Annotated in this window: 97 protein-coding genes, 1 tRNA gene and 1 other RNA gene (1 of these 99 only partly in view); 57 read left to right on the top strand and 42 right to left on the bottom strand. The window is 65.8% G+C overall.

The annotated features are described in order from the left end of the window. The first annotated feature begins 127 nt into the window (after nt 1-127). The 4 genes from MGN01_RS13925 to MGN01_RS13910 all read left to right on the top strand — a co-directional run bounded on the left by MGN01_RS13925 (nt 128) and on the right by MGN01_RS13910 (nt 2,796). Nucleotides 128-841 carry an SDR family NAD(P)-dependent oxidoreductase gene (locus MGN01_RS13925; RefSeq protein WP_147047283.1) on the top strand — a complete coding sequence of 238 codons (714 nt, stop codon included), beginning with the start codon at nt 128-130 and terminating at the stop codon, nt 839-841. A 27-nt stretch (nt 842-868) separates the two neighbouring features. Next, nucleotides 869-1,972 (top strand): DNA polymerase IV, encoded by a 1,104-nt coding sequence (gene dinB, locus MGN01_RS13920; RefSeq protein ID WP_147047282.1) that lies wholly within the window; start codon nt 869-871, stop codon nt 1,970-1,972. 75 nt (nt 1,973-2,047) lie between these two features. After that, on the top strand, nt 2,048-2,329 hold the full coding sequence (locus MGN01_RS13915; protein WP_147047280.1) for a DUF2312 domain-containing protein: 282 nt from the start codon (nt 2,048-2,050) through the stop codon (nt 2,327-2,329). A 224-nt stretch (nt 2,330-2,553) separates the two neighbouring features. After that, a complete protein-coding gene (locus MGN01_RS13910) occupies nt 2,554-2,796 on the top strand; it encodes a hypothetical protein (protein WP_307725952.1) in 243 nt (80 codons plus the stop codon). Nucleotides 2,797-2,928: 132 nt separating this feature from the next. Here MGN01_RS13910 and MGN01_RS13905 read toward each other — a convergent pair whose 3' ends face one another. After that, on the bottom strand, nt 2,929-4,068 hold the full coding sequence (locus MGN01_RS13905; RefSeq protein WP_147047277.1) for a glycosyltransferase family 61 protein: 1,140 nt from the start codon (nt 4,066-4,068) through the stop codon (nt 2,929-2,931). A 136-nt stretch (nt 4,069-4,204) separates the two neighbouring features. On the opposite strand from MGN01_RS13905, the gene MGN01_RS13900 reads away from it, so the two are divergent. From MGN01_RS13900 to MGN01_RS13890, 3 genes are all read left to right on the top strand, one after another. Next, complete coding sequence (locus tag MGN01_RS13900; RefSeq protein ID WP_147047275.1) at nt 4,205-5,230, top strand: glycosyltransferase family 4 protein; 1,026 nt, start codon at nt 4,205-4,207, stop codon at nt 5,228-5,230. 145 nt (nt 5,231-5,375) lie between these two features. Next, a complete protein-coding gene (locus MGN01_RS13895) occupies nt 5,376-6,149 on the top strand; it encodes a glycosyltransferase family 2 protein (RefSeq protein ID WP_147047272.1) in 774 nt (257 codons plus the stop codon). Nucleotides 6,150-6,248: 99 nt separating this feature from the next. Beyond that, the gene (locus tag MGN01_RS13890) at nt 6,249-6,977 is read left to right on the top strand and encodes a fused DSP-PTPase phosphatase/NAD kinase-like protein (RefSeq protein ID WP_147047271.1); all 729 of its coding nucleotides are present in this window, start codon (nt 6,249-6,251) and stop codon (nt 6,975-6,977) included. A 110-nt stretch (nt 6,978-7,087) separates the two neighbouring features. Here the strand turns inward: MGN01_RS13890 and MGN01_RS13885 are convergent, their stop codons facing one another. From MGN01_RS13885 to dctP, 3 genes are read right to left on the bottom strand one after another with little or no spacing between them, the layout of a single operon-like run. Then, on the bottom strand, nt 7,088-8,440 hold the full coding sequence (locus MGN01_RS13885) for a TRAP transporter large permease (RefSeq protein WP_147047269.1): 1,353 nt from the start codon (nt 8,438-8,440) through the stop codon (nt 7,088-7,090). Beyond that, on the bottom strand, nt 8,437-9,117 hold the full coding sequence (locus MGN01_RS13880) for a TRAP transporter small permease (protein ID WP_147047267.1): 681 nt from the start codon (nt 9,115-9,117) through the stop codon (nt 8,437-8,439). The genes MGN01_RS13885 and MGN01_RS13880 overlap by 4 nt, the downstream gene beginning before the upstream one ends. Continuing rightward, nucleotides 9,114-10,136, bottom strand: coding sequence for a TRAP transporter substrate-binding protein DctP (dctP, locus tag MGN01_RS13875; protein ID WP_147047265.1), 1,023 nt, complete (start codon nt 10,134-10,136; stop codon nt 9,114-9,116). Before dctP ends, MGN01_RS13880 begins: the two co-directional genes overlap by 4 nt. 327 nt (nt 10,137-10,463) lie before the next feature. Here dctP and MGN01_RS13870 point away from each other — a divergent pair, with 327 nt between their 5' ends. Next, complete coding sequence (locus MGN01_RS13870; RefSeq protein ID WP_147047263.1) at nt 10,464-11,135, top strand: GntR family transcriptional regulator; 672 nt, start codon at nt 10,464-10,466, stop codon at nt 11,133-11,135. Between the two features lie 54 nt (nt 11,136-11,189). Here MGN01_RS13870 and MGN01_RS13865 read toward each other — a convergent pair whose 3' ends face one another. Continuing rightward, a complete protein-coding gene (locus tag MGN01_RS13865) occupies nt 11,190-12,725 on the bottom strand; it encodes a YifB family Mg chelatase-like AAA ATPase (RefSeq protein ID WP_147047261.1) in 1,536 nt (511 codons plus the stop codon). 147 nt (nt 12,726-12,872) lie between these two features. On the opposite strand from MGN01_RS13865, the gene MGN01_RS13860 reads away from it, so the two are divergent. Beyond that, nucleotides 12,873-13,136 carry a PepSY domain-containing protein gene (locus MGN01_RS13860; protein ID WP_147047259.1) on the top strand — a complete coding sequence of 88 codons (264 nt, stop codon included), beginning with the start codon at nt 12,873-12,875 and terminating at the stop codon, nt 13,134-13,136. A gap of 19 nt (nt 13,137-13,155) precedes the next feature. Here the strand turns inward: MGN01_RS13860 and MGN01_RS13855 are convergent, their stop codons facing one another. Beyond that, nucleotides 13,156-13,620 (bottom strand): DUF5991 domain-containing protein, encoded by a 465-nt coding sequence (locus MGN01_RS13855; RefSeq protein WP_147047257.1) that lies wholly within the window; start codon nt 13,618-13,620, stop codon nt 13,156-13,158. A gap of 192 nt (nt 13,621-13,812) precedes the next feature. Between MGN01_RS13855 and ffs the strand changes: the two genes are divergently transcribed. The 3 genes from ffs to MGN01_RS13840 all read left to right on the top strand — a co-directional run bounded on the left by ffs (nt 13,813) and on the right by MGN01_RS13840 (nt 16,300). After that, nucleotides 13,813-13,909: signal recognition particle sRNA small type (gene ffs, locus MGN01_RS13850), an RNA gene on the top strand. A 55-nt stretch (nt 13,910-13,964) separates the two neighbouring features. After that, complete coding sequence (locus tag MGN01_RS13845) at nt 13,965-15,809, top strand: DNA polymerase III subunit gamma/tau (protein ID WP_147047256.1); 1,845 nt, start codon at nt 13,965-13,967, stop codon at nt 15,807-15,809. Between the two features lie 167 nt (nt 15,810-15,976). Next, a complete protein-coding gene (locus MGN01_RS13840; RefSeq protein ID WP_147047255.1) occupies nt 15,977-16,300 on the top strand; it encodes a YbaB/EbfC family nucleoid-associated protein in 324 nt (107 codons plus the stop codon). Nucleotides 16,301-16,345: 45 nt separating this feature from the next. On the opposite strand, the gene MGN01_RS13835 is transcribed toward MGN01_RS13840, so the two are convergent. Further along, on the bottom strand, nt 16,346-18,517 hold the full coding sequence (locus MGN01_RS13835; protein ID WP_238258136.1) for a peptidase domain-containing ABC transporter: 2,172 nt from the start codon (nt 18,515-18,517) through the stop codon (nt 16,346-16,348). Next, on the bottom strand, nt 18,514-19,815 hold the full coding sequence (locus MGN01_RS13830) for an HlyD family secretion protein (RefSeq protein ID WP_147047296.1): 1,302 nt from the start codon (nt 19,813-19,815) through the stop codon (nt 18,514-18,516). The genes MGN01_RS13835 and MGN01_RS13830 overlap by 4 nt, the downstream gene beginning before the upstream one ends. Before the next feature lie 887 nt (nt 19,816-20,702). Here MGN01_RS13830 and MGN01_RS13825 point away from each other — a divergent pair. Continuing rightward, nucleotides 20,703-20,939 (top strand): hypothetical protein, encoded by a 237-nt coding sequence (locus tag MGN01_RS13825; RefSeq protein WP_147047254.1) that lies wholly within the window; start codon nt 20,703-20,705, stop codon nt 20,937-20,939. 229 nt (nt 20,940-21,168) lie between these two features. Here the strand turns inward: MGN01_RS13825 and MGN01_RS13820 are convergent, their stop codons facing one another. Next, nucleotides 21,169-22,785, bottom strand: a complete 1,617-nt coding sequence (locus tag MGN01_RS13820) for a phosphoenolpyruvate carboxykinase (RefSeq protein WP_147047253.1) — start codon at nt 22,783-22,785, stop codon at nt 21,169-21,171. 336 nt (nt 22,786-23,121) lie between these two features. Here MGN01_RS13820 and recR point away from each other — a divergent pair, with 336 nt between their 5' ends. From recR to truA, 4 genes are all read left to right on the top strand, one after another. Next, complete coding sequence (gene recR / locus MGN01_RS13815) at nt 23,122-23,727, top strand: recombination mediator RecR (protein WP_147047252.1); 606 nt, start codon at nt 23,122-23,124, stop codon at nt 23,725-23,727. A gap of 98 nt (nt 23,728-23,825) precedes the next feature. Next, entirely contained in the window at nt 23,826-24,341 is a 516-nt protein-coding gene (locus MGN01_RS13810) for a peptide deformylase (RefSeq protein WP_147047250.1), read from the top strand. A 17-nt stretch (nt 24,342-24,358) separates the two neighbouring features. Continuing rightward, nucleotides 24,359-25,288, top strand: coding sequence for a methionyl-tRNA formyltransferase (gene fmt, locus MGN01_RS13805; protein WP_147047248.1), 930 nt, complete (start codon nt 24,359-24,361; stop codon nt 25,286-25,288). After that, nucleotides 25,288-26,055, top strand: coding sequence for a tRNA pseudouridine(38-40) synthase TruA (truA, locus tag MGN01_RS13800; protein ID WP_147047246.1), 768 nt, complete (start codon nt 25,288-25,290; stop codon nt 26,053-26,055). The genes fmt and truA overlap by 1 nt, the downstream gene beginning before the upstream one ends. On the opposite strand, the gene dapE is transcribed toward truA, so the two are convergent. Further along, on the bottom strand, nt 26,031-27,206 hold the full coding sequence (gene dapE, locus MGN01_RS13795) for a succinyl-diaminopimelate desuccinylase (protein WP_147047244.1): 1,176 nt from the start codon (nt 27,204-27,206) through the stop codon (nt 26,031-26,033). The two genes, truA and dapE, sit on opposite strands and share 25 nt — an antisense overlap. A 188-nt stretch (nt 27,207-27,394) precedes the next feature. Between dapE and MGN01_RS13790 the strand changes: the two genes are divergently transcribed. Then, nucleotides 27,395-28,177, top strand: coding sequence for a HesA/MoeB/ThiF family protein (locus MGN01_RS13790; protein ID WP_147047242.1), 783 nt, complete (start codon nt 27,395-27,397; stop codon nt 28,175-28,177). Between the two features lie 42 nt (nt 28,178-28,219). Here MGN01_RS13790 and metB read toward each other — a convergent pair whose 3' ends face one another. The 6 genes from metB to rpmI form a co-directional block, all read right to left on the bottom strand. Continuing rightward, the gene (gene metB, locus MGN01_RS13785) at nt 28,220-29,383 is read right to left on the bottom strand and encodes a cystathionine gamma-synthase (protein ID WP_147047240.1); all 1,164 of its coding nucleotides are present in this window, start codon (nt 29,381-29,383) and stop codon (nt 28,220-28,222) included. 152 nt (nt 29,384-29,535) lie between these two features. Continuing rightward, the gene (locus MGN01_RS13780) at nt 29,536-30,399 is read right to left on the bottom strand and encodes a DUF1186 domain-containing protein (RefSeq protein WP_147047238.1); all 864 of its coding nucleotides are present in this window, start codon (nt 30,397-30,399) and stop codon (nt 29,536-29,538) included. 10 nt (nt 30,400-30,409) lie between these two features. Continuing rightward, nucleotides 30,410-32,830: a phenylalanine--tRNA ligase subunit beta gene (pheT, locus tag MGN01_RS13775; protein WP_147047236.1), complete on the bottom strand. Its 2,421-nt coding sequence runs from the start codon at nt 32,828-32,830 to the stop codon at nt 30,410-30,412. A gap of 71 nt (nt 32,831-32,901) precedes the next feature. Further along, nucleotides 32,902-33,984, bottom strand: a complete 1,083-nt coding sequence (pheS, locus tag MGN01_RS13770) for a phenylalanine--tRNA ligase subunit alpha (RefSeq protein WP_147047234.1) — start codon at nt 33,982-33,984, stop codon at nt 32,902-32,904. Nucleotides 33,985-34,116: 132 nt separating this feature from the next. Further along, entirely contained in the window at nt 34,117-34,494 is a 378-nt protein-coding gene (gene rplT, locus MGN01_RS13765) for a 50S ribosomal protein L20 (protein WP_147047232.1), read from the bottom strand. A gap of 70 nt (nt 34,495-34,564) precedes the next feature. Then, nucleotides 34,565-34,768, bottom strand: a complete 204-nt coding sequence (rpmI, locus tag MGN01_RS13760) for a 50S ribosomal protein L35 (RefSeq protein WP_147047230.1) — start codon at nt 34,766-34,768, stop codon at nt 34,565-34,567. A gap of 465 nt (nt 34,769-35,233) precedes the next feature. Between rpmI and MGN01_RS13755 the strand changes: the two genes are divergently transcribed. Continuing rightward, nucleotides 35,234-36,367 (top strand): glycosyltransferase family 4 protein, encoded by a 1,134-nt coding sequence (locus tag MGN01_RS13755; RefSeq protein WP_147047228.1) that lies wholly within the window; start codon nt 35,234-35,236, stop codon nt 36,365-36,367. Between the two features lie 147 nt (nt 36,368-36,514). Further along, nucleotides 36,515-38,857, top strand: coding sequence for an amylo-alpha-1,6-glucosidase (locus tag MGN01_RS13750; protein ID WP_147047227.1), 2,343 nt, complete (start codon nt 36,515-36,517; stop codon nt 38,855-38,857). 198 nt (nt 38,858-39,055) lie between these two features. Here MGN01_RS13750 and infC read toward each other — a convergent pair whose 3' ends face one another. Continuing rightward, complete coding sequence (gene infC, locus MGN01_RS13745; protein ID WP_238258133.1) at nt 39,056-39,577, bottom strand: translation initiation factor IF-3; 522 nt, start codon at nt 39,575-39,577, stop codon at nt 39,056-39,058. A 196-nt stretch (nt 39,578-39,773) separates the two neighbouring features. Then, nucleotides 39,774-40,988 (bottom strand): glycosyltransferase family 4 protein, encoded by a 1,215-nt coding sequence (locus MGN01_RS13740; RefSeq protein ID WP_147047223.1) that lies wholly within the window; start codon nt 40,986-40,988, stop codon nt 39,774-39,776. Between the two features lie 187 nt (nt 40,989-41,175). Between MGN01_RS13740 and MGN01_RS13735 the strand changes: the two genes are divergently transcribed. Beyond that, a complete protein-coding gene (locus MGN01_RS13735; RefSeq protein WP_147047221.1) occupies nt 41,176-41,976 on the top strand; it encodes an alpha/beta hydrolase in 801 nt (266 codons plus the stop codon). Nucleotides 41,977-41,995: 19 nt separating this feature from the next. Here the strand turns inward: MGN01_RS13735 and MGN01_RS13730 are convergent, their stop codons facing one another. Then, on the bottom strand, nt 41,996-42,265 hold the full coding sequence (locus tag MGN01_RS13730) for a BQ00720 family protein (protein ID WP_147047219.1): 270 nt from the start codon (nt 42,263-42,265) through the stop codon (nt 41,996-41,998). A gap of 101 nt (nt 42,266-42,366) precedes the next feature. Further along, nucleotides 42,367-42,798, bottom strand: a complete 432-nt coding sequence (locus tag MGN01_RS13725) for an Hsp20 family protein (RefSeq protein WP_147047294.1) — start codon at nt 42,796-42,798, stop codon at nt 42,367-42,369. A gap of 414 nt (nt 42,799-43,212) precedes the next feature. Between MGN01_RS13725 and MGN01_RS13720 the strand changes: the two genes are divergently transcribed. The 9 genes from MGN01_RS13720 to MGN01_RS13680 all read left to right on the top strand — a co-directional run bounded on the left by MGN01_RS13720 (nt 43,213) and on the right by MGN01_RS13680 (nt 52,231). Beyond that, complete coding sequence (locus MGN01_RS13720; protein WP_147047217.1) at nt 43,213-43,383, top strand: Flp family type IVb pilin; 171 nt, start codon at nt 43,213-43,215, stop codon at nt 43,381-43,383. Nucleotides 43,384-43,543: 160 nt separating this feature from the next. Continuing rightward, the gene (locus MGN01_RS13715; RefSeq protein ID WP_147047215.1) at nt 43,544-44,050 is read left to right on the top strand and encodes an A24 family peptidase; all 507 of its coding nucleotides are present in this window, start codon (nt 43,544-43,546) and stop codon (nt 44,048-44,050) included. Nucleotides 44,051-44,324: 274 nt separating this feature from the next. Continuing rightward, complete coding sequence (cpaB, locus tag MGN01_RS13710; RefSeq protein WP_147047213.1) at nt 44,325-45,113, top strand: Flp pilus assembly protein CpaB; 789 nt, start codon at nt 44,325-44,327, stop codon at nt 45,111-45,113. 13 nt (nt 45,114-45,126) lie between these two features. Beyond that, entirely contained in the window at nt 45,127-46,620 is a 1,494-nt protein-coding gene (locus MGN01_RS13705) for a type II and III secretion system protein family protein (protein ID WP_147047212.1), read from the top strand. Nucleotides 46,621-46,681: 61 nt separating this feature from the next. Further along, entirely contained in the window at nt 46,682-47,422 is a 741-nt protein-coding gene (locus MGN01_RS13700) for a CpaD family pilus assembly protein (RefSeq protein ID WP_147047211.1), read from the top strand. 81 nt (nt 47,423-47,503) lie between these two features. Then, complete coding sequence (locus tag MGN01_RS13695; RefSeq protein ID WP_147047209.1) at nt 47,504-48,748, top strand: CpaE/TadZ family protein; 1,245 nt, start codon at nt 47,504-47,506, stop codon at nt 48,746-48,748. Nucleotides 48,749-48,770: 22 nt separating this feature from the next. After that, nucleotides 48,771-50,222 carry a TadA family conjugal transfer-associated ATPase gene (locus MGN01_RS13690; protein ID WP_147047207.1) on the top strand — a complete coding sequence of 484 codons (1,452 nt, stop codon included), beginning with the start codon at nt 48,771-48,773 and terminating at the stop codon, nt 50,220-50,222. Beyond that, nucleotides 50,219-51,187 (top strand): type II secretion system F family protein, encoded by a 969-nt coding sequence (locus MGN01_RS13685; RefSeq protein WP_147047205.1) that lies wholly within the window; start codon nt 50,219-50,221, stop codon nt 51,185-51,187. Before MGN01_RS13690 ends, MGN01_RS13685 begins: the two co-directional genes overlap by 4 nt. Before the next feature lie 75 nt (nt 51,188-51,262). Continuing rightward, nucleotides 51,263-52,231: a type II secretion system F family protein gene (locus tag MGN01_RS13680; protein ID WP_147047204.1), complete on the top strand. Its 969-nt coding sequence runs from the start codon at nt 51,263-51,265 to the stop codon at nt 52,229-52,231. Between the two features lie 28 nt (nt 52,232-52,259). Here the strand turns inward: MGN01_RS13680 and MGN01_RS13675 are convergent, their stop codons facing one another. Further along, on the bottom strand, nt 52,260-53,096 hold the full coding sequence (locus MGN01_RS13675) for a tetratricopeptide repeat protein (RefSeq protein WP_147047202.1): 837 nt from the start codon (nt 53,094-53,096) through the stop codon (nt 52,260-52,262). Nucleotides 53,097-53,231: 135 nt separating this feature from the next. Between MGN01_RS13675 and MGN01_RS13670 the strand changes: the two genes are divergently transcribed. Further along, nucleotides 53,232-54,623 carry a leucyl aminopeptidase family protein gene (locus tag MGN01_RS13670; RefSeq protein ID WP_147047201.1) on the top strand — a complete coding sequence of 464 codons (1,392 nt, stop codon included), beginning with the start codon at nt 53,232-53,234 and terminating at the stop codon, nt 54,621-54,623. Between the two features lie 15 nt (nt 54,624-54,638). Here MGN01_RS13670 and MGN01_RS13665 read toward each other — a convergent pair whose 3' ends face one another. From MGN01_RS13665 to mutS, 3 genes are all read right to left on the bottom strand, one after another. Beyond that, nucleotides 54,639-55,559, bottom strand: a complete 921-nt coding sequence (locus tag MGN01_RS13665) for an EcsC family protein (protein WP_147047199.1) — start codon at nt 55,557-55,559, stop codon at nt 54,639-54,641. Further along, nucleotides 55,556-56,968 (bottom strand): AmpG family muropeptide MFS transporter, encoded by a 1,413-nt coding sequence (locus MGN01_RS13660; RefSeq protein ID WP_147047197.1) that lies wholly within the window; start codon nt 56,966-56,968, stop codon nt 55,556-55,558. The genes MGN01_RS13665 and MGN01_RS13660 overlap by 4 nt, the downstream gene beginning before the upstream one ends. 75 nt (nt 56,969-57,043) lie before the next feature. Further along, entirely contained in the window at nt 57,044-59,761 is a 2,718-nt protein-coding gene (gene mutS / locus MGN01_RS13655; protein ID WP_147047196.1) for a DNA mismatch repair protein MutS, read from the bottom strand. A gap of 164 nt (nt 59,762-59,925) precedes the next feature. On the opposite strand from mutS, the gene hrpB reads away from it, so the two are divergent. From hrpB to MGN01_RS13640, 3 genes are all read left to right on the top strand, one after another. Further along, a complete protein-coding gene (gene hrpB / locus MGN01_RS13650; protein WP_147047194.1) occupies nt 59,926-62,418 on the top strand; it encodes an ATP-dependent helicase HrpB in 2,493 nt (830 codons plus the stop codon). Nucleotides 62,419-62,422: 4 nt separating this feature from the next. Beyond that, entirely contained in the window at nt 62,423-62,890 is a 468-nt protein-coding gene (locus MGN01_RS13645) for a DUF805 domain-containing protein (RefSeq protein ID WP_147047192.1), read from the top strand. A gap of 552 nt (nt 62,891-63,442) precedes the next feature. Further along, complete coding sequence (locus tag MGN01_RS13640; RefSeq protein WP_147047190.1) at nt 63,443-63,631, top strand: hypothetical protein; 189 nt, start codon at nt 63,443-63,445, stop codon at nt 63,629-63,631. Here MGN01_RS13640 and MGN01_RS13635 read toward each other — a convergent pair. From MGN01_RS13635 to aroA, 3 genes are all read right to left on the bottom strand, one after another. After that, the gene (locus tag MGN01_RS13635; RefSeq protein WP_147047189.1) at nt 63,594-63,824 is read right to left on the bottom strand and encodes a DUF6894 family protein; all 231 of its coding nucleotides are present in this window, start codon (nt 63,822-63,824) and stop codon (nt 63,594-63,596) included. The genes MGN01_RS13640 and MGN01_RS13635 overlap by 38 nt on opposite strands. A gap of 336 nt (nt 63,825-64,160) precedes the next feature. After that, nucleotides 64,161-64,793: a (d)CMP kinase gene (gene cmk / locus MGN01_RS13630; protein ID WP_147047187.1), complete on the bottom strand. Its 633-nt coding sequence runs from the start codon at nt 64,791-64,793 to the stop codon at nt 64,161-64,163. A 4-nt stretch (nt 64,794-64,797) separates the two neighbouring features. Continuing rightward, nucleotides 64,798-66,147: a 3-phosphoshikimate 1-carboxyvinyltransferase gene (aroA, locus tag MGN01_RS13625; protein ID WP_147047185.1), complete on the bottom strand. Its 1,350-nt coding sequence runs from the start codon at nt 66,145-66,147 to the stop codon at nt 64,798-64,800. Nucleotides 66,148-66,353: 206 nt separating this feature from the next. Between aroA and MGN01_RS13620 the strand changes: the two genes are divergently transcribed. The 5 genes from MGN01_RS13620 (at nt 66,354) to MGN01_RS13600 (ending at nt 68,485) form a co-directional block, all read left to right on the top strand. Continuing rightward, nucleotides 66,354-66,731 (top strand): TIGR02300 family protein, encoded by a 378-nt coding sequence (locus MGN01_RS13620; RefSeq protein WP_147047183.1) that lies wholly within the window; start codon nt 66,354-66,356, stop codon nt 66,729-66,731. A gap of 169 nt (nt 66,732-66,900) precedes the next feature. After that, nucleotides 66,901-66,976: transfer RNA gene (locus tag MGN01_RS13615), tRNA-Ala, on the top strand. A 75-nt stretch (nt 66,977-67,051) separates the two neighbouring features. Beyond that, a complete protein-coding gene (gene queD / locus MGN01_RS13610) occupies nt 67,052-67,408 on the top strand; it encodes a 6-carboxytetrahydropterin synthase QueD (RefSeq protein ID WP_147047181.1) in 357 nt (118 codons plus the stop codon). Beyond that, nucleotides 67,395-68,117, top strand: a complete 723-nt coding sequence (gene queC, locus MGN01_RS13605) for a 7-cyano-7-deazaguanine synthase QueC (RefSeq protein WP_147047180.1) — start codon at nt 67,395-67,397, stop codon at nt 68,115-68,117. Before queD ends, queC begins: the two co-directional genes overlap by 14 nt. A 134-nt stretch (nt 68,118-68,251) precedes the next feature. Further along, nucleotides 68,252-68,485 (top strand): hypothetical protein, encoded by a 234-nt coding sequence (locus MGN01_RS13600; RefSeq protein WP_147047178.1) that lies wholly within the window; start codon nt 68,252-68,254, stop codon nt 68,483-68,485. 69 nt (nt 68,486-68,554) lie between these two features. Here the strand turns inward: MGN01_RS13600 and MGN01_RS13595 are convergent, their stop codons facing one another. The 3 genes from MGN01_RS13595 to MGN01_RS13585 are packed head-to-tail and all read right to left on the bottom strand — an operon-like array spanning nt 68,555 to nt 71,912. Continuing rightward, nucleotides 68,555-69,025 (bottom strand): secondary thiamine-phosphate synthase enzyme YjbQ, encoded by a 471-nt coding sequence (locus MGN01_RS13595; RefSeq protein WP_147047176.1) that lies wholly within the window; start codon nt 69,023-69,025, stop codon nt 68,555-68,557. Next, the gene (locus tag MGN01_RS13590; protein ID WP_147047174.1) at nt 69,022-70,857 is read right to left on the bottom strand and encodes a cisplatin damage response ATP-dependent DNA ligase; all 1,836 of its coding nucleotides are present in this window, start codon (nt 70,855-70,857) and stop codon (nt 69,022-69,024) included. The genes MGN01_RS13595 and MGN01_RS13590 overlap by 4 nt, the downstream gene beginning before the upstream one ends. Next, nucleotides 70,854-71,912: a ligase-associated DNA damage response exonuclease gene (locus tag MGN01_RS13585; RefSeq protein WP_147047172.1), complete on the bottom strand. Its 1,059-nt coding sequence runs from the start codon at nt 71,910-71,912 to the stop codon at nt 70,854-70,856. The genes MGN01_RS13590 and MGN01_RS13585 overlap by 4 nt, the downstream gene beginning before the upstream one ends. Nucleotides 71,913-71,962: 50 nt before the next feature. Between MGN01_RS13585 and MGN01_RS13580 the strand changes: the two genes are divergently transcribed. Continuing rightward, complete coding sequence (locus MGN01_RS13580; protein WP_147047170.1) at nt 71,963-72,901, top strand: class I SAM-dependent DNA methyltransferase; 939 nt, start codon at nt 71,963-71,965, stop codon at nt 72,899-72,901. A gap of 202 nt (nt 72,902-73,103) precedes the next feature. On the opposite strand, the gene arfB is transcribed toward MGN01_RS13580, so the two are convergent. Together arfB and MGN01_RS13570 are read right to left on the bottom strand one after the other, a co-directional pair. Next, complete coding sequence (gene arfB, locus MGN01_RS13575) at nt 73,104-73,526, bottom strand: alternative ribosome rescue aminoacyl-tRNA hydrolase ArfB (protein ID WP_147047169.1); 423 nt, start codon at nt 73,524-73,526, stop codon at nt 73,104-73,106. Between the two features lie 10 nt (nt 73,527-73,536). Next, the gene (locus MGN01_RS13570) at nt 73,537-73,821 is read right to left on the bottom strand and encodes a BolA family protein (protein WP_147047166.1); all 285 of its coding nucleotides are present in this window, start codon (nt 73,819-73,821) and stop codon (nt 73,537-73,539) included. A 121-nt stretch (nt 73,822-73,942) separates the two neighbouring features. Between MGN01_RS13570 and MGN01_RS13565 the strand changes: the two genes are divergently transcribed. The 3 genes from MGN01_RS13565 (at nt 73,943) to cobT (ending at nt 77,715) form a co-directional block, all read left to right on the top strand. Further along, nucleotides 73,943-74,605, top strand: coding sequence for a J domain-containing protein (locus MGN01_RS13565; RefSeq protein WP_147047164.1), 663 nt, complete (start codon nt 73,943-73,945; stop codon nt 74,603-74,605). Between the two features lie 205 nt (nt 74,606-74,810). Continuing rightward, a complete protein-coding gene (gene cobS / locus MGN01_RS13560; RefSeq protein ID WP_147047162.1) occupies nt 74,811-75,794 on the top strand; it encodes a cobaltochelatase subunit CobS in 984 nt (327 codons plus the stop codon). Between the two features lie 13 nt (nt 75,795-75,807). Beyond that, entirely contained in the window at nt 75,808-77,715 is a 1,908-nt protein-coding gene (gene cobT, locus MGN01_RS13555; protein WP_147047160.1) for a cobaltochelatase subunit CobT, read from the top strand. A gap of 35 nt (nt 77,716-77,750) precedes the next feature. Here the strand turns inward: cobT and MGN01_RS13550 are convergent, their stop codons facing one another. The 3 genes from MGN01_RS13550 to MGN01_RS13540 form a co-directional block, all read right to left on the bottom strand. Beyond that, nucleotides 77,751-78,680 (bottom strand): AEC family transporter, encoded by a 930-nt coding sequence (locus tag MGN01_RS13550; RefSeq protein ID WP_147047158.1) that lies wholly within the window; start codon nt 78,678-78,680, stop codon nt 77,751-77,753. Between the two features lie 106 nt (nt 78,681-78,786). After that, on the bottom strand, nt 78,787-79,092 hold the full coding sequence (gene rpmB / locus MGN01_RS13545; protein WP_147047157.1) for a 50S ribosomal protein L28: 306 nt from the start codon (nt 79,090-79,092) through the stop codon (nt 78,787-78,789). A gap of 191 nt (nt 79,093-79,283) precedes the next feature. Next, a complete protein-coding gene (locus MGN01_RS13540) occupies nt 79,284-79,943 on the bottom strand; it encodes a glutathione S-transferase family protein (RefSeq protein ID WP_147047156.1) in 660 nt (219 codons plus the stop codon). Nucleotides 79,944-80,116: 173 nt separating this feature from the next. Here MGN01_RS13540 and hemB point away from each other — a divergent pair, with 173 nt between their 5' ends. From hemB to MGN01_RS13520, 4 genes are all read left to right on the top strand, one after another. Further along, nucleotides 80,117-81,169: a porphobilinogen synthase gene (gene hemB, locus MGN01_RS13535; protein WP_147047155.1), complete on the top strand. Its 1,053-nt coding sequence runs from the start codon at nt 80,117-80,119 to the stop codon at nt 81,167-81,169. Nucleotides 81,170-81,179: 10 nt separating this feature from the next. Further along, nucleotides 81,180-81,551, top strand: a complete 372-nt coding sequence (locus MGN01_RS13530; protein ID WP_147047154.1) for a hypothetical protein — start codon at nt 81,180-81,182, stop codon at nt 81,549-81,551. Nucleotides 81,552-81,724: 173 nt separating this feature from the next. Next, a complete protein-coding gene (locus MGN01_RS13525; protein ID WP_147047153.1) occupies nt 81,725-82,210 on the top strand; it encodes an RDD family protein in 486 nt (161 codons plus the stop codon). Between the two features lie 121 nt (nt 82,211-82,331). Then, entirely contained in the window at nt 82,332-83,078 is a 747-nt protein-coding gene (locus MGN01_RS13520; protein ID WP_147047152.1) for an arginyltransferase, read from the top strand. 40 nt (nt 83,079-83,118) lie between these two features. Here MGN01_RS13520 and ypfJ read toward each other — a convergent pair whose 3' ends face one another. Both ypfJ and MGN01_RS13510 read right to left on the bottom strand, forming a co-directional pair. Next, nucleotides 83,119-84,027: a KPN_02809 family neutral zinc metallopeptidase gene (gene ypfJ, locus MGN01_RS13515; protein ID WP_147047151.1), complete on the bottom strand. Its 909-nt coding sequence runs from the start codon at nt 84,025-84,027 to the stop codon at nt 83,119-83,121. A 99-nt stretch (nt 84,028-84,126) separates the two neighbouring features. Beyond that, nucleotides 84,127-85,005, bottom strand: coding sequence for a uracil-DNA glycosylase (locus MGN01_RS13510; protein ID WP_147047150.1), 879 nt, complete (start codon nt 85,003-85,005; stop codon nt 84,127-84,129). 218 nt (nt 85,006-85,223) lie between these two features. Here MGN01_RS13510 and MGN01_RS13505 point away from each other — a divergent pair, with 218 nt between their 5' ends. The 3 genes from MGN01_RS13505 (at nt 85,224) to MGN01_RS13495 (ending at nt 90,091) form a co-directional block, all read left to right on the top strand. Continuing rightward, entirely contained in the window at nt 85,224-86,897 is a 1,674-nt protein-coding gene (locus MGN01_RS13505; RefSeq protein ID WP_147047149.1) for an electron transfer flavoprotein-ubiquinone oxidoreductase, read from the top strand. Nucleotides 86,898-87,235: 338 nt separating this feature from the next. Then, nucleotides 87,236-89,134: a tetratricopeptide repeat protein gene (locus tag MGN01_RS13500; RefSeq protein WP_147047148.1), complete on the top strand. Its 1,899-nt coding sequence runs from the start codon at nt 87,236-87,238 to the stop codon at nt 89,132-89,134. Between the two features lie 81 nt (nt 89,135-89,215). Continuing rightward, nucleotides 89,216-90,091, top strand: a complete 876-nt coding sequence (locus tag MGN01_RS13495) for a 4-(cytidine 5'-diphospho)-2-C-methyl-D-erythritol kinase (protein ID WP_147047147.1) — start codon at nt 89,216-89,218, stop codon at nt 90,089-90,091. Nucleotides 90,092-90,100: 9 nt separating this feature from the next. On the opposite strand, the gene MGN01_RS13490 is transcribed toward MGN01_RS13495, so the two are convergent. Further along, nucleotides 90,101-91,123, bottom strand: coding sequence for a polyprenyl synthetase family protein (locus MGN01_RS13490; protein ID WP_170245973.1), 1,023 nt, complete (start codon nt 91,121-91,123; stop codon nt 90,101-90,103). Nucleotides 91,124-91,303: 180 nt separating this feature from the next. On the opposite strand from MGN01_RS13490, the gene MGN01_RS13485 reads away from it, so the two are divergent. Together MGN01_RS13485 and MGN01_RS13480 are read left to right on the top strand one after the other, a co-directional pair. Further along, nucleotides 91,304-91,537: a putative signal transducing protein gene (locus MGN01_RS13485; protein ID WP_147047145.1), complete on the top strand. Its 234-nt coding sequence runs from the start codon at nt 91,304-91,306 to the stop codon at nt 91,535-91,537. Continuing rightward, entirely contained in the window at nt 91,521-92,276 is a 756-nt protein-coding gene (locus MGN01_RS13480) for a tRNA1(Val) (adenine(37)-N6)-methyltransferase (protein ID WP_147047144.1), read from the top strand. The genes MGN01_RS13485 and MGN01_RS13480 overlap by 17 nt, the downstream gene beginning before the upstream one ends. Before the next feature lie 38 nt (nt 92,277-92,314). Here MGN01_RS13480 and MGN01_RS13475 read toward each other — a convergent pair whose 3' ends face one another. Beyond that, complete coding sequence (locus MGN01_RS13475) at nt 92,315-92,590, bottom strand: hypothetical protein (protein WP_176599829.1); 276 nt, start codon at nt 92,588-92,590, stop codon at nt 92,315-92,317. A gap of 355 nt (nt 92,591-92,945) precedes the next feature. Here MGN01_RS13475 and MGN01_RS13470 point away from each other — a divergent pair, with 355 nt between their 5' ends. Next, nucleotides 92,946-93,809, top strand: coding sequence for a S49 family peptidase (locus MGN01_RS13470; protein ID WP_147047143.1), 864 nt, complete (start codon nt 92,946-92,948; stop codon nt 93,807-93,809). Here MGN01_RS13470 and MGN01_RS13465 read toward each other — a convergent pair whose 3' ends face one another. After that, on the bottom strand, nt 93,810-94,064 hold the full coding sequence (locus MGN01_RS13465) for a hypothetical protein (protein WP_147047142.1): 255 nt from the start codon (nt 94,062-94,064) through the stop codon (nt 93,810-93,812). Nucleotides 94,065-94,363: 299 nt separating this feature from the next. Between MGN01_RS13465 and glpD the strand changes: the two genes are divergently transcribed. From glpD to MGN01_RS13445, 4 genes are all read left to right on the top strand, one after another. Continuing rightward, nucleotides 94,364-95,872: a glycerol-3-phosphate dehydrogenase gene (glpD, locus tag MGN01_RS13460; RefSeq protein ID WP_147047141.1), complete on the top strand. Its 1,509-nt coding sequence runs from the start codon at nt 94,364-94,366 to the stop codon at nt 95,870-95,872. 71 nt (nt 95,873-95,943) lie between these two features. Further along, on the top strand, nt 95,944-97,449 hold the full coding sequence (gene glpK / locus MGN01_RS13455; protein WP_147047140.1) for a glycerol kinase GlpK: 1,506 nt from the start codon (nt 95,944-95,946) through the stop codon (nt 97,447-97,449). A gap of 161 nt (nt 97,450-97,610) precedes the next feature. Further along, nucleotides 97,611-98,192 (top strand): YqaA family protein, encoded by a 582-nt coding sequence (locus MGN01_RS13450; RefSeq protein ID WP_147047139.1) that lies wholly within the window; start codon nt 97,611-97,613, stop codon nt 98,190-98,192. Beyond that, nucleotides 98,192-98,710 carry a disulfide bond formation protein B gene (locus tag MGN01_RS13445; RefSeq protein ID WP_147047138.1) on the top strand — a complete coding sequence of 173 codons (519 nt, stop codon included), beginning with the start codon at nt 98,192-98,194 and terminating at the stop codon, nt 98,708-98,710. Before MGN01_RS13450 ends, MGN01_RS13445 begins: the two co-directional genes overlap by 1 nt. Nucleotides 98,711-98,809: 99 nt before the next feature. Here MGN01_RS13445 and MGN01_RS13440 read toward each other — a convergent pair whose 3' ends face one another. Next, entirely contained in the window at nt 98,810-99,232 is a 423-nt protein-coding gene (locus MGN01_RS13440; RefSeq protein ID WP_147047137.1) for an EVE domain-containing protein, read from the bottom strand. A 68-nt stretch (nt 99,233-99,300) separates the two neighbouring features. Continuing rightward, nucleotides 99,301-100,697, bottom strand: the 3' portion of a protein-coding gene (locus MGN01_RS13435; protein ID WP_147047136.1) for an FAD-binding and (Fe-S)-binding domain-containing protein. 1,534 nt of this gene lie beyond the right edge of the window; the window shows 1,397 of its 2,931 coding nt (coding positions 1,535-2,931); its start codon lies beyond the right edge, outside the window; its stop codon occupies nt 99,301-99,303.

The following is a 100,697-nucleotide window of genomic DNA, read 5'->3' as shown; positions in this document are numbered from 1 at the left end:
CACCGATCTCGGGCGGATCGTCAGGAGCCTTCCAGATGTCCAATGACCACGGGGCGTACAGCGTGCATCGCTTGACCGCCATGCCGGATTTCGTCCGCACCTTTCGATCAGCCATTCCGATCATTGTATGACGGTCGCCGTCATCATCGGCGCAGCTGGAGGGATCGGCCGCGCGCTCACGATGGCCATTGCTGCCGAGGGCAGCTTCGACACTGTCGTCGCGCTGTCTCGCTCGGCCATACCATTTCCTCGACCGATACGATCGGCAGCAATCGACATCACCAATGAAGCTTCGATTGCTGCAGCCGCTAAAGCGGCTTCTCTTGAAGGTGTCATCAGCCTCATCGTCGTCGCGACGGGGATCTTGCACGGGCCTAACATTCAGCCTGAGAAGGCGCTCCGTGCGTTGGACCCAAGCACAATGGCGACCGTGTTCGCGGTCAACACGATCGGCCCTGCGCTGGTGGCGAAGCACTTCGTGCCGCTCTTGGCTCGGTCCGAACGAAGCGTCTTCGCCGTCCTGTCGGCCAGGGTCGGATCGATCGAGGACAATCGCCTAGGCGGCTGGTACTCTTATCGCGCGTCGAAGGCAGCGTTGAACCAGATCCTGCGTACCCTCGCGATCGAGACGAGGCGGACGCATCCGGGAGCGATCGTCGTCGGCCTGCATCCCGGCACGGTACGGACAGGGCTGTCGCATCCCTTCCGTCCGGACGAGACGACGCCGGGCGTCTTCGCGCCTGAGGAGAGCGCGGCCTATCTGGTAGAGGTCTTGAAGACTTTGAAGCTCTCCGACAGCGGCAAGGTCTTCGCCTGGGACGGCACGTGCGTGCCAGCGTGAGTCACTCTACGCTACATTTGCGCCAACATGACTAAAGCGCCGGACGATGAAGACCGCAGCAATACGATCCGCAAAATCATTCATATCGATATGGATGCGTTCTACGCCTCCGTGGAACAGCGGGACGATCCGAGCCTGAAGGGCCGGCCGATAGCGGTCGGTGGCTCGCGGGAGCGCGGGGTGGTTGCCGCAGCGAGTTACGAGGCTCGCGTCTTCGGCGTGCGCTCCGCCATGCCATCTGTTACGGCGCGGCGCCTGTGCCCCGACCTCGTCTTCGTCAAGCCACGCTTCGACGTCTACCGAGGGATCTCAGAACAGATCCGGACGATTTTCGCCAAACACACTGAGCTGATCGAACCGGTCTCCCTCGACGAGGCCTACCTCGATGTGACCGAGAACCTTCAGGGCCTGCCAACTGCGACCGAGGTCGCGAAGGCGATTCGAGCGGAGATCCTCGAGGCGACCGGACTCGTGGCCTCGGCAGGTGTCTCCTACAACAAGTTCCTGGCCAAGGTCGCATCCGACTTCAAGAAGCCGAACGCGCTGTTCGTCATCACCCCAGCTATGGGACCGGCTTTCGTCGATGACCTTCCGATCGGCCGATTCCACGGCGTTGGTCCCGTGACCGAAGCCAAGATGAAGCGGCTTGGCATCCAGACGGGGCGCGATCTCAAAAAATGGTCCCTCAAGGAATTGCAGGCGACCTTCGGAAGTTCGGCGTCCTACTACCACGCGGTCGCGCGCGGCATCGATGAACGACCGGTCCGGGCTCATCGCATCCGGAAGTCCATTGGTGCCGAGAATACCTTCTCTGAGGATACGGAGGCGTTCGCAGTTCTCGCTGAGCGTCTTGAACCGCTCGTTACCAAGGTCTGGTCAGCGAGCGAGTCCAAAGCCGTGCGCGGACGGACGGTCACACTGAAGGTGAAGTTTTCGGACTTCGTGCAGATTACGCGCGCGCGCTCCGTTGAGGAGGCTGTGCCCGACCGAGCGACGTTCGAACAGATTGGCCTTGGGCTCCTGCGCGACATCTTTCCGCTTCGGCGGAGCGTTCGCTTGCTAGGCATCTCACTCTCGGCGCTCGAATACGGGCCGCCGGTGACTCCGCGGCAACTCGGTCTGCCGGTCTAATCGGACGCTGCGCGCTTAACTGACTGCTTACCGAGACCCTCGAAGCTGAGCATGCATCTCAACGAAGAGGACAGCATGACCGACACGACCGACACAGTGGGCGTCGCGGGCGATCGCATCCGCTCCATCATCGAACGCATCGAGCGGGTTGAGGAGGAGATCAAGGATCTCATGGAGACGAAGAAGGAGATCTTCGCCGAGGCCAAGGGTGACGGGCTCGACGTCAAGGTGCTCAAGGAAATCCTGAAGCTGCGCAAGCAGGATAAGGACGAGCGCGACGAACAGGAGACGCTGCTCGAGGTCTATCTAAGGGCCATGGATGCGCCGGCACCGAAGCCAATGGCGGAGGCCGCATAGCGGCAACCGGATACAAGAATCGTCACCGAACTGGTCTCTTCGCGGATCGACCGCCGCGAAGAGATTTTCGGGGGCGCCCCATTGCCATCATCGGGTTTCCTTTCGATCGAGGCACAGCTTAAGACTTGCCGATGGACTCTCAGCTCTCCGAAGCCATTCGAGATGCTGCCGCACATGCTCGACGGCGTGCGGAGACTTACACTCCAGCCATCAACAAAGATGCGTTGCCGTGGCGCGTGATCGAGGTCTTCGACGAGCGCGTGCGCGGAAGCATCGAGCGTGACCGGCGCGTCGAAGACGAGCGCGACCGCGTGCTGATTGCCGCCGTGAAGCTCGCGGAGACGCCGACCAACGACGAAGCTGAGATCGGTGCCGCTCGGAAGCATCTGGTCGATGCCATCGACTATCTGGAGCAGGCAGTGCTGCGGTTCGGCATCCCCAACGGTCGGAAACGCCAACCTCAATAAGCGCCGCGAAGGAGTGAGCGGAACGGGCCCGGATTGTGGGCGAAGAAAGACGACGCCATCGTTGGCTGCAACGCTTACCCTACTCAGTCAGGCATCGGCCTAGATCCTGTAGGCGAGTCTGCGCCTCAGCGTTCAGAGACCGAGGACACGCAATACTGCGGCAGGGTCAACCGCAAAATCTTGCCGCTCATTCTCCGAGCCGCCCGAGACGTGGGCATAGGCATGATCGTGCAGCGAGGCCATGTGCAGGTAGGTGGTTTTACGGGCGTTGGATGGGAAGATCTCAACGACCCGTGCGCCGGGCGCAGCCCAGACGATGTTCGTCAGTGCTGCCCCGTGCACCGATACGATCTCCCGTGCAGCCATGAAGCGGGCGATCTGCTCCTCGGGATTGTCCCTGTGCGCGGTGAAGGACGAGAAGCCGTGCTCGGCTAGCTGTGCGATCAGCTCGGGCTCGCCGATCAGTCGGCGGATGCGGGTGCCGGTGCGCGGCACGTAGAGCCGGGACGGCAGTGACGCGGACGCTTGGCCGCCGAAGGCTTCGCGCAGAACGCCGACGGCGTCCGGGTAGGCATAGAAATGCTCCACCGAGGCAGCGACCGGCTTGCAGAACAGGTACTGCTCCGGCGCGTATGTCACGAATGGCCGCGCCTTTTCGAAGGCGATGGCAATGCCAAGCCGCTTCAGGATTGTTGCGATAGCGTCCAGCAGCGGCAGGTTACCCTGGGTAATCACGGTGACTTGGCTTCCGGCCAAGCCTGCGCGCTCGGTGAGCAGCATGTCCACGACCGGCAGGATGTGCTCGACGAGGAGGTGGAAGTAGTTCTTCACCGGCGGGATTGCCCAAGCGGCTCCCTTCAGCCGCTCGCGCTTGAGCCGCGAGAGTCCAGGGTAGGCGATTCCCCAATTGACCTCGGTGCTGCCGTAGAAAGCGAGCAGCCGCCCGGTCGCCGCGTCCACCGGCAGCAAGTTGTGGCCCGGCACGATGACGTCCGGCACCAGCGAGGCGAGGCGGCGCACCTCCAGCGGCTGCAATGGGCCGAAGTGCGACGCGCCGCCCTCGAGGGAATGGCCCGGATGGCCGAGATGCCAGGTCGGCGCGTCGACATTGGCGACGCTAAGTGCGTGGAATTCCTCTGCGTAGGGTGCCTGCGTCATCCGCGTAAGGACGCGGCTCTCGCTGAGCCAGTCGAAGCGAGACGGAGGGCCGAGAATTGCGTGGTAGCCGATGGCCGACGTGAGCGAAGGCGCGGATCGTTCGAGCCGCAGCATAGCGCGCGTCAGATAGAGCTTGGAATCTAACGCCCGTTTCCAGGCTGCCCGGCCACGTGCCACCCGACGCTGGCTCCCCGATCACTCGACTTGGCCGTATCCGGGCGGTTTATGGCATGGCGTGGGAGACCGGTCGATGCACATCCTCTTCATCTGCCCAACGCGGGCGCGCTTCGATCTGGCGACGCCGGCGAGCGAGGGCCTGGGCGGCATTGAGAGCACGAACATCGAACTGTGCCGTGCGCTCGTGCGGCGCGGCCACGCGGTTACGCTGCTTACGCACACGGAGCGAGCCGTCGAGGCGGATGGCGTTGTCAATCGACCGCTGAAGGAGCTGCGCAACATCCGCGCGGACGTCGCTGTATCGAGCAACGATCCCCGGCTCCTCGAAGGGCTGGCCGGAGATCCCCGGACGGTGCTCTGGATGCACAATCCGCTGCCGGTCGAGAAGGCTCTGCGCCGGGGCTACGTGCTTCCGATCCTGCGGCTTGCCCCTGACGCAGTCTTCGTCGGTGAGGTTGCAGAGCGCGCGGCGAGCCGGCTCTACCGCTTCCGCAGTCGCATGGTGATCCCGCACGGGCTTGGCGAGGCTTTTCGCACCGCACCGGTCTCAGATGGCGGATCGCCCGTTTTCGTTTTTGCCTCTCAGCAACAACGTGGACTCGACCGGACGCTCCGCGCCTGGCACGAATCGGGGGTATATCGAGCCCTGGGAGGCAGCCTTCGCGTATACGGCACGGCCCAAGAGGATTTGCGTCCGGCGGCGGCGAGGGCGCTTCGACTGGGCGTGTCGTTCCACTCGCGCCTGACGGCCGAGCAGCTAGCGCAAGCCTATCGAGGCTGTCGCGCCATGTTGTACCCGGGCGCGGTTGACGAGACCTTCTGCCTCGCGGCGGCCGAAGCGCAGGCGATGGGGCTACCCGTCGTTACCCTTGGAATCGGAGCGCTGGCCGAGCGGGTCCGGCATGGCATCGATGGTCTCGTCGCGCGGGACGATCGGGAATTCGCCCATTTCGCCGCGCTTCTCGCTCGCGATGATGACCTTTGGCGCCACCTCCACGAGGGCGCCCTTCTCCAGCGGGCGGCTTTGACCTGGGACCGCGCCGCTGTCCTGTGGGCCAGCCTGCTTCTCAATCAGCGCGACGCGCAGGCTCCGCTTTGACGGCGTCTCGTCCCAGGCGACGTATCCCGTAGACTGCGCTATGGGCAGACGCTGCACAGGCGGTGCTCGTCATGGGCGATCCGCCGCGTCCCCGATTTTCCCGTCCGCAGCGTCGAGGCGAGGCACCCGAGATCGTTTGGCGATCATGAGCCGCAAACTGTCGTGCACCGTCATCACAATGAACGAGGAGGACCGGATCGAGCGTTGTCTGGCGAGCGTCCGCGGCATCGCCGACGAGATCGTCGTCGTTGACTCCGGGAGTACCGACCAGACGGTCGAGATGGCGCGGGGCTTCGGAGCGGTCTGTCACTTCAACGCCTGGCGGGGATACGGACAGCAGAAGCGCTTCGCGGAAGACGTGGCGACAAACGACTGGATCCTGAACCTCGACGCCGACGAGTGGCTGACCGACGCAGCGCGCCGGGAGATCGCGGCGATCATGGCCGATCCGCAGCCCGATCCCGAGATCCATGGCTACCGCTTCGACATCCGGCACGTCTATCCAGGCCGGTCCAAGCCGCGCCTGCTGGCTGACAGTCACAAATATATCCGGCTCTACGACAGGACACGCTGCCGTTTTCCCGAAAGTTCCGTGTTCGACGAGATCAAGCTCAATCCCCGAAACATGGGCCGGATTCGTGGGGCCGTCCTGCATCAGTCGCTGAGATCGCTCTCGCACCTGATGAGGAAGAACGTTGCGTATTATCGACTGCAGACCACCGAGATCGACAAGGCTCCGAACCTTCTGCTGCTGAGGATGATCACGGAGCCCTTCACGGTCTTCTTCAAGTACTACGTTTTGAAGCGGCATTTCACCGGCGGAGCCTACGGCTTCGCCGTTGCGTCGACGATCGCCGGGTTGCGGACCTATCGGTTGGCACTACTGCGCCGGAGCGGGAAAAGCCGTGCCTCCGGCTGACGCGGGACAACTCGCGGCCGCAGCAGCTCGAGGGGTCCATTCCGGTCGTGCCGCGCTGTCCGCCTGCTGGATCGAGGTTCAGCCGCCAATGGGCTCCTGATGGACGAATCCGCATACCAGAAGCTTCTGCGCCGGAACCTCAAGAGGCATGCTCGCATCGCCCGTTGGGACAGGCCGCTGCAGGGCCATGTCGAGCGCGCCAAGGCCTGGCTGAACATGCTGGTCGCCGATCACGGTCTGTTGCGGCTCGCCTACCTCAACGCGCATCCAGTCGGATCCGGCCGGCTGTGGCGTTCGGCGCAGCCGACACCCCGCCAGCTCGCACGCTTCCATCGCGCCGGCATCCGCAGCGTAATCTGCCTGCGCGGACAGCGGGAATACGGTTCCTGGCCACTCGAGCGGGATGCCTGCCGCGACTTGGGCATCGACTTGCACGACGTGACCGTGCGCTCACGCGAGGCACCGCAGGTCGAGACCGTGCTGGAGCTCAAGCGGCTCTTTGAGACGATCCGCTATCCTGCCCTGATCCACTGCAAGTCCGGCGCCGATCGCGCCGGGCTGGCCGCGGCCCTCTACCTCATCTTCCAGGAGAAGCGCGCCGTATCCGAGGCCGCAGAGCAGCTCTCGTTTCGCTACGGGCATATGCGGAGCGCGAAGACTGGTATCCTGTACCGCTTCCTTTGCGCTTATGCGGACTACGACGCTCATACCCCGATCGCTTTCGAGGATTGGGTCGCCGAGGTCTACGATCCCCAAGCCCTAGTCGGCACGCAGAAGCCGCGCCGGCTGCAGGATTTCGTCGCCGACCACGTGCTGCGCCGCGAGTGACGAAGTCTCGTGTCTTCGATGGCGGGCTGCGTCGAGGCCGGGTGCCGTTTCCCGTGCGCCTTTGACCGCCAGGAGTAATGCTCCGGGCGCGGATGGTGACACGGTGCCCCTTACCGTGTGCTCGGTAGCAGCACGTCGGGAAGCCACAGTGCGATGCCCGGGACGAGGCAGAGCAGCGTGATTGCCACCGCCATCAGGATCACGAAGGGCAACGTGCCCCAAATGATGTCCGACAGCGGGATGTCCGGAGCGATGTTCTTGATGACGAAGATGTTCAGCCCGACTGGCGGGTGAATCAGGCCCATCTCCATGGTGATGGTCATCACCACACCGAACCAGACGAGGTCGAACCCGGCGGCCTTGAGCGGCGGCAGGATGATCGGCGCGGTCATCAGGATGATCGAGACTGGCGGCAGGAAGAAGCCGAGCGCAATCACCAGAGCCAAAATCATCACCAGCAGCACCCAAGGCGAGAGCTGCATCGCGACGATGGCCGAGGCCGCCGATTGCGAGATGTGCAGGTAGCTCATCACGTAGGCGTAGAGTAGCGACATGCCGATGATCAGCATCAGCATGGTAGATTCGCGCAGAGTCGCCGTGAGGATCGGGCCGACATCCTTCGCGCGCCAGACGCCGTAGATCAGCGCGATCAGCCCCAAGGCCAGAAGCCCACCGAGGCCGGCGGTCTCAGATGGAGTGGCGTAGCCGCCGTAGAGCGCCACCATCACGCCGGTGAGCAGCACCACGAAGGGCAGAACACGCGGCAGCGTCGAGAAGCGCTGGCTCATCGAGTAGCGGTCTTCGGCAAGGATCGGCGATCTCGCTCCGCCGGCCTCGTAGACCCGCTTCGCTGCTGCGTATTCCGAGCGGAAGCGGATCATCGCCCAGCCCGAGAACAGGGCAACGAGCAGCAGGCCCGGCCCAATACCGGCGAGGAACAGCCTACCGAGCGACTGTTCGGCGGCGACCGCGTAGAGGATCATCGTGATCGAGGGCGGCAGCAGGATGCCAAGCGTGCCGCCCGCGGCGATAATGCCGGCAGCGAAGCCCGGCGAATAGCCGCGCTTCCTCATCTCCGGGATGCCGGCCGAGCCGATTGCCGAGCAGGTGGCTGGGCTCGATCCGGCCATCGCCGCGAACAGCGCACAGGCGAACACGTTGGCGATGCCGAGCCCGCCGGGGATGCGCTGCATCCAAGCATGCATCGCCGAATAGAGGTCTTGGCCCGCCTTTGAGCGCCCGATCGCCGCGCCTTTCAGGATGAAGAGCGGGATCGAGAGCAGCGTGATCGAGGCCATCTCCTCGTAGACGTTTTGCGTCACCGTATCGAGCGAAGCGGCCGGCATGAACACGAACATGAAGGCGAGCGCGACGAAGCCGAGCGCAAAAGCGATGGGGATGCCCGAGAGCATCGCCCCGAGCGTCGCGCCAGCATACAGAAAGCCGATCGCGGCGGTGCTCATCGGTGGTCTCCGGAAACGGTACCGACTGTCTTGCCCATCGGATCAGCTGTCTCGGGGGTCGTGTTACGGTTGAGGTCGGCGCCGAGCCCGATCTTGGGCTGCGCCCAACCGGCGCTCTTCGGGCCGTAAAGCATGGCCTCGGCGATCTGCAGCAGGAACTGGATGGTCAAGAGCGTCATGCCCGCGGCCATCAGGCCGTAGGGGATCGAGAGCGGTGGCCCCCAGGTTGATTGCGAGGTCTGGCCGTCGACATAGGCCTCGTGAAAGAGCGACCAACTTTTCCACGTGAAGAAGGCGACGAAGGCGAGGCTGATAATGTCCGCCAGGATCAGGCGGATACGATTCACCTTCGGCGACAGCAACCCCGTGAGCGCTTCGATGGCGACGTGGCCACGCTTGGCTTGCACTGCAGCGGCGGAGAAGAAGGTGGCGCCCACAATGAGGAACACCGCCATCTCGTCCTGCCACTCCGTTGGCTGCTTGAAGAAGTAGCGGACCACCACGCTGTCGCTGAGCACGAGGCAGGCTGCGACGAGGGCCACGCCTCCGAGCACCAGGATGACTTGGTTCACCGCCCGCATTGCGCGGTCGAGTACGCCAAGGAGACCGGGGATGCGCGGCCCTCCAGCAGCCGGCGTCTCCGGCCCCGCGGTGGCCGCGTCGAAGCCGTGGCTCACGCGATTTGCTCCGCCAGCTTCAGGAGTTCGGCACAGGACGCGTTCTTAGCCGCGAAGTCCTTCCAGGCGGTATCGCGGGCGATGTCCCGCCATTGACCCAAGGTCGCCTCGTCGAGCTGCTGGACCTTCGCCCCTGCCTTGGAGAAAACCTCTTCCACCTTCTTGTCGTCGGCCTTGGCTCCGTCCTGGCCGAACGTCTCGAGTTCGGCGCCGACAGCCATGATCAGATCCTGCTGATCTTTCGGCAAGCCCGTGAAGATGGCCTTCGACATCATGATCGGCTCGAGCATGAACCAGTAGGAGCGCTCGCGTCCCGAGGTGAGATGCTTGGCGATCTCCTCCAGCCGGAACGAGATCAGGCTGGTCGAGGAGGTCAGCACCGCGTCGCAGGCGCCGGTCTGCATCGCTGCGTAGGATTCGTTCGAGGGGACCGACAGGGTCGCCGCACCCGCCTGCTTCATCACCAAGTCCATCTCGCGCGAGCCACCACGGACCTTGAGGCCCTTCGCGTCGGCCGGCGTCAGCAGGGGCCGGTCGCGGCTCGCCACGCCTCCGGCCTGCCAAACCCATGAGACGAGGATGATGCCCTTGGAGTCGAGGATCTCTGTGAGCTTCTTGCCGACCGCGGCGTTCTTCCAGGCGATCGCCTGAGCGTAGGACGGTACCAGGGCCGGCATGAGACCGATATTCAGCTCCTGAACTTCGCCGCCAGCATAGGGCGAGGGATAGAGCGACATGTCGAGGGCGCCCTTGCGCATCGCGCCGAACTGGGCGTTCGTCTTCATCAGCGACGAGCCGGGATAGACCTGTATTTCGAGTGCGCCCTTAGACCGCTCGGCGATCGCGGCCGCGAATTTCCGGCACATCCGATCGCGAAAATCGCCTTCCTCAATCGTGCCGCCAGGAAATTGGTGCGACAGCTTAAGGGTGGTCGCGGCGTGCGCCGCGCCGTTGCCGAACTTGAGCAGAGCCGGCGCAGCAAGGCCGGCCGCGACGAGATGGCGGCGAGTCAGGGTCATGGCGTTCCTCTCCCGTACGAGGCGTGATCTTGTCCGCATCTCTGATGGATGCGAGTTCGCGCAATCTTACACACATTCGTATATTTTCAAGCGATCTTGTGCCGCTCTGGATACGGAGCCGTGCCAAACATTTCTTTGCGTATTCACGGATGGACCCGTGGGCCAAATCGTGCATGTCGCGATAGCAAATGTTTTCAGAACCCTCTCACGTTGGCCCGCCGGCTTCACTAAAAATCGCATGTACGAAGGGTGGCGGCTCGCTGCATGGCTTGACGCTCAGGTCGGGCATCGGCTCAGGTCGGCGCAGCTCGGATTGAAGGTGTGGGTATGGACGGAGAGGTGATCGAAGAGCGCGGGCTGCTCTCGGACCGTATCCATAATGCGCTGACCGACGCCATCACTTCCGGCAGTCTTGCCGCGGGTACAGCGCTGGACGAGCAGGAACTCGCCTCGCGCTTCGGTGCATCCCGCACGCCGGTCCGCGAGGCACTCAGGCAACTCGCGTTCAACGGTCTGGTCGAACTGCGACCCCGCCGTGGTGCCGTCGTCACGCGGATGACGCCGGAGCAGATCGCCGACATGTTCGAGACCACGGCCGAGATCGAGGCGATGTGCACGCGTCTGGCGACCTACCGCATGACGCTGATTGAACGCAGCCGCTTGATCGACCTGCATGAATCCTCGGCCGCGATCGTCGAGGCCGGTGACGTTGACGCCTACGACGCGTTCAACCGAGACTTTCACGACACGTTGTATCAGGCGACTCATAACGGGTTCATGGCCGAACAAGCGCTTGGCCTCCGCTGGCGACTCTCGGCGTTCCGCCGCACCCAACTGCGCCACGGCGAGCGCATACGTCTCTCGCGCGACGAGCACGGGGCGATCCTGGCCGCTATGGCGCAGGGCGACGGCGAGTCCGCTGCACGGCAGATGCGCGCCCACATGCTGAACGCTGCAAGCGCGCTCGGTCGCTACATCGCCGAGCAGACGGAGGCATAGGATCGGCTGCGACTTGGCTGTATGGGCCAGTATCCCGTTTTCCTAAGGCACGCCTCAAGCCGTGACTGGTTTCTCCACCCGCGCCCGGTACGACAGCGCCTCGGCCAGATGGACACGTCTCACTCTCTCCTCGCCGTCCAGATCAGCCAGCGTCCGCGCCACCCGTAGCGTCCGGTGAAAGCCGCGGGCCGAGAGGCGCATCGTCTCGGCCGCGTCGCGGATCAGGGCGGTGCCGTCAGCGTCCGGCGCAGCCGCTTCTTCGATGACCGTCACTGGGCAGGTCGCGTTCGTGATCGCCGCGCCGAGGCCGCGCTCAGCGTATCGCGTGGTCTGACGTTCGCGCGCCGCGGCGACACTGGCGGCCGTCTCTCGCGAGCCCTCGGTGGGTGGCGGCAGGATCAGGTCGGCGGCGGTGACGGCGCCGGCCTCGATGCGCAGGTCGATGCGGTCGAGCAGCGGACCCGAGATGCGCGCGCCATACTGCGCCATGCAGCGCTCGTTCGGCCCGCGCCGGCAGGCATAGCCGGGCTCAAGGGCCTGCCCGCAGCGGCAGGGGTTCATCGCTGCAACCAGCTGGAAGCGAGCCGGGTAAGTCACGCGGTGATTGGCGCGTGCGATCATCACTTCGCCGGTTTCCATGGGCTGGCGCAGCGAGTCGAGCACCTGCGGCTGAAACTCTGGCAGTTCATCGAGGAAGAGCACACCACCATGGGCGAGCGAGGCCTCCCCCGGCCGCCCGTTGATACCACCGCCGACGAGAGCTGCCATCGAGGCCGAATGGTGCGGTTGCCGGAACGGCCGCCGGTTCGAAAGAGCGCCACCTTTGATCTGACCGGCCACCGACTGGATCATCGAGACTTCGAGCAGTTCCCGCGGCGACAGAGCCGGCAGGATAGACGGCAGCCGGGCGGCCAGCATCGACTTGCCGGCTCCCGGCGGGCCATTCATTAGGAGGTTGTGGCCACCGGCCGCTGCAATCTCCAGCGCGCGCTTGGCGCCTTCCTGCCCCTTGATGTCGCGCAGATCCGGCAACACCCCGCTTGAGGCCGCGACGGCGGCCAGCGGCCGCGCCATCACCTGACTGCCCTTGAAATGGTTGGCGAGCTGGATCAGCGAGCGAGGCGCCAGGACGTCCATGTCACCCGCCGCCCAAGCTGCCTCCGGCCCGCAGGCTGCGGGGCAGATCAAGCCAAGTCCACGCTCGTTCGCTGCCATCGCCGCTGGCAGCACGCCCGCAACTGCCGTGAGAGATCCGTCCAGTGCCAATTCGCCGAGTACGCAGTAGCCGGCCAATGCATCAGCCGGGAGGGCGCCGATTGCTCCCATCACGCCGAGCGCGATCGGCAGGTCGTAATGCGAGCCCTCTTTGGGCAGGTCGGCCGGGGCGAGGTTGACGGTGATGCGCTTGGCCGGCAGGGCCAGCCCGGAGGCGATCAGCGCTGAGCGGACCCGCTCGCGCGATTCGGCGACGGCCTTGTCGGGCAGTCCGACGACATTGAACGCGACCATTCCGGGCGCGATCTGCACCTGTACGTCAACGGCCCGCGCCTCGATCCCCTCGAACGCCACGGTGGCGACGCGCGTGACCATGGCGAAAAACAAACCCCTCTATTGACGTCAAGCTTAAGCTTGGAGTTGTGTCGTGACAATTGCAGGCTGTCGGCTTGCTGGGGACGGACGGAACGCTCGCTGGGCTGAGCCGTTCGGAAATGGTTCCCTCAATCCTGGAGACCGCTCATGTCCGCTCGTACACTCGGCCTGCCGGCCCTCGCTCTCTCGCTCGCCCTCGCCGCGCCGGCTCTCGCTGACCAGCGGCTGCCCGCCGACCAACAGGCCAAGGTGGAGGACGTCCTCAAGAAGGAGGGGTTCACGGCGTGGAAAGAAATTGAATTGGATGACGGCGTAATCGAAGTGGACGACGCCATCGACGCCAACGGCAAGAAGTCCGACCTGAAGCTCGACGCCACGACCCTCGCGATCGTCAAGCGCAAGGCGGAGTGATTGGTGCGCCAGCAGCGCGTCAGCGCTTCGCCGGCTTGAAGTACTCGCCCGGATTGGCGGCATCTGCCGGCAGATCCGGGCGAAGTCCATCCCAGTAAGTCACCAGCGTGTCGTCCTCCCCGCGCTTCAGCACGAATAACGCCTGGCCCGGCTTGTAGACCGCGACGCCGTTTCGATTGACGGTCCTTCCGTCGTCGTAGCCGTGGAAAGTGACAGTCAGCTTTTTGTCATCTCCGGTCGTGTGACAGACGATGCGCTCGTCGGTTTGGAAGCCGGTCGCCACGATCCGGCACCCGCCGCGCGCGGCACCTGGGACCAGGACGAGATCGTAGGTGATCGAGATCGGCGTGCCACCGGCCGTGCTGCCGCCGTCGAACGCATAACGGTAGGCACCTTTCCAACCCGCTGCCGTCCCCGTCTGGGCATTGGCGTATCCGCCCTCGAGAGCGGCGATGGCGATGATGGCAGCCGCACAATGTCTCATCCTCGGTCCCTAAGGCGCGCGATCCAGGGCGACGATGACAATCCTTATGGTCAAAATTCGGCTGGTCGAATCGCTGCCGCGAGCAGTGCCCACAGAATACCGTTGGACGCCGCTGGCCGGTCTCTCCGTACGATGGGGCGTCACGGCCTGAACCGGCTTGCATCGCCCGACCATGCCAGCCATATACGGCGCGGGAGGTTGGCGAGGGACGTTTCACTCGCCAACCGGGTCAGGTCCGGAAGGAAGCAGCCCTAACGAGACCGAGCGGGTCTTCGTCCAGCCTCCCACCCTCGCCCCTGGCGAGCGCGACGCCCCAGGGGGCACACTCCGACATCTGAAGCGGCATGGACGACACCCTCGGCACGCTGATCGACGAGCCGGGGTTGCCCGGTATGCCAGCGCCGCCTCCTGCCGCGACGCCCTACCGCGTGCTTGCCCGCAGGTATCGCCCGCAGACCTTCGATGATCTGATCGGCCAGGGCGCCATGGTGCGCACGCTGGCCAACGCCTTCCAGGCGAACCGCATTCCGCAGGCCTGGATGCTCACGGGCGTCCGTGGTGTAGGCAAGACCACCACAGCCCGCATCCTCGCTCGTGGGTTGAACTATCTCCGCAAAGGCCAAGCTGATGGCGGCCCGACTGTCGAGATGCCGGAGCTCGGGTTGCACTGTCAGGCCATCATGGAGTCGCGCCATCTCGACGTGCTGGAGATGGACGCCGCCTCACATACCGGCATCGACGACGTCCGCGGGATCATCGATGGCATCCGCTACGGACCGGTCTCAGCGCGGTATAAGGTCTACATCGTCGACGAGGTCCATATGCTCTCCGAGAAGGCGTTCAACGCCTTCCTGAAGACGCTGGAAGAGCCGCCGCCGCACGCAAAATTCGTCTTCGCTACCACCGAGATCCGCAAGGTCCCGGTGACAATTCTCTCCCGCTGCCAGCGCTTCGACCTGCGCCGTGTCGAGGCTGACGTGCTGTCAGCGCATCTCGGCAAGATCTGTGCGGCGGAAAGTGTCCAGGCCGAGCCCGAGGCCATCGCTGCCATCGTACGCGCGGCCGAAGGATCTGTGCGCGACGCGCTCTCGCTGCTCGACCAAGCCATTGCGCACGGCGCCGGTGCGGTGAATGCAGCCTCGGTACGCGACATGCTCGGCCTCGCTGATCGCGGCCGTGTGGTCGATCTCTTCGAGGCGGCCATGCGCGGTGACATCCCGGCTGCCTTCGGCGAATTGCGGTCGCAATACGAGGCCGGCGCCGATCCCGGCATCGTGCTCTCGGATCTCGCCGGCTTCACGCATCTCGTCACGCGTCTGAGACTGGTGCCCGAGGCCGCTGCTGCCGATCCGTCGCTGAGCGACGTCGAGCGCAGGCGGGGGGCCGAGTTCGCCCAGAAGCTCTCTGTGCGCGCGCTGTCGCGCGCTTGGCAGATCCTGCTCAAGGCAATTCCCGAGGTTCAAGCTGCTCCGCGCCCGCTTGCTGCTGCCGAGATGGCGCTGGTGCGGCTGGCCTACGCTGCCGACCTGCCGACGCCGGACGAGGCCCTGCGCAATCTGCGCAGCGATGCGGCCTCCGGCAGCCCTACGGGCGCGGATGGCGGGGGGCGTCCTCTCCCCGCTCCCCGTGCCTCGCTGCCGGACGCGCCGCGGCCCCAGCTCTCTGCCGTTCCCGGCGGTGCGGCCATGCCGCGCCCGGCGCCTGTGCCTGAGACCGTCGTCGCAGCCTCCCCGCAGCCGCAGGGACTGCGCCTCAGCCGTTTCGAGGACGTGGTGGCGCTCGCCGATACGCGCCGCGACATCAGTCTGAAGATCGCGCTCGAGCGGGACGTGCATCTCGTGCGCTTCGAGGAGGGCCGGATCGAGCTGCGGCTCAGCGAGAGCGCGAAGTCGAGCCTGCCGGGCGACTTGTCCAAGGCGCTGCAGCAATGGACCGGGCGAAGCTGGCTGGTCACCGTGTCGCGGGAAGCCGGCGCGCCGACGTTGGCGCAGATTGCGCGCGAGCTTGAGGAGAACCGCCATCGCGACGCGGCGAGCCACCCGCTGGTGCGCGAGGTGCTCACCCGCTTCCCAGGTGCCCAAATCGTCGACGTGCGCGAAAAGGCGCCCGAGGTTGCTGCCGAGACAGGGGCGGTGCCACCACCGCCGCCCGATGCGGTGGGCGCAGACGAAGCCGACGACGAGGCTTGAGAGCCGAGCGGCTCCCAGGGTGCGGCGCATGCCATCCTGTCGGCCGCTGCCCATGTCTGCACGGCGACGCTTGGACTCTCGATCCTTGTCAATACATAGACGGCGTGCGCCGATCCGGTCTCATGTATGATGCCGCCGGCAGTGCGAACCGAAGGAATCTTCATTTCATGCGCGATCTCATGGGCATCATGAAGCAGGCTCAGGCCATGCAGGAGAAGATGAGTTCGCTGCAGGGCGAGCTCGATCACGTCGAGGTTAGCGGTGCCTCCGGCGGTGGTGCGGTCAGCGTGACGATGTCCGCGAAGGGCCAGCTCAAGGGCATTGCCATCGACCCTTCGCTGATGGTGCCGGACGAGCGCGAGATCCTGGAGGATCTCATCGTGGCGGCCGTCAACGATGCCAGGGCCAAGGCCGAGGCGACGGCGCAGGAGAAGATGGCTGAGTTGACCAAGGGCCTGCCGCTTCCGCCTGGAATGAAGCTGCCATTCTAGGGAGCGGGAAACCCTCTCTCCTCTTCAAAGTAGTTTCGTCGAGGATCAGGCCACCGGCTCAGCGGATCTCGCAGGAAGTTTCGCTGCCGGCGCCGGCAGCAGCCGCTCGAATTCCAGCACGTGGTCGGCATGGGCGATCGTTGCCGGGCGGTGGGCGACGATGACGCGGGTCATCTTGAACTCGCGAAGCGCCTGGGCGATCGCCGCCTCGGTGGGCTCGTCGAGCGCACTTGTGGCTTCGTCCAGGAATAGGATCTCGGGGCGCTGATAGAGGGCGCGGGCGAGGATGACACGCTGCTTCTGGCCGCCCGAGAGCGTCGAGCCCATGTCGCCGACGAGTGTCTCGAAGCCCATCGGCGTCTTGCGAATGTCGTTAAGGATGGCAGCTCGCGCAGCACATTCTTCGATCCAGGCCGGGTCCGGATGCTCGTCGAAACAGGCGATGTTTTCGGCGATAGAGCCGGCGAAGAGCCCATCGCTCTGCATCACGCCGGCGATGCGCTTGCGGTAGGCCGCAGCGCCCACGGTCTTGATGTCGCGCCCGTCGATCAGGACGGTACCCTCGGTAGCCGAGAGCAGGCCCATCAGGATCTTCATCACCGAGCTCTTGCCGCAGCCCGAGGGGCCGATGATCGCGAAGCAGGTGCCGGGCGCGACCTGGAAGCTGAGGTCGCGAAAAACCCACGGCTCGTCTGCGCCATAGCGCAACGACAGTCCATTCGCGACGATGGAACCTCGCGGTGTGCCACCCTCGACGATAGCCGGGGTGGCCACGGGCTTGGCGTCGGCCGGTTCTTCCGGATCGGTCATGACGATGTCCGAGAGCCGGTCAGTCTGCACGTTGAGCATGCGTAGCTGGAAGCCGGAGTTGATCAGATTGCCGACGCGGGTCGAGAACTGGTCGCGGTAGGTCAGGAAGGCGACCAGCATGCCGAGCGACATCGACTGGTCGATCACTGCGCGGGCGCCGAGCACCAGCAGGATCAGGCGGTCGGAGCCGGCAAGCAGCTCGCTGGCGCGGCCGAAGACGAGGTCGAGGCGCTGCAGCCGTAGCCGCGCGTTCAGCGCCGTGACGAACTGATTCATCCAGGTGCCGCGGCGTCGCTCGCGTAGGCCCAGCAGCTTGACGCTTGCCATGCCCCGCACCGTCTCGATGAAATGTGTCTGCTGGCGCGCCTCGGCGACGATCGCCTCCTCCGTGCCCTCTTTGTAGGCGGTGTAGGCGGCCACCCGTAGGCCCGCGGCAATCGCGGTGGAAAGCAGCGCCACCAGCGCCAGCCAACCGCCATAGAGGAACAGCATGATCAGCATGCCGATCGACATCACGCCGTCGAGTACGGCCTGGACGAGATCCGTCGTCAGGCCCTTCTGGATGGTAGCGAGCGATCCGAAGCGCGAGATCACATCGCCCACATGCCTCTTTTCGAAATAGTCGAGGGGCAGGCGCGAGAGGTGGTCGAACAGGCTACCTGACCATTGGTAATTCAGCTTCGTGCCGGTCAGCATGATCGCCCAGGTCCGCGCAATGCCGAGGACGAGCTGAATCAGGAGCAGCAGCGCAAGGCCGAGGGCCACGACGAGCAGAAGGTCGAGATCCGCGTTGACGATGACCTCGTCGATGACGATCTGCGAGGCGATCGGCATCAGGATATTGACGAGCTCGATGCCGACCGAGAGCGCCAAGATCGACAGCATCGCCGGACGGATGCCGCGTAGATTCTGGAAGAGGTCGCCAAGGCTGAGCCCCTTCGTCACTTTCTCGCGCACAAACCCCTGCTTCGGCGTTACCTCGAGAGCGACGCCGGTGAAGTCGCGCGAGGCTTCCTCCAGCGTCAGCGTACGCCGGCCGCGGGCCGGGTCGTGAATGACGATGCCCTTGCGGGTGATCGCGGCCAGTACGACGAAATGGTTGAGGCCCCAGTGCAGGATGGCCGGTGTTTTTAACCGTGCCAGATCCTTCAGCTCGATCCGTAGCGCGCGGGTCGACAGTCCCATGGAGCCGGACAGGTCCATAAGGTTGCGCAGCGTCATGCCCTTGAGTGAGAGGGCATGCCGGCGGCGCATCGAGCCGAGGTCAACCTCGCGGCCGTGATAGCCGAGCACCATGGCGAGGCAGGCCATGCCGCACTCGGCCGCCTCCGCTTGCAGGATGACCGGCAGCCGCCGGCCGAAGCCGAACTGAAGTCCGGCCTGGGAGATGCTGTCCAGGAGCCTCACTTCGGCTGGCCCTTCGGGCTAGCCAATGGGCCACCATCGGTCACGAGGTCTACGCTGCGCTTCACGTGGTAGAGGGGGTCGAGCAGCCAGCGGTAAAGAGCGCGCTGTTCCAGGGCGATGTCGGCCTCGACTCGCATGCCGGCTTCGAGACGGCGCCGCTCGCCGTAGGCGATGACGCCATCGTCGTCGGGCTTCACCACGATGCGGTAGACGCCGCTGGCGCTCTTGCGCTTGATTTCCTCAGGCGCGTCCTCACCCTCCAGTGGTGCGCGTGTCACCTCGGTGACTACACCACGATAGAGGCCAAAACGCTGGAACGGGAAGGCTGCGTAGCGCAGCATCACGTTCGCGCCGGTCTCGATGAAGCCGATCGCCGAGGAATCCACGAAGAGGTTCGCCTGCAGTCGGCCTTCACTCGGCAGCAGGGTGAGCAGCGTCGCGCCGGCCGTGACGCTCTGACCAGGCTGTGCGCGGATCGAGGTGAGGATGCCCTTCTCAGGCGCGCGGATCTCGATCGCCCGTTTGGCCTCGCTCTCGGCCTTCTGCTGCTCAAGCTGTGCCGCGGCGCGGTCCATCTCGGCGAGGTCCTTGGAGAGCTTTTCGTCGAACGAGGCGAATTGCGCCTTCAGGTCGGCGAGCTTGCCTTCAATCTGCAGTGCGCCCTGCCGAAACTGCGCGAGTTGCGAAGTCGACTGCATGTAGAGGTAATTCTGGTTCTGGAAGTCCGCCGCGCGGGCGAAGCCCCGCGAGACCGCCGAGGCCAACTCGTCGGCCCGCGCCTTCAACGGCGGCACCAGCTTCTCCTGAAGCTCGACCTGCTGCTTGATCTGCTCGGACTGGGATTCGAGGTTGGAGATCTGCTCCTGCAACGAGCGCTTCTCGGTACCGGCCATGGAGGCGCGCAGGCGGCGCTGCTTTTCCATGCTCTCCTTCTGCCGGCCGAGTTGCGCGATAACGCGCTCCTGCGTCGGTCCGCTGGCCGAGACCGCATCGACGTCGACTGTATAGAGCAGGCGGCCCTGCTCGACCCTGTCGCCCTCCTTAACGCCGGAGGCGCTGACCCGGCCGGCCACGGGGCTGGCGACAGTGATCAAGCCGATATCCGGTGCGAGCAGGCCCTGAGCATGGACACGGCGGGTGTAGGTGCCGAGCACCGCGTAGAGCAGCGTCGCGGCCACCAGCCCCACGCAGACAAAGGCCACGATCCGGATTGGAAGCGGCTGAATGATCTGCGCCTCACCGAGCCAAGCGTTGCGGCGCGCCTCGGTGACCTCGCGGCGAAACAGCGGGCTGGACATAGACACCTATGATGACGCGCCGGGCCTGCGCGGGTTGTCCCGGCGCCGGCTTGTCACACCAGGCATTTCGGCGCAATCCGAGGTGTCAGGACGACGATGCGGTGCCGCCGACGCTCTGAACTCTTCGTGCACATCGGCGGCCAAATGGGTTGATCGACACCGTGCACGCTACCCGGCGTGTACAGCAGCAATGTTCGCCGGAGTTTCGTGGATCTTGCTTGTAGCCGGCTCGGCGCGGTCGGTGGCCTACCAGCAAACACCTAAAGAAACGGCGAGCTGTCGCAATGGCGGCAGCTAGCTCGACGCGTGCCGCGCCGCCACATTTGGCCATCTTTCCGCCAAAGTTCGGCCTCGCATCGGTTTGGTTGTGCCCAATTCTTTTGACTGGGCTGCGACCATCGGCTTGGTTGAGCAAGCTCGAATTTCGTCAGAAATTTTACGAACTTGGAGATGTCGTTCACGCGAGCGTGAGCGCTTCAGAGGCTGATGCTAGCGCTTCTGCACCCAAAAAGCCGCACTGCGGTGCGGCGTCCTGCCGCACCTATACTGAAAAAATCTTTCGCATCAATTGTTTGGCGCAGCCTTCGCGAGAACGGTTATGCCTTGGCGGCGTTTTTGCAAGGCACGTAGATGTTGCGCCGCATCGATCCGTAAAAGCTTAATGTTGCTGGGCGCATAAAGGATCTTCGCCGGCATTACGATCGACATCTCGAAGATGAGGTATCGGAAGCCTGCCATAAACGTGGCAGCTTGCTGGGTTGATCCTCAGTTCAATCGATGATGACGTTATGGGGCGATGCGTATCCAGCGCTTCGTGATGAGGCATGAAGCCAGATCGTCTTTTCAGTCGGTCGTGGATATAGCCTGTCATATCGGGAGAATACTTAATGTCGCAGAACATCGAGACCATCCGCGAGCTCAATGCGTCGGAACTCGATGAGGTCGGGGGCGGCCTCAGCATCGGTGTTGGGGCTACGGTCGATCTCAGCCAGGAACTCGGCGCCGTGTCCGGCACGGTGGATCAGGTCGGCGGCCTGGTGAGCGGCCTGCTGGGCACTGTGCTTGGTGCGGTCGGCGGCGTCGTCGGCGGCGTGACCGGCAGCGTCGGCCTCGGCGGCAAGTAAGCCTCTTCGACGGATTGACGGCGGCAGCGAGGGTTCCCCTACCTCGCTGCCGCTGTTTCCTTGTCTAGCGGCGCGCCTGCTCAAGGCTTATCGTCGCGGATCTGAACAAGGGCAGACGGCCGCTCTCGTCCTCGATCGCTTTTTCGGACGTCCCAAAGCGGCTTAGAAGCCAGCACGACCCGATGATAGGATCGAGGGTCCACCAGTGGCGAACCCTCGACCGGTTCGCTTACGCGGCGATTGAAGCTACCGGCTCTGCGGCGCGGACATCGGCATCGACGTGATTCTCGAAGCGCTTGAAGTTCTCGTGGAACATCTCGACGAGCCGGGTCGCGGTCTCGGCGAAGGCCGCTTTATTAGACCAGGTCTTCACTGGCGAGAGCACGTGCGGCTCGACGCCTGGTACCGCTTCCGGAACCGCGAAGCCGAAATACGGGTCGCGCCGAAATTCGGCTTTAGAGAGTGTGCCGTCAAGCGCCGCGGTGAGCAGGCGCCGGGTCACCCTGATTGGCATCCGCCGCCCGGTGCCGACGCCACCGCCGGTCCAGCCGGTATTCACCAGCCAGCAATCGACGTGGTGCTTGGCGATCAACTCGCGCAGCAGGTTGCCGTAGACGCTCGGGTGGCGCGGCATGAACGGTGCACCGAAGCAGGTCGAGAAAGTCGCCTCGGGCCCCGACAGGCCCCGTTCGGTACCGGCCACCTTGGCGGTATAGCCGGATAGGAAGTGGTACATCGCCTCAGCACCGGTCAACTTGGCGATCGGCGGCATGACGCCGAAGGCGTCACAGGTCAGCATCACGATGTTTTTCGGGTGCGCGGCGCGGCCCGTGGCGCTGGCATTGGCGATGAAATCGAGCGGATAGGCGCAGCGAGTGTTCTCGGTGCGGGAAGCGTCGTCGAAGTCCGGAACCCGCGTCAGCGGATCGATGACCACGTTCTCCATTACCGTGCCGAAGCGCTCGGTCGTGGCGTAGATTTCCGGCTCGGCATTGCGTGAGAGGCGGATAGTCTTGGCGTAGCAGCCGCCCTCGAAGTTGAAGATGCCGGCGCTCGACCAGCCATGCTCGTCGTCGCCGATGAGTTGGCGCGAGGAATCGTTCGAGAGCGTCGTCTTTCCGGTGCCGGAGAGGCCGAAGAAAAGGGCCGAGTCGCCAGCCTCGTCGAGGGCGGCATTGGCTGAGCAGTGCATCGGCATCACGCCCTTACCAGGCAGGATGTAATTGAGATAGGTGAAGACCGACTTCTTCATCTCGCCTGCATAGGCCGAGCCGCCGATCAGCACGATCTTCTTGGTGAAGTCGATGGCGATGACGGTCTTGGAGCGGCAGCCGTGGCGGGCCGGATCGGCCTGGAAACTCGGCAGGTCGATGATCGTCATGTCAGGTACGTAGGAGCCGACGGCGTCGCGCTCCGGACGGATCAGCAGGTTGCGGATAAAGAGCGAGTGCCAGGCGAGCTCGCAGAAGACGCGTGCCTTGACGCGATGGGCGGGATCGGCGCCGCCGTAGAGATCCTGCGCGAACAGCTCCTTGCCTTCGGCATGGGTGAGGAAGTCCTGGTAGAGCGTCTCGAATTGGTCTGGCGTGATCGAGCCGTTATTCTCCCACCAGACCTGATCCTCGGTGGAGGCGTCGCGCACGACGTATTTGTCCTTGGGTGAGCGGCCGGTATGGGCGCCGGTATTGGCGACGATGGCCCCGCCGCGGGCCAGTTCCGCCTCACCGCGCCGGAGCGACTCTTCGTAGAGACGAGGAGCCTCGAGATTCCAGTAGACGGCCTTGAGATTGCGCAGGCCGATCGCCTCCGCGCCATGGGCCGCGTTGAAGTCGCCGATGTTGTTCACGTCTGTCTCTCCTCGCAGCCCTGATCGCGACTGCTCCCGCAGCCAGTCTGTCGTCGTTTCTTCGGGGATGTCCGCACGATCGTTCAGGTCCGTCGCGCGCCGGTTCACCATCCCGTGATCCGTATGGCTTGGGTTGCGGACGATTTGTCGTCAACTGGACTTTTGGCCGGCGACAAATTTTTTTTGTCTACTCACAACCAGAATTGGTGAGGCGGACGCCGTCTGTTCGACGATCTGCGAAATGGCTCACTCGACCGGGCCGCTTTGCGCAATGGCCGCCGCATCGTATGCCCCGAGCAGCGCCACTCTTCCGTCCCGTCACAAGACTAGCCTTTCATGCCCCAATCCGTCGCCGGCCCGGAGATCGAGCGCCTGATCCAGCTCCTTGCACGGATGCCCGGATTCGGGCCGCGCTCGGCCCGGCGCGCTGCACTGCAATTGATCAAGAAGCGCGACACACTGCTTGGGCCGCTTGCCGAGGCCATGCGGGTCGCAGCCGAGCGCATCGTCGTCTGCTCGTCCTGCGGCAACGTCGATACGTCCGAGCCCTGCACGATCTGCCGCGATCAGAGCCGCGATGCCTCGACGCTCGTGGTGGTCGAGGACGTCTCCGATCTATGGGCGCTGGAGCGCTCGGGCGCGGTGAGCGCACGCTACCACGTACTAGGCGGCGTGCTCTCGGCTCTCGACGGCGTCCGGCCGGAGCATCTCAACATCGACCGCCTAGTGGAGCGTGCCGGCGATCCGGCGGTGAAGGAGATCATCCTCGCTCTCAACGCCACCGTCGACGGACAGACTACCGCTCACTACGTCACCGACGCACTGCGCCATCTCGGCCTGACCATCACCCGCCTCGCCCACGGCGTGCCTGTTGGCGGCGAACTCGATTATCTCGATGAGGGCACGCTCTCGGCAGCGATCCGGAGCCGGTCCGCGTTCTGAGGCGCCGTGCTTCGATTTGACCGTCCGCAGGGCGGCCCGTATGCGAAAGTCCTGTGTCAGCGCGCCCGTTCGGCGCCGCCATCGAGCCCGTTTCGCCCATGACGATCCGCCCTCTCGTGATCCTGCCCGATCCCGTTCTGCGCCTGAAATCCGAACCGGTGACGGAGATCACCGAGGAAATCCGTGTGCTCGCGCGAGACATGATCGAGACGATGTACGATGCACCCGGCGTCGGCCTTGCCGCGATCCAGATCGGCGTGCCGAAGCGTGTCGTCACGATCGACACGAACAAGGAGGAAGAGGCGCGCGACCCGACCGTATTCATCAACCCCGAGATCGTCTGGTCTTCGGAAGAGATGCGGGTCTACGACGAGGGTTGCCTGTCGATTCCTGAATTCTACGGCGAGGTCGAGCGGCCGGATCGGGTGAAGGTGCGCTACATGAATCTCAATGGTGAGACGGTGGAGAAGGAGGCCGATGGCCTACTCGCGACCTGCCTGCAGCACGAGATCGACCACCTCAACGGCGTGCTGTTCATCGATCACTTGTCGAAGCTGAAGCGCGACCGCGTCATCAAGAAATTCGCCAAGGCTGCCAAGCGCGACGCTGCCTGAAGCGGGGCCAAACCGTCATGCGCGTCGTTTTCATGGGCACGCCGGACTTCGCCGTGCCGACACTGGCGCAGATCGTCGCCGATGGCCACGAAGTCGCGGCGGTGTACACCCGGGCGCCGGCCCGTGCGGGCCGCGGCATGAGCCTGAGGCCCTCGCCGGTCCACGCGCTGGCCGAGCTTGAGGGGCTCACCGTCTATACGCCGGCGACCCTTCGGAGCGAGGAAGCGGCCAAGGTGTTTGCTGGCCACGCGGCCGACGTAGCCGTCGTGGTGGCCTACGGCCTGCTGCTTCCGCAGCCGATCCTCGACGCCCCGCGTCACGGCTGCCTCAACCTGCACGGCTCGCTGCTGCCGCGCTGGCGCGGCGCGGCCCCGATCCAAAGGGCGGTGATGGCGGGCGATGCCGAGAGCGGCGTCGGCGTGATGCGGATGGAGAAAGGCCTCGATACCGGACCGGTCGCTCTGGAAAGCCGGCTTTCGATCACGGAGGGCATGACGTCCGGCGAGTTGCACGATGCGCTGATGCCACTTGGCGCCAGCCTGATGAGCCGGGCCCTGGTGGCGCTTGCGGCGGGAGACCTCGCCTTCACGCCGCAATCCGAAGAGGGCGTCGTCTACGCCCACAAGATCACCAATGAGGAAGCGCGGATCGACTGGACGCGCCCGGCGAAAGACGTCGCCAGCCACATCAACGGCTTGTCGCCATTTCCGGGAGCTTTCTTCGAATCCGATCTCGGAAAAGGGCCAGAGCGCGTGAAAGTTCTTCGCGCGCGCACCGCAGAGGGTTCGGGCGAGCCGGGAACCCTCCTCGACGAGGCCTGCACGATCGCCTGCGGCGAGGGCGCGGTCCGCCTTCTCGAACTGCGCCGCGCCGGCAAGGGTGGCTCGGCGACCGGTGACGACTTCCTGCGCGGGGCGCGTCTCGGCCCCGGATCGCGCCTCGTCTGATGCCCCGCTACAAGCTGGTCGTCGAGTATGACGGGGCTCCGTTCTGCGGCTGGCAGCGGCAGGCTGAAGATCTGACGGTTCAGGAGGCGATCGAGACTGCCGTCCATCGCTTCTCGGGCGAGACGGTGCGCCTCACCTGCGCCGGGCGCACCGATGCGGGCGTTCACGCAACCCATCAGGTTGCGCATCTCGACCTCGCAAAAGAGTGGCGCACGGATACCGTGCGCGATGCCATCAACGCGCTTGTGCGCCCGCATCCGGTCTCCGTCGTCAGCGCGGAGATCGTCAGCCCCGATTTCGATGCCCGCCACCGGGCGATCCGCCGGCACTACCGCTACCGCATTTTCAACCGACGCTCGCCGCCCGTCATCACCCGCGCTCAAGTCTGGCACGTGCCCTGGCCACTCGATGCGGGCCTGATGCAGGAGGCCGGTCGCCGGCTGCTCGGCCGCCACGATTTCTCGGCGTTCCGCGCGGCCGAGTGCCAAGCGGCCAGCCCGATCCGGACGCTGGAGCAGTTGGACGTCGAGACCCGCACCATGGGTCTGCACGAAGAGATCGTCGTGGCAACGTCAGCGCGCTCGTTCCTGCACCATCAGGTCCGCTTCATGGTCGGCACGCTGATGCTCGCCGGCTGCCGGCGCATGAGCGCAGACGACGTCGCCAACATCCTTGCTTCCGGCGACCGCAGCCGCTGCGGACCGATGGCTCCGGCCCGCGGGCTCACCTTCGTTGGTGTCGATTACGAGCCGCCCTTCGAAAAATAGGCGTCGAGCACGCGGCCATAGATCGCCGTCAGCCGCTCCAGATCGGCCACGGCGACGCATTCGTCGACCTGGTGCATGGTCTCGCCGACGAGACCGAACTCGATGACCGGGCAGGCATCCTTGATGAAGCGGGCATCCGAAGTACCCCCGGTTGTCGAGAGTTTCGGCGTCAGTCCGGTTTCGGCCGCGATAGCCTCGGAGACCAACTCCACGAAGGCGTCGGGCTCGGTGAGGAAGGCAGGCGAGTTCGAGGGTTGGAGGTCGAGACTGAAGCGCACGACCGTACCGGCAGCCTCTTCGAGACGGCGGCGGATCTCGTCGCCGAGGGTTTGGGCGGTCCAGCTCTCGTTGAAGCGGATGTTGAACACCGCCTTCGCGCTCGCCGGGATGACGTTGGTCGCTGCATTGCCGACGTCGACCGTGGTGAATTCCAGGTTCGATGCATCGAAATGCGCGGTGCCGCCATCGAGTGGCGTGGAAAGCAGGGCCGAGCACAGCCGCAACAGGCCAGGAATCGGGTTCTCGGCTCGGTGCGGATAAGCAACGTGGCCCTGGCGGCCATGCACGGTGATGGCACCCGTGAGCGATCCACGACGGCCGATCTTGATCATCTCGCCGAGCCGGCTCGGATTGGTCGGCTCGCCGAGCAGGCAATGGTCGAAGCGTTCTCCTCGCTCCTTGGCCCAGGTGAGCAGCTTCACCGTGCCGTTGATGGCTGGCCCCTCCTCGTCCCCGGTGATGAGGAAGGCGATCGAGCCGGCAAAAGCCGGCCGCTCGCGGAGGAAGGCCAGGGTCGCAGCGAGCTTGCAGGCGATGCCGCCCTTCATGTCGACGGCGCCGCGGCCATAAAGCAGGCCGTTGGCAACCTCGCCGGAGAACGGCCCGTGGCTCCAGGCGGAGGGCTCGCCCGGTGGCACCACGTCTGTATGGCCGGCGAACATCAGGCAGGGGCCGCTCGTGCCGATCCGCGCGTAGAAATTCTCGATGTCCGGCGTGCCGGGCTCCGAGAAGACCGGCCGCTCGACCCGGAAGCCGGCCTTGCTGAGCAGGTCATCGAGGAATGCGAGCGCCCCACCCTCCTCCGGCGTTACGGAGGCACAGCGGATCAGCGCCTGGGCAAGCGCGACCGGGGACGTCGTATCGAGGCTCATGCCGGCACCTGCACCGCGCCGCGTCCCGCCGCAGCCGCGTTAAACAAGCTCGGAGAACACAATTGCATAGAGGCGGATACGCTGGGCTGCGGACAAGCCGCAAGAGGCACGGATGCAGACCGAGGCCGCAAGGCTGGCGCGAGCGCAACCGTCTATCGCTGACGCTGCCGGCTGATTATGTGCCGGACATGGCCCTGTCCTCCGACGAAATCGAACGCTACGCCCGCCATCTGGTCCTGCGCGACATCGGCGGGCCAGGTCAGGCGCGGCTCAAGGCGGCCCGCGTGCTCGTCGTTGGCGCCGGCGGGCTCGGAGCGCCGCTAATCCAGTACCTCGCCGCGGCAGGCGTCGGCACGATCGGTATCGCCGACGACGACGCGGTGTCGCTCTCGAACCTCCAGAGACAGGTGATCCACCGGACGCCGGATATTGGACGCTTGAAGGTCGAAAGCGCCGCCGAGGCGGTCTCGCTGCTCAATCCGCATGTGAAGGTCGTTTCCCATCCCAGCCGCCTAACCGAAGACAGCGCGGCCGCTCTCGCCGCTGAGTATGACGTCGTCGCCGACGGGTCCGACAACTTTGCCACGCGCTACGCCGTCTCCGACGCTTGCTTCCGGGCGCGGCGTCCGCTGGTGACGGCGGCCTTGGGCCAATTCGACGGCTCGCTTACGACCCTTCGCGCGCACGAGGCGGGTCCGGATGGCCGCCCCAACCCGACCTATCGCTGCCTGTTCCCGAACCCGCCGCCGAACGGTGCCGTGCCGACCTGCGCCGAGGCCGGTGTGCTCGGCGCCTTGGCCGGCGTGATGGGTTCGCTGATGGCGATGGAGGTGATCAGGGCGATCGTGCCCTTCGGCGAGTCGCTGGTCGGACGTCTGCTCATGGTCGATGCCCGCTCGATGCGGTTCGAGACGCTGAGTTACGCGTGGGATCCGGCAAACCCGTTGAGCGGCGAGACCGCGCAGGCGTGACGCCAGATTGGCCTTGTCCGAGACGGTTGACGCAACGCGGTCTCAAGCCCCTACGGTCGCATCAAGCGCCTGACCGAGATCGGCCAGCAGATCTTCCTCGGCCTCCAGGCCAACCGACAGGCGCAGCAGGCCTTTCGTGATGCCGGCCGTTGCAAGAGCCGCAGCATCCATAGCGGCGTGAGTCATGGTCGGAGGATGGGCGACGAGGCTCTCGACCCCTCCGAGCGACTCGGCCAGGGTGAAGATCTGCACCGCCTCGACGAACGCTCGCACGGCCTCGAGCCCGCCAGCGAGTTCGAAGCTGAGCATCGCGCCGAAACCGCTCTGCTGAGCCTTGGCGAGCGCGTGATCGGGGTGGCTCGCGAGGCCGGGATAGTGAACTCGTGCCACGGCCGGGCTGATTTCAAGGAAGGCAGCGATGGCGGCTGCCGTCTTCTGCTGCTGTTCGACGCGAACGAAGAGCGTGCGGACGCCGCGGAGCGTCAAATAGGCGTCCAGGGGCGCGCCTGTGATGCCGATCGTGTTGGCCCAGGAAGCCAGCTCTTCGCCCATCGTCTTGTCGGCAGCGACGACGGCGCCACCGATGACGTCGGAATGTCCGTTCAGGAACTTCGTCGTCGAGTGGACGACGAGATCGGCGCCGAGGCTGATCGGTTGCTGCAGAGCCGGTGACAGGAAGGTGTTGTCGACAACGGCAACGGCTCCTGCCGCCTTCGCCAGTGCGGTTGTGCGGCGAATGTCGATCACCCGCATTAGCGGGTTGCTCGGCGTCTCGATAAGCACGACGCGGGGCTGCTGCGCGAGCGCAGCAGCCAGAGCCTGCTCATCGGCCTGATTGACGAAGGCGACGCGATAATGCCCCCGCTCGGCGCGCATGCTGAGGAGGCGATAGGTCCCGCCGTAACAATCGTGCGGCGCGACCAGAAGATCTCCGGGGCGCAGGCTCGACAGGGCGAGCTCGAGGGCTGCCATGCCGCTCGACACCATGACGGCCCGCGCGCCGCCCTCGAGCTTGGCGATGGTATCCGCGAGTTGGTCTCGGGTCGGGTTGGCTAGGCGGGAATAATCGTAGGGGCCGGGTTTCTCGAAGGCAGGAAACTTGAAGGTCGTTGAGAGGTGGATCGGCGAGATCACAGCTCCGAACGCCGTATCCTGTGCAACCCCGTTGGTTGCAGCGATGGTTCGCGCCGTGCGTTCCTTCGACATTGGAACGTCCTTTCGCTCTTCGAGAATGCCGCGGCAGCCCCGCCGCTTCCATTAGCAGCGTTCTGTATACAGAACGATTTGGCTGCACAACAGGACACTGCGCGGGAGCGAGCGGTTTCTTCGCTAGTCCAGCAGCCCGCAGATGCTGTGCGCTAGGAGAGGCCAGGCAGTTGCGCTGGCTGCTCCAGGTTAAGGCAACACTTCTTGTACTTCTTGCCGCTGCCGCAGGGGCACGGATCGTTGCGGCCGACATCCTTGAACGGGTTCTTCACGGGCTGGCCGGCCTCCTCTGCGGTCCAGGCCAGCTGCCTCACAGGATCGTCGAGATAGCCGTAAGCTTCCCCCTCGAAGGCCTCAAAGCTCGGCGGTTCGGACGTGACCTGCCTGAGAGCACGGCGGAACCATGGGAGGTCGCTGAACTCGTCGGTAATCCGGCCATCCTTGCGCGCGGCTTCGACGCGCGGGGCAAGGTCGCTCAGGCCGAGATAGGCGATGGCCTGCTCCCAGCCGCTCCAGCCGAGGCTATCCTCCACTGCCACCCGCGCGTCGTCGAAGCGGATCAGAAGGGTCTTGGCTTGGTCGAGCGCGATGAGGCCCTCGCGGACGAGGAAGCTCATGGCCGTGAGAGCGCTGCTCGTCACGGCATCATCGATCGTGCTGTCGAGGATCAGGCGAAACAGCGCGTCGGCCTGGCCGTCGAAGCTGCCGGCGAGCACGCGCGGCAGGGTGATTGTCAGGGCATCGCCAAGCAGCCCGTCGAGGGTTTCGCTGTCCTGGCGCAACAGGCGCAGCAGCGGTGCGAAGAGACGCGTGTCGCGGGCGGCAGCCAGAGCGTGCAGGCCCCAGAACAGCAGGTTCGCCTCTTCGTCATTCAGCGCGTCCGGGTTCTCGGCCGTAAGGTCGACGACCCGGAGCACGGCTTCGGCCACGGAATCCGGGGCCGCCACAGCGCGGCGAAGCGCGTCCTTTGGGAGGAATTTCGCCTCCGAGAGAAGCCCGACGAGCTGTTCGTCCATGATCGCCTCCTCAGGCGCGCAGGGTCGCCCCGGTCTTCTTGGCGACCTCGGCGACGATCTTGGCGCTCACCGCCTCGATCTCTGCATCGGTGAGCGTGCGCTCGACCGGCTGCAACCGCACGGCCACAGCGATGGACTTGGACTCCTCGGGGATGCCGACGCCCTCGTAGATGTCGAACACCTCGACACCCGTGATGAGCTTGCGCTCCGCCCCCTGCGCGGCGCGGATCACGTCGGCGGCGGCCACGTCGCGGCCGACCACGAAGGCGAAGTCGCGCGAGACCGCCTGCAGGTCCGACAGCGCCAGCGCCGGCTTGACCTTGGTCGGCTTGTATTTCGGCAGCGGCAGCGCGTCGAGGGTGATCTCGAAGGCGACCAGCGCGCCCTTGAGGTCGAGCGCCTTCATCGCCTTCGGATGGATCTCGCCGAACCAGCCGACGGGATTCTTCGGTCCAAACTGAAGCGTGCCCGAGCGGCCGGGATGCAGCCATTCCGGGCCTCCGGCGACGATCTGCAGGCCACCGGTCTGAATGCCCAAAGCCGTCAGCAGCGCCAGCGCATCGGCCTTCGCCTCAAAGGCATCGACGACGGGCATCGTGCCGCTCCAGTGCCGGCCGGCGCCCGCGTGACGGGCGCTTCCGCGCCTGACCGCGGCGGCACGGATGCTCTGGCCCTCGGGCTGGTCCGTCTCGAAGCACTGGCCGACCTCGAACAGGGCGACGTCACCGTAGCCGCGATCGGCATTGGCCTGGGCACTGCGCAGAAGGCCAGGGACGAGACTCGGGCGCATGTCCGAGAGGTCGGATGCGATCGGGTTGGCCAGCGCGAGATCTGTTCCACCCCCGTTGAAGAGCTTGGCATCCTCGTGCCGAATGAAGGACCAGGTCACGGCTTCGAGGAGGCCGCGGCTCGCGAGCGCGCGCTTGGCGCTGCGTGTGCGGCGCTGGAGCACCGTAAGCTTCGGCCCGACGGTGCCCGTCTCGGAGCGCAGCAACGGCTTCGGCTCGATCCGGTCGAGGCCAGCGATGCGAATGATCTCCTCAACGAGGTCGGCCTTGCCCTCGACGTCAGGGCGCCAAGACGGGGTAAGCACCTTCACGCGATCGCCGCTGCCGGCGACGTGGAAGCCGAGCGATTCCAGCGTCACCTTCATCTCGGCCCGCGACAGCTCGATCCCGGCCAGGCGCCGGACCTCTGTCCAGGGGAAGTCGATGACGTGGTCGGTCTCGGGCGGCTCGCCGGCTATGCTGGGCTGGCTCGCGGTGCCACCGCAGATGTCGAGAACGAGTCGCGTCGCCGCGTCGAGGCCCGGCAGGGTGAAGGCCGGATCAACGCCGCGCTCGAAGCGGTAGCGGGCATCGGTGATGACGCCGAGACGGCGGCCGGTCCGGGCGATGTTGCGCGGGTTCCAGAGAGCGGACTCGATCAGCACGTCGGTGGTGTCCGCGTCGCAGCCCGAGGCCTCGCCGCCGATGATACCGCCGATCGACTCGACGCCGTTTTGGTCCGCGATCACGACGGTCTCGGCATCGAGCCGGTAGGTGCGGCCGTCGAGCGCCTTCAACTCCTCGCCCTCGCGGGCCAGTCGCACGGTCAGGCCGCCGGCTACCTTCTTCGCGTCGAAGACGTGCAGCGGCCGGCCACGGTCGAAGGTCAGATAGTTGGTAATGTCGACGAGCGCGTTGATTGGGCGCAGGCCGATGGCCCGAAGCCTCGCCTGCATCCAGTCCGGCGACGGCCCGTTCGTCACGCCGCGCACGAGGCGCAGCGTGAAGTAGGGGCAGAGATCGCGGTTTTCACCGAGCTCGATGGCGAGCGGCACCGGGCAGGCGCCCTCGCCGCGCAGTTGCTGGAAGGACTCCTGCTTTAGTGTGCCGATCCCGGTCGCAGCGAGGTCGCGGGCGATGCCGTGGATCGAGGCGCAGTCGGAGCGGTTCGGGGTCAGGTTGATCTCGATGACCGGATCGTCGAGGCCGGCATAGAGGGCGTAGGCCATGCCGATTGGCGCGTCCGCCGGCAGATCGAGGATGCCGTCATGATCGTCGCCGAGGCCGAGTTCAGCACCCGAGCAGAGCATTCCGCGGCTCTCGACGCCGCGGATGGTACCGACCGACAACGTGATGTTCTTGCCCGGGACGTATGTACCGGGCGGCGCGAACACAGACTTCATGCCCGCCCGCGCGTTCGGCGCGCCGCAAACCACCTGCAGGGGCGCCCCATCGCCAGCATCGACCATGCAGACACGCAGGCGGTCGGCATTCGGGTGCTGTTCGGCGCTGATGACATTCGCGATGACGTAGGGCTTCAGCGCAGCCGCCTTGTCCTCGATACCTTCGACTTCGAGACCGATCCGGGTCAGCGTATCGGCGATGGCCTCGAGCGACGCCTCGGTATCGAGGTGTTCCTTGAGCCAGGATAGGGTGAATTTCATCGGTGCAGTCCTTCGCGGACGCCAAGGCGTTCCGCCGGGGTCTCAGCCCCGGCCCGTGAGACGATCGTGGCTTAGGCTGTCAGTCCGCCGACCAGGCTCGGCACGTCGAGCGGCCGGAAGCCGTAATGCTCGATCCAGCGCATATCCGCCTCGAAGAACGGACGCAGGTCCGGCATGCCGTATTTGAGCATGGCGAGCCGGTCGATGCCCATGCCGAAGGCGAAGCCCTGGAACTGATCGGGGTCGAGTCCGCAGTTCTTCAGCACGTTTGGGTGGACCATTCCGCAACCAAGCACCTCCAGCCAGTCCGTACCCTCGCCGAAGCGGATCTCGCCGCCCTTGCGCGTGCACTGGATGTCGACCTCGGCCGAGGGCTCGGTGAAGGGGAAGAACGAGGGGCGAAAGCGCATTCCGACGCTGTCGACCTCGAAGAAGGCGCGGGCGAAGCTCTCCAGCACCCATTTCAGGTTGGCGATGTTGGCTTGGCGATCGATAACCAGCCCTTCGACCTGATGGAACATCGGCGTGTGTGTCTGGTCGGAATCGTGCCGGTAGGTGCGACCCGGGATGATGACGCGGATCGGCGGCTCGACCGAGCGCATCGTGCGGATCTGGACAGGCGAGGTGTGCGTGCGCAGCACTTTGCGGCGGCCGAGATGGTCCGGCGCCAGAAAGAAGGTGTCGTGCATCTCCCTGGCCGGATGGCCCTCGGGGAAATTCAGCGCAGTGAAGTTGTACTCGTCCGTCTCGATGTCCGGTCCTTCGGCGACCGAGAAGCCGAGATCGGCGAAAATCGCGGTGATTTCGTCGATGACCTGACTGATCGGATGAATGCGCCCGCGGGCTTCCGGCGCCTCGCGCAGCGGAAGCGTGACGTCGATGCGCTCCGAGGCGAGACGGGCTTCGAGGGCGGCGCCCTGCAGCGCCTCGCGGCGCGTGCCGAGGGCGGTGGTGACGCGATCGCGCAGGCCATTGATGAGCGGGCCGCGCTCCTTGCGCTCCTCCGGCGTCATCGTGCCAAGCGTCTTCAAGAGCTCGGAGACGCTGCCCTTCTTGCCGAGCGCAGAAACGCGCAAGGCTTCGAGGGCGGCTTCGTCAGCGGCGGTGTCAATCTGGCCGAGCAGGTCGCGTTCGAGGGTTTCGAGATCGATCATCGCTTGTCCAAGAGCGGCGGCGGCGCGCGCTGCTTTCGCGCTTTGCGTGAAGTCGCGCAAGCGCGGCGAAAAAAGAAGGCGCGGCGCTGTCGAGCGCCGCGCCTTGTCAGGTCTGAGAACTCCGCAGGGAGTTCAGGCTGCCTTCTTGGTCTCGGCCGGGAGCGCCGCCTTGGCCTTCTCGACGATGGCGGCGAAGCTCGCCGGCTCGTGGATGGCGATCTCGGACAGTGCCTTACGGTCGACCTGGATGCCGGCCAATGCGAGAGCGTTGATGAAACGCGAATACGTCAGGCCATGCTCGCGGACCGCAGCGTTGAGGCGCTGGATCCAGAGAGCGCGGAAGGTGCGCTTCTTATTCTTACGGTCGCGATAGGCATACTGCATGCCCTTCTCGACCGCCTGCTTGGCGATACGGATCGTATTCTTGCGGCGGCCGTAATAGCCCTTGGCGGCCTTCAGTACTTTCTTGTGCTTTGCGTGACTGGTCACGCCGCGTTTGACGCGGGCCATGGGAGATCTCCTGGGATTCTAAAAAACAGACTCGACTGAGGTGAAGAGAGACGTTCTCGCCGGAAAGCGCTCAGCGCTGGTTCGGCAAAAAGTACTTCTTCACGTTCACGGCATCGCCCTCGAACAGGGTCGTCGTGCCGCGCAGGTTGCGGATCTGCTTCTTGGTCCGCTTGATCATCCCGTGGCGCTTGCCGGCCTGGGCGTACATTACCTTGCCGGTGCCGGTGATCTTGAAGCGCTTCTTGGCGCCCGATTTGGTCTTCAGCTTGGGCATTTGGCTCTCCTGGCGCAAAAGCATGCCGACCGGTGTGTCCGGCATTCCTGCGCGAATGATGCTTCGGGAAGCAACGGCAACCGCCACGGCAGCCCTATCGGCCGGGCGGTTCGACGCGGGGCGGCTTATGACAGAAAGATCGCGGGGTTTCAACGCGGATCGGACAGCGATCCGTTGCCGGCTCGATCCGCTCGTGCCTGACCGGTCAATGTCAGGTAGCTGCGCACAACCGCCGGTTGCGGTCCCGTAGTGCTAGGCTTCGGGCCTGTCCCGACCAGCTTCGCTCGCCCTCGCAAACGTCGTTCGGAGGTTGGGCACCCACTCACTCACCACCGAAATCCACACCGAACGGCCAAGCCTGCGGAACCATAAATCTCAGCCTACCGTTTCGTTCATGTTCGGCTCAGGCCTCGTGCGTACATTCCCCCCCAACTCATCGTTTCGTCCTGTCAAGGAGACGTTTTCGTGCGCATCGCAATGGTTGCCCCGCTCGCTGAGGCTGTCCCGCCCAAGTTCTACGGCGGTACCGAGCGTGTTGTTTCTTGGATCACAGAAGAGCTGGTCCGTCAGGGCCATGACGTGACGCTATTCGCCAGCGGCGATTCCGAGACCTCGGCCAAGCTCGCAGCTTGCCATCCGGAGGGCCTGCGCCTTCTCGGCTACCGTGATCATACTGCGGGTCACCTCGCAATGCTGCATCACGTCCATCGCCGGGCTCACGAGTTCGACATCATCCACTTCCACATCGATCTCTTGCAGTATCCGATGTTCGAGGATCTGTATCATAAGACCCTCACCACCATGCATGGTCGCCTCGACGTGCCGGACTTCATGCCGGTCTACAAGACCTTTACTGGCATGCCTCTGGTGTCGATCTCGGACAACCAGCGGACTCCGATGCCGGAGGATTCCAACTGGCTGGCTACCATCCACCATGGCCTGCCGAAGGAGAACTGCCCATACTATCCGGAGTCGAAGGGCGGCTATCTCGCCTTCCTCGGCCGCATCTCCCCGGAGAAGCGTCCGGACCGCGCCATCGAGATGGCTAAGCGTTCGGGGATCCCTCTGAAGATCGCGGCGAAGGTCGACAAGGCGGACCAGGATTACTGGGATGACGTGATCGAGCCGATGATCCACGATCCGCTGATCGAGTATATTGGCGAGATCAACGAGGAGCAGAAGAAGGACTTCCTCGGCAACGCGCTTGCTCTCGCCTTCCCGATCGACTGGCCGGAGCCCTTTGGCCTTGTCATGATCGAGGCGATGTCCGCCGGCACGCCAGTGATCGCCTTCCGCAACGGGTCTGTTCCTGAGGTGATCAAGGACGGAGTGAGCGGCTTCGTGGTCGACAACATGGATCAGGCTGTCGAGGCTTGCCTGAAGGCCAAGGACCTGCCCCGTGCCGGCGTGCGCAAGCATTTCGAGAGCCAGTTCACCGCCGAGGTGATGGTGAAGAAGTACGTTGCTGCCTACGAGCAACTCCTGGCCAGCCGCGGCAACGTCGTCGATCTGCCGACCGCGGGCAGCTTCACCCCGCATCACGGCGAGGTGAACGGTTCGCCCCGTCCCTCGATCAACGTGGCGGCTCTTCCTGCCTGATGAATTCATCGGCGCCGGCCCCTCGCCGGCGCCGATTTATCGCCTAACTGACGTGTCCGAACTGGGCCGCCGTTTAATATCGGCGGCCTTTATGATTCGCGCTTCAGCGCGGACAGTCCGGTATCATCGCAGCAAAGGGTACTCGGCATGGCAGCAGACGAGGCAGCGGCGAAGGCTCAGGTCGTCGCGGATGACGACACCACGACCAAACCGGTCCTCGGCTTCCAGGACGCCGACGAAGCGCTCCCGCAGTATCACATCGAGGCGCAGACCTCGCTCGTCGAGCGGCCACTGCGGTCGCTCAAGTACGGCGAAGCCTTCGCCGTCCTCGATACCCACGGCGACATTGGTGTCTTCGCCGGCCCCGAGGGAATTTATTTCCAGGACACGCGCTACCTGTCGCGCCTCGCCTTCACCGTGGAGGATCAGCGGCCGCTGATCTTGTCATCCGTGATGCAGGACGACAACGGCGCGCTCAGCGTCGACATGACGACGCCGGACATCCGGATTGATGCCCAGGACGAGACCTCGATCCCGCGCGAACTTATTGCGATTGAACGCACCAAGTTCCTGTTCAAGGGCACCTGCTACGACCGGATCGGCCTGCGCAACTACGATACGCGCCGCAGGACCCTGAAGATCAGCGTGACCTTTGACGCCGATTTCCGGGACCTCTTCGAGGTGCGCGGCACCAATCGCACCCGGTTCGGCAAGCGCTCGGTCCAGGTGGCGAACGAGAACACGGTGCAGTTCCGCTACGTCGGCCTCGATGAGATTGTCCGTAGTACCTCCCTGCATTTCGGCCCGACACCGAAGCGTATCGAGCCGGGCCGCGCCGAGTTCGAGGTGACGATGAACCCGGGTGAGCACACCTCGATGTTCATCCGCGTCGTTTGCGACTCTCACCGCGCCTTCACCAGTGTGCCGACCGAGCAGCGCGCCGGCGAGGACGCCGCCGCCGCCCTCTCGCGCGCAGCGGGTAGCTCCGGCGGCGAGCGCGCAACCAGGGGCCTATCCGAGGGACGCATCTTCGCTCGCGCCTATCGCGACAACCGCCGCGACCAGCGCCAGCTCACAGCCGGCATCACCACGATCATTTCGTCGAACGACCAGTTCAACGAGTCCCTCTGCCGGGCAACCGCCGATCTCTACATGCTCGCGAGCCGTACGCAGGAGGGAATCTATCCCTTCGCCGGCATCCCCTGGTACTCCACGGTGTTCGGGCGCGACGGCATCATCACGGCGATGATGGCGCTGTGGATCGACCCGAATTTCGGCAAGGGCGTGCTGCGCTTCCTCGCCGCCACGCAGGCCAAGGCCGTCGATCCTGCCGCTGATGCCCAGCCCGGCAAGGTGCTTCACGAGACACGACGTGGCGAGATGGCCATGCTCGGCGAGGTCCCGTTCCGGCACTATTACGGCACCATCGACGGCACGCCGCTTTTTGTGATGTTGGCTGCCGAGTATTACGCCGTTACTGGCGACCTGGACACGATCAAGCATATCTGGCCAGCTCTCAAGCTCGCGCTCGATTGGATCGACACTTACGGCGACCGGGATGGAGACGGCTTCGTGGAATACATCCGCGAGACCGAGAACGGCCTCGCCAACCAGGGCTGGAAGGACAGCCACGACTCAATCTTCCATGCCGATGGCAGCATGGCCAAGGCGCCGATCGCGCTCTGCGAGGTGCAGGGCTACGTCTACGCTGCCAAAAAAGGTGCCGCGAAGCTCGCAGTGCTGACGGGCCATTCCGAGCTCGCGATCAAGCTCGAGAAGCAGGCCTACGCCTTGCGTGAAGCCTTCGACAAGGCGTTCTGGAACGACGACATCGGTACCTACGTCCTCGCGCTCGACGGCGACAAGCGGCAATGCGCCGTGCGCTCCTCGAATGCGGGTCACGCCCTGTTCACCGGCATTGCGAAGCCCGAGCGTGCGCAGCAGGTAGCCGACCAACTCCTCTGCAACGATGGCTACAATGGCTGGGGCATCCGCACGATCGCCAAGGGCGAGGCGCGCTACAACCCGATGTCGTATCACAACGGTTCAATCTGGCCCCACGACAACGCCATGATCGCCATGGGCTTTGCCCGTTACGAATTGAAGCCCGAGGCCACCCGCGTCTTCCAGGGCCTGTTCGATACCTCCCTCTATCAGGACCAGAAGCGTCTGCCGGAGCTGTTCTGCGGCTTCATGCGCCGCCGTCAGCGCGGCCCGGTGAACTACCCCGTCGCCTGCTCGCCGCAGGCCTGGGCGGCGGCGACGCCCTTCGCGCTGCTCGCCTCCTGCCTCGGCCTGGAAATCGTGCACGACAAGAACCGCATCCGCCTGCGCAACCCGATGCTGCCGCACTTCCTCGACGCGGTCACGCTGTACAACCTGAAGCTCGGCAACTCGCGCGTGGATCTGCGCGTGCACCGGCACGGCGACGACGTCACCGTCGCGGTGGAGCGCCGGACGGGTGACGTGCAAATCTCACTGTTGAAGTGATCGCAATTGCCTTCATTCCGGCTGCGCGAAGCGCAGCCCTGAATCGACCTGTCACACTGTAGTGATCAGTGCTCAGTCGTGGTTTCCGGGTTTCGCCAAGGCGAGCCCCGGAACGACTTGGGAGCACCGGACACGAAAACGCCGCCTCGTTCGGAGGCGGCGAAAACGTCGACCGACTGGATTGCGCGAGCGATGGGCTCAGCGCGGGGCCAGGATCATGATCATCTGACGGCCTTCGAGCATCGGTTCGCTCTCGACCTTGGCGATCTCGGCCGTCTCGGATTTCACCCGCTCCAAGAGGCGAAGGCCGATGTCTTGGTGCGCCATCTCGCGACCGCGGAAGCGCAGGGTCACCTTGACCTTGTCGCCCTCTTCGAAGAACCGATGCACGGACTTCATCTTCGTATCGTAGTCGTGCTTGTCGATGCCGGGGCGGAGCTTGATCTCCTTGACCTCGACCGTCTTCTGCCGCTTGCGGGCTTCGTTCTGCTTCTTCTGCTCAAGGAAGCGGAACCGCCCGTAGTCAAGGAACTTGCAGACGGGAGGAACGGAGTTCGGAGCGATCTCGACCAGATCGAGACCGACTTCCTCTGCCATCTCGAGCGCTTCGAAAAAGGGAACGACGCCCTTGTTCTGTCCGTCCTGGTCGATGAGCTGAACCTCACGGACGCCACGGATGTCTCGGTTGGCGCGCGGCCCGTCCTTCTGCGGGGCCGGCATGGCTCTCATAGGTCTACGAATGGCTTTGATCTCCTGAAAAACGACAAAACGGCAGCCTTGAATCCGCCCCTGGGCAGGTCCCGGCCACCATGTGAACCAGCTAGGCCGGTTTACAGCACCTTGGCAAAACCTTCAGACAAGTCAACTCGAAGAGACTGTTTCGGTTCATGCCGCACCTTCGGCACGCTCGACAGCCTTAACGCTGAAGCAGTCCTCGATACACGTCGAGGGTATTCGCGATCATGGTCTCGAGCGAGAAATGCGTCTCGACATGCGCCCGTGCTCGTAGCGCCAGAGCGTCCCGGGCACTGGCACCGAGTGCGAGAAGCTCGCCGAGCGCCTCCGCGAGGGCAGCTGGATCGTTGGGCGGCACCCGCCATCCGGTGCGTCGGAAGGCCTCCGTCTCCGGCGGTGCCAGTACTGTCTCCGGGACAGCTCCGATACCGGTGACGACCACCGGCGTCCCGAGTGCCTGGGCCTCAACCGCTGAGCGTCCGAAGGCCTCGGGCTCCACGGAGGGGACGGCGACCACGGAGGCCGCGCGGAAGGCAGCCGGCATGTCGGTGCAATGGCCGACCCGGCGCACGACGCCCTCAAGGCCGCGCGCTGCGACCAGGGCATCGAGTTCGCGCTCGTAGCCTGTGCGCCCCTGCGCATCGCCCGCCAGCACCACTGCAAAGTCCTTGAAACCACGGTTGCGCAGCAAGGCGGCCGCCTCGATGAGCACCCGTTGGCCCTTCCATGCTGTCAGCCGTGCGGCCAGCAGGATGATCTGCTCGTGAGAGGATACGCCCCAGTTCCGGCGCAACGCCTCGACCCGTGTCGCCGTGACGGCGCCAGCGTTGAAAACGGAGAGATCCGTTCCGCGATGGATCACCCGGATTCGGTCTCTCGCCTGATCAGGATGCCGCGCCTGGATCAAATCCGCCGTGTAGTGCGAGTTGGCGATGACAACGTCGCCGCGTGCCATCACCGAGTTGTACAGCACCTTCACGCTGCTCACGCCGGAATAGCTGCCATGATAGGTCGTCACGAAGGGCACCCGGAGCTGACGTGCGGCACCGAGCGCGACCCAAGCCGGTGCGCGGGAGCGCGCGTGGATTAGGCTCACACCCTCCCGCCGGCACAGCTTGGCCAGCTTAAACACGTTGAGCGCCATCGTCGCCGGGTTCTTGGCATCTGCCGGAAACGGAAGCCAAACGCCGCCCTTGGCCTGCAGCTCGCCGACCAGCCGGCCTTCCTTTGTTGCGACAAGCGCCCGTCCCCCCGCTGCGGCGATCGCCTCGGCGATATCGACCGTCGTGCGCTCCGCGCCGCCCGCATCGAGGCTCGGGATGATTTGGAGGATGGTGAGGCCGGCGAGCGGTGCAGCCTCACTTGGGAAGGTGCCGGTGCGGTTCGGCTCATTCATCGCGAACAAATCCCGGCCGACCAGCATCGATCATGCCAGGGTCGGCCGCTCCACAGGCTGCGCTAGGCCAGCCGAACATTTTGTTTTCGATCATTGCCTCAAGATCGCGCGGGCGCTTTAGGTTTCCGTAAACGAAGCCGGCATGTCCTGAGACATGGCAGCGGTTGATCGCAAGGACCGATACGACATGGCGCAAGACAACGCGATCAACGGCCCGGACGACGATCTGCCGGTCGCGACGATCACAGTCGGTGCTGGCGCGCAGCAGCGGGAGATCGCCTTACGTGTCCGCTCGGGCGATGGTCGCCCGATCGTTTGGCTCGGCGGCTTCCGCTCCGACATGCGCGCGACGAAGGCCAGGGCACTCGATGCCTGGGCAGAGCGCCACGGGCGTCCGTTGGTCCGGTTCGATTACACGGGTCACGGTGAATCGAGCGGCGCCTTCGTCAACGCCGTCATCTCGACCTGGGTTGAGGATGCTGTTGCGGTCATCGAACGGTTTGCGGATGACCGTCCAATTCTCGTTGGGTCATCCATGGGGGGCTGGGTAACAGCCCTGGCTGTCCGCGAAAGGTTTCGTCAGGGCCATGGGCATCCAGCTGGAATCGTACTGATCGCGCCAGCGCTTGATTTCACGCATGATCTGATGTGGGAAGCTTTTCCCGCTGAGGTGCGGGCGGAGATCGAACAGCGCGGCGTGTGGTATCGCGACACGTCCTACTCTCCAGAGCCCACTCCCGTGACGCGCGCCCTGATCGAAGACGGCCGACGCAATCGCTTGCTCACCGACGCACTGGATCTAGGCTGCCCCGTCCATATCCTGCAGGGAATGAACGACCCGGACGTGCCGTATACCCACGCCCTGAAGACTATCGACCGACTTCCGGCAAAGGGCACTATTCTGACGCTCATCAAGGACGGCGATCACCGCCTCTCCCGCCCGCAGGACATCGAACTCATCCTGCGAACGGTAGAAGCGATTGCCTGATGGCCGCTCATGGCGGACGTCAGTGCAGGCTCACGGTGTGAAGGTCATGCGCCATGGCATTGGCCAGGGCGACATCGCGGGAATCAGCCAGAAGGATCGGGGCGCCGCTTGCCGAGAGCAGGGCGTACAGATCTAGGCCTGGCGTCAACTCCGGGGCCTGCGGGAAGAACTGGCGAACCTCGTCCGAGCGGATCGGGCGGACATATGCGATCTGGCCTTCGCCCAGCGAGGCAAACTCGGACGGATCGAACTGCGGGACAGCAGTCGATGAGGTGTCGAACTCGGTCATGATGGCCCTCCAAGTGGCAGAGCGTTCTCCGGGATGTGGTCCCGCCTCAGTGCGGCGACAACTCCGGATGGGTAAACGATCGTTCCGTAAGGTGTGCTCCATCACACATCCTTGGCCGCGATCGTAATCTTGCGAATAACGCGCTCGGGTTCTGGCCGAGCGAGGTCGATGGACAACAGGCCGTTCGACAGGTCGGCACCCAGCACCTCCATCCCATCGGCGAGAAGGAAAGCTCGCTGAAATTGGCGGGCGGCGATGCCGCGATGCAAGAATTGACGCGACTTGTCGTCAATCTGGCGGCCTCGAACCACGAGCTGGTTCTCTTCCAACATGACGTCGAGCTGGTCTCGCGTGAAGCCAGCCACTGCGAGCGTGATGCGTAACCGTTCCGGCTCGCACTCCGTGCGACCGACACGCTCGATGTTGTAGGGCGGATAACCGTCGTTAGCGGCTTTCGACACACGGTCGAGCGCCTGCTCGATCTCGTCGAAGCCCAGAAGGAAGGGATGCCCGAACGGAGAAGGCCGTGTCATCGTCTCGCGCGAACCTTTCGAAGCCCAAGGACAGCCCGGTTCGGAGATGTCCTGACAGGCACTTCGTGGATCAGGAAACCCGCCGCGGCAGCGCTTCCGGCAGCGATCGCTCGCCGCACAAAACGATATGGAGGTTGCGGGAAGGCTGTTCAAGCCACGCTCGCGCCAAAGCGGCGTCATGAACGGCATAGGGAAGCATCGTCTAGCAACGGTACTCGTCGAGACGACAAATGCAGATTGTCACAATCCCAATAACCTTTGCTTCACCATTCACGTGAAACGCGGGCTGACGATCCGGTTTCGCCGAACCATTTAACGCTATCGCAACGCCCCGAGAGCAGATTGGGCAAGCCGAGGGTCGAACAACAGATCTCCGACAGCAACCGCGCAAGCTGCTAGACCAGGAATACAGCTATGAAGACAATCATGAAGCGTTTTTTCGCCGACGAGTCCGGCGCGACCGCCATCGAATACGGCTTGATCGCTGCTCTCATCGCAGTGGCGATCATTGCCGGCGCCAAGGCCGTTGGCACCAACCTGAATACCCAGTTTGGCAACATCGCTACGAAAGTTGCGGCTCCGTAGGGTTACTCGCCGACAACGCTCTTTCGCTTGGGGGCGTCCGGCTGCTTGGCAGCTATGTGCTCCACAGCAGTCATGACGAAAGGATCGCTCCCGATAGCGGTCCTTTCGCGCGTTTCCAGTGCGCCGCCTCGAAAACTAAAACAGCGAGGGTTGTACGATCATGGGCTGGGTCGGCCTCCTCATCGTCTTTCCGTTTCTCATGGCCTATGCGGCATCGAGCGATTTGCTGACAATGCTCATCCCAAATTGGATATCCCTCGCCTTGGTCGCTGCCTTTGCGGCAGTCGTAGGCGTTTCCGGGTTGAGTTGGACCGAAATCGGCTGGCACGTCGGTGCCGCGATGCTGACGCTGACCATTACCTTCGCCCTATTCGCCTTTGGCGTGATCGGCGGTGGCGACGCCAAGCTAGCGGCCGCTACCACTCTATGGATCGGCATCGGCAACATGATGGACTACTTGCTCGTCGCCTCCGTCCTCGGCGGCGGATTGACGATTCTCCTGCTGATGGTTCGCGCCCACCCGCTGCCTTCGCTGCTCCGGTCTCTTCCCTTCGCCAGGCATCTCCACAACAAGGAGACGGGCGTACCCTACGGCATCGCTCTCGCTGCAGCAGGTCTCGCAGTCGTTCCTCAGACGGAATTATGGTCGAATGTGTGTGGTTTCTGACGCCTTGGCTGACGGTATCCTGACCATCATGATACTGAGCGCCCGGCTTCGTGTGCCTGAGTTACAAGTCAGCAATTAATATGACAACTATAGGTTGATGCTCCAGTGTAGCGGAATGCCTCCTGGCTGGTTCGAAGGATCGAACTGATCCCTGGTGCACGGACGGGACGATGCGAGAACCCAATGGTCACCAGCAATTAACCGTAATTTGAGGAATCCGACCTAAGCCTGACGTCTGAACGGTGATCGCACCGTTGTCAGGACTCTAGCTCCGATGAAACCAGCGCGTCTCGCCGTTCTCGCCATAGCGCTCGTCGCGGGCGGCGGTGCTGCCTACTTGATGAGCGGGGATGACGCGCCTCCCCCCTCTCCGCCCGCAGCGCAGGCCCCGGCCCTGCCAACGACGGACGTGCTCGTAGCGGCTGCCGACATGCCGATGGGCCAGACGCTGAAGCCGGAAGACCTGCGCTGGCAGCGTTGGCCCGACCAAGCGCTTGCACCTGGCTACATCACGCGTGCAAATGCTCCGAAAGCTCTCGAGGAGACGGCCGGGTCAATGACCCGGGCGACTTTCATTGCCAACGAGCCGATCAGATCCGAGAAGCTGGTCAAGGCCGGCAGCGGCTTCATGTCGGCAATCCTGCCGGCGGGTATGCGCGCCGTCGCGGTCGAGATCCAGCGGGGTGGATCGACCTCAGCGGGTGGCTTCGTGCTGCCGAATGATCACGTCGACGTCATCAGCATCGGCAAAGGTTCAGCCGGCATCAATGGCGAGCCGATAGCGCAGACCATCCTCACCGACATCCGCGTTCTCGCTGTCGGCCAAGTCGTTCAGGAGCGCAATGGCGAGACTGTCGTGACCGGCGACAACGCCACTCTGGCCCTGACACCTGCTCAGGCGGAGATCGTCTCCCTCGCGCAGAAGACCGGCGCGATCTCCCTCGCTCTGCGCAGCATCCAGGACACGGGCAAGACTGTGGAGACGGCTTCGGCGGAGACTGCCCCGGAGGCTGGTCTCACAATCGTGCGCTTCGGCGTCGCCCAACAGCAGCCGCGTCGCTGAGGAAAGCAGTCTCATGACGATCAACCGCATGCGCCTCCTTATCCCGGCCTTCTGCGCTTTTGCCGTTGCGACCACCGCCGCCGCGCAAGGACAAACCCGCGGCGGCCTCGGCCAGGCACCCGTCGTGTCGGTAGGGGCAGACGAGTCTTCGGCCTCCCGGAAAGTCGAGCTGAGCAAGGGGCGCTCAATGATTATCGACCTTCCGCGCGATGCAAAGGAGGTCTTCGTCGCCAACCCCAACGTCGCGAATGCCGTCGTGCGATCGACCCGCAAGGTGTTCGTGATCGGTATGGAGGAAGGTGCAACCTCCATCTTCGTGATGGATGGCGATGGTCGCCAGATCGCGGCGCTCGACGTGGTCGTCGCACGTGAACTCAAGCTCCCGTTGCTCCAGCAGACCCTGCAGCAGAGCTTTCCAACTGGCCGATTTGAGGTCCGTTCGGCGGGAGACTCGATCATCCTATCCGGTACCGTCGCCTCCGCTTCTGATGCCAGCCGCGCGGTCGACTTAGCGAATGGGTTCGTGGGCGCTACGGGGGCGACGGGAGGCGCATCGGGCATCAGCGGTGGGACTGCCTCGCGTGGGGCGGTGATCAACAACCTGACCATTCGCGAGAAGGATCAGGTGATGCTGCGCGTCACTGTGGTCGAAGTGGCGCGGACGGTGCTCAAGCAGTTCGGCGTCAACGTCAGTGGTAGTTGGTCAAATCTCAACTTCGTCAATCAGACGCCTCTAGCCCTGTCAGGTTCGCAATTTCCCAACGGAAATCTTCTCTCCGGCACCCTGAACACCGGCGGTGGAGGAAGTCTCACGGCGACGCTGAGGGCATTCGAGCAGGCAGGCGTCTCTCGCATTCTGGCGGAGCCGACCCTGACCGCGATTTCGGGCGAGTCGGCCAATTTCACCGCAGGCGGTGAAATACCAGTGCCCAGTGGGGTAACTTGCTCGGGAGGCAACGGCTGCCAAGTTGGTCTGGAATTTAAACCTTACGGCGTCTCCTTAGTCTTTACGCCGGTAGTCTTGGCCGAAAACAGAATTTCGCTGCGCGTCGGTACCGAAGTGCGTGAAATCGATCCGCAAAATTCATTCAACTACACTTTCGCGAATTCAAATCAAACAACGCCTGTTCCCGGAATGACGGTGCGAAAGTCGGAGACAACAATAGAACTTGCGTCGGGTGCGACGATGATGACTGCCGGCCTTATTCAGCAGAAGTCGAAGACCGCTATCAATGGTTTGCCTGGGCTGATGAATCTTCCGATTCTCGGCGCCCTGTTTCGTTCGCGCGACTACCAGCGGCAGGAAACAGAGTTGATGATCATGGTCACCCCCTACATCGCTAAACCGATGCAGCCGTCTCAGGCACGCCGTCCCGACGACGGGTTTGTCGAGGCCACCGATCTTCAAGGTGTGCTGCTTGGACGCGTCAACAAGATCTACGGCTCGGCCGGCGGGCGTTCGCTCGGTCAGGGTTACCGCGGACATGTCGGCTTCATAGCCGACTGACCCGGATCTGAAATCTCCCGACATCCATGCCCGGCCAGAAGCCGTATCAGGATCGCGAACAATGGCACCCCGACCCTCGACAACGCTTCGCTTGCCGCTGGCTTTGGCAGCCCTTTCCCTTCTGGGCGCCTCACTGAGTGCCTGCAAAAGCGACCGCGTCGATCAGACCGGCTCGATCTATCCGCACGATGTGCGGGCTCGCCATGCCTTTGTACTCGCAGAGGGCGGTCGAACCCTTGATATTTTCCCGACTGGGCCCGGTCATCTCGATCCGCGCCAGGCGGCGGATCTCAACGCCTTCCTGCTTGAGTATCGGCGCTACGGGCGTGGCCAACTCACCATCGACATGCCGCGCGGCGCCGGTCCAATCGTTGGAGCTGCGGCGGAGCGGACAGGCGTGGCGGTCCGTCGAGTCATGGCCGAGAACGGTGTGCCGAAAGGCGCCATCGTCGTCGCGGACTACCTTGCTGCTGATCCTTCGCTCGCTTCGCCAGTCCGCCTCAGCTTCCAGCGTATGGAAGCCAAGGTTGCGAGCGAGTGTGGGTTGTGGCCGCAGGATCTGGGAGTCAGCACGCCTGTCTCTAGCGTGCGGAACGAGCCTACGTGGAACCTCGGATGTGCCACGCGCTCTAACATCGCTGCTCAAGTGGCCGATCCGGTTGACCTTGTGCGCGGCCGACCGGAGGGCCGCATCGATACGGTTCGTCGGACCCAGGTCATCGACCAGCTTCGCCAAAGCAAGGATCCGTCAACCACATGGCGTCAGGATGGGAAGGCTGAGGTGAAAACAGGCAGCCAGTAGCGGGCAGCGCCGTTAGACGATCGGATCGGCCTTCGTCGTTCCGGCCGTCACACGCGTAATTCCATCAACCGGAAGCGAGACATGCCGGACCCGAACGAGCCGAACGAGCGCATCATCGCTGCGGTCCCGCGGATCACGATCCAGGCCTTCTGCGAGACCGCGGAGACGGCGGCCTTAATCGAGACCACCGTCGGCGACCGGCGCATGGAGAAGGCGCACGTTCGCGTTCAGATGGGCGGCGGCGCGGCCGCGGTTGAGGCCTTCCGTCAAGCGCCGACGCCAAACGTCATCGTGATCGAGATCCAGGGTCCGAAGTCGCGCCCGCTCGAATGTCTCGATGCTCTCGCGGAAGTCTGCGACCCGGGCACCAAGGTCATTATCATCGGGCACGTCAATGACGTGCTGCTCTATCGCCAGTTTCTGCAGCGCGGCGTCAGCGAATACCTCATGGCCCCGGTCGAGCCGCTGAGCCTCATCTCGGCGATCTCCGATCTCTTCTCGGCACCGGGTGCGAAGCCGGTAGGACGGACGATTGCAGTGTTTGGCGCGCGGGGCGGCGTCGGGTCGTCGACGATTGCGCACAATCTTGCCTGGACCATCGCGCGAGAACACGGCACCGCGACGGTCATTGCCGACCTTTCGATCGCCTTCGGCACGGCAAGCCTGAATTTCAACCAGGATCCGCCGCAGGGTATCGCCGAGGCGGTCTTCGCGCCCGAGCGCCTCGACGCGAACCTGCTCGACCGGCTTTTGTCGAAGTGCAGCGACAACCTAAGCTTGCTATCGGCACCCGCCACCCTAGACCGGACGGTTGACCTCTCGGAGACGTCCTTCGACGCCCTCCTCGACCTGCTCAGGGCCGCCGTTCCTTGCATCGTGCTGGACGTACCGCAGGGCTGGTCGGCCTGGACGCGGCGCATGCTGATTGCAGCGGACGAGATTCTCATTGTCGCGCAGCCGGATCTTGCCTCGCTACGGAACACAAAGAACCTGCTTGCCCTCCTCGCACAGAGCCGCCCGAACGATGCCCGCGCCCGCGTGGTGCTGAATGGCGTCGGGGTCCCGAAGCGTCCTGAGATCGCCGCCGCCGAGTTCGCAAAGGCGCTCGACCTTACGCTAAGCGCCGTCTTGCCATCGGATCCGGCTCTGTTCGGAACAGCGGCGAACAATGGCCAGATGATTGCCGAGGTTCAGGCCAATGCGAAGCCGGCCGAGGTGTTCGGCAGCCTTGCTGCCGCTGTCACCGGTCGCGCCGAACTGCGCCGCAGCCGGCCGACCATGCTCGAGCCGCTGCTCGCCAAGCTTTCGCGCCGCAAGGCGTCCTAAGACACTGAAGGCGCGGGACGCGATGTTCGGCAGACGCACAGGTTCCTCCGCAGCTCCGGCACTGGCCCCCAAGCCGATGCCGGCGGCGCCTGCGCGCGTGGCTGAGCCGATCGCGATGCCGGTGCCTACGGAAGCCTCGGCGCGCCAGCGAACGGTCGCCCCGCCGCCAGCGCCGCAGAAGTCTGAGGACTACTTCCGTACCAAGAGCATGATCTTTGGTGCGCTGATCGAGGCCATCGACCTCGCCCAGCTCGCGCGCCTCGACGGCGAGAGTGCCCGCGAAGAAATCCGCGACATCGTGTCGGAAATTATCGGCCTCAAGAACATCGTCCTGTCGATTGCCGAGCAGGAAGAGCTACTCGACGACATCTGCAATGACGTGCTCGGTTACGGCCCGCTGGAGCCACTTCTGGCGCGCGACGATATCGCCGACGTGATGGTCAACGGGGCCGAGCGGACCTTCATCGAAGTCGCCGGCAAGATCCAGCTGACCTCCGTGCGCTTTCGCGACAATGCGCAGCTGATGAACATCTGCCAACGCATCGTCAGCCAGGTCGGCCGCCGCGTCGACGAAGCGTCGCCAATCTGCGATGCGCGCTTACCGGACGGCTCGCGCGTCAACGTCATCGCTCCGCCGCTCGCCATCGACGGGCCGGCCCTGACCATCCGTAAGTTCAAGAAGGACAAGCTGACCCTGGAGCAACTTGTCCGTTTCGGCGCGATTTCGCCAGAGGGCGCCAAGATCCTGCAGATCATCGGCAAAGTCCGCTGCAACGTCGTTATCTCGGGAGGTACCGGCTCGGGCAAGACGACGCTGCTGAACTGTCTCACAGCCTATATCGAGCACGACGAGCGCGTCATCACCTGCGAGGACGCCGCCGAGCTCCAACTCCAGCAGCCGCACGTCGTGCGTCTTGAGACCAGGCCTCCAAACCTCGAGGGCTCGGGCGCGATCACCATGCGCGATCTCGTCAAAAACTGCCTGCGCATGCGTCCTGAGCGCATCATCGTCGGCGAGGTGCGCGGACCCGAGGCCTTCGATCTGCTGCAGGCGATGAATACTGGCCACGACGGCTCCATGGGTACGTTGCACGCAAACTCGCCCCGTGAGTGCCTGTCGCGTATTGAGTCGATGATCACGATGGGCGGCTTCGCGCTACCGTCGCGGACGCTGCGCGAGATGATTACTGGCTCGGTCGACGTCATCATCCAGGCGATGCGCCTGCGCGACGGCTCGCGCCGCATCACTCACATCACCGAGGTGCTCGGGATGGAGGGCGACGTCATTATTACCCAGGATCTCTTAGTCTACGACATCCTCGGTGAGGACGCGAACGGCAAGCTGATTGGGCGCCACCGCTCGACCGGCGTCGGCCGCCCTCGCTTCTGGGAGCGGGCCCGCTACTACGGCGAAGAGCGCGCCCTCGCCGCGGCTCTCGACGCCGCCGCCGTTCCCGAGGCAGCCAACGAATGAACGCGACCGGCGCCTCGATCGCTGCGGGTTTGGCTGCGGTGGCGGCTGGCGGCATCGCTTACGTATTGCTTATGCCGCTTCTGTCCGGCGAGCGTCGCGCGGAGCAGCGCGTGAAGGCGCTTGGCACGCCGAAGGCCGCGATCGATCGGACGACTGCGATCAATCGGCGCGAGCAGGTCGCCAAGAGCCTGAAGGAAATTGAGGCCAAGAAGGCAACCACCAAGATCACCCTCGAGACCCGGCTGGCTCGTGCCGGCCTCGATTGGTCTCGCCAGAAATTCTTCGTCATCTCTGCGCTTGTGGGCCTCGTCGTCGGCGCCTTGGTCTTGATCGTGAGTGGTGACATGCTGGTGGGAGCGGGCGCAGCGTTCGCTGGCGCCTTCGGACTGCCCCGCTGGTGGCTGTCATTTCTGCAGAAGCGGCGTGTCGGCAAGTTCGTCGTCGAACTCCCGAACGCGATCGACGTGGTTGTCCGCGGCATCCGCTCGGGCATTCCCGTAGGCGACTGCTTGCGGATCATCGCGCGCGAGTCCCAGGAGCCCGTGCGCAGCGAGTTCCGAATGGCGATCGAGGCTCAGACCCTCGGCGTGCCGATGTCAGACGCGATCCTCAAAATGTATGAGCGCGTACCCGTCAACGACGTCAACTTCTTTGCTATCGTCATCGGCATTCAGGCAAAGTCGGGCGGCAACCTTTCGGAGGCGCTGAGCAACCTGTCGCGCGTGCTGCGAGAACGCAAGAAGATGGTTGGTAAAGTGCAGGCGATGAGCATGGAGGCGAAGGCCTCAGCTGCAATCATCGCATGTCTGCCATTTGTAGTCACGCTGCTGACCTACTTGTCGAGCCCCGACTATATCTCATTACTCTGGACGACGCAGATCGGGCGGCTGTCGCTGCTCGGATCTGCAATTTGGATGGTGATCGGCATCTTCACCATGAAGAAAATGATCAATTTCGACATTTGAGCGGCACCGCTCGCTGAGATGTGAGCGGTAGGAAACACAGCCCGACGAGTTCGGCGCCTCCAGGACTTGCGAGCCATGAACGGTTCCATCATCGACGCCCTGATGAACCCAAAGCTCGGCGCCATGGTGCTGACGGGTCTCGCCGTGGCGGCAACCGCTTTCGCTCTGGTTCAGCCGCTCCTTGAGCCGGATAGGCTTGGCAAGCGCATGAAGCTCGTGAGCGATGAGCGCGAACAGCTTCGCCAGCGCGAACGTGAGAAGATGGCGAACAAGTCGACGCTGCGCACCGAACCGAAGGCGTACATGAAAAACGTCGTCGAGCGGTTCAATCTCAGCCGGTGGCTCGGCACCGAAACGTCGAAGACAAAGCTCGTGATGGCCGGCTATCGCGGCCAGGGTGCGGAGACGGCTTTTCTGTTTTTCCGGCTCGTCTCGCCAGCCGTGATGGCTGTGGCATCGACGATCTACTTGTTTGTGCTCGATGTTCTCGATCAACCAGCCACGATCAAGATAGGGATCGTGATCGCTGCAACCTTCGTCGGCATCAAGCTGCCCGAACTCTTCCTGACCAATCTCATCGGAAAGCGTCAGGCCGAGATCAGGCGTGCATGGCCCGACGCGCTCGACCTCGCCCTGATCTGCGTCGAGTCCGGCATGGCGGTCGAGAACGCCTTCCGTCGTGTCGGCATCGAGATTGCCGCACAATCGCTGGTGCTGGCCGAGGAGCTTGCCCTGACCGTCGCCGAGCTGTCTTTCCTGCCGGAAAGGCGCACGGCCTACGAGAACATGGCCTCTCGCATCGGTCTGGAGGAGGTGAAGTCCGTCGCCACGGCATTGATCCAGGCCGAGCGCTACGGCACGCCCGTGGGCCAGGCTTTGCGCGTCCTAGCGCAGGAAAGCCGCGATCAGCGCCTGACAGCGGCGGAGAAGAAGGCTGCCGCGCTACCGCCGAAATTGACGGTGCCAATGATCCTATTCTTCTTGCCGGTGCTGTTCGTCGTGATCCTGATGCCGGCTGTCGTCCAGGTCTTCGGTTACAAGTGATCGCGACAGATTGGGAAACGCAATCCGGTCAGGTTCGGGGCGCGGCAATTACGGCTCGTGGCAGCTCGCGGCTGACGGTCTTGGCGGCCTTCTCGCTCGACTGACGTGCAACGACGGCGCGCAGCGAGACGATGTTCGCCGCAGCGGCTTCGGGCGTTAGGTCGCGGCGAAGAACCGTCTCGGCCTCGTCGAAGCGGCCCCTCAAGCCCAAGGCGAGCGCCAGGTTCTGGCGCACGCGTGCATCGGCATGCGGCTGATCTGCTGCCAGCCGCAGCGTCGTCTCCGCCTGATCGAGCTGACGTCCGAGCAGATAGGACAGTCCGAGGTTTGAAAGGACCGTTGGTTCGTTTGGCACGATCTTGAGAGCAGCCTCATAGAAGCCCTGCGCACGGACGTGATCACCGAGCTGATCGGCGACGGTTCCCTGCGCCGAGAGCACGCGCCAGTCCGGTTGGGCCGGTGTGTGCGCATTCTGGAGAACCTCGGCGGCTTCCGCGAAGCGGCCGGCATCAGCGAGACTCTTGCCGTAGGCAGCAAGCACGGCCCGGTTCTTCGGGTTGCGTAGGGCGGTCTGCTGCAGGACGGCGACAGCTTGTGTCCGCTGGTTTGTTGCGCGCAGCGCTGAAGCGTAGCGCATTGCGACTCCGACATCGGCCGGATCGGCGCTGTATTTTGCACCCAGATTATCGACCTCTCCGCGCGAGGCGGTGCGCGGTGTGGAAACGGCGCCAATGGAACCCGTCGTCTCCGGCGAGCGGGACTGGCATCCGGCCGCAAGAGCCGCGACGAGCGCTGCGGCGCCGAGTGACCGCCCCGCCTTACCGAATGATGAGAAGGCGTGAGGTATCAAAGGCGCCGCACGCATGTTCCGCTCCCGATCATCGTCGCTGCCGGCATCGCCGTCCCGATCCTTTGGTGATAGGTCGTTAACCCTAACGGTGCGTAAATCGGCCTCGGCCTCATACCGCAAACCTATTTTCCGCTTACGACGTCAGAGTCGATGCAACTCCACCTTCTCGATCTCCTTCCCGCCGGTACGGCCGCGATTCCGATCCGCGCCATCGATCAGGCCAATTGGGACAACGTCACCGCTGCTCTGACACCGGTTCAGCGTGCCTACGCAGGAACGACAGGCTTCACCCCGAAGGCAGGACGTGTATGCCTGTTGCCGAGCGAGGACGGTCGGCTGGAGCGTGTCCTCTTTGGACTCGGCGACACGAAGGCTGCCGCACACGATAGCTTCGTTGCCGGTCGCCTCGTCGCGCTTCTGCCTGAGGGGCGCTATCGCTTCGAGGAAAGCGGGCTCGACTTGGCCGATGCAGCCCTGGCCTGGCTAATGTCGAGCTACCGCTTCGACCGCTACAAGAAAGCGGCGGCTGCGTTGCCGGTTCTCGTCGCCCCCGAGAGCATTGATGCGGAAGCGGTTCTACGGATCGCCCGCGCCGTCGCCGCCGGGCGCGATCTCGTTAATACGCCGTCGAACGGGCTCGGCCCAGCTGAGATCGAGGCTGCCGCACGTGCGCTCGCGGAGCGCTTCGGCGCAGCGATCAACGTGACGAGCGGCGAAGAGCTCGAGCAGGAATTCCCAATGGTGCACGCGGTCGGGAAGGCCTCGACGCGGCCTCCCCGGCTGATCGATTTGACCTGGGGGCCAGCCGACGCTCCGCGCGTGACGCTCGTCGGCAAGGGTGTTGTCTTCGATACCGGCGGCCTCGACATCAAGCCGTCCAGCGGCATGCTGCTTATGAAAAAGGACATGGGCGGCGCAGCTGCGGCGCTCAGCGCCGCCGAAATGGTCATGGGATCCGGCCTGAAACTGCGCCTTCGCCTCATCATTCCAGCCGTCGAGAACGCGATCGCCGGAAACGCGTTCCGTCCCGGCGATATCCTCACGGCGCGCTCGGGCCTAACCGTCGAGATCGGCAACACCGATGCGGAGGGCCGGTTGATCCTGGCGGATGCCCTGTCGCTCGCTGAGGCTGAGAAGCCTGACCTGATCATCGACTTTGCGACGCTCACGGGTGCGGCTCGTACCGCACTCGGCCCCGACTTGCCTGCCTTTTTCACCGAAGATGATGCGCTGGCGTCAGCTGTCGAGACAGCCGGGCGCGAGGCCATCGACCCAGTGTGGCGGCTTCCGCTGCACGCGCCCTATGCAAGCCTGCTCGATTCGAAGGTCGCCGACTTAAATAACGTCTCGGGCGGCCCCTTCGCGGGAGCGATCACCGCGGCGCTTTTCCTGCGCCGCTTCGCGCCGAATACGAAGCGCCACGTCCATTTCGATCTCTACGGCTGGAATCCGTCAACAAAGCCGGGCCGCCCCGAAGGCGGCGAAGTGCAGACGGCGCGCCTCGTCCACCAGTTGCTGAAGACGCTCTATCCAGCTGACTGAGGCCGCCGCCGACGCTCAAGCGATACCGAGCGCTTCCTTCTCCAAGGTATAGGCCTCGCGCACCGGTTCGGCGCCATAAACGCGTTCCAAGCGGCGAACCGTGAAATGCGCCCGGGCCATCGCCTGGAAGTGGTTCATGAAGGCCGTGTTTACCGCCGCACCACCGAAGGCGCCGAGCACCGGGACGGCCTGCGCTGCAACCTTCTGCGAGACCACGATGCCGAAGCGCGCGGCGATCTGTGAGGCAAAGCGGATCAAAGCCGGCGCCGAAGAATCAAGCACCGAACGGTGAGCGGCGTATTTCGCCGCCTCCGCCATGGTCTTGGCGAGCGCGGCGCGCACCGCGAAGTAGCCACTCTCCGAGAGCGCGGTATCGGTGCCGCCGCGGCCGCCCAGCGCGAAAACCTGCACGCAGGCCAACGCATTCTCAGGATCGCTGAGATCTTCGCCCTCTTCACGGGCAATCTCGGCGATCGAGCGCAGCATCAGGGTCGTCGAGACCGGTAACTCGACGGCGAGCGTTGCCAAGCCGAAGGCGCCCCCAACTGCGCCCGACAATACCGCCATGGCCTTGTGTCGCGAGTCAGCTGACTGGAACAGGCGGCTCAACCGATTACCTGTCCGCTCCGCGACGGTTTCGAGGTCGGACGCTGCAGGAGCGACGTCCTTATCTGGCAAGGTCGCCAACGCGACACGCAAGGCCGCCCGCATCGCCCCTTCCGCGGAGCGCGCGACCACATCTGTCACCGGGGCGGGAAGCGAGCGGCCGATCATGTCGAGCGGCGCTCCGGCGGCGTTTGACAGCCGCGTTGCGAGGGTCGGCTTCTCAAGTACACCCACCGCGCGGCGCAGGGCCGCCAGATCCTCGTCGCTGAGGGATATCGGGGCTCCGGCGGGAACGGGTAGAACCTCTCCAGCCACGGTTAAATCGCTCACGTCTGCGCCCTCGCGGTTGCCGCAGGAATGCCGGATGTAGGAATTTCGTGGGCTTCGGAGGAGTTCCCTGCCGTCGGAGTTGCCGGGCATGCCGCGTTGGCCTTGGCGCGCTCGGGAACGCGGCCTACCGCGAAACAAAGCGCCACGACGGGAATTCCGACGGCCGCTGTCATCGTGAAGAAGGCCGGGTAGCCGTAGGCTGCTACGATGAATCCTGAGAGGCCCGCGACGAGCTTGCCAGGCAGAGCATAGAGCGACGAGAACAGCGCGTATTGGGTTGCCGCGTAGCCGGGCGTTGTCAGACTCGACATATAGGTGATCAGTGCGATTCCGGCGAAGGAGCCGCACAGGCTCTCAATCGACACGGTAATCGCTAGCCGCCACAGCTCGGGCTCACCAATGGAGAGCCAAGCCATCGAGAGATGCGAGGCTGCAGCGATAAAGGCGCCCGTGACAAGCGCCGGAAACATGCCAAAGCGCGAAATGGCCCACCCCCCTGCAAACCCGCCGGCGATGCCCACCCAGATGCCGACGAGTTTCACAATCGTCGCGATTTGCGGGAGGTCGTAGCCGAGCTTGATGTAGAGTGGGTTTGCCATCACGCCCGAGATGAAGTCGGGCATGCGGTAGAGCGCGACGAGTAACAGCACCGCGAAGAGCGCGTTTCCCATGCGGCGGTGCAACTCGGTTAGAGGCTCAAAAATAGCCCGTCGCACGCGTTCCATCGGCGTCGGGCGCTCGGACACCGGTGCGACCTCGCGCGCCCTGTCGTATCGTCCGGCGAACAGGGCGGCGATCAACCCGACGCCCATGGCCGCGGCCATGATCAGGTAGGCCAGGGTCCAGCCGCCATAGGCTGCGATGTAGAGTGCCCCGGCCCCTGCCAGGATCAGGCCGAAGCGATAGCCTAGGTTCGAGGTGGCGGCGAGAATGCCCTGCATGTCCGTGCCAGCCGCCTCGATGCGCCAGCCATCGATGACGACGTCCTGCGTCGCCGCGCAAAAAGCGACGAGAAACGCACCGAGCCCGAGGAGCGCAAGGCTGTGCTCGGGGTCGGAAAAGGCCATGAGGACCAGCGCGAGTGCCGTCGCGATCTGCGTCGCCACCATCCAGGCACGCCGCCGCCCGAGCCATGGCGCCAGCACCGGCAGGTCGATCCGGTCGATGGTTGGTGCCCAAAGGAACTTCAGCGAATAGGGCATGGCGACGTAGCTGAACAATCCGATCGCCTTGATGTCGATCGAGGATTGGGCGAGCCGAAGAGTGAAGGTGCCGAGCACGAGAAGCAGCGGCAGACCAGAGGAGAAGCCGAGCGCCAGCATCTGAATGACGCGAGGATCCTCAAAGAGGTCGCGCATGCGGAATTTCCGGCCCTGGGGCTGGGTCGCGTCCGAATCCGTCGCGGCCATGGGTCGAACTCCTCGCTTCGAGCGGTCCTTATCTGCAAACATCGTGGCAGTCTTGCGCCACGAATCGCGGTGCGCTCACGCCTTGCGTGCGCGCTCCTTCTTGAGCCGGTACAGTGCTTCGAGTGCTTCGCGCGGCGTCATCGCGTCTGGGTCGAGCTCGTCGATGAGATCTCCGATACCGTCGTCGGCAATGACGGGATGGACGGGCTCGGGCGGCGGTGCGTCAGCGAGGCTCGCGAAGAGCGGGAGATCGTCGATCTTACGGCGGGCTGGCCTGTCCCGCTCCGAGGCCTCCAGGCCCTTCAGGATCGCTCCGGCCCGCGCCACTACGGTCTTCGGCAATCCGGCGAGGCGCGCGACCTGCAACCCGTAAGAGCGCTCCGCGATACCCGGCACGACCTCGTGCAGGAAGATCACCTCGCCGCGATGCTCGGTGACCCGCAGTGTGGCGTTGTCGAGCCGAGACAGGCGCTGCGACAGCGCAGTCAGCTCGTGGAAATGCGTTGCGAACAGCGCCCGACAGCCATTGGTCTCGTGTAGATGCTCCAGGCAGGCCCACGCGATCGAGAGGCCGTCGAACGTCGCCGTGCCGCGGCCGATCTCGTCGAGGACGACGAGAGAACGCCGTGTTGCCTGATTGAGGATCGCGGCGGTTTCGACCATCTCGACCATGAAAGTCGAATGTCCGCGGGCGAGATCATCCGCCGCGCCGACGCGGGAGAACAGGCGATCGACGAGGCCTAGATGGGCAGCGCGCGCCGGCACGAAGGCGCCCATCTGCGCGAGCACGACGATCAGCGCGTTCTGGCGCAGGAAGGTGGACTTACCGCCCATGTTGGGGCCGGTGACGAGACGGATGCGGCCGCTTTCCTTACCGGACAGATCGCAGTCATTGGCGATGAAGGGCTCGCCCGCGCGGCGCAGAGCTGACTCCACGACGGGATGGCGGCCACCCTCGACGGTGAGGGCGACGCTCTCGTCGAGCTTGGGCCGGACCCAGTCGAGTTCCACAGCGAGTTCCGCGTGGCTCGTCGCCACGTCGAGAGCTGCCAGCGCCTCGGCAACGTCGGCGATGATGCCTGCCTGGGCCAGCACCAGGCTCGCAAGTGCGTCGAAAACCTCGCCTTCCATGGCGAGGACACGGTCTGAAGCGCTAGAGACCTTGGATTCCAGCTCGCCCAGCTCGACGCTGGTGAAGCGCATCGCGTCCACCATGGTCTGGCGGTGCACGAAATCCTTCATCAGACCCTTGAGGCAGGCCTCACCGACCTGCTGCGGCACCTCGATGTAGAAGCCAAGCACGTTGTTGTGCTTGATCCGGAGGGTGCGGCAGCCGGATTCCTCGGCGTAGCGGGCTTGGAGCGCAGCGATCACCTTGCGGGAATCGCGCCCGAGTTCACGCATCTCGTCGATCTCGGCTCGGTAGCCCGACCGCACGAAGTTGCCGTCGCGCCGGCTGAGCGGCAACTCGTCGGCGAGCGCGATCGTGAGTTCGGCGACGAGCCCGTCATCCACCCCGGACAGCCGCTCCGCGATGTCTTTAAGGAGCTTCGGCGCATTCTCAGCACCTGCGAGCCGGCCAGCGATCCTTGCTGCTGCGTCGAGGCCGTCGCGCAGGGCAGCGAGATCGCGGGGTCCCCCGCGCCCGAGCCCGGTGCGTGAGAGGGCCCGGGCGATATCGGGAGCGCTGGCGAGCGCGTCGCGCAGCGGACCGCGCAGGCTCGGCTCGCCAGCGAGATAGGTCACCGCTGCATGGCGGCTACCGATGGCTTCCAGATCGGTGAGCGGCCCTGCGAGATGCTCGGCGAGGAGCCGAGCGCCGCCGGCCGAGACGGTGCGATCGATCGTATCGAGCAGGCTTCCCTTTCGCTCACCGGAGAGCGTGCGGGTGAGTTCCAGGTTCGCACGTGTCGCCGCATCGATCGCCAGCGTTGCGCCGCTTGCCTCTTGGGTCGGCGCGGACAGCGGAACACGCGTGCCGATCTGCGTGCGCTCGATGTACAGCAACGCCGCGCCGGCCGCCGCGACCTCCGCGCGGCTGAACGCTCCGAACCCTTCGAGGGTCGCAACACCGAACTGCTCGCGGATGCGCCGCTCGGCTGAGGCCGGCTCCAGTTCGGCCTGGGCCAGCGGCACGACGGCCGCGGACGTGTCGCGCCAGAGCCGCGCCAGACCCGGATCGGAATAGATCGCCTCGGACAGCACGATCTCGCGCGGTTCGTAGCGGGCGATGGCAGCGGACAAGGCACTATCGGCGACCTCGCTCAGCGAGAAGCGTCCGGTCGAGATGTCGAGCGCTGCGAGCCCGTAGGCATATGCCTGGTCAGAGACCTTGCGGCGGCCGATGGCGAGCAGCAGGTTCGCGCGGGCTGGGTCGAGCAGCCGGTCCTCGGTAATGGTGCCGGGCGTCACGAGGCGCTGAACCTCGCGACGAACCACCGATTTCGGCCCGCGCTTCTTGGCCTCGGCTGGGTCCTCGACCTGCTGGCAAACCGCGACGCGATGTCCAAGTGCGATCAGGCGGCTGAGATAGTCGTCGGCGCGCTCGACCGGCACTCCGCACATCGGAATCTCGTTGCCGCCGTGCTTGCCGCGCTTGGTCAGCACGATGCCCAGTGCGCGTGAGGCGATTTCGGCATCCTCGAAGAACAGCTCGAAGAAGTCGCCCATCCGGTAGAAAAGCAGGCAGTCGGTATTGGCCGCCTTGATCTCCAGATACTGCGCCATCATCGGCGTCGCGCCGGCGCGATCGAACGAAGCGGGCACTTTCGCGGTCACGGGTTCGCGGCTCATGCGGCCACGCTTAGCAGAAGCCGTTCGTTGAATCAGACGAGCGCCGCCTCTGGCTTGGGAAAACGCTACTTTCCATACTGCCGAGATCCAGTTGCATCGCCCAGAGGCTCCGGTCGCCTGCGACGTGTTGCGCGCGGCTCGGTTCCGCGTCACCAGCGGGCGTCATGCCGTCATCTCCGTACGTTCCCCTCCCGATCGACGCCGTGCTGCCGCAGTTGCGGGAGGCCCTGTGCGCGTCGAACGTGGCGGTCCTCGTCGCGCCGCCCGGCGCCGGAAAAACGACGCGGGTGCCGCTGGCGCTGCTCGATGCGCCGTGGCTGAACGACGGCAAGATCATCCTGCTCGAACCGCGCCGCCTGGCTGCCCGCGGAGCCGCCGAGCGGATGGCCCGGACGCTCGGCCAAGCCGTTGGAGAAACTGTCGGATTACGCGTTCGGCTCGGCTCCAAGATCTCGGCGCGCACGCGGATCGAGGTTGTCACGGAGGGTGTCTTCTCGCGCATGATCCTCGACGATCCCGAGCTGTCGGGCGTCGGCGCCGTGCTGTTCGACGAGTTCCATGAGCGCTCGCTCGATGCGGATCTCGGCTTAGCCCTGGCGCTGGATGCACAGGCGGGTTTGCGGGAGGATCTGCGGGTGCTCGTGATGTCCGCGACGCTCGACGGCGCGCGTGTCGCGACCCTGCTCGGTGAGGCGCCGGTGGTGCGATCCGAGGGGCGGGCCTACCCCGTCGAGACGCGTTACCTCGATCGCGAACCCACTGCACGGGTTGAAGATTCCGTCACGGACGCGATCCTGCGGGCGCTGCGCGCGGATCCCGGATCGGTGCTCGCCTTCCTGCCCGGACAGGCCGAGATCCGCCGCGTCGCCGAGCGCTTGGAGGGCCGGGTCGGATCGGAGACCGACATCGCTCCACTCTACGGGGCGCTGAGCCAGGCCGAGCAGGATCTGGCGGTCTCGCCGGCACGGGATGGGCGGCGCAAAGTGGTGCTGGCGACCTCCATTGCCGAGACGTCGCTCACCATCGAAGGCGTTCGAATCGTTGTCGATTCCGGCTTGTCGCGGGTGCCGATCTACGAGCCTGGAAACGGCCTGACCCGCCTCGTCACCGCCCGCGCCTCGCGTGCCTCGGTGGACCAGCGGCAGGGCCGAGCGGGACGCACGGAGCCAGGCATCTGCTGGCGTCTCTGGGCAGAGGCTGCCACGGGTGCGCTGGAGCCGTTCACACGGCCCGAGATCCTCGCCGCCGACCTCTCCGGGCTGGTGCTCGACTGCGCTGCGTGGGGGGTCAAGGATCTGACGACACTGCGCTTTCTCGATCCGCCACCCGCGCCTGCCCTTGCCGAGGCGCGCGCCTTGCTGACCCGTCTCGGCGGCCTCGACGAGGATGGGCGGATCACGCCGATGGGGCACGCCCTGCGCGCGCTGCCGCTGCCGCCGCGCCTCGCCCGGATGGTGGTGAGTGCGGCCGGCGCTGGCGCCGCGCGCCAAGCCGCTGATCTGGCTGCGGTTTTGGTCGAGCGCGGCCTCGGCGGCGATGGCGTCGACCTGGGCGAGCGGCTGGAGCGGTTCGCGCGCGAACGGGGTGGCCGCGCGGCGGATATGCGGCGCCTCGCGGAGGGCTGGGCGCGGCAGGCCGAGCGGGCCGGCCTCTCTCACGAAGCCGCTGATCTTTCGAAGGAAATCCTGTCGCAGCCCGGTCCGCTCCTGGCTCTGGCCTACCCCGATCGGATCGCCCGCGCCCGGTCCAATACCGGCGCCTACGTCATGGTGAATGGTCGCGCCGGTCAGCTCGATCCGGCGAGCGCGCTAGCCCGCGAGCCCTTCATCGTGGTCGCCGACCTCGCCGGCAGCGCCGCGTCGGCCCGGATTCTGGCCGCCGCAGCCATCGAACCCGGCGCGGTCGCCGTGCTCGCGCGAGACATGATCCAGAGGCACACCCACACCACCTTCGACGAGGCCAGCGGCCAACTCCGGGCGCGAACCGGGCGGCGGCTCGGAGCGGTGGTGTTGGACGAGCGTCCGTTACCGGTGCCGGAGGATGAATCATCGGCTCGGATTCTGGCGCGAGGATTGGCCGGGCTCGGGATCGACCGGCTGCCCTGGAGCGCGGGGCAGCGGCAGTGGCTGGCCCGGGTGCGGTTCCTTCGAGCGGCCGAGGGTGGCGAGTGGCCGGACCTGTCGGACGAGGCCTTGGCCGAGTCGGCGGAGACTTGGCTCGCTCCGGCGATCATCGGGCGCACCGGGCGCGACGCTGTCACGGCCGACGACCTCGGACGGGCGCTCGATGGGCTGCTGCCCTGGAGCCTGCGGGCGCGGCTCGAGGCGGAGGCGCCGTCCCATCTCGAGGTGCCGACGGGCTCGCGGATTCCGATCGATTACGAATCGGGACAGGAGCCGGTCTTGGCGGTGCGGGTCCAGGAGCTGTTCGGCCTCGACCGGCATCCGAGCCTGGGCGGCGGGCGGGTGCCGCTGGTGCTTCACCTGCTCTCGCCGGCCCAGCGTCCGATCCAGATCACCCGCGACCTGCCTGGGTTCTGGCGCGGTTCCTGGGCGGCGGTACGCTCCGAGATGCGCGGCCGCTATCCCCGCCATCCCTGGCCGGAGGACCCGCTCTCGGAGGCCCCGACCCGGCGGGCGAAGCCGCGGGGAACGTGATGTGATGGCGGGGCGGCCAGTGTCGCTCGTGGCGGGTCTTCTGCGCGGGTTCGATACGCGGGGCCGGCTGTCGCGCCGCGCCTACGGCCGGCGCGTGGTACGGCTCGGCCTGCTGGCGGCGGCTCTGGCCTGTCTCTCGGTCGCCTTGGCGGCGCAGGGATGGCGCGCGGCCGGGCTGGCGGCAGCCGGCGGCGTTGTCCTTCTGCTCCTCGCGGGCCTCGCCCAGACCGTGCGGCGCCTGCACGATCGCGGACGGACCGGCCTGTGGCTCGCCCTGCCCCTCATGCAGACGGCACTTGGCTTCTTGCCGATCGAGGATCTGGCCGATACCTATCCCGTCGCGGTGCTGACCTACGCCCTCGCCTCGCTGGCGGCTGGACTGTGGTTCCTGATCGAGACCCTGGGCCGCCGCGGCGTGCCAGGGCCGCACCGCTACGGGTCGGGCGGGGATGGGGCGTCTGGTAGCGCCTGACGTATCCAATCCCCCGAGGGTGGAGAGCCTCACCGACGAACAGATCCGGTCAGCCGGAAACGGCATGACCGAGATCCTCCGCCCAGCATCTCTCGAGCCGGTTCAGCCCTGCCTCCGGCAAGCGCGAGGGCGCATTGGGCCGCCAGGATGACCCATACCGAGTGCCCAGTATTCGATACCCCTGGACAAGTCCGTCGCCCCAGGAACCAACCTGAAGGCACTCCATTGATCATCGCCGACTTGCCTCCACCCACCCTGCAACGACGGCCGGAAATATGCTGCCGCAGAACGAGGTGAAGGGTCGGCTGCTGAGCTGGACCTCGTCGTTATGGGACGGCTCGGATGCGGCCGTGATCTATCGCGAGGGGCGCGACGTTGCAGTTCATCGTCGAGGAAGGGATATGAGTGCGATACGGATAGAGTATTCCGTTGGTGCTCTTCAGTGCCTTTTGATACGGTCGGCGATATTTTGCGGATGATGCATGTACATCCTCCGTCGGCACCCTATAGTCCTAGCGTTGCTGCCGGATGCCAGCGTGCCGCGGAGGGCAAATGATGTCCGACGTTGAAAAGCAGTTCGTGACCGAAGCCATCTCCGATGTCGAGAAGATCCGTGAAAGACTTGGCTCTCACGGCACTTTCAAGCTTCGTGTGCTGCTGGAGATGGTCGTCATCGAATTAAAAAACGCACAGTCTTTTATTGCTACAGCGTCTCAACCTGACACGCCATCCGAACTTTAAGCGAAATCTTCCCCGCTTCGTTCCGCGCCGAGAGAACGAGGGTTGTTTCTCTTGCATCTTCTGCTTCGGCGGCCATCAGGGCCGTGACGACACGAAGGGCTTCCCTTCGCAGCATGGTGCCATCGCCGATCTCGCGGCCGACCTCGTCGGCAATGACTGAACCGTCATCGATGTCGAAGAAATAGCGACCCACAGGCCAGCTCCCAGATGGCGGCCGATTCTGGCCAGCATTTGCGGCACAACCGGTGCAAGTGTGGGAGAACCTAGCGCAAGCTTGACCGCCTGGGAACGGTGGTGCGCAATCTTCCTCGGGTAAAGCCGGTCATCCGAGGGGGGTCCAAGGCGCAGGCGCCCCGCCTGAGACAGGCCCTGATCGACTGGATCGCTCCCCTGCCCCAGCGATCCGGCCGTGCCGGCGAACAGCAGAGCAAATCGGGAGTCACGCCCGCAAATGTCGGCGCGTTGGCTCCGGATCGCTTCGCTGCCCGCAACGGCAAAGATGTCTGCGAAAACTCAACCGGAAGTCGTATCAGTGCTCGCGGGCGCGTTCGACGACGTCGCGGGCTACGGCGAAGGCCTCGTCGGCGTCGAGTTCGGTCGTATCGATTCGCACGGCATCCTCGGCAGCCCGGAGGGGAGCGGCACTGCGGGAGCTGTCGCGCTCATCGCGGGCGCGGATGTCGGCGAGGATCGCCGCGAGCGTGGTTTCCTCCCCGCGCCCAGCAAGTTCGCTGTGGCGGCGGCGGGCGCGCTCCTCGGGCGAGGCGGTGACGAACAGCTTCACGCGCGCATCGGGGCAGATCACAGTGCCGATATCGCGTCCATCGAGCACCGCACCGGCCTCGCCGGCGGCGAAACGGCGCTGCCAGGACAGCAGCGCGGCGCGCACCTCCGGGATGCCGGAGACCCGCGAGGCTGCCTCGCCCATGGCGCGCTCACGCAGCCGCGGGTCAGCGAGCTGGTCTGCGACGAGATTGGACGCGACGCGCCCGGCCTCTGCCCTGTCGCCGAGATCGATCCCGGCATCGAGCATCTGCAGGGCAACGGCCCGGTAGAGCAGCCCGGTATCGAGATGCGGCAGGCCGTAATGCAAGGCGAGGCGGCGGGCGAGCGTGCCCTTGCCCGAGGCGGCCGGCCCGTCGATGGCGATCAGCAGCGGCATGCGTTCAGCCCGCGATCGCGGCGCCGAGCGCCGTCATGCTCGGCGTGAAGCTCGGGAAGCTCGTTGCGATCATCGCGCCGTCATCCACCGTAACCGGGTCGCGGGCCGCGAGCCCCAGCACGAGGAAGGACATGGCGATGCGGTGGTCGAGATGCGTCGCCACCGTGCCGCCGCCGCGCGGCGGGGAGCCGTCGCCCCGGACGATGAGGTCGTCTCCCTCGATCGTGTGATCGATGCCGTTGGCGGCGAGACCGTCGGCGACCGCGGCGAGGCGGTCGGATTCCTTGACGCGCAATTCGTGCAGGCCGTTCATTCGCGTCGTGCCCTCCGCGAAGGCGGCAGCGACGGCGAGCACCGGATACTCGTCGATCATCGCGGGCGCTCGCTCGGCCGGAACGTCGACGCCGCGCAGCCGGCTGGCGCGCACGCGCAGGTCCGCGACGGTCTCGCCGCCCTCCTCGCGCTCGTTCAGCCGCTTGATATCGGCACCCATTTCCAGAAGCGTGGTGATGAGGCCGATGCGCAGCGGGTTCATCATCACGCCCTCGATCGTCACCTCCGAACCCGGCACGATCAGCGCCGCCACCAGCGGGAAGGCTGCCGAGGACGGGTCGGCCGGCACGATCACGTCCGTTCCACGCAGGGTCGGCTGGCCGGTGAGCGCGATGGAGCGGCCGTGGCCGCCGGGCCCATGCGGCGTGACCGACACGTCGGCGCCGAACAGGCGCAGCATCCGCTCGGTATGGTCGCGGGTCGCGGCCGCCTCGATCACCGTGGTGATGCCGGGAGCGTTCAGCGCTGCCAGCAGCACTGCCGACTTGATCTGCGCCGAAGCCACCGGCGTCTCGTAGGTGATCGGGATCGCCTCCGACGGCCCGCGCAGGGTCAGGGGCACACGCCCGCCCTCGGCCTCGGACACGATCTGCGTGCCCATCTTGAGGAGCGGATCGAGGATGCGGCGCATCGGGCGCTTGCGCAGGGACGCGTCGCCGTCGAAGGTCGCGGTGACGGGCTGGCCGCCGACCACGCCCATCATCAGCCGCGAGCCGGTGCCGGCATTGCCGAAATCGAGCACGCCGTCCGGATCGCCGAGGCCGCCGATGCCGACGCCCTTCACCCGCCAGCGGCCCTCGCCCAGCCGCTCGATGGAGGCGCCGAGCGCCCGCGCCGCGTCGGCGGTGCGCAGCACGTCGTCGCCTTCGAGCAAGCCTTCGACGCGCGTCTCGCCGATGGAGAGCAGGCCGAAGATCATCGCCCGATGCGAGATCGACTTGTCCCCCGGCGGCCGCAGCGCGCCGCGCAGCGGTGTTCCGGGCGAGGCGGTGACGGGTTGCGGCTCTGAGGCGTGCGACACGGGCGAGGCTGAGGGGCTGTTTCAGGGGATCGGGGCGTCCCGGGATGGCGCCCGTTACCATGGGGCCGGCTGCACGTCATCCGGCCCCCGCCTCGTGCCGGTTCTGCCTCTATTCATCGGCTCGGTTGCCACGGCATTTGACATGCTCGCAGGAGCCGACTAACGGGGCCGCGCTCCCCCCGACACGACCCCAGAGGTTCCCGCCCGTGGCCCGACCGGAACTCGGCATCAAGCGCCAGTGCATGAATTGCGGCGCTAAGTTCTACGACCTGTCCCGCGATCCGGCGACCTGCCCGAAATGCGGCACGGTCTTCCAGATGGCGGCCGCCGGCCGCGGCTCCGCGCCGGTCATCAACCGCAAGGACGACGACGAAGAGGACGAGGACGAGACGGGCCCGGAGATCGTGTCCCTCGATGAGGCCGAGGCGAGCGAGGACGGCGACGTCAAGGTCGACGGCGACGACGACGGCGACGACGATACGGATTCGCCCGGCGGCGACGACGACACCTTCCTCGAAGAGGAGGATGACGACGACGTTTCTGACCTCGTCGAGAACGACGACGACAACGACGACGACAACTGATCGCTCGCTGTCGACCTCCGCCCCTGATGCCGTGACGACACACACGGCAGGGGCGGAAAAAGGACCGAAAAAGGGGCTTGAGTCCCGGCAAACCACCGCTTATAGAACCGCCCTCGCCGACGGGTTGCCCGCCGGAGAGTTACCGGAACGGACCGTTCCGGATACAAGTGGGGCCTTAGCTCAGCTGGGAGAGCGCTTCCATGGCATGGAAGAGGTCATCGGTTCGATCCCGTTAGGCTCCACCATTTTCCTTCTGTAAGCTCGTCGTTGAGTTCAGGTGCCACTGCCGCGATCGAGACGCGCGCGCCGGACGAGACACGATGAAGATCACCCAGGCCTTCACTTTCGAGGCGGCTCACCGCCTGCCGAACGTGCCGCAGACGCATCGCTGCTCGCGCATGCACGGGCATTCCTACCGCGTCGAGCTCACGGTCTCCGGCCCGGTGGATGCGACGAGCGGCTGGGTGATCGACTTCTACGACGTCGAGAGCGCGTTCAAGCCGATCCTGGAGCGCCTCGACCACCACACCCTCAACGAGATCGAGGGGCTGGAGAATCCCACCGCCGAGCACATCGCGGCCTGGATCTGGCAGCGGACCAAGCCGCTGCTGCCGGGGCTCACCAACGTGAAGGTGATGGAAACGCCGCTCTCCTGGGCGGACTATGACGGCGACTGAACCAGGCGACGACGGCGCGCTGGTCCTGTTCTCGGGCGGACAGGATTCGACGACCTGCCTCGCCTGGGCGCTTGCCCGCTTTCCCCGCGTCGAGACCCTCGGCTTCGATTACGGCCAGCGCCACCGCATCGAACTCGATTGCCGGGACAGGCTGCGCAGCGAGCTCGGGCGCATCGACGAGGGCTGGGAGCGCCGGCTCGGCCCCGACCACACCGTCGACCTCGCCACTCTCGGCGCCGTCTCCGAGACCGCGCTGACCCGCGACACCGAGATCGCCATGGCGGCGGACGGCCTGCCCAACACCTTCGTGCCGGGCCGTAACCTCGTCTTCCTGACCTTCGCCGCCGCCCTCGCCTATCGCCGGGGCCTGCGTCACATCGTCGGTGGCATGTGCGAGACCGACTATTCCGGCTACCCGGATTGCCGCGACGACACGATCAAGGCGCTGCAGGTGGCGCTCAACCTCGGCATGGAGCGGCGCTTCGTGCTGCACACCCCGCTGATGTGGCTCGACAAGGCCGCAACCTGGGGGCTGGCGGACGAACTCGGTGGTGAGAGACTGGTCGATCTGATCGTCGAGGACAGCCATACCTGCTACCTCGGCGAGCGTGGAGAGCGGCATGACTGGGGCTATGGTTGCGGCACATGCCCCGCCTGTGCGCTACGCGCGAAAGGCTTCGCAGCCTATCGCGACCGGTCTCGCAACTGATTCTCTAGCACCGGGGTGCGTGTGCGCTGTCGCACACGAATGAAATCCGTGTGTAACCCTCCCGATGATGGCGCGAAATCCTGAACAGCTGCGGTCGACAACAGACCACATGCTGAATTCAGGAGATAAATTTCATGTTCAAGCAGATCTGTGTTGCAGCTATTCTTGTCGCTGGTGCCACCGGCGGTGCTTTCGCTCAGACCCGTACCATCAACGTCTGGGGCGCCCAGCTCGACGTCCCGACCTACGGCGCTCCCGCCCCCAGCGTGACCTCCAACATGCAGCCTGCAAGCCGCTTCGACCGTGATAGCGCGACCTACACCTCGATGAAGACCAGCGGCGCACAGGGCGGGCACCACACCCGCTAATCGACATACGGCGATGCCCTCGCTGGCGACGCAGTCCAGGCGGAGGCGTCGCTGGCGGGTACGAGACCGTCAGGCCCCGATCGCGCTCAACAGGATCTCCCGCCGGTGCCCCCGGTCGCGGTGCTCGATCAGGTAGATCCCCTGCCAGGTCCCCAGCCCGAGCCGGCCGTCGATCACCGGCACCGTCAGGCCGGAATCCGAGAGCATGGTCCGGATATGCGCGGGCATATCGTCCGGCCCCTCCGCGTCGTGCACCCAGCCGGCATCGCGCGGCGCGAGGCTGTCGAGGGCGGTGAGCAGGTCGGTGCGCACGTCCGGATCGGCGTTCTCCTGGATGGTCAGCGACGCCGAGGTGTGCCGGCAGAACACCGTGACGAGCCCATCGCGCAGGCCGCTCTGGCGTACGAAGGCGGCGACGGCGTCGGTGATCTCCGTGAAACCCTGGCCCGGGGTCGCGACCGTGAGCCGGGCGCTCGCCCGCCGTTCGACGGCGCCGCTCGAGAAGCCCTCGATCGCGCCAATCTTGCCGGATTGCCTCATCCATCGCTCTCCATGCTCGCGCCGGGCGCGATCTCGCGCTCTCCGCGCTCCAGAATCCGCTCCAGCGCCTCGACCCGGTCGGCCTCGGCCGGCGGCTTGTCCCAGCGGATGCGGCTGACGCGGGGGAAGCGCATGGCGACGCCCGATTTGTGCCGCGTCGAGCGCTGCACGCCCTCGAAGGCGATCTCCAGCACGAGGCCGGCCTCGCGGCCATAGGCCACCTCGCGCACCGGCCCGAAGCGCTTGGTGGTGTGGTTGCGGACGTAGCGGTCGAGCTTTTGCAGCTCGGCATCGGTGAAGCCATGATAGGCTTTCCCCACCGGCACGAGCTCGTCCGCGCCAGCCGCGCCCTCCCGCCAGCATCCGAAGGTGTAGTCCGAGTAGAAGGACGAGCGTTTCCCGTGCCCGCGCTGGGCGTACATCATCACCGCGTCGACGATGAACGGCTCGCGCTTCCACTTCCACCACGGGCCCTTGGGCCGGCCTGGCTGGTAGACGCTGTCGAGGCGCTTCAGCATCACGCCCTCGATCGCGTCGGCATCCTCGCCGGCGTCCGCCGAGGCCGGATCGGCGCGTGCCGCTGCCAGATCCTGCCAGGTCGCGAAGGGCACGATCGGCGAGAGATCGATCCGCGCGTGGTCGAGTTTCCTGACGAGTGTCTCGAGCGCCCCGCGTCGCTCCGAGAAGGGCAGCGCCCGTTGATCCTCGCCGTCGGTGGCGAGCAGGTCGTAGGCGCGCACATGCGCCGGAAACTCGTCCAGCAGCCGCGGCGTCACCGCCTTTCGGTTGAGCCGCTGCTGCAGCACGTTGAAGCTCTGCACCCTCCCCTCGCGCAGGATCAGAAGCTCGCCGTCGATGGCGCCCTGAAAGGTGATGGCCTCGGCAAGGTCCGGAAAGGCACCGGTGATGTCCTCGCCGGTCCGCGAATAGATTTTCGCGACCTGCCGGCCATCCCGGTCCAGGCCGCCGGCGAGCTGGACGCGGATGCCGTCCCATTTCCATTCGGCCGAGAAGGCATCCGGGTCGAGCTTGTCGAGGTCCGCCTCCTCCTCGATCGGGTGCGAGAGCATCGGCGGCCGGAACGGGGCCGGGTTCAGCGTCTCCGGCCGCTCGCCCCTGCCCTCGACCCAGGCGAACAGCGTTTCATAGGGCGGCTCCAGCCCGTGCCAGACCTCCTCGACCGCATCCGCCTCCTGGCCGCCGAGCGCGCCGACAGCCGTCTTTGCCAGCCGCGCCGAGACGCCGACGCGCAGATTGCCGGTGACGAGCTTCAGCAGCGCCCAGCGCCCTGTCTCGTCGAGGGCGTCGAGCCAGCCGGCGAGATGGCGGGGGAGGTCCTTCTTCCCGGTCGTCGCGAGGGTTTCGACCACGTCGGAGAGGGTTGGGACGTCGGGGGGCGGGTTGTTGTGGCCGAGGCCGGCCTCCCGCCCCTCGACCGTCGTTCCGGGACTCGCCAGACGCGAAGACCCCGAGTCCACCCGCGACGCTCCAGCGGCGCCGGTGTTGCGCCCGGTCGAGGATTTCTCGTTCGACGATTTGCGCGGGCCCGGATCCATGGCGGGTGATGGCCAGATCAGCGCCACCGTCTCCGCCAGATCGCCCACGTAGTTTCGCGACAGGTCGAACAGCACCGGGTCGACCCGCTCCTCGACGAGCCCCCGGATCATCGCCGGCTTGGCCTCGCGAAAGCTCAGGTTCCCGGTCATGGCGGCCAAAGCATAGCCGCGCTCGGGATCGGGCGTGCTCGCGAAGAAATCCTGCAGCAGCCGCAGCTTGGCGTTGCGGCGGGGCTCGTAGGCGAGGCGGTCGAGGAGGTGGGCGAAGTCGTTCACGACGAGGCCTCCTCCATCTCCGGCTTCGCGGCGGGATCGGGCTCCGCCTCGCCGTCATCGCCGTAGCCCAAGAGGTGAAGCGGCCTCGCCTTGATGCCTTGCGTACCGCACCAATGCACCAGCGCATCCTCCTGCCCGTGCGTGACCCAGACCTCCTCCGCACCCGTGTCGCGGATGGTGCGGCAGAGATCCGGCCAGTCCGAATGGTCGGAGATCACCATCGGCAGCTCGACGCCCTTCTGGCGGGCACGGGCGCGCACCCGCATCCAGCCCGAGGCGAAGGCCGTCACCGGATCGGGGAATTTTCGCGCCCACAGGTCCTGGATCGAGGATGGCGGGCAGATCACGATGGCACCGGTCAGGTCCTTGCGCTCGGCGGCGACGACCTTCGGCGTGTCGCCCAGCGGAATGCCCTCGCGCTTGTACAGCTCGGTCAGCTTCTCCATGGCGCCGTGCAGGTGAATCGGCCTGTCCCAGCCCTCTTCCCGCAGCAGCGCCATCACGCGCTGCGCCTTGCCGAGCGCATAGGCGCCGACGATGTGCGCGCGCTCGGGAAACAAGGCTACCGAGTCGAGGAGCTTGCGCACCTCGCCGCGCGTGTCGGGATGCACGAAGACCGGCAGGCCGAAGGTCGCCTCGGTGATGAAGACGTCGCAGGGAATGACCTCGAAGGGCAGGCAGGTCGGGTCCGGGGCCCGCTTGTAGTCGCCCGAGACCACGATGCGCTTGCCGTCCCGCTCGATGGCGATCTGCGCCGAGCCGAGCACGTGGCCGGCGGGAGCGAATCGTACGGTGACGTCGCCGATGCGCATCACCTCGCCGAGGCGCGCCTCCTGCCGGGACCGGCAAAAATCCTCGCCGTAGCGCACGGCCATGATCCGCAGCGTCTCCGGCGTGGCGAGCACTTCGCCGTGGCCGGCCCGGGCGTGGTCGGCATGGCCGTGGGTGATCAGCGCGCGCTCGACAGGCCAGGTCGGATCGACGTGGAAGCGCCCGAGGGGGCAGTACAGGCCCTCCCGCGTCAGGGTGAGCAATTCGGAGGCGCTGATCGGCATTGTTGAGGATATAGGAGGCGGCCACCGCTCAGCATCCCATCCCAGACACCATGTCCCGCCAACGTTCGTCCGGTGACCTCCTCGCCGATCGCCGCTTCGCCTATGCGCAGGCCTGCCTGGCGGAGGGCGACGCACAGGGCGCCGCCGAGATGGCCGAGCAGGCCATCGAACGCGCACCCCGCTACGCACCGGCCTGGTTCCTGCTCGGCCGGGCACGCGAAGCCTTGTCTCTCGGCTCGGGGACGCCTGAAGAGGGAGAGGCAGCCCGCACGGCCTACGCCACTGCCCTCGACATCGACCCCGACGATGCGCTCGGCGCCCGGCTGCATCTGGCCGAGCTCGGTGCGGGCGACGCGCTCGCCGCAATCACGCCCTCCTACGTACGAGCGCTGTTCGACGGCTATGCCGCACGCTTCGAGCGTCACCTCGTCGGCGACCTGCGCTACCGCGGGCCGGAGCTGATCCTGCAGGCGCTCGACGCCCTGCCCGACGCGCCGGGCCGGTTCGAGACGGCGCTCGATCTCGGCTGCGGCACCGGTTTGATGGGACGCGCGCTCGCCGGCCGCGTGGGCACGCTGGCCGGTGTCGATCTCTCGCCGGAGATGCTGGCCCTGGCCCGACGCAGCGGGCTCTACGCGCGGCTGTATGAGGGCGAATTGACTGCCTTCCTCGCCGACGAGCCGCCGGAGAGCGCGAGCCTCGTGATCGCGGCCGACGTGCTGATCTACCTGCCCGATCTCGTGCCGGTTTTCGCCGCCATCGGCCGCGTGCTGCGGCCGGGGGCGCTCGCCGTCGTCTCCGTCCAATCGCATGACGGTGATGGCGTCGTGCTCGGCGCGGATGGGCGCTACGCCCATGGCGATGCGCATCTGCGTGCCGCTGTCAGGGATGCCGCGCTGGACCTCGCTGCCCTACCGCATGCGGCCGTCCGGCAGCAGCGCGGCCAGGATGTGCCGGGACGGATCGCGGTGTTGCGCAAGCCTCGCTGAGGTGGCGTCTCGCGTATCGGCATGACGCTGGTCGCCTCCCTCCCACCAATCACCTCATCCTGAGGTGCCCGCGCCAGCAGGCCTCGAAGGAGGGCTCCAGGGATCGCGCGGCCGGCTGGAGGCCTCCTTCGAGACTTCGCTTTGCTTTGCACCTCAGAATGAGAGCATGGGTGGCGTCAGGGACAGGCGCGCTCGAGCGGCTTCAGTCGCCGCCGATATCGCCGCGCATGCGCTTGACCGCGCCGCGGCGGCTCTTGGATTCGAGCCGCCTCGTCTTCGATGCGAGCGTCGGCCGCGTCGCGCGCCGCGTCTTTGGCGGCACGGCGGCCTCGGCGACCAGGGCCGCGAGGCGCTCGCGGGCGTCGGCCCGGTTGCGCTCCTGGGTGCGGAACTGGCGCGCATCGATGACGAGCACGCCGTCATCGGTGAGGCGGCGGCCGGCGAGCTTCATCAGCCGGATGGCAACCGCATTCGGCAGGGAGGGCGAGCGGCGCACGTCGAAGCGCAGCTGGACGGCGCTCGCCACCTTGTTGACGTTCTGGCCGCCCGGCCCGGAGGCACGCACGAAACTCTCTTCGAGCTCGGCCTCGTCGATGGCGATCTGCGGCGTGCATTGGAGCGCCATCGGAGAGAGCTCAGCCGGCCTCGGCCGGCGTGCGCGCCTTGAGCGCGAGGGCATGCAGGCCGCGCTCGAAGGCCGGGGCGAGAACGGCGTTGACGAGGCGGTGGCGCTCGACCCGGCTCTTCCCTTCGAAGGCGGCCGAGACCACATCTACCCTGTAATGCGTTTCGCCGCCCGGCCGCGCGCCGGCATGGCCCGCATGCATGTGGGACTCGTCGACCACGTCGAGATGGGTCGGCGCGAGCTCCGCCTGCAGGGTCTGCCCGATCCAGTCCTTCAGCGTGCCCTGGCCGCTCATTCTCGTCTCCACCCGTGCTTCGGCCGGTCCGCGGCTCGACCCGTCAAGCCCGAAACCATGCATGCGGCATCAGGCCCGCCGGCCTTGCCTCTCCGGTTCTGCCTCTCATAATCGCACCGTTATGGATCTCAACTCGCCGCTGTTCGACAGCATCCGCATCAAGCCCAAATGCGACGACCCGAAATCCGGGTCGGCCAAGGACGGCGCGGGCCAGAAGACTGCGGCGGAGACGCTCTGCGAGGCGCCCGGCTGCCAGCAGCCCGGCATCTATCGCGCGCCGAAGGGCCGCAAGCACGAGGGGCAGTACCTTCGCTTCTGCATCGACCACGTGCGCGCCTACAACGCCGCCTATAACTACTTCGACGGCATGAACGACGACGCCGTTCAGGCTTTCCAGAAGGACGCGATCATCGGCCACCGTCCGACCTGGGCGATGGGCTCCGGCAGCGCCGAGCCGCGCAAGCGCCGCCGCGATGCGCAGCCCGAGCGCGACTGGGCCTATGCCGATCCGCTCGGCATACTGCGCGCGGCCGGTATCGGCGGGAACGAGCGAAAGACGACGGCGCCCGAGCCGAAGCGTCCGCGCCTGTCCTCTGCGGCGCGCAAGGCCCTCGACGTTCTCGGCCTCGACGAGAATGCGGATACGGCGGCGATCAAGGCGCAGTACAAGGTGCTGGTGAAACGCTTCCACCCTGACGCCAATGGCGGCGACCGCTCCTTCGAGGATCGCCTGCGCGACATCATCCGTGCCCACGACATCCTGCGGGCCGCCAATCTCTGCTGAGCGAGGCGCGCGCTCACGGCATGAAGGATGCTACCTCGTGGGGGGCGGCAATCCGGCTGCCGAGAATTATATCCGCCCTGCCCCCTTGGCGGTTGTGGGAAGCCGCGACTAAGGAGGGCATCGGAATTCCGTCCAGCGGCCTGTCCCAGAGCCAGGCGCAAGCCAGCGATTGACGCGGGCGCACGCGCCCCGAAGAGGCCTATACATGCTTTCTGACGACACCTACGCCTCGCTCCCGGACCGGGAAGTCTCCGTCCGCGAGGCCTTTGGAATCGATCTCGACCTCAAGGTGCCGGCCTTCTCCGAGGCCGACGAGCACGTGCCGGATCGCGACGAAGACTACATCTTCGACCGTGAGACCACGCTCTCGATCCTGGCGGGCTTCGCCAAGAACCGCCGCGTGATGGTCACCGGCTATCACGGCACCGGCAAGTCGACCCATATCGAGCAGGTCGCCTCGCGGCTGAACTGGCCCTGCGTGCGGGTGAACCTCGACAGCCACATCTCGCGCATTGACCTCGTCGGCAAGGACGCCATCGTCCTCAAGGACGGCAAGCAGGTGACTGCCTTCCAGGACGGCATCCTGCCCTGGGCGCTGCAGAACAACGTCGCGCTCGTCTTCGACGAGTACGATGCCGGCCGACCGGACGTGATGTTCGTGATCCAGCGCGTGCTGGAAGTCTCCGGCCGCCTGACGCTGCTCGACCAGAAGCGCGTGATCCGCCCTCACCCGGCCTTCCGGCTCTTCGCCACCGCCAACACGGTGGGCCTCGGCGATACCTCGGGCCTCTATCACGGCACGCAGCAGATCAATCAGGGCCAGATGGACCGCTGGTCGATCGTCACGACGCTGAACTACCTGCCGCATGACCGCGAGGTGGACATCATCCTGTCCAAGGCGGTTCATTACCGCAACGAGCAGGGCAAGGACCTCGTCAACCGGATGGTGCGCGTGGCGGACCTGACCCGCAACGCCTTCATCAACGGCGACCTCTCCACCGTGATGAGCCCGCGTACGGTGATCACCTGGGCCGAGAACGCCGACATCTTCAAGGATATCGGCTTCGCCTTCCGCGTGACCTTCCTGAACAAGTGCGACGAGCTGGAACGGCCCCTGGTGGCCGAGTTCTATCAGCGCGCCTTCGGCAAGGAGCTGCCGGAAAGCGCGGTGAACGTAGCCCTGAGCTGACAGGCACGCCCTTTTGTCTATCCCCAACCGCAGCAAGGTCACTGCCACACGCGAGCCCGTCGCGGAGCCGTTGAAGCGCTCCGTGGCCGGCTGCCTGCGGGCCATCGCCCGCCGGTCGGAGGTCGAGGTCACCTATGCGAGCGATCGCCCTGCCCTGCTCGGCGACAAGGCCCGCCTGCCGGAGCCGGCTCGCAAGCTGACGGCGGAAGACGTCGCGGTGCTGCGCGGCCATTCGGACGCGATGGCGCTGCGGCTGGGCTGCCACGATGTCGGCGTGCATCGCCGCCTCGCGCCGGAGAGTGCTCAGGCCCGTGCCGTGTTCGACGCCGTCGAGCAGGCGCGCGTCGAGGCGATCGGCTCGCGCCGCATGGCCGGCGTCGCCTCCAACATCACGGCGATGCTCGAGGACCGCTACCATCGCGGCGGGCGCTACGAGGACATCACCGACCGGGCCGACGCGCCGATGGAGGATGCCGTCGCGCTGATGGTGCGCGAGCGCCTGACCGGACAACGCCCTCCGGCTGCCGCGCGAAAGATCGTCGATCTCTGGCGCGAGCATATCGAGGAAAAGGCCGGCAAGAATCTCGACGGGCTGCTCGGCTCGCTCGAGAACCAGCGCGCCTTCGCGCGCTCGGTGCGCGACCTGCTGACCTCCCTCGACATGGCGGACGAGACGCCGTTCGACCCGGATGACGACGAGAACGAGGACGAGTCGGAGAACCAGGACGACGAGCAGCAGCCGAGCGAGGGCGACGCAGAGGAGCAGTCGCAGGGCGACCGCGCCGAGATCGAGGTGTCCGAGGAGGAAGCCAAGGATCTCGACGAGGGCGCGACCGAATCCGCCGATGCGCCGTCCGGCGAATTGCCCGACGAGGCGGACGATGCCGATTCGGAGCAGGCCTCGGAGAATGCTCGCCCGCCGACGCCGCGCCCCAACCAGGTCATCGGTCCCGAGTACAAGGTCTACAATCCGCGCTTCGACGAGGAGGTCTACGCCGAGGACCTCTGCGATGCCGAAGAGCTGACGCGGCTGCGGTCCTATCTCGACAAGCAGCTCGCCCATCTACAGGGCGTGGTCGGCCGGCTGGCCAACCGGCTGCAGCGCCGCCTGCTCGCCCAGCAGAACCGCGCCTGGGACTTCGACCTCGAAGAAGGCCAGCTCGATCCTGCCCGGCTCGTGCGCGTGGTCATGGACCCGTTCCAGCCCCTCTCCTTCAAGCAGGAGAAGGACACGAACTTCCGCGACACCGTCGTCACGCTGCTGCTCGATAATTCGGGCTCGATGCGCGGCCGGCCGATCACGGTGGCTGCGACCTGCGCCGACATCCTGGCACGCACGCTGGAGCGTTGCGGCGTCAAGGTCGAGATCCTCGGTTTCACGACGCGGGCCTGGAAGGGCGGGCAGTCGCGCGAGGCCTGGCTCGCAAGCGGCAAGCCGTCCTCCCCCGGCCGCCTGAACGACCTGCGCCACATCATCTACAAGCCTGCCGACGCCCCCTGGCGCCGCGCGCGGAAGAACCTCGGGCTGATGATGCGCGAGGGCCTGCTCAAGGAGAACATCGACGGCGAGGCGCTCGACTGGGCGCATAAGCGCCTGATCGCGCGCCCGGAGCAGCGCAAGATCATGATGGTGATCTCCGACGGCGCCCCGGTCGACGATTCGACGCTCTCGGTGAATCCCGGAAACTACCTCGAACGGCACCTGCGCTGGATGATCGAGGAGATCGAGACGCGCTCGCCAGTCGAGCTCCTCGCCATCGGCATCGGCCACGACGTCACGCGCTACTATCGGCGCGCGGTGACGATCGTCGACGCCGAGGAACTCGGCGGGGTGATGACCGAGAAGCTGGCGGAGCTGTTCGAGGAGGATGCGCGTGGTCCCTCGATGACGTCGCGAGTCATGCGCGCCGCCCGTCGGTAACGAGACGTCTCAGCGGCTCGTGCCGGCGGGAGCGATCACGCCCGCCCGAGCACCAGCAGCCATCCCACCGTGGTGGCAGCTCCGGCAATCGTCGAGACGAGGAGCGAGGCGGCGATCACGCCCTGCTCGGTCCGGTAGCGCGCAGCGAGCAGGTACGAGTTGATCCCCACCGGCATCGCCGCGAACAGCACGGCCACGCCTGCATAGGCCGTCGGCATCGTGAAGACGTGGAAGGCGAGTACGTAGACCGCGAGCGGGTGCACGCCGAGCTTCAGGGCCGCGATGATGCTGGCGCCCGGCAGGTCGTGCAGCACGCGGTAGCGCCTCAGGGCGGCGCCGAGCGCGATCAGCGCGCAGGTCGAGGCCGTGCTCCCGATGTCGGAGAGCAGCGTCTTGACCATTCCGCCCGGGATGATTCCGAAGACCTTCATGGCCATGCCGGTCAGGAGCGCCAGGAAGATCGGGTTCTTGATCAGGACGAGACCAAGGCCCTGGAGCCTGTCCTTGAGGGAGCGGTTGCCGTCCGCCTCGATCAGGAAGGTCGCCGCTCCCATCATCAGCGGCAGGTGCACGGCGAGCAGCATGAAGAGCGGAAAGGCGCCGTCCTCGCCATAGGCCTGCAGAATCATCGGCACGCCGACGAAGATCGTGTTCGACTGGCTCGCGGCGAAGCCGTGCAGGACCGCGCCGCGCCGGTCGACGCCCTCGCGCCGTATGCCGATGAACGAGGCCGTGGCCCAGGCAACGGCCACGCCGCCGAAATAGCTGAACCAGTAGCCCCAGGCGATCTCGCCGCTCATGCCGGGCCGCGTCAGCGTCGTGATGATCAGCGCTGGGATGGCGATGGCGAAAACGTATTCCGAGAGTCCCTCACTGACGCGCTCGGAGAGCACCCCGGTGAGGGCGGCGAGCCAGCCGATCACCACGAGGCCGAAGATCGGGATGACGAGCGTCAGCGCGGTCATGGATCACATCAGGCATGACGAAGCCGCCGAGGCGCAGGCGCCCGGCGGCTTTCGTTGTCGGATCGAGAGACGGGTGCCGAGGCGATGCCGCGGCAGGCCGGGGCGATCAGGCCGCGGCGGTTTCCGAGGTCTCGCCGAGCTTCTTCTGGATCTCGCGCTTCAGGAGCTTGGCGTTCTGCGACAGCTCGATCTCGCGCGCCTTCACGAGGAAGGCGTCGAGGCCGCCGCGGTGCTCAACCGAGCGCAGGGCGTGCGCGGTGACGCGCAGGCGGACGCGGCGGTTCAACGAATCCGACGTCAGGGTGACGTTGACCAGATTCGGCAGGAACCGGCACTTGGTCTTGCGGTTCGAGTGGCTCACGAGGTGGCCGACCTGCACGGCTTTGCCCGTGAGTTCGCAGCGGCGCGACATTGACGTTTATCCCGTATCGTTCCGCGAACAAGCGACGCGCCGGTCCGTTTTGCGAGCGATGAGCGGCTCTCACCGCGCACTCGAAAAACCCGCGCATGAATTCGATGAAGTCCAGCGGAGTCCTGTTGAAGGCGCGAGGCTATAGGGGACAGCGCCCTGTTCCGTCAAGGCAAACCTCGCTCTCGCAACGCCTAATCCGCGTGGCTCGGCACGCCTCCTGGAAACAGGTGACGGTATGGCCGTGCGCCATCCACTGCCCGCTTCACCGAGGGCCGTTCCCTGAGCCGCGCCAGATAGGCCTTGAGATGCGGATGGCTCGCATCGATCGGCTGCACCCAGTCGGCATAGAACAGGAAGGGGCCAGCCCCACAATCCGCAAGGCTGAACGCGTCGCCCACCGCCCATGTCCGGGTCGCCATCCTGTCGTCGAGCCAGCGATAGGCGGTGGCGAGCATGGCCCGCGCATCCGCGACTCCATGCGGGTCGTGGGCGTCCGGCCCTCGCATCCGGTCGGCGACGATCTTCTGCTGACGCGTCGACACGTAGTTGTCGAGGAAGCGGTCGAGGAGTCGGACGTCGAGCCGCACGTCCGGGTCTTCGGGCAGGAGCCGCACGACGCCGGGGTAATAAAGGTCCAGATACTCGATGATGATGCTGGCCTCTGGGATCGTCGCTCCACGGGCGTCGTCGACGAGCAGCGGAAATTTTCCGATGGGCCACATCGCCTTGAAGGCGCCGAAGGTCGTCTGATCGAGCAGCACCGACTCGAGCGGCGTCCCGGTCTCGTAGAGGGCGATCATTGCCTTCCAGGAATACGAGGAGAACGGGTGCGCGTGCAGGGTCAGCGTCATGATGGATCCTGGGTCGTGCTGCGGTCTTATCCTTCGAAGGACGATCGAGCCGGCGTCGATCCGACACGGTGAAATGAGCGGCACGAGGTTTTTAGTGGGATTCGGGATGTGATAGGGCCCGCCTCACTGGGACTCCCGCTTAAGCGCGGGGTCCGCGTCTGGAGCCGCTGCCGATGTCGAACGAACCGCGCCAGCTCGCCGTCGAGACGGCGCGAGAGGCGGCGCCCGGTGCGAGCTCCCTCAACCTCGCCCAGCGCCCGCGCCGCAACCGCAAGGCCGATTGGTCTCGTCGCCTCGTCCGCGAGCACACGCTCTCGGTCGACGACCTGATCTGGCCGCTCTTCGTCATCGAGGGCGAGCGACGGCGCGAGCCGATCGCCTCAATGCCGGGCGTCGAGCGCCGCAGCGTCGACGAGGTGGTGCGCGATGCCGAGAAGGCTGCCCGACTCGGCATCCCGGCGATCTCGCTGTTCCCCTACACCGCCGCCGACCTGCGCGATCCGACCGGCTCCGAGGCCCTCAATCGCGAGAACCTCGTCTGCCGCGCCGTACGAGCGGTGAAGAAGGCCGTGCCCGAAATCGGCATCATGACCGACGTGGCCCTCGACCCTTATACGAGCCACGGCCATGACGGGCTGATCGAGGACGGCGCCATTCTCAACGACGAGACCGTGGCCGTGCTGGTCGAGCAGAGCCTGATCCAGGCCGAGGCCGGCACCGACATCATCGCGCCCTCGGACATGATGGACGGCCGCGTCGGTGCCATCCGCGCGGGGCTCGACAGGGCGGGGTTCCGCGACGTCCAGATCATGGCATACGCGGCCAAGTATGCGAGCGCCTTCTACGGCCCATTCCGCGACGCCATCGGCACCAAGGCGGCCCTCGTCGGCGACAAGCGCACCTACCAGATGGATCCCGGCAACGGCCACGAAGCCCTGCGCGAGGTCGCCCTCGACCTCGCTGAGGGTGCCGATTCGGTGATGGTGAAGCCGGGGATGCCGTATCTCGATATCATCCGCCGCGTGAAGGATGAGTTCGGCGTGCCGACCTTCGCCTACCAGGTGTCCGGCGAGTACGCGATGATCGAAGCCGCCGCCAACAATAGTTGGCTCGACGGCGACCGCGCCATGACCGAGAGCCTCCTCGCCTTCAAACGTGCCGGGGCCGACGGGGTCCTGACCTACTACGCCGTGCGTGTGGCGGAGCGCCTGCGCGCCAGTGCATGACCGTGTCCGGATGGGGGCGGGAGCCGCCCTCACCCTTGTCCTGCTCTTCACCCTGTCGAACTGCGAGAAGGGTCTCGATGCACGCCGGGCGGCGGTCTGCCGACGTGCCGTGCCGGCTCTCGTTCCGCCGAATGCGGCCGTCACCCTTCTGCGTGTCGGCACCGGGCCGGGCGCCGACAGCATTCGTGTCGACTACCGGCTGACGGGCAGCCCGGATGCCTCCTCGAAGGCGCGCTGGCTTATCTGCGGCTTCGGACCGGGTTCGAGCCTCGAATCGATCGTCACCGAGTCGGGGTCTGTCAGCGGCGCCTCGGTCTACCTGCTCCGGCATTACTATCTCGACACGCCCGAGGCGGTCGAGGCTGATCCGGGGAAGAGCTAGCCACCGTCCTGCCATTGCGAGCGTAAGAGACGCGATCTGGGGCTACGCCCGCAATGCCTGCCCGTTGATGCCGGATTGTTCGCCTTCGGCTCGCAATCACGGCGGGGTCTTGGCACCGTTCCTGCTGCCCACCATCTCTCGACAGCACTGTCCTCCTTCTTGGAGCCTCGACCATGTCGAACCCACAGCCCGGTTTTGCGGAGCGCTACGACAATACCGGCTATCCCGGCGCGCTGCCCGTGCCCTACCTGCGGGCGAGCCTTGGCGGTCGCACCGTCGCCTACCTGTTCGACATCGCCTTCATCTTCCTGTTCACGGCGATCCTGGCCACGGCCATCGCAGTGATCGGGCTGCTGACCTTCGGCTTCGGCTGGACGCTGTTCGCGGTCCTGCCGGCGAGCGGCATCATCTACAGTGCCATCACCGTCGGCGGCGCGCGCCAGAGCACCTGGGGCATGCGGATGCTCGGCCTGCGCGTGGTGGCTCCGGAGAGCGGCGCGCGAGTCGATATGCTGACCGCGGCGATCCACGCGCTGCTGTTCTACGTGGCGATCTCGACCTTCCTGCTCTGGTGCGTCGACGTCGTGTTCGGCCTGCTGCGGCCGGATCGTCGCCTCGGCCACGATCTGATCCTCGGGCTCGCCGTCGTCCGAGCCTGATTTTTGCGTGCCCGAACCTGCGGCACCTGCCACGAAGCCCATTGAGCGGCGCGGCGATGCCGCTACACTCGGAGGTCGGAGCGGTATGGCCCGCTCTGGCGGTTTCTAGGCATCGATCGGCGTGACGAGTCATCCGCGCGACACACCGCAATTCTACCTGACGGCCCCCTCCCCCTGCCCCTATTTGGAGGGTCAGGAGGAGCGGAAGGTGTTCACGCACCTCGTCGGGCGCCGCGCCCGCGACCTCAACGAGATCCTGACCCAGGGCGGCTTCCGCCGCTCGCAGACCATCGCCTACAGGCCGGCCTGCGAATCCTGCCGTGCCTGCATCTCGGTGCGCGTCATCGTCGATGACTTCCGGCCCACCGCCAGCCAGAGGCGCATCCTCCAGCGCAGCGCCGACCTCGTCGGCTCGCCGGAGCCCAACAGGCCCGCCTCGGAGCAATACGCCCTGTTCCGACGCTACCTCGACGCCCGGCACGGGGATGGCGGCATGGTCGACATGACCGTGCTCGACTACGCGATGATGGTCGAGGACAGCCACGTCGACACGCATCTCGTCGTGTATCGCCGGCGCGGCCCCGACACCGCCATCAACGGCCGCGGCCGTGGCGGTCCGGTCGCCGTCTGCCTGACGGACGTGCTCGCCGACGGCCTGTCGATGGTCTACTCGTTCTACGACCCGGACGAGGCCGCGCGCTCGCTCGGCACCTACATGATCCTCGATCACATCCGCCGGGCTCAGGAGATGGGCCTGCCCTATCTGTACCTCGGCTACTGGGTCGAGGGCTCGCGCAAGATGGACTACAAGGCCCGCTTCCGCCCGCAGGAGCGGCTCATGCCGCAGGGTTGGGCGCGGGTGGAGTAGCCCGCGCTGCCCTAACCTTCTCCCGCGGCGGGGAGGTTTCTCAGCCCCTCGCGGCCCGGAACGTATCGCAGCTCCTGGTCTGCCCGCTCTTGTAGCCCGTCATGAACCACCGCATGCGTTGCTCCGACGAGCCGTGCGTGAAGCTGTCGGGCACCGCGTAGCCCTGGCTCTTTTCCTGCAGCTTGTCGTCGCCGATGGCGCTGGCGGCGTTGAGGGCCTCCTGGATGTCGCTCTGGTCGAGCGAGTTCCACCGGTCGTTCGAACTCTTGGCCCAGACGCCGGCGAGGCAATCGGCCATCAGCTCGACGCGCACGGAGAGCTGGTTCGCTTCCGTCCTGCTGCTCGCGGCCTGCTGGCGGCCCTGGACCTTGCCGAGGATGCCGAGCACGTCCTGCACGTGGTGGCCGACCTCATGGGCGACGACGTAGGCGTAGGCGAAATCACCCTTCACGCCGAACTTCGTCTGCATCTCCTTGAAGAAGGTCGTGTCGAGATAGACCTTCTTGTCGATCGGGCAGTAGAACGGCCCCATCGCCGCGCGCGCGTCACCGCAGCCCGAGCGGGTGCCGCCTTGGTAGAGCACCATCGTCGTCGGCGTGTACTGTTTGCCCGTCTGGTTCGGCAGGACCTCTTTCCAGACATCCTCGGTATTGCCGAGGATCGCCGCCGCGAACTTTCCGGATTGATCGGTCGGCGCCTGCCGGCGTCGGGCCTGTGTCTCCGGATCGACGCGCTGCTCCCGCTGCATGCCGCCACCGCCGCCGGTGATCTGCGAGTAGCCGCCGATCAGGATCGCCGGGTTGATGCCCGTGGCCCAGCCGATGATGCACAGGATGACGATGGTGCCGATGCCGAGGCCGCCGGCACCGCCACCAGGAAAGCCCATGCCGCCGCCCTCGCCGCGGCGGTCTTCGATGTTGTCCGAGCTGCGGAAGTCTTCCCAACGCATGGTCGTCTCGTCCCGTTCGATGCCGCCGGGGCGAGGCCGGCGTCTGACGTGAGAATGATCTGAGGAAAAATACGGTTCCGCTTGAACCGGTAACCCCTATCAGGTCGTGGCGTCGAGCGCCGCTCGCAAAGCGCGGAAATCACGCCAGGCCAGGCGCTTCTGCACCGGTTGGCGTAGCAGATAGGCCGGATGCAGGGTGGCGAGGGCCCGGATCTCGCGGCCGTCCGGCAACGTGTAGGGGAAGAAACGCCCGCGCGCCCGGAGGATCCCCTCCTTGGTGCCGGTCAGCGTCTGGGTGGAAGGCGCGCCGAGGCAGACGAGGATCTCCGGATTGGCCAGGGCGATCTGCCGTTCGATGAAGGGCCGGCAGATGGCCACCTCCTGCGGCGTCGGGTTGCGATTCCCCGGCGGGCGCCAGGGCACGATGTTGGCGATGTAGGCGCTCGTCCGGTCGAGCCCGATCGCGGCCATCATCCGATCGAGGAGCTGACCAGACCGGCCCATGAAAGGCTTGCCGACCCGGTCCTCGTCGGCCCCCGGCGCTTCGCCGACGAACATGACGCGCGCCTCCGGATTACCGTCGGCGAAGACCAGGTTCTTCGCGGTGAAGCGCAGGCCGCACCCCTCGAAATCCCTCAGCAGCGCTTCGAGCGCCTCCAGCGATTGCATCTCCGCCGCCTTGGCGCGTGCGTCGACCGCAGCCTCCTCGGGCTTTGCCGAGGCCGAGCCACCGAAGGTGCGCTGCGTCGGCGGTCTAGGCTCGGGAGACGCCCCGCGAATGGGCAGCGGCTCACGACGAAGCTCCGGCTTGGCAGCGGCCGAACCGGGTCCGCTCGCCTCGTTGGCCGGCGGCGGGAGGTCGGCTTCCGCGAAGCGATCGTGCGGCTTTTCGTCGAGGGTGATGTCGACGCCCGCCTCCGAGTGGAAATCGAGGAGCGCGATCAGGTCGGAGCGGTCGGGGCCGAGGGACGCCATCATGCTGATGTGGCGCGCCTCGGCGCTGTGGACAACACTTCGCGCGCCAGGCGCCAAGACCTTTTGTCGTTGAGGCGTTTGGTCGACCAAGGTCTCTTCTACCAGAGACGACTTGCCATCCTAGTTTGGAATGGGTTGAGAGACATCTTGAGCATATGCGCCCGCGCCGGCTTTGCCCGTGAGGTCGGCCGCGCCCAGGCACGATTTGGAGGATCGAGAGGATGGCGTTGCCGGAACGCGAAGGCATGGACTTCGACGTCGTGGTCGTCGGCGCAGGACCGGCCGGCCTCGCCACCGCGATCCGGCTGAAACAGATCTCCGCCGAGAAGGGTGAGGAGATCAACGTCGTCGTCGTCGAGAAGGGCTCCGAGGTCGGCGCGCACATCCTGTCGGGCGCCGTGATCGACCCGTCCGGCCTCGACGTATTGCTGCCCGAATGGCGCCAGGACCCGGAACGCCCGCTGAAGACCGAGGTTCAGCGCGACGAGTTCATGGTCCTCACCGCTGCCAGCGGCCTGCGGCTGCCGAACATGTTCTTCCCCAAGTTCATGTCGAACCACGGCAACTTCGTCGGCTCGCTCTCGAACCTGACCAAATATCTCGGTGCCCAGGCCGAGGCGCTCGGCGTCGAGATCTATCCGGGCTTCCCGGCCTCCGAAGTGCTCTACGACGAGAACGGTGCCGTCATCGGCATCGCCACCGGCGATCTCGGCATCTCGCGCAGCGGCGAGCCGCGTGACGACTTCACCCGCGGCATGGAGCTGCGCGGCAAGTATACGGTGTTCGGTGAGGGCGCGCGCGGCTCGCTCACCAAGACGCTGATCGACCGCTTCGCCCTGAACAAGGACAGCGACCACCAGAAATACGGTCTCGGCATCAAGGAGCTGTGGCAGCTTGCGCCAGACAAGTTCGAGCCGGGCCTCGTCCAGCACACCATGGGCTGGCCGCTGCCGAACAAGGCGGGCGGCGGCTCCTGGCTGTACCATTTCGATGAGGGGCTGCTCTCGGTCGGCTTCGTCACCCACCTGAACTACGAGAACCCCACGCTCTCACCGTTCGAGGAGTTCCAGCGCTTCAAGACGCACCCCATGATCCGCGAGGTTTTCGAGGGCGCCAAGCGCATCGGCTACGGCGCCCGCGCGATCATGGAGGGCGGCTGGCAGTCGGTGCCGAAGCTGGTCTTCCCGGGTGGTTGCCTCGTGGGCGATTCAGCCGGCTTCGTGAACGTGCCGCGCATCAAGGGCTCGCACAATGCCATCCAGTCCGGGATGCAGGCGGCCGAGGCCATTGCAGCCGCGCTGCAGGCCGGCCGCCAGGGCGACGAGCTGACGGTCTACGACCAGGGCTGGCGCGACAGTCCGATCGGGCGTGACCTCAAGCCGGTGCGCAACGTGAAGCCGCTCTGGTCGAAATACGGCACGCTGGTCGGTGTCGGCCTCGGCGGGCTCGACATGTGGACGAACAGCCTCGCCGACGCCTCGCTGTTCGGCACGCTCAAGCATGGCAAGCCGGACCATGCCTGCCTGAAGCCGCTCTCCGAGGTGCAGCCAATCAAGTACCCGAAGCCCGACGGCAAGCTCACCTTCGACCGGCTGTCGTCGGTCTACCTGTCCAACACGAATCACGAGGAGGATCAGCCGGTCCACCTCAAGGTGAAGGACATGACCCTGCAGAAGACCTCCGAGCACGACGTGTTCGGCGGTCCCTCCGGCCGCTACTGCCCGGCCGGCGTCTATGAGTGGGTGGAGGACGCCTCTGCCAGCGACGGCGTGCGCTACCAGATCAACGCGCAGAACTGCGTCCACTGCAAGACCTGCGACATCAAGGACCCGAACCAGAACATCAACTGGGAAACCCCGGAAGGACCGGGCGGGCCGAACTACACCAACCTGTAATTCCCCCCTGTGATGAGGGGTGAAACGATGCAGTCCAGGCAACTCGGGCGACGCTGACCAATGGCGCTCGTCTGCTCCGCTGGGCGAGCTGCGCTGACGGATCGCGCGCCATGCTTTCGCCGCTCCGCCATGGCTTGCGGAGATAGCGGAAGGGATTAGTGTCCGCGGCCACACCGGCGCGGGCCGTTCGCCAGCGCACGAGAGCACGCGTCGGGCGACGAAATAGAAACGGTTTTTCGCCTGAAGCCTGCTCTAACCGTTTGAATCGATCATGTTTTCTGCCTTTTGATTGGTTCGGTCAGAACGCAGCATGATCTAAGGAGCCGTATCTGGTGATCATGAACGGAAACGCACGCCGCTGGACCCTTTCGGCGCTCGCCCTGCTCCTGGCCTCCTCCGTGCCGGTCAGCCTTGCCGCGGCAGCCGCGCAGCCGCGCGAATCGTCGCCGATCTCCGAGTACGAGCCGGCGGAATCCCTCGAAGGCAACTTCCTTTCCGCCTATATCGCGGGTGCCGCCAAGGACACCGCGGCCGCCGCGAGCTTCTACCGCGAGGCGGTGAAGGGCGATCCGCGCAACGCAGAGCTGCTGGAGCGCGCTTTCGTGTCGCTGCTCGCCGACGGCGCGATGACCGACGCCTTCCGCGCCGCCGAGCGCCTCTCGACCCGCGAGGGCGCGAACGGCCTCGCCCAGCTCTCGCTCGGCGTTCGCCAGCTCAAGGCGGGGCAGTATTCGGCCGCGCGCCAGAGCTTCGGCCGCAGCGGCAAGGGTGCCGCCGCCGACCTGACCGCGACGCTGCTCACCGCCTGGTCCTATGCCGGTGCGAATGACGGCAAGCGCGCGCTGGAGACCGTGAACAAGTTGCGCGGTGAGCGCTACTTCAACGTCTTTCGCGACTATCACGCCGGACTGATCGCCAACCTCGTCGGCGACAAGGCGGAAGCCGAGCGTCGCCTCAAGGCCGCCTACGATGCCGACCACAACACCCTGCGCATCGTTGACGGCTACGCGCGCTTCCAGGCCGCGGCCGGCAAGACCGACCTCGCCATCCAGGCCTATACCGACTTCGACAAGGTCCTGCCGCGCCACCCGATCGTCACCGACGCCCTCGACAAGCTGAAGAACGGCAAGCCCCTCGGCCAGCTGATCAACTTGGCTCAGGAAGGCGCCTCCGAGGTGCTTTACGGGCTCGGCTCCGCCGGCTCGACCCAGGGCGATGAGTTGCCGGCCGTGGTCTATCTCCGGCTCGCCCTCTACCTGAACCCGGATCACGGCGTCGCTCGCTTGACGCTGGCCGATACGCTCGACCGGATGAAGCAGGTCGACCGCGCGAACGAAGCCTACGCCCAGATCCCGGCTGGCTCGCCGCTCAAGCTCAACGCCGACATCCAGATCGGCCTGAACCTCGAACAGATGGGCAAGGGCGAGGAGGCGCTGCAGCACCTCAATGCCGTCCAGAAGGAGCGCCCCGACAACATCGACGTGATCTCGGCCCTCGGCAACGTCCAGCGCTCGCGTAAGAACTTCGCCGATGCCGCCGAGACTTACAGTCGCGCGATCAAGCTGATCGGCCCCGGTCAGGAGGCGAGCTACTGGACCCTGTTCTATTTCCGCGGCACCGCCTACGAGCGCGCCGGCGAGTGGCCCAAGGCCGAGGCCGATCTCAAGAAGGCGCTCGACCTGATCTCGCCAACCCAGCCTGCCGCGCGGGCCCAGGTGCTCAATTACCTAGCCTATTCGTGGGTCGACCGGAACATGAACATCGACGAGAGCTTCAAGATGCTGAAGCAGGCCGTCGAGCTCTCGCCGCGCGATGGTATGATCATCGACAGCCTCGGCTGGGCCTATTTCCGTCTCGGCCGCTGGGACGATGCTGTGCGCGAGCTGGAGAAGGCCGTCGAGCTGAAGCCCGGCGATCCGACCATCAATGATCACCTCGGTGACGGCTACTGGCGTACCGGCCGCCGGCTGGAGGGCAAGTTCCAGTGGCAGCACGCCAAGGACCTGAACCCCGAGCCGGATGATCTCGCCAAGATCAACGCGAAGCTGAAGGACGGCCTGCCCGAGCTCGAAAAGCCGGCCGTGACCGCACAGAACCCGCCCGCCCCGGCCGAACAGACCCCTGCCCCGGTAGCCGCTCCGCACAACGCCGAGAACCCCGAGCTGCCGAAGGGTGCGCCTGCTCCGAGCGAGCCGCCGGGCGCCGCGGACAAGGTGGAGAAGAAGCCGGGCGGCTAGCCACCAGCTCGGCTTGCTTGCCGGGCCGAGCGCGGTCGCCTATGGCCGCGCTTCGATCTCGATGAGCCCAAGCGAAGTTTCGTGACCGCCCTGACCACCCTGGCACCGGCCAAGATCAACCTGACGCTGCATGTCCTGGGACGGCGCGCGGGCGACGGCTACCATGCGCTGGAAAGCCTCGTCGCTTTTGCGCGCGTGGGGGATACGCTCTCGCTGGAACCGGGCGACGCGCTGAGCCTGGACGTGTCCGGCCCGACGGCGGGAACGGCAGGGCCTACCGACGACAACCTTGTTCTGCGTGCCGCTCGCCACCTCGCAGCGGGTGTACCCGGGCTTCGGGTCGGCGCTTTCAAGCTCGACAAGCGGTTGCCGGTAGCGGCCGGCATCGGCGGGGGCTCGTCCGATGCCGCAGCCGCCCTCCGCCTGCTGGCGCAGCTCAACGACCTTCCGCTCGATCACCCGGCCATCGTCGCGTCGGCGCGTGCGGCGGGTGCCGATGTGCCGGTCTGCCTTGATCCGCGGGCACGCATGATGCGTGGGGCGGGCGAGGAACTCGGTCCCGCGCTGGGTCTGGCGCCGCTGCCGGTGCTGCTGATCAATCCCGGCGTGCCAGTCTCGACAGCTCCCGTATTCGAGGCGCTCGGACTTCGCGTCGGCGAGACGCTGTCAGGCGCCGATCACCCGGTCATCGCGCCCGGTCTCGATCTCAACGGCGTCCTCGCGGCGATCGCGCCTGCGCGCAACGATCTCGAAGCCCCGGCGCTGACCGTAGCGCCGATTGTCGGTGACGCTCTCAGAGACCTGCGCGATCAGCCGGGCTGCCGGCTCGCGCGGATGTCGGGTTCGGGTGCGACAGTTTTTGCGGTGTTTACCGGCGAACTGGCCGCCGAAAGCGCCGCGCGGACGATCCGTGCGTCACGGCCGGCCTGGTGGGTCGAGCCCACGACGCTGAGCTGATCGCGCGCCTCAGTGCGCGCGAGCGATGCAGAAATCGACGACCTGCAGCAACGCCGTCTTCACCGGCCCGTTCGGAAACAGCGCCAGGGCGTCGCGGGCCATGGCACCGTAATGGCGAGCGCGCTCCGTGGTGTCTTCGAGGGCGCGGTGCCGGCGCAGGATGTTGAGCGCCGTTTCGAGATCGCCATCCTCGATCACGCCGTCCTGCAGCGTGCGCCGCCAGAAGGTGCGCTCCTCCTCGGAGCCGCGCCGGAAAGCGAGCACGATGGGCAGAGTGATCTTGCCCTCGCGGAAATCATCGCCGACGTTCTTGCCGAGGCTGGCGCTCGTGCCACCGTAATCGAGCACGTCGTCGACGAGTTGGAAGGCAATGCCGAGGTTCATGCCGTAGGAACGGCAGGCCGCTTGCTCGGCGCGTGGACGCTCGGCCAGGACCGGCCCGACCTCGCAGGCGGCTGCGAACAGCTCGGCGGTCTTGCCGCGGATCACGGCGAGGTACTCGTCCTCGCTGGTCTCGGTATTCTTGGCCGCGGTGAGCTGCATCACCTCGCCCTCGGCGATCACTGTCGCGGCGGAGGACAGGATGTCGAGTGCGCGCAGCGAGCCGACCTCGACCATCATCCGGAAGGCTTGGCCGAGCAGGAAGTCGCCGACGAGCACGCTCGCCTCGTTGCCCCATTTGATGCGGGCAGCGACGCGGCCGCGTCGCATGTCGCTCTCGTCCACGACATCGTCATGCAGGAGCGTCGCCGTGTGCATGAACTCGACACTGGCCGCGAGCTTCACCGCGCCGTCACCGCCGCGATAGCCACAGAGATCGGCGCAGGCGAGTGTCAGGATCGGTCGCAGGCGCTTGCCACCGGAGGCGATCAGGTGCTGCGCCACCTCCGGGATCATGGTGACCGCCGAGCCGGTGCGCGACAGGATCGTCGTGTTCACCCGCTCCATGCCGCCCGCGACGAGGGCGACGAGATCGTTCAAGGAGCTTTCCGGATCGGAGCGGCTCTCATCGAGGGAAACCACGACGCCCAATACGCACCTGCCTGCAAGCGTGTCCGCGCGGGCCGAGCCCGCTTTCGGAGATTTCTGACCCCTTCGCACGGGCGATGCGGCCCCGCAACATGCACAGGGTCCCATGGGGCGCGGCACACCCGTGCGTGAACGCCCTGTGGATGGTAGAGCAAGCACTTAGAGCAGGGATGCCGAACGCCCGTGACCGAGTTGATCCGCACCAACGACATCGTCCTGATCGGTTTCGCGCGCTCGCTCCTCGAAGGCGCCGACATCCCGGTGTTCGTCGCAGATGAGCATATGAGCTTGATGGAGGGCTCGATCGGCGCGTTCGGGCGCCGCCTGCTCGTTCCCGATGATCACAGCCCGCAGGCGCGGCGCATTCTCGTCGATGCCGGCCTCGCGGCGGAGCTCCGCGATGACGGGGCCCGCTGATACGGATCGCTGGCTCGGCGGCCGTCTGACCCTACGGCAGCCGCCACGCGGCGGGCACCGGGCCGGCACCGATGCCGTGCTGCTCGCGCGCCTGTTCGATCCGCCGGCCGGCGCGGTGATCTGCGATCTCGGCGCCGCGACCGGCGCGGTCGGACTCGCCTATGCCGCCCTCCATCCGGATTGCCGCGTGGTCCTGGTAGAGAAGGAGGAGCAGCTTGCTGCGCTGGCGCGTCAGAACGCTGCCGAAAACGACCTCGCCGAGCGCGTCGCGGTGATCGAAGCCGACGTGCTGGTGCCGGGCGCCGGGCGTCGCGCGGCGGGCCTCCTGCCCGACATGGCCGACATCCTTGTGACGAACCCGCCCTTCTTCGAAGCGGGCCGGCATCGTCCCTCGCCGATTGCCGAGAAAGCCTCCGCGCACACCTTCGAGGACGGTGCGTTGGATGGCTGGCTGCGCACCTGCGCCGACCTGCTGCGTCCAGGGGGCAGGCTCGGGCTGATCCACCGCGCCGACACTCTGCCGGATTGCCTCGATGCCATGGGCCGGCGTTTCGGTAGCATCGCGGTGAGGCCGGTTCAAGCAGCACCGGATCGTCCTGCGATCCGCGTACTGATCCAGGCCGTGAAGGGCAGCCGTGGGCCGTTTTCGCTGCTGGCACCGCTGGTGCTCCACGACAGATCCGGCCGGTTCACGCCGGACGTCGAGGCGCTGCATCGCGGCGACGTCCGGTGTCCATAAAAAAGGGGCGCTCGTGAGCGCCCCCAATGCCGTCAAAATCAGAAGTAAAACCGCCGACGGTGGTAGTAACGCGGGCGATAGTAATAGCGCGGACGATAGTAGTACGGGCGATAATACCGCGGGCGGTAATAGTAGCGCGGGCGATAGTACCTGCGCCGGACGAAGTAGTAATAGGCCTTCTCAACGGTCGGAGCCGGGCTGGTCTCGGCCACGATTCCTGCGGCCGGCATCGGCGCAGCATGGGCGGTTGCGCTGAGGCCGATCGCGCCTCCGAGCATACCGATGATCAACATCATCAAACGTAAGGTACGCATAACGTCTTGCTTCCTCCGCTGAGTGGCCGCCCAAAGGCACGGTCGTGGCGCGTGGACGGATCGCGACTCGACACGTGCGTATGATCCATAAACAACGCTCAATGGGAATTGTCGATTTGTCCGCAACTATGTTTTGATTGTGGTTGAAGCACGTAGTTGCGGCCGCTGGCGTCTTGTGCCGGTACAGCGGCTTTGCTGCCGACGGACACGCGTAATACCAACGTGATCAGACAGTTGATGGCGAACGAGGCGCCCGCCTTCCCTGATCGATGCCGGCTGCAGCGGATCATAGTGGCGGGACGTCTCGCTGCGCTTTACGCAGGTCATCGACCCATTTCCCCGGATCTTGAACACGATGCCGAGCACCACCGCGATCACCGACAGCCTGCGCCGTTTCCTTCCCGCGCGCTGGCGGCAGGCGCCGCCGTGCGTGGCGGTGCTGCGGCTCAGCGGGGCGATCGGCGCGGTCTCGCCGATCCGGCCGGGCCTCTCGATCGCGACACTGGCGGCAGGCCTGGAGCGGGCCTTCTCCATGCCGCGTGCCTCCGCGGTGGCGCTGATCATCAACTCGCCCGGCGGTTCGGCAGCGCAGTCGCACCTGATCTATCGCCGGATCCGGGCGCTCTCGGTCGAGAAGAAGCTTCCGGTTTTCGCCTTCGTGGAGGATGTCGCCGCGAGCGGCGGCTACATGATCGCCTGCGCCGCCGACGAGATCATCGCCGATCCAGCCTCGCTGGTCGGCTCGATTGGTGTGGTCTCGGCGGGGTTCGGCTTCGACAAGCTGATCGAGCGGATCGGCATAGAGCGCCGCGTCCACACGCAGGGCGAGGCCAAGGCGATGCTCGACCCCTTCCGGCCCGAAGACCCGGCCGATGTGAAGCGTCTGAAGGTCATCCAGGCCGACATCCAGGCCCTGTTCACGAGCCTTGTCACCGAGCGTCGCCCGCAACTGTCGAGCGGCCAGAACCTGTTCACCGGCGCGGTCTGGAGCGGCCGTCAGGCGCTCGATCTCGGACTCGTCGATGCCCTCGGCGATCTGCGGACCACCTTGCGGGCCCGGTTCGGCGAGAAGGTCGAACTCAAGCTCATTGCCGAGGCTAAGGGCTCGTTCCTGGCGCGCCTGCTGCGAAGGGGTGGCCCCGGCGTCGCGGCATACATGCCGGATGCCTTGATCGCGGCGATCGAGGAGCGCGCCGCCTGGGCCCGCTTCGGTCTCTGATCAACGTTCGCTGGCGATGCAGGCGGCTGGGCCGGTAATGTAGCCGCTATAGACGACGCGGACCTTGCGGTTGCAGACTTCCGGTGCCGCGCTGTTGGCGACCGGTGCGACCTCGACGGGCGTCACTGCCACAGCCTGGGTGACGGTCTCCTGGCCGTCGGAGGTAGCCAGCGCATTGGCGGCGCCCATGACCATCGGGGTGGCCAGGAGCGAGGTGGCAACGAGAGCGGCGAAAACAGTGTAGCCCTGGCGCATGACGGGTAGCCCAACTATTCGTCCACCGTCCGGGTGGAGCTTGACCGTTTGATTGCTGCATCAACTTGGCAGTAATCTTCTGGTTCCGGTTTGGCTGGGTTCAGCGGCCAAGGATGTGCAGGCCCGCACGCGCAGCCGGTCGAGCAAGGTTAGACAGTGGGCGTCGAGGTGTGATGGTGCACGCCAGCCGTCGCGAAGTATTTTCGGACGGTCGCGATGCCGTTGAAGAGGCCTCGAACATTTCGGTGCGCACCGTATGATCCGGGATCGGATCCACGCCCGCGTTCGGAGAGATCGTCTTGCAGCCTGCCTATGATCTGCTCGTCATCGGCGGCGGTATCAACGGTGCGGGCATCGCGCGAGATGCGGCGGGGCGGGGTCTGAAGGTGCTGCTCTGCGAGCGCGGAGATCTCGCCCAGTTCACCTCGTCATCGAGCACGAAGCTCATCCACGGCGGCCTACGCTATCTCGAATATTACGAGTTTCGCCTCGTTCGTGAGGCCCTGGCCGAGCGGGAGCGGCTTCTTCGGCTCGCCCCTCACATCATCTGGCCGTTGCGCTTCGTGCTGCCCCACGACGAGGGCCTGCGCCCGGCCTGGATGCTGCGGGCCGGGCTGTTCCTCTACGATCATCTCGCGCGGCTGCGAACGCTTCCGGGCTCGAATTCCGTGCGTTTGCGAACCTCGCCGCTCGGCGCGCCTCTGCAGGAGCGTCTGACCAAGGGTTTTGTCTATTCGGACTGCTGGGTCGAGGACAGCCGGCTCGTCGTCCTCAACGCCATGGATGCGCGTGCGCGCGGGGCCGACATTCGAACACGAACCGGTGTCGTCTCTGCGCGCCGCGAGGGCGATGCCTGGCTCGCCGACCTTCATGACAAGAGAACGGGCGCCACCGGAACCATTCGTGCCAGGGCCGTCGTCAACGCCGCCGGCCCCTGGGTCAGCGAGACGCTCGGCCAGACGCTGGGCATCAATAGCCGGGCAGCGGTGCGCCTGATCAAGGGCAGCCACATCGTCGTGAGGCGGCTGTTTGAGGGCGAGCAGGCCTACATCCTGCAGCAGCCCGACCAGCGCATCGTCTTCGCGATTCCCTACGAGCGCGACTTCACCCTGATCGGCACCACCGACGTGCCCTATGAGCACAAGCCCGGCGCGGCGACGATCTCGCCGGAAGAGACGGCCTATCTCTGCGACTGCATCAATCGCTCCTTCTCGAAAAACATCGCGCCGGGCGACGTCGTCTGGAGCTATTCCGGCGTGCGCCCGCTCTACGACGACGCGGCGGCCAATGCCTCTGCCATCACGCGTGACTACGTGCTCGAGGTCTCCGATCAGGGCGGCAGCCCGCCAGTGCTGTCGGTCTTCGGCGGCAAGATCACGACCTATCGCCGGCTCGCCGAACACGCGGTCGAGAAGCTCAAGGCGTACTTTCCCCGTCTGAAACCGGCATGGACGGGCGACGTGGCGCTACCGGGCGGCGACATGCCGGACGCGGATTTCAACGCCTTCCTGGCCGCTCTGCAATCCGAGGCCCCGTTCCTGCCGGCCGAAACCGCACGGCGGCTGGCGCGAGCCTACGGAACGCGAGCGCGGGAGATCGTCCGGAATGCTGGATCGCTCGCAGATCTCGGCGAGAGCTTCGACGGCGGCCTGACCGCGCGGGAAGTTGACTACCTTCGCGACCAGGAATGGGCGATCACTGCGGACGACATCCTGTGGCGCCGCTCCAAGCTCGGCCTGCGCACCAGTGCAGGCAGCGAGGCACGCCTGCAGGCTTACCTGGACGGGAAGGCCGCGGAGGCCGCCTGACGCGATGAGACGGCCTTCGGCGAGAGACCGACGGGACGAGACAGCAAAAGAATTCCAGGGTGGGACGAGCCATGAGCCGATATGTCGGCGCCATCGACCAGGGCACCACGAGCACCCGCTTCATCGTGTTCGACCGCGAGGGCACCGTCGTCTCGCTCGCCCAGGAGGAGCACGAACAGATCTTTCCGAAGCCGGGTCATGTCGAACATGACCCGCGGGAGATCTGGAAGAAGACCCGCAACGTCATGACGGAGGCGCTCGAGAAGGCCGGTCTCGAGCCCCAGGATCTCGTCGCCATCGGCATCACCAATCAGCGCGAGACCACGCTGATCTGGGATAAGACGACTGGCGAGCCGCTGTACAATGCCCTGGTCTGGCAGGACACCCGCAACGACCGGCTTGTTGCGGACTTCGCCAAAGAGGGCGGCATCAACCGGTTTCGCGACGTCACCGGCTTGCCGCTGGCGAGCTACTTCTCCGGGCTGAAGCTGCGCTGGCTGCTCGACAACGTGAAGGGCGCCCGCGAGCAGGCCGAGGCTGGCGACGTGCTGTTCGGCAACATCGACACCTGGCTGGTCTGGAACCTCACGGGTGGCATCGATGGCGGCGTGCACCTCACCGACGTCACCAATGCCAGCCGCACCCAACTGATGTCGCTGGAGACCCTCGACTGGGACGAGAGCATGCTGGAGGCCTTCGGCATCCCGCGGGCAATGCTGCCGAAGATCGTCTCATCGAGCGAGGTCTACGGGGAGACCCGTGCGCCCTTCGAAGGCGTGCCGATCGCCGGCATTCTCGGCGACCAGCAGGCGGCCCTCTTCGGACAGACCTGCTTCACGCCCGGTGAGGCAAAGAATACCTACGGCACCGGCTGCTTCGCGCTCATGAACACCGATGGTCTGCCCGTCCCATCGAGTGCTGGCCTGGTCACGACGCTGGCCTATCGGCTGGGAGGACAAAAGCCGGTCTATGCGCTCGAAGGCTCGATCGCGGTCACAGGCGCACTGGTCCAGTGGCTGCGCGACAATCTCGGGATGATCAAGGAGAGTGCCGAGGTCGAGAAGCTCGCCGCGACGGTCGAGGACAATGGCGGCGTCTACTTCGTGCCGGCCTTCTCCGGCCTCTATGCCCCGCACTGGAATGACGCCGCGCGCGGGCTGATCATCGGCCTGACCCGCTACGCGAACAAGGGTCACATCGCCCGCTCAGTGCTCGAGGCTACAGCCTTCCAGACCAAGGAGGTGCTGGAGGCGATGGAGAAGGATTCCGGGATTCCTGTGAAAGAGCTTCGCTCCGATGGCGGCATGGTCGCCAACGACACGCTGATGCAGTTCCAGTCCGACATCCTCGATGTGCCGGTGGTGCGCCCGAGGGTGACCGAGACCACGGCGCTCGGCGCCGCCTACGCCGCAGGCCTCGCCACTGGCTACTGGCGGGATCTCGACGATCTCAAGCACAACTGGAGCGTCGATCGCCGCTGGGAGCCGAAGATGAATCCCGGCCAGCGCAGGAAGATCTACGCTGCCTGGAGCCGTGCGGTGAAGCGTTCCTTCGACTGGAAGACCGACGAGGATTAAGCCGGGCACTCCTGGGAAAAGGTACGGGTTGAGCGAAGGCGACGGAGAGGAGCGGGCTGCGCGAGGTATCGGAAAGCTTGCCAAGCGCCGCGCCGCCCCTCTCGCCTCGGCGGCCACGCTGTGCTCAAAGGGCTCGCGTTTTCCCCATCGGACCGATCTCCATGATCCGCCGCCTCTACGAGTGGATACTCGCGCTCGCCGGCAAGCCCTCGGCGCCTTGGGCGCTCGGCGCGGTAGCCTTCGCGGAGAGTTCATTCTTCCCGGTGCCGCCCGACGCCATGCTGGTGCCGATGGCGGTGAGCCGGCCGGACAAGGTCTGGCTCTACGCCACTATCGCGACGGTGACCTCGGTGCTTGGCGGGATCGCCGGCTACGCGATCGGTGCGCTCCTCTTCGACTCTGTCGGCCAGTGGCTGTTCCAGCTCTACGGGCTCACCGACAAGGCTCACACCTTCCAGGAGTCCTATGCCAAATACGGGCACTGGGTGATCCTGCTGAAGGGGCTGACGCCGATCCCTTACAAGTTGGTGACCATCACCTCGGGCTTCGCCCATTACGACCTGTTCTGGTTCATAGCGCTCTCGATCATCACCCGTGGAGCACGCTTCTTCGTCCTGGCAGGGCTCCTCGGCCGCTACGGCATTTCGATCCGCGCGGTGCTCGACCGGCATCTGAACGTCGTCGTGGCCATCTCGGTGGTGATCATCATCCTCGGCTTCTTCGCGCTGAAGGTTGTATTCTGATGCGTCTCGGCCTGCCATTCCGGACCCAGACCGTCGCGCTGCTGTTGCTTGCCGGCGCCGCGCTTACGGTGGGAGGTGCGCTCTTCTTCGAGCATGTGCTGGGCTACGTGCCGTGCAAGCTCTGCCTCACCGAGCGGGTGCCGTACTATCTGACGCTGCCACTCGCAGGCCTGGCCGCGCTCCTGCCGGGGCGCGTCTCAAGGTTGATCCTCGGCTTGATCGCGCTCGTCATGCTCTACGGAGCGGGTCTTGGCGCCTACCATGCCGGCGCCGAATGGGGTTTTTGGCCCGGCCCCAGCGATTGCGGTGGCGGCTCCGCAGCGGCGGCAAACGTCGAGGACTTCCTGAAGGACCTCGCCGTCAAGCAGACCGTCGACTGCACCAAGGCTGCCTGGACCTTCCTCGGGATCTCGCTGGCAGGATGGAACGCCCTGATCGCTGCCGCGCTCGGCATCTTCGCAGGCCTCGCTGCGCTTTCACGTCAGCCCACGACCAGGCCGCACCCATTCGGCAGGTAGCCGGCCCTCGGCAAACCGTCTTCGAGAACGGTCCGACCGCCACGGCGAGCGCGCCATTTGTAGGGATCGCAAGCGGCCGCGCATCACATTGGCAGGATGTCAGCCGTTCGGCAGGCCGCCCATCTCGCATACCGCCTTCCACTCCGCCTCGGTCACTGGCTGAACCGAGAGACGCGAGTTGTTCACCAGCACCATGTCCTTGAGCCGCGGCTCGGCCTTGATCGCATCGAGCGAGACAGGCTGCGGCAGCGGCTTCACAGCCTTGACGTCGACCATGCCAAACCGGCCGGACTCATCCGTATGGTCCGGGTAGTACGGCTTGATCACCTCGACGATGCCGACGACCGCCTTGCCCTCGTTCGAATGGTAGAACAAGCCGCGCTCGCCGACGACCATGGCCTGCATCTGGTTCTTGGCCAGGTGGTTGCGCACGCCGTTCCAGCAGGTGCCGCCCTCCCCGGCTTCCACCTGCCGCTGCCAGGACCAGGTCGAGGGTTCGGACTTGAACAGCCAATAGGCCATCGAGGGCAGGCTCCGCGGAAGACGGCTGATCGTCTACACGCGGGTCACTGGCACCGGAAGCGGCGAGATCATCCCGTCACCAGTGCTCTGTCGAGCACCCTTGCAACGTGTTCGGCCTCGCGTTGAACCCCGTCGTGGATCTGATGGCGGCAGCTGGTTCCGTCGGCGACGACGAGGTCGTCGGGGCCGGCCTTGCGGAGCGCTGGGAACAGCGACAGCTCGGCCATAGCGAAGGACACGTCGATGGTCTCGGCCCGGTAGCCAAAGGCCCCTGCCATGCCGCAGCAGCTCGACTCGATCACCCGCACGTCGAGGCCCGGAACCGCGCGCAGCACCGTCTCCACCGCTCCCATCGCCCCGAACGACTTTTGGTGGCAGTGCCCGTGGAGATGGGCGACCCGGCCGGCCTGGTCGGCGAGGTTCAGTCTGATGCGCCCGGCCTTCAGGTCGGCAGCGAGAAGCTCTTCGAACAGGAAGGCCTGTGATGCCAGCGCCTTCGCCTCCTCACCCGGCAGCAGCGACAGGAACTCGTCGCGGAAAGTAAACAGACAGGAAGGTTCGAGCCCGACCACGCGGGCGCCAGAGCGCACGAAGGGTAGCAGCGCGTCGAGGGTGCGCCGAGCCTCCTCGCGGGCGCGATCGGTCTGCCCTGAGGCGAGATAGGTCCGCCCGCAGCAGAGCGGACGGCTGCCGGAATGCGCTACCACGCGGTGCAGCCGGTAGCCGGCCGCCTTGAGCACGCGTTCGGCCGCCTCCAGGTTCTCGCGCTCGAAGGCCCGGTTGAAGGTGTCGCCGAACAGGATGATGTCCTGCCATTCGCCGGTGACATCTGTCGGCTTGGCAACCGGGCCCTGTTCGCGCCAGGGCCTGCGCCATTCTGGCAGCGAGCGCCGGGCCGAGAGGCCGAGCATCTGCTCGCCGAGCTTGGCGAGAGCCGGGATCTGGTTGCGCAGGTTCATCAGCGGTGCGAGGCGTGCCGCAATCCCGGCATAACGCGGCATCTCGGCGACGAGCCTTTCGCGGGCCGGCAGGCCGTGTTCGGCATGGTAGTGATGAAGGAACTCGATCTTCATCTTGGCCATGTCGACGCCGGTTGGGCATTCGCGCCGGCAGGCCTTGCAAGACACGCACAGATCCATGGTGCGTTTCATGTCGGACGAGGTGAAGGCGTCCTTGCCGAGTTGGCCTGACAGAGCGAGCCGCAGCGAATTGGCCCGGCCGCGGGTGAGATGCTGCTCTTCACGCGTGGCGCGGTAGGAGGGGCACATCGCCCCGCCGGCCAGTTTCCGGCAGGTGCCGTTGTTGTTGCACATTTCGACGGCGCTGCCGATGCCGCCCCACTCCGACCAGTCGAGCGCGGTCTCGAGCGGCTGAACCGCATAGTCCGGCTTGAACCGGAACAGGGAACGGTCGTCGAACTTCAGCGGGCGGACAATCTTGTTGGGATTCAGGCGGTTGTCGGGGT

It is taken from the genome of Methylobacterium gnaphalii, assembly GCF_007992215.1.
GTDB classification, from domain to species: domain Bacteria; phylum Pseudomonadota; class Alphaproteobacteria; order Rhizobiales; family Beijerinckiaceae; genus Methylobacterium; species Methylobacterium gnaphalii.
Note: the sequence above shows the minus strand (reverse complement) of the source record. Positions and strands in the feature narration are given on the sequence as shown.

Bases quoted from the DNA above. Each gene is read 5' to 3' on its own strand.
- MGN01_RS13925 (WP_147047283.1), top strand. From the start codon at position 128: ATGACGGTCGCCGTCATCATCGGCGCAGCTGGAGGGATCGGCCGCGCG.
- dinB (WP_147047282.1), top strand. From the start codon at position 869: ATGACTAAAGCGCCGGACGATGAAGACCGCAGCAATACGATCCGCAAA.
- MGN01_RS13915 (WP_147047280.1), top strand. From the start codon at position 2,048: ATGACCGACACGACCGACACAGTGGGCGTCGCGGGCGATCGCATCCGC.
- MGN01_RS13905 (WP_147047277.1), bottom strand. From the start codon at position 4,068: ATGCTGCGGCTCGAACGATCCGCGCCTTCGCTCACGTCGGCCATCGGC.
- MGN01_RS13900 (WP_147047275.1), top strand. From the start codon at position 4,205: ATGCACATCCTCTTCATCTGCCCAACGCGGGCGCGCTTCGATCTGGCG.
- MGN01_RS13895 (WP_147047272.1), top strand. From the start codon at position 5,376: ATGAGCCGCAAACTGTCGTGCACCGTCATCACAATGAACGAGGAGGAC.
- MGN01_RS13890 (WP_147047271.1), top strand. From the start codon at position 6,249: ATGGACGAATCCGCATACCAGAAGCTTCTGCGCCGGAACCTCAAGAGG.
- MGN01_RS13885 (WP_147047269.1), bottom strand. From the start codon at position 8,440: ATGAGCACCGCCGCGATCGGCTTTCTGTATGCTGGCGCGACGCTCGGG.
- dctP (WP_147047265.1), bottom strand. From the start codon at position 10,136: ATGACCCTGACTCGCCGCCATCTCGTCGCGGCCGGCCTTGCTGCGCCG.
- MGN01_RS13870 (WP_147047263.1), top strand. From the start codon at position 10,464: ATGGACGGAGAGGTGATCGAAGAGCGCGGGCTGCTCTCGGACCGTATC.
- MGN01_RS13865 (WP_147047261.1), bottom strand. From the start codon at position 12,725: ATGGTCACGCGCGTCGCCACCGTGGCGTTCGAGGGGATCGAGGCGCGG.
- MGN01_RS13860 (WP_147047259.1), top strand. From the start codon at position 12,873: ATGTCCGCTCGTACACTCGGCCTGCCGGCCCTCGCTCTCTCGCTCGCC.
- MGN01_RS13855 (WP_147047257.1), bottom strand. From the start codon at position 13,620: ATGAGACATTGTGCGGCTGCCATCATCGCCATCGCCGCTCTCGAGGGC.
- MGN01_RS13845 (WP_147047256.1), top strand. From the start codon at position 13,965: ATGGACGACACCCTCGGCACGCTGATCGACGAGCCGGGGTTGCCCGGT.
- MGN01_RS13840 (WP_147047255.1), top strand. From the start codon at position 15,977: ATGCGCGATCTCATGGGCATCATGAAGCAGGCTCAGGCCATGCAGGAG.
- MGN01_RS13830 (WP_147047296.1), bottom strand. From the start codon at position 19,815: ATGTCCAGCCCGCTGTTTCGCCGCGAGGTCACCGAGGCGCGCCGCAAC.
- MGN01_RS13825 (WP_147047254.1), top strand. From the start codon at position 20,703: ATGTCGCAGAACATCGAGACCATCCGCGAGCTCAATGCGTCGGAACTC.
- recR (WP_147047252.1), top strand. From the start codon at position 23,122: ATGCCCCAATCCGTCGCCGGCCCGGAGATCGAGCGCCTGATCCAGCTC.
- MGN01_RS13810 (WP_147047250.1), top strand. From the start codon at position 23,826: ATGACGATCCGCCCTCTCGTGATCCTGCCCGATCCCGTTCTGCGCCTG.
- fmt (WP_147047248.1), top strand. From the start codon at position 24,359: ATGCGCGTCGTTTTCATGGGCACGCCGGACTTCGCCGTGCCGACACTG.
- truA (WP_147047246.1), top strand. From the start codon at position 25,288: ATGCCCCGCTACAAGCTGGTCGTCGAGTATGACGGGGCTCCGTTCTGC.
- dapE (WP_147047244.1), bottom strand. From the start codon at position 27,206: ATGAGCCTCGATACGACGTCCCCGGTCGCGCTTGCCCAGGCGCTGATC.
- MGN01_RS13790 (WP_147047242.1), top strand. From the start codon at position 27,395: ATGGCCCTGTCCTCCGACGAAATCGAACGCTACGCCCGCCATCTGGTC.
- metB (WP_147047240.1), bottom strand. From the start codon at position 29,383: ATGTCGAAGGAACGCACGGCGCGAACCATCGCTGCAACCAACGGGGTT.
- MGN01_RS13780 (WP_147047238.1), bottom strand. From the start codon at position 30,399: ATGGACGAACAGCTCGTCGGGCTTCTCTCGGAGGCGAAATTCCTCCCA.
- pheT (WP_147047236.1), bottom strand. From the start codon at position 32,830: ATGAAATTCACCCTATCCTGGCTCAAGGAACACCTCGATACCGAGGCG.
- pheS (WP_147047234.1), bottom strand. From the start codon at position 33,984: ATGATCGATCTCGAAACCCTCGAACGCGACCTGCTCGGCCAGATTGAC.
- rplT (WP_147047232.1), bottom strand. From the start codon at position 34,494: ATGGCCCGCGTCAAACGCGGCGTGACCAGTCACGCAAAGCACAAGAAA.
- rpmI (WP_147047230.1), bottom strand. From the start codon at position 34,768: ATGCCCAAGCTGAAGACCAAATCGGGCGCCAAGAAGCGCTTCAAGATC.
- MGN01_RS13750 (WP_147047227.1), top strand. From the start codon at position 36,515: ATGGCAGCAGACGAGGCAGCGGCGAAGGCTCAGGTCGTCGCGGATGAC.
- infC (WP_238258133.1), bottom strand. From the start codon at position 39,577: ATGCCGGCCCCGCAGAAGGACGGGCCGCGCGCCAACCGAGACATCCGT.
- MGN01_RS13740 (WP_147047223.1), bottom strand. From the start codon at position 40,988: ATGAATGAGCCGAACCGCACCGGCACCTTCCCAAGTGAGGCTGCACCG.
- MGN01_RS13735 (WP_147047221.1), top strand. From the start codon at position 41,176: ATGGCGCAAGACAACGCGATCAACGGCCCGGACGACGATCTGCCGGTC.
- MGN01_RS13730 (WP_147047219.1), bottom strand. From the start codon at position 42,265: ATGACCGAGTTCGACACCTCATCGACTGCTGTCCCGCAGTTCGATCCG.
- MGN01_RS13725 (WP_147047294.1), bottom strand. From the start codon at position 42,798: ATGACACGGCCTTCTCCGTTCGGGCATCCCTTCCTTCTGGGCTTCGAC.
- MGN01_RS13720 (WP_147047217.1), top strand. From the start codon at position 43,213: ATGAAGACAATCATGAAGCGTTTTTTCGCCGACGAGTCCGGCGCGACC.
- MGN01_RS13715 (WP_147047215.1), top strand. From the start codon at position 43,544: ATGGGCTGGGTCGGCCTCCTCATCGTCTTTCCGTTTCTCATGGCCTAT.
- cpaB (WP_147047213.1), top strand. From the start codon at position 44,325: ATGAAACCAGCGCGTCTCGCCGTTCTCGCCATAGCGCTCGTCGCGGGC.
- MGN01_RS13705 (WP_147047212.1), top strand. From the start codon at position 45,127: ATGACGATCAACCGCATGCGCCTCCTTATCCCGGCCTTCTGCGCTTTT.
- MGN01_RS13700 (WP_147047211.1), top strand. From the start codon at position 46,682: ATGGCACCCCGACCCTCGACAACGCTTCGCTTGCCGCTGGCTTTGGCA.
- MGN01_RS13695 (WP_147047209.1), top strand. From the start codon at position 47,504: ATGCCGGACCCGAACGAGCCGAACGAGCGCATCATCGCTGCGGTCCCG.
- MGN01_RS13690 (WP_147047207.1), top strand. From the start codon at position 48,771: ATGTTCGGCAGACGCACAGGTTCCTCCGCAGCTCCGGCACTGGCCCCC.
- MGN01_RS13685 (WP_147047205.1), top strand. From the start codon at position 50,219: ATGAACGCGACCGGCGCCTCGATCGCTGCGGGTTTGGCTGCGGTGGCG.
- MGN01_RS13680 (WP_147047204.1), top strand. From the start codon at position 51,263: ATGAACGGTTCCATCATCGACGCCCTGATGAACCCAAAGCTCGGCGCC.
- MGN01_RS13675 (WP_147047202.1), bottom strand. From the start codon at position 53,096: ATGCGTGCGGCGCCTTTGATACCTCACGCCTTCTCATCATTCGGTAAG.
- MGN01_RS13670 (WP_147047201.1), top strand. From the start codon at position 53,232: ATGCAACTCCACCTTCTCGATCTCCTTCCCGCCGGTACGGCCGCGATT.
- MGN01_RS13660 (WP_147047197.1), bottom strand. From the start codon at position 56,968: ATGGCCGCGACGGATTCGGACGCGACCCAGCCCCAGGGCCGGAAATTC.
- mutS (WP_147047196.1), bottom strand. From the start codon at position 59,761: ATGAGCCGCGAACCCGTGACCGCGAAAGTGCCCGCTTCGTTCGATCGC.
- hrpB (WP_147047194.1), top strand. From the start codon at position 59,926: ATGCCGTCATCTCCGTACGTTCCCCTCCCGATCGACGCCGTGCTGCCG.
- MGN01_RS13645 (WP_147047192.1), top strand. From the start codon at position 62,423: ATGGCGGGGCGGCCAGTGTCGCTCGTGGCGGGTCTTCTGCGCGGGTTC.
- MGN01_RS13640 (WP_147047190.1), top strand. From the start codon at position 63,443: ATGATGTCCGACGTTGAAAAGCAGTTCGTGACCGAAGCCATCTCCGAT.
- cmk (WP_147047187.1), bottom strand. From the start codon at position 64,793: ATGCCGCTGCTGATCGCCATCGACGGGCCGGCCGCCTCGGGCAAGGGC.
- queD (WP_147047181.1), top strand. From the start codon at position 67,052: ATGAAGATCACCCAGGCCTTCACTTTCGAGGCGGCTCACCGCCTGCCG.
- queC (WP_147047180.1), top strand. From the start codon at position 67,395: ATGACGGCGACTGAACCAGGCGACGACGGCGCGCTGGTCCTGTTCTCG.
- MGN01_RS13600 (WP_147047178.1), top strand. From the start codon at position 68,252: ATGTTCAAGCAGATCTGTGTTGCAGCTATTCTTGTCGCTGGTGCCACC.
- MGN01_RS13595 (WP_147047176.1), bottom strand. From the start codon at position 69,025: ATGAGGCAATCCGGCAAGATTGGCGCGATCGAGGGCTTCTCGAGCGGC.
- MGN01_RS13585 (WP_147047172.1), bottom strand. From the start codon at position 71,912: ATGCCGATCAGCGCCTCCGAATTGCTCACCCTGACGCGGGAGGGCCTG.
- MGN01_RS13580 (WP_147047170.1), top strand. From the start codon at position 71,963: ATGTCCCGCCAACGTTCGTCCGGTGACCTCCTCGCCGATCGCCGCTTC.
- arfB (WP_147047169.1), bottom strand. From the start codon at position 73,526: ATGGCGCTCCAATGCACGCCGCAGATCGCCATCGACGAGGCCGAGCTC.
- MGN01_RS13570 (WP_147047166.1), bottom strand. From the start codon at position 73,821: ATGAGCGGCCAGGGCACGCTGAAGGACTGGATCGGGCAGACCCTGCAG.
- MGN01_RS13565 (WP_147047164.1), top strand. From the start codon at position 73,943: ATGGATCTCAACTCGCCGCTGTTCGACAGCATCCGCATCAAGCCCAAA.
- cobS (WP_147047162.1), top strand. From the start codon at position 74,811: ATGCTTTCTGACGACACCTACGCCTCGCTCCCGGACCGGGAAGTCTCC.
- MGN01_RS13550 (WP_147047158.1), bottom strand. From the start codon at position 78,680: ATGACCGCGCTGACGCTCGTCATCCCGATCTTCGGCCTCGTGGTGATC.
- rpmB (WP_147047157.1), bottom strand. From the start codon at position 79,092: ATGTCGCGCCGCTGCGAACTCACGGGCAAAGCCGTGCAGGTCGGCCAC.
- MGN01_RS13540 (WP_147047156.1), bottom strand. From the start codon at position 79,943: ATGACGCTGACCCTGCACGCGCACCCGTTCTCCTCGTATTCCTGGAAG.
- hemB (WP_147047155.1), top strand. From the start codon at position 80,117: ATGTCGAACGAACCGCGCCAGCTCGCCGTCGAGACGGCGCGAGAGGCG.
- MGN01_RS13530 (WP_147047154.1), top strand. From the start codon at position 81,180: ATGGGGGCGGGAGCCGCCCTCACCCTTGTCCTGCTCTTCACCCTGTCG.
- MGN01_RS13525 (WP_147047153.1), top strand. From the start codon at position 81,725: ATGTCGAACCCACAGCCCGGTTTTGCGGAGCGCTACGACAATACCGGC.
- ypfJ (WP_147047151.1), bottom strand. From the start codon at position 84,027: ATGCGTTGGGAAGACTTCCGCAGCTCGGACAACATCGAAGACCGCCGC.
- MGN01_RS13510 (WP_147047150.1), bottom strand. From the start codon at position 85,005: ATGATGGCGTCCCTCGGCCCCGACCGCTCCGACCTGATCGCGCTCCTC.
- MGN01_RS13505 (WP_147047149.1), top strand. From the start codon at position 85,224: ATGGCGTTGCCGGAACGCGAAGGCATGGACTTCGACGTCGTGGTCGTC.
- MGN01_RS13500 (WP_147047148.1), top strand. From the start codon at position 87,236: ATGAACGGAAACGCACGCCGCTGGACCCTTTCGGCGCTCGCCCTGCTC.
- MGN01_RS13480 (WP_147047144.1), top strand. From the start codon at position 91,521: ATGACGGGGCCCGCTGATACGGATCGCTGGCTCGGCGGCCGTCTGACC.
- MGN01_RS13475 (WP_176599829.1), bottom strand. From the start codon at position 92,590: ATGCGTACCTTACGTTTGATGATGTTGATCATCGGTATGCTCGGAGGC.
- MGN01_RS13470 (WP_147047143.1), top strand. From the start codon at position 92,946: ATGCCGAGCACCACCGCGATCACCGACAGCCTGCGCCGTTTCCTTCCC.
- MGN01_RS13465 (WP_147047142.1), bottom strand. From the start codon at position 94,064: ATGCGCCAGGGCTACACTGTTTTCGCCGCTCTCGTTGCCACCTCGCTC.
- glpK (WP_147047140.1), top strand. From the start codon at position 95,944: ATGAGCCGATATGTCGGCGCCATCGACCAGGGCACCACGAGCACCCGC.
- MGN01_RS13450 (WP_147047139.1), top strand. From the start codon at position 97,611: ATGATCCGCCGCCTCTACGAGTGGATACTCGCGCTCGCCGGCAAGCCC.
- MGN01_RS13445 (WP_147047138.1), top strand. From the start codon at position 98,192: ATGCGTCTCGGCCTGCCATTCCGGACCCAGACCGTCGCGCTGCTGTTG.
- MGN01_RS13440 (WP_147047137.1), bottom strand. From the start codon at position 99,232: ATGGCCTATTGGCTGTTCAAGTCCGAACCCTCGACCTGGTCCTGGCAG.